Origin of the sequence: Anoxybacillus tengchongensis (assembly GCF_014201585.1) — a bacterium.
GTDB lineage: Bacteria > Bacillota > Bacilli > Bacillales > Anoxybacillaceae > Anoxybacillus > Anoxybacillus tengchongensis.
In genome coordinates this window covers 115,343-230,685 of the sequence record NZ_JACHES010000003.1, presented here as the reverse complement: position 1 = coordinate 230,685, position 115,343 = coordinate 115,343, and the positions used below count along the sequence as shown (strand labels likewise).

General features: G+C 42.3%; 122 protein-coding genes and 1 pseudogene (2 of these 123 running past the window's edge). 110 read left to right on the top strand and 13 right to left on the bottom strand.

All coding sequences use genetic code 11. From position 1 onward, the window contains the following. From HNQ82_RS05020 to HNQ82_RS04985, 8 genes are all read left to right on the top strand, one after another. On the top strand, window positions 1–433 hold the 3' portion of the coding sequence (locus HNQ82_RS05020; protein WP_183247684.1) for a glycosyltransferase family 2 protein. It extends 383 nt beyond the left edge of the window; 433 of the gene's 816 nt are visible here — the last part of the coding sequence; the start codon falls outside the window, past its left edge; the stop codon is at window positions 431–433. 11 nt (window positions 434–444) lie between these two features. After that, window positions 445–678 carry a hypothetical protein gene (locus tag HNQ82_RS05015; RefSeq protein ID WP_032101604.1) on the top strand — a complete coding sequence of 78 codons (234 nt, stop codon included), beginning with the start codon at window positions 445–447 and terminating at the stop codon, window positions 676–678. Between the two features lie 236 nt (window positions 679–914). Beyond that, on the top strand, window positions 915–1,478 hold the full coding sequence (gene ahpC / locus HNQ82_RS05010) for an alkyl hydroperoxide reductase subunit C (protein ID WP_032101603.1): 564 nt from the start codon (window positions 915–917) through the stop codon (window positions 1,476–1,478). A gap of 14 nt (window positions 1,479–1,492) precedes the next feature. Further along, a complete protein-coding gene (ahpF, locus tag HNQ82_RS05005; protein ID WP_183247682.1) occupies window positions 1,493–3,022 on the top strand; it encodes an alkyl hydroperoxide reductase subunit F in 1,530 nt (509 codons plus the stop codon). Window positions 3,023–3,366: 344 nt separating this feature from the next. Beyond that, window positions 3,367–4,749 (top strand): glycine--tRNA ligase, encoded by a 1,383-nt coding sequence (locus HNQ82_RS05000; RefSeq protein ID WP_183247680.1) that lies wholly within the window; start codon window positions 3,367–3,369, stop codon window positions 4,747–4,749. Between the two features lie 58 nt (window positions 4,750–4,807). Next, window positions 4,808–5,482 carry a uracil-DNA glycosylase gene (locus tag HNQ82_RS04995; protein WP_183247678.1) on the top strand — a complete coding sequence of 225 codons (675 nt, stop codon included), beginning with the start codon at window positions 4,808–4,810 and terminating at the stop codon, window positions 5,480–5,482. Continuing rightward, window positions 5,457–5,663, top strand: coding sequence for a uracil-DNA glycosylase (locus HNQ82_RS04990; protein WP_183247675.1), 207 nt, complete (start codon window positions 5,457–5,459; stop codon window positions 5,661–5,663). Before HNQ82_RS04995 ends, HNQ82_RS04990 begins: the two co-directional genes overlap by 26 nt. After that, complete coding sequence (locus HNQ82_RS04985; RefSeq protein ID WP_183247673.1) at window positions 5,660–6,655, top strand: potassium channel family protein; 996 nt, start codon at window positions 5,660–5,662, stop codon at window positions 6,653–6,655. The genes HNQ82_RS04990 and HNQ82_RS04985 overlap by 4 nt, the downstream gene beginning before the upstream one ends. 16 nt (window positions 6,656–6,671) lie before the next feature. Here HNQ82_RS04985 and HNQ82_RS04980 read toward each other — a convergent pair whose 3' ends face one another. After that, window positions 6,672–8,288: a glycoside hydrolase family 13 protein gene (locus tag HNQ82_RS04980; protein WP_183247671.1), complete on the bottom strand. Its 1,617-nt coding sequence runs from the start codon at window positions 8,286–8,288 to the stop codon at window positions 6,672–6,674. A 99-nt stretch (window positions 8,289–8,387) separates the two neighbouring features. Between HNQ82_RS04980 and HNQ82_RS04975 the strand changes: the two genes are divergently transcribed. Continuing rightward, window positions 8,388–8,624: a YwdI family protein gene (locus HNQ82_RS04975; RefSeq protein ID WP_032101365.1), complete on the top strand. Its 237-nt coding sequence runs from the start codon at window positions 8,388–8,390 to the stop codon at window positions 8,622–8,624. An 11-nt stretch (window positions 8,625–8,635) separates the two neighbouring features. Next, window positions 8,636–8,998 carry a DUF423 domain-containing protein gene (locus HNQ82_RS04970; RefSeq protein ID WP_183247669.1) on the top strand — a complete coding sequence of 121 codons (363 nt, stop codon included), beginning with the start codon at window positions 8,636–8,638 and terminating at the stop codon, window positions 8,996–8,998. A 26-nt stretch (window positions 8,999–9,024) separates the two neighbouring features. Here HNQ82_RS04970 and gerQ read toward each other — a convergent pair whose 3' ends face one another. The 4 genes from gerQ to HNQ82_RS04950 form a co-directional block, all read right to left on the bottom strand. After that, a complete protein-coding gene (gene gerQ, locus HNQ82_RS04965; protein WP_183247667.1) occupies window positions 9,025–9,468 on the bottom strand; it encodes a spore coat protein GerQ in 444 nt (147 codons plus the stop codon). Window positions 9,469–9,487: 19 nt separating this feature from the next. Next, the gene (locus HNQ82_RS04960; RefSeq protein ID WP_183247665.1) at window positions 9,488–9,910 is read right to left on the bottom strand and encodes a cell wall hydrolase; all 423 of its coding nucleotides are present in this window, start codon (window positions 9,908–9,910) and stop codon (window positions 9,488–9,490) included. Window positions 9,911–10,032: 122 nt separating this feature from the next. Next, window positions 10,033–10,779 (bottom strand): hydrogen peroxide-dependent heme synthase, encoded by a 747-nt coding sequence (gene hemQ, locus HNQ82_RS04955; RefSeq protein ID WP_183247663.1) that lies wholly within the window; start codon window positions 10,777–10,779, stop codon window positions 10,033–10,035. 67 nt (window positions 10,780–10,846) lie between these two features. Beyond that, a complete protein-coding gene (locus HNQ82_RS04950) occupies window positions 10,847–11,410 on the bottom strand; it encodes a YqaA family protein (protein ID WP_032101360.1) in 564 nt (187 codons plus the stop codon). Window positions 11,411–11,606: 196 nt separating this feature from the next. Between HNQ82_RS04950 and pta the strand changes: the two genes are divergently transcribed. Together pta and lipL are read left to right on the top strand one after the other, a co-directional pair. Continuing rightward, a complete protein-coding gene (pta, locus tag HNQ82_RS04945; protein ID WP_055440812.1) occupies window positions 11,607–12,590 on the top strand; it encodes a phosphate acetyltransferase in 984 nt (327 codons plus the stop codon). After that, a complete protein-coding gene (gene lipL, locus HNQ82_RS04940; protein ID WP_183247662.1) occupies window positions 12,590–13,414 on the top strand; it encodes an octanoyl-[GcvH]:protein N-octanoyltransferase in 825 nt (274 codons plus the stop codon). The genes pta and lipL overlap by 1 nt, the downstream gene beginning before the upstream one ends. A gap of 26 nt (window positions 13,415–13,440) precedes the next feature. On the opposite strand, the gene HNQ82_RS04935 is transcribed toward lipL, so the two are convergent. Continuing rightward, window positions 13,441–14,112, bottom strand: coding sequence for an RsfA family transcriptional regulator (locus tag HNQ82_RS04935; RefSeq protein ID WP_032101357.1), 672 nt, complete (start codon window positions 14,110–14,112; stop codon window positions 13,441–13,443). 145 nt (window positions 14,113–14,257) lie between these two features. On the opposite strand from HNQ82_RS04935, the gene HNQ82_RS04930 reads away from it, so the two are divergent. From HNQ82_RS04930 to HNQ82_RS04920, 3 genes are all read left to right on the top strand, one after another. After that, window positions 14,258–14,482, top strand: coding sequence for a YuzB family protein (locus HNQ82_RS04930; protein ID WP_003397078.1), 225 nt, complete (start codon window positions 14,258–14,260; stop codon window positions 14,480–14,482). A 124-nt stretch (window positions 14,483–14,606) separates the two neighbouring features. Continuing rightward, a complete protein-coding gene (locus HNQ82_RS04925) occupies window positions 14,607–15,929 on the top strand; it encodes an HD domain-containing protein (RefSeq protein WP_183247659.1) in 1,323 nt (440 codons plus the stop codon). A gap of 12 nt (window positions 15,930–15,941) precedes the next feature. After that, complete coding sequence (locus HNQ82_RS04920; protein WP_183247657.1) at window positions 15,942–16,454, top strand: YwgA family protein; 513 nt, start codon at window positions 15,942–15,944, stop codon at window positions 16,452–16,454. A 9-nt stretch (window positions 16,455–16,463) separates the two neighbouring features. Here the strand turns inward: HNQ82_RS04920 and HNQ82_RS04915 are convergent, their stop codons facing one another. Beyond that, complete coding sequence (locus HNQ82_RS04915; protein ID WP_003397075.1) at window positions 16,464–16,652, bottom strand: 2-hydroxymuconate tautomerase; 189 nt, start codon at window positions 16,650–16,652, stop codon at window positions 16,464–16,466. Window positions 16,653–16,783: 131 nt separating this feature from the next. Here HNQ82_RS04915 and HNQ82_RS04910 point away from each other — a divergent pair, with 131 nt between their 5' ends. Both HNQ82_RS04910 and HNQ82_RS04905 read left to right on the top strand, forming a co-directional pair. After that, window positions 16,784–17,452 (top strand): site-2 protease family protein, encoded by a 669-nt coding sequence (locus HNQ82_RS04910; protein WP_183247656.1) that lies wholly within the window; start codon window positions 16,784–16,786, stop codon window positions 17,450–17,452. A gap of 17 nt (window positions 17,453–17,469) precedes the next feature. Continuing rightward, complete coding sequence (locus tag HNQ82_RS04905; protein WP_183247654.1) at window positions 17,470–17,976, top strand: YwhD family protein; 507 nt, start codon at window positions 17,470–17,472, stop codon at window positions 17,974–17,976. 139 nt (window positions 17,977–18,115) lie between these two features. On the opposite strand, the gene HNQ82_RS04900 is transcribed toward HNQ82_RS04905, so the two are convergent. After that, entirely contained in the window at window positions 18,116–20,167 is a 2,052-nt protein-coding gene (locus HNQ82_RS04900; protein WP_183247652.1) for a transglycosylase domain-containing protein, read from the bottom strand. 175 nt (window positions 20,168–20,342) lie between these two features. Here HNQ82_RS04900 and speE point away from each other — a divergent pair, with 175 nt between their 5' ends. The 5 genes from speE to argS all read left to right on the top strand — a co-directional run bounded on the left by speE (window position 20,343) and on the right by argS (window position 24,730). After that, window positions 20,343–21,170 carry a polyamine aminopropyltransferase gene (gene speE, locus HNQ82_RS04895; protein WP_183247650.1) on the top strand — a complete coding sequence of 276 codons (828 nt, stop codon included), beginning with the start codon at window positions 20,343–20,345 and terminating at the stop codon, window positions 21,168–21,170. A 12-nt stretch (window positions 21,171–21,182) separates the two neighbouring features. Next, window positions 21,183–22,055: an agmatinase gene (gene speB / locus HNQ82_RS04890; RefSeq protein WP_035049330.1), complete on the top strand. Its 873-nt coding sequence runs from the start codon at window positions 21,183–21,185 to the stop codon at window positions 22,053–22,055. A gap of 111 nt (window positions 22,056–22,166) precedes the next feature. Then, window positions 22,167–22,535, top strand: coding sequence for a cytochrome-c oxidase (locus HNQ82_RS04885; protein ID WP_183247648.1), 369 nt, complete (start codon window positions 22,167–22,169; stop codon window positions 22,533–22,535). A 90-nt stretch (window positions 22,536–22,625) separates the two neighbouring features. Then, window positions 22,626–23,063: a DUF1934 family protein gene (locus tag HNQ82_RS04880; RefSeq protein WP_183247647.1), complete on the top strand. Its 438-nt coding sequence runs from the start codon at window positions 22,626–22,628 to the stop codon at window positions 23,061–23,063. Beyond that, window positions 23,060–24,730 (top strand): arginine--tRNA ligase, encoded by a 1,671-nt coding sequence (gene argS / locus HNQ82_RS04875; protein WP_183247645.1) that lies wholly within the window; start codon window positions 23,060–23,062, stop codon window positions 24,728–24,730. The genes HNQ82_RS04880 and argS overlap by 4 nt, the downstream gene beginning before the upstream one ends. A gap of 38 nt (window positions 24,731–24,768) precedes the next feature. Here argS and cls read toward each other — a convergent pair whose 3' ends face one another. After that, on the bottom strand, window positions 24,769–25,947 hold the full coding sequence (gene cls, locus HNQ82_RS04870; protein WP_246348886.1) for a cardiolipin synthase: 1,179 nt from the start codon (window positions 25,945–25,947) through the stop codon (window positions 24,769–24,771). A gap of 87 nt (window positions 25,948–26,034) precedes the next feature. Between cls and HNQ82_RS04865 the strand changes: the two genes are divergently transcribed. From HNQ82_RS04865 to pyrG, 9 genes are all read left to right on the top strand, one after another. Continuing rightward, window positions 26,035–28,173, top strand: coding sequence for a (Fe-S)-binding protein (locus tag HNQ82_RS04865; RefSeq protein ID WP_183247804.1), 2,139 nt, complete (start codon window positions 26,035–26,037; stop codon window positions 28,171–28,173). A gap of 166 nt (window positions 28,174–28,339) precedes the next feature. Next, window positions 28,340–29,521: an acetyl-CoA C-acetyltransferase gene (locus HNQ82_RS04860; RefSeq protein ID WP_183247640.1), complete on the top strand. Its 1,182-nt coding sequence runs from the start codon at window positions 28,340–28,342 to the stop codon at window positions 29,519–29,521. 14 nt (window positions 29,522–29,535) lie between these two features. After that, window positions 29,536–30,381 (top strand): 3-hydroxybutyryl-CoA dehydrogenase, encoded by an 846-nt coding sequence (locus HNQ82_RS04855; RefSeq protein ID WP_183247638.1) that lies wholly within the window; start codon window positions 29,536–29,538, stop codon window positions 30,379–30,381. Window positions 30,382–30,394: 13 nt separating this feature from the next. Further along, complete coding sequence (locus tag HNQ82_RS04850; protein WP_183247636.1) at window positions 30,395–31,546, top strand: acyl-CoA dehydrogenase; 1,152 nt, start codon at window positions 30,395–30,397, stop codon at window positions 31,544–31,546. After that, window positions 31,543–32,682, top strand: a complete 1,140-nt coding sequence (locus HNQ82_RS04845) for an acyl-CoA dehydrogenase (protein WP_183242520.1) — start codon at window positions 31,543–31,545, stop codon at window positions 32,680–32,682. Before HNQ82_RS04850 ends, HNQ82_RS04845 begins: the two co-directional genes overlap by 4 nt. A 10-nt stretch (window positions 32,683–32,692) precedes the next feature. Next, on the top strand, window positions 32,693–33,316 hold the full coding sequence (locus tag HNQ82_RS04840; protein WP_183247634.1) for a TetR/AcrR family transcriptional regulator: 624 nt from the start codon (window positions 32,693–32,695) through the stop codon (window positions 33,314–33,316). 20 nt (window positions 33,317–33,336) lie between these two features. Next, entirely contained in the window at window positions 33,337–36,591 is a 3,255-nt protein-coding gene (gene icmF, locus HNQ82_RS04835; protein ID WP_183247633.1) for a fused isobutyryl-CoA mutase/GTPase IcmF, read from the top strand. Between the two features lie 70 nt (window positions 36,592–36,661). Further along, complete coding sequence (rpoE, locus tag HNQ82_RS04830) at window positions 36,662–37,261, top strand: DNA-directed RNA polymerase subunit delta (protein ID WP_075039122.1); 600 nt, start codon at window positions 36,662–36,664, stop codon at window positions 37,259–37,261. Window positions 37,262–37,418: 157 nt separating this feature from the next. Then, complete coding sequence (gene pyrG / locus HNQ82_RS04825) at window positions 37,419–39,014, top strand: CTP synthase (protein WP_183247612.1); 1,596 nt, start codon at window positions 37,419–37,421, stop codon at window positions 39,012–39,014. Between the two features lie 27 nt (window positions 39,015–39,041). On the opposite strand, the gene HNQ82_RS04820 is transcribed toward pyrG, so the two are convergent. Next, a complete protein-coding gene (locus tag HNQ82_RS04820; protein ID WP_183247610.1) occupies window positions 39,042–39,560 on the bottom strand; it encodes a DUF2529 domain-containing protein in 519 nt (172 codons plus the stop codon). A gap of 172 nt (window positions 39,561–39,732) precedes the next feature. Between HNQ82_RS04820 and HNQ82_RS04815 the strand changes: the two genes are divergently transcribed. The 11 genes from HNQ82_RS04815 (at window position 39,733) to HNQ82_RS04765 (ending at window position 51,100) form a co-directional block, all read left to right on the top strand. Then, the gene (locus HNQ82_RS04815; RefSeq protein ID WP_032101337.1) at window positions 39,733–40,092 is read left to right on the top strand and encodes a response regulator; all 360 of its coding nucleotides are present in this window, start codon (window positions 39,733–39,735) and stop codon (window positions 40,090–40,092) included. Between the two features lie 204 nt (window positions 40,093–40,296). Beyond that, on the top strand, window positions 40,297–41,157 hold the full coding sequence (locus HNQ82_RS04810) for a class II fructose-bisphosphate aldolase (RefSeq protein WP_009360981.1): 861 nt from the start codon (window positions 40,297–40,299) through the stop codon (window positions 41,155–41,157). Between the two features lie 82 nt (window positions 41,158–41,239). After that, window positions 41,240–41,887, top strand: coding sequence for a fructose-6-phosphate aldolase (gene fsa, locus HNQ82_RS04805; RefSeq protein ID WP_003397044.1), 648 nt, complete (start codon window positions 41,240–41,242; stop codon window positions 41,885–41,887). Between the two features lie 57 nt (window positions 41,888–41,944). Continuing rightward, window positions 41,945–43,231 (top strand): UDP-N-acetylglucosamine 1-carboxyvinyltransferase, encoded by a 1,287-nt coding sequence (locus tag HNQ82_RS04800; RefSeq protein ID WP_183247607.1) that lies wholly within the window; start codon window positions 41,945–41,947, stop codon window positions 43,229–43,231. A 26-nt stretch (window positions 43,232–43,257) separates the two neighbouring features. Beyond that, entirely contained in the window at window positions 43,258–44,220 is a 963-nt protein-coding gene (gene glpX, locus HNQ82_RS04795; protein WP_183247605.1) for a class II fructose-bisphosphatase, read from the top strand. A 168-nt stretch (window positions 44,221–44,388) separates the two neighbouring features. Further along, window positions 44,389–45,675 carry a transcription termination factor Rho gene (gene rho / locus HNQ82_RS04790; RefSeq protein ID WP_055440789.1) on the top strand — a complete coding sequence of 429 codons (1,287 nt, stop codon included), beginning with the start codon at window positions 44,389–44,391 and terminating at the stop codon, window positions 45,673–45,675. Between the two features lie 110 nt (window positions 45,676–45,785). After that, window positions 45,786–45,986 (top strand): 50S ribosomal protein L31, encoded by a 201-nt coding sequence (rpmE, locus tag HNQ82_RS04785; protein ID WP_003397039.1) that lies wholly within the window; start codon window positions 45,786–45,788, stop codon window positions 45,984–45,986. 84 nt (window positions 45,987–46,070) lie between these two features. Then, window positions 46,071–46,691 carry a thymidine kinase gene (locus tag HNQ82_RS04780; protein WP_183247602.1) on the top strand — a complete coding sequence of 207 codons (621 nt, stop codon included), beginning with the start codon at window positions 46,071–46,073 and terminating at the stop codon, window positions 46,689–46,691. Window positions 46,692–46,849: 158 nt separating this feature from the next. Continuing rightward, the gene (locus HNQ82_RS04775) at window positions 46,850–47,998 is read left to right on the top strand and encodes an iron-containing alcohol dehydrogenase (protein ID WP_183247601.1); all 1,149 of its coding nucleotides are present in this window, start codon (window positions 46,850–46,852) and stop codon (window positions 47,996–47,998) included. A 5-nt stretch (window positions 47,999–48,003) separates the two neighbouring features. After that, window positions 48,004–49,638 carry a sensor histidine kinase gene (locus tag HNQ82_RS04770; protein ID WP_183247802.1) on the top strand — a complete coding sequence of 545 codons (1,635 nt, stop codon included), beginning with the start codon at window positions 48,004–48,006 and terminating at the stop codon, window positions 49,636–49,638. Window positions 49,639–49,651: 13 nt separating this feature from the next. After that, window positions 49,652–51,100, top strand: a complete 1,449-nt coding sequence (locus tag HNQ82_RS04765) for a sigma-54-dependent transcriptional regulator (RefSeq protein ID WP_183247599.1) — start codon at window positions 49,652–49,654, stop codon at window positions 51,098–51,100. A gap of 83 nt (window positions 51,101–51,183) precedes the next feature. On the opposite strand, the gene HNQ82_RS04760 is transcribed toward HNQ82_RS04765, so the two are convergent. From HNQ82_RS04760 to adhP, 3 genes are all read right to left on the bottom strand, one after another. Beyond that, entirely contained in the window at window positions 51,184–51,513 is a 330-nt protein-coding gene (locus HNQ82_RS04760; RefSeq protein WP_425486238.1) for a DUF779 domain-containing protein, read from the bottom strand. A 51-nt stretch (window positions 51,514–51,564) separates the two neighbouring features. Beyond that, window positions 51,565–53,085, bottom strand: a complete 1,521-nt coding sequence (gene adh / locus HNQ82_RS04755) for an aldehyde dehydrogenase (protein ID WP_183247594.1) — start codon at window positions 53,083–53,085, stop codon at window positions 51,565–51,567. Between the two features lie 69 nt (window positions 53,086–53,154). Further along, window positions 53,155–54,165, bottom strand: a complete 1,011-nt coding sequence (adhP, locus tag HNQ82_RS04750; protein ID WP_183247592.1) for an alcohol dehydrogenase AdhP — start codon at window positions 54,163–54,165, stop codon at window positions 53,155–53,157. 246 nt (window positions 54,166–54,411) lie between these two features. Between adhP and prfA the strand changes: the two genes are divergently transcribed. The 68 genes and pseudogenes from prfA to HNQ82_RS04410 form a co-directional block, all read left to right on the top strand. Further along, complete coding sequence (prfA, locus tag HNQ82_RS04745) at window positions 54,412–55,488, top strand: peptide chain release factor 1 (RefSeq protein ID WP_032101331.1); 1,077 nt, start codon at window positions 54,412–54,414, stop codon at window positions 55,486–55,488. Then, window positions 55,478–56,329 (top strand): peptide chain release factor N(5)-glutamine methyltransferase, encoded by an 852-nt coding sequence (prmC, locus tag HNQ82_RS04740; RefSeq protein WP_183247589.1) that lies wholly within the window; start codon window positions 55,478–55,480, stop codon window positions 56,327–56,329. The genes prfA and prmC overlap by 11 nt, the downstream gene beginning before the upstream one ends. Before the next feature lie 89 nt (window positions 56,330–56,418). Continuing rightward, window positions 56,419–57,051, top strand: a complete 633-nt coding sequence (gene spoIIR / locus HNQ82_RS04735) for a stage II sporulation protein R (RefSeq protein ID WP_183247587.1) — start codon at window positions 56,419–56,421, stop codon at window positions 57,049–57,051. Window positions 57,052–57,218: 167 nt separating this feature from the next. Further along, window positions 57,219–58,262: an L-threonylcarbamoyladenylate synthase gene (locus HNQ82_RS04730; protein ID WP_246348883.1), complete on the top strand. Its 1,044-nt coding sequence runs from the start codon at window positions 57,219–57,221 to the stop codon at window positions 58,260–58,262. Window positions 58,263–58,324: 62 nt separating this feature from the next. Next, entirely contained in the window at window positions 58,325–58,870 is a 546-nt protein-coding gene (locus tag HNQ82_RS04725) for a manganese efflux pump MntP (RefSeq protein WP_183247585.1), read from the top strand. Window positions 58,871–58,973: 103 nt separating this feature from the next. Next, window positions 58,974–59,447 (top strand): low molecular weight protein arginine phosphatase, encoded by a 474-nt coding sequence (locus HNQ82_RS04720; RefSeq protein WP_183247583.1) that lies wholly within the window; start codon window positions 58,974–58,976, stop codon window positions 59,445–59,447. 17 nt (window positions 59,448–59,464) lie between these two features. Continuing rightward, the gene (locus tag HNQ82_RS04715) at window positions 59,465–60,754 is read left to right on the top strand and encodes a methyl-accepting chemotaxis protein (protein ID WP_425486237.1); all 1,290 of its coding nucleotides are present in this window, start codon (window positions 59,465–59,467) and stop codon (window positions 60,752–60,754) included. Between the two features lie 88 nt (window positions 60,755–60,842). Next, window positions 60,843–61,286 (top strand): ribose 5-phosphate isomerase B, encoded by a 444-nt coding sequence (rpiB, locus tag HNQ82_RS04710; RefSeq protein WP_183247579.1) that lies wholly within the window; start codon window positions 60,843–60,845, stop codon window positions 61,284–61,286. Between the two features lie 22 nt (window positions 61,287–61,308). Then, window positions 61,309–61,878: a TIGR01440 family protein gene (locus tag HNQ82_RS04705; RefSeq protein ID WP_425486240.1), complete on the top strand. Its 570-nt coding sequence runs from the start codon at window positions 61,309–61,311 to the stop codon at window positions 61,876–61,878. Between the two features lie 72 nt (window positions 61,879–61,950). After that, a complete protein-coding gene (glyA, locus tag HNQ82_RS04700) occupies window positions 61,951–63,186 on the top strand; it encodes a serine hydroxymethyltransferase (protein WP_055440780.1) in 1,236 nt (411 codons plus the stop codon). A 101-nt stretch (window positions 63,187–63,287) separates the two neighbouring features. Then, complete coding sequence (upp, locus tag HNQ82_RS04695; protein ID WP_009360966.1) at window positions 63,288–63,917, top strand: uracil phosphoribosyltransferase; 630 nt, start codon at window positions 63,288–63,290, stop codon at window positions 63,915–63,917. 10 nt (window positions 63,918–63,927) lie between these two features. Continuing rightward, window positions 63,928–65,082: a non-hydrolyzing UDP-N-acetylglucosamine 2-epimerase gene (gene wecB, locus HNQ82_RS04690; RefSeq protein ID WP_183247575.1), complete on the top strand. Its 1,155-nt coding sequence runs from the start codon at window positions 63,928–63,930 to the stop codon at window positions 65,080–65,082. Between the two features lie 148 nt (window positions 65,083–65,230). Then, entirely contained in the window at window positions 65,231–65,458 is a 228-nt protein-coding gene (locus HNQ82_RS04685; protein WP_183247573.1) for an AtpZ/AtpI family protein, read from the top strand. Then, window positions 65,455–65,832 carry an ATP synthase subunit I gene (locus tag HNQ82_RS04680; protein WP_032101320.1) on the top strand — a complete coding sequence of 126 codons (378 nt, stop codon included), beginning with the start codon at window positions 65,455–65,457 and terminating at the stop codon, window positions 65,830–65,832. The genes HNQ82_RS04685 and HNQ82_RS04680 overlap by 4 nt, the downstream gene beginning before the upstream one ends. 6 nt (window positions 65,833–65,838) lie before the next feature. After that, entirely contained in the window at window positions 65,839–66,549 is a 711-nt protein-coding gene (atpB, locus tag HNQ82_RS04675; protein ID WP_055440777.1) for a F0F1 ATP synthase subunit A, read from the top strand. Between the two features lie 50 nt (window positions 66,550–66,599). Beyond that, window positions 66,600–66,812 carry a F0F1 ATP synthase subunit C gene (atpE, locus tag HNQ82_RS04670; protein WP_003253662.1) on the top strand — a complete coding sequence of 71 codons (213 nt, stop codon included), beginning with the start codon at window positions 66,600–66,602 and terminating at the stop codon, window positions 66,810–66,812. Between the two features lie 171 nt (window positions 66,813–66,983). After that, window positions 66,984–67,493: a F0F1 ATP synthase subunit B gene (gene atpF / locus HNQ82_RS04665; protein ID WP_055440889.1), complete on the top strand. Its 510-nt coding sequence runs from the start codon at window positions 66,984–66,986 to the stop codon at window positions 67,491–67,493. Then, a complete protein-coding gene (locus HNQ82_RS04660) occupies window positions 67,490–68,026 on the top strand; it encodes a F0F1 ATP synthase subunit delta (protein ID WP_183247571.1) in 537 nt (178 codons plus the stop codon). Before atpF ends, HNQ82_RS04660 begins: the two co-directional genes overlap by 4 nt. Window positions 68,027–68,049: 23 nt before the next feature. Further along, entirely contained in the window at window positions 68,050–69,564 is a 1,515-nt protein-coding gene (atpA, locus tag HNQ82_RS04655) for a F0F1 ATP synthase subunit alpha (protein WP_183247570.1), read from the top strand. A gap of 68 nt (window positions 69,565–69,632) precedes the next feature. Next, window positions 69,633–70,493 carry a F0F1 ATP synthase subunit gamma gene (locus tag HNQ82_RS04650; RefSeq protein WP_055440774.1) on the top strand — a complete coding sequence of 287 codons (861 nt, stop codon included), beginning with the start codon at window positions 69,633–69,635 and terminating at the stop codon, window positions 70,491–70,493. 28 nt (window positions 70,494–70,521) lie between these two features. Further along, a complete protein-coding gene (gene atpD / locus HNQ82_RS04645) occupies window positions 70,522–71,943 on the top strand; it encodes a F0F1 ATP synthase subunit beta (protein WP_032101315.1) in 1,422 nt (473 codons plus the stop codon). A gap of 24 nt (window positions 71,944–71,967) precedes the next feature. Further along, entirely contained in the window at window positions 71,968–72,372 is a 405-nt protein-coding gene (locus HNQ82_RS04640; RefSeq protein ID WP_032101314.1) for a F0F1 ATP synthase subunit epsilon, read from the top strand. 122 nt (window positions 72,373–72,494) lie between these two features. Next, window positions 72,495–72,893 (top strand): NADH-quinone oxidoreductase subunit A, encoded by a 399-nt coding sequence (locus tag HNQ82_RS04635; RefSeq protein ID WP_052009615.1) that lies wholly within the window; start codon window positions 72,495–72,497, stop codon window positions 72,891–72,893. Continuing rightward, complete coding sequence (locus HNQ82_RS04630; RefSeq protein ID WP_006319894.1) at window positions 72,884–73,396, top strand: NuoB/complex I 20 kDa subunit family protein; 513 nt, start codon at window positions 72,884–72,886, stop codon at window positions 73,394–73,396. Before HNQ82_RS04635 ends, HNQ82_RS04630 begins: the two co-directional genes overlap by 10 nt. After that, window positions 73,397–74,494 (top strand): NADH-quinone oxidoreductase subunit C, encoded by a 1,098-nt coding sequence (locus HNQ82_RS04625; RefSeq protein WP_183247568.1) that lies wholly within the window; start codon window positions 73,397–73,399, stop codon window positions 74,492–74,494. A gap of 4 nt (window positions 74,495–74,498) precedes the next feature. After that, complete coding sequence (locus HNQ82_RS04620; RefSeq protein ID WP_055440771.1) at window positions 74,499–75,599, top strand: NADH-quinone oxidoreductase subunit D; 1,101 nt, start codon at window positions 74,499–74,501, stop codon at window positions 75,597–75,599. Then, window positions 75,599–76,600, top strand: coding sequence for an NADH-quinone oxidoreductase subunit NuoH (gene nuoH, locus HNQ82_RS04615; protein WP_183247797.1), 1,002 nt, complete (start codon window positions 75,599–75,601; stop codon window positions 76,598–76,600). Before HNQ82_RS04620 ends, nuoH begins: the two co-directional genes overlap by 1 nt. 22 nt (window positions 76,601–76,622) lie before the next feature. Beyond that, window positions 76,623–77,042: an NADH-quinone oxidoreductase subunit NuoI gene (gene nuoI / locus HNQ82_RS04610; RefSeq protein WP_003396988.1), complete on the top strand. Its 420-nt coding sequence runs from the start codon at window positions 76,623–76,625 to the stop codon at window positions 77,040–77,042. Beyond that, window positions 77,039–77,548: an NADH-quinone oxidoreductase subunit J gene (locus HNQ82_RS04605; protein ID WP_055440770.1), complete on the top strand. Its 510-nt coding sequence runs from the start codon at window positions 77,039–77,041 to the stop codon at window positions 77,546–77,548. The genes nuoI and HNQ82_RS04605 overlap by 4 nt, the downstream gene beginning before the upstream one ends. Then, window positions 77,545–77,856: an NADH-quinone oxidoreductase subunit NuoK gene (gene nuoK / locus HNQ82_RS04600; protein WP_004892986.1), complete on the top strand. Its 312-nt coding sequence runs from the start codon at window positions 77,545–77,547 to the stop codon at window positions 77,854–77,856. The genes HNQ82_RS04605 and nuoK overlap by 4 nt, the downstream gene beginning before the upstream one ends. Before the next feature lie 58 nt (window positions 77,857–77,914). Beyond that, complete coding sequence (gene nuoL, locus HNQ82_RS04595; protein ID WP_183247566.1) at window positions 77,915–79,765, top strand: NADH-quinone oxidoreductase subunit L; 1,851 nt, start codon at window positions 77,915–77,917, stop codon at window positions 79,763–79,765. Between the two features lie 111 nt (window positions 79,766–79,876). Next, a complete protein-coding gene (locus HNQ82_RS04590; protein WP_183247563.1) occupies window positions 79,877–81,061 on the top strand; it encodes an RNA-guided endonuclease InsQ/TnpB family protein in 1,185 nt (394 codons plus the stop codon). 173 nt (window positions 81,062–81,234) lie between these two features. Beyond that, window positions 81,235–82,746, top strand: coding sequence for an NADH-quinone oxidoreductase subunit M (locus HNQ82_RS04585; RefSeq protein WP_183247560.1), 1,512 nt, complete (start codon window positions 81,235–81,237; stop codon window positions 82,744–82,746). A gap of 4 nt (window positions 82,747–82,750) precedes the next feature. After that, window positions 82,751–84,253 carry an NADH-quinone oxidoreductase subunit NuoN gene (gene nuoN / locus HNQ82_RS04580; RefSeq protein WP_183247558.1) on the top strand — a complete coding sequence of 501 codons (1,503 nt, stop codon included), beginning with the start codon at window positions 82,751–82,753 and terminating at the stop codon, window positions 84,251–84,253. Between the two features lie 56 nt (window positions 84,254–84,309). Beyond that, window positions 84,310–84,540, top strand: coding sequence for a DUF1146 family protein (locus HNQ82_RS04575; protein ID WP_032101306.1), 231 nt, complete (start codon window positions 84,310–84,312; stop codon window positions 84,538–84,540). Between the two features lie 82 nt (window positions 84,541–84,622). After that, window positions 84,623–85,318, top strand: coding sequence for a YwmB family TATA-box binding protein (locus tag HNQ82_RS04570; RefSeq protein ID WP_183247556.1), 696 nt, complete (start codon window positions 84,623–84,625; stop codon window positions 85,316–85,318). A 31-nt stretch (window positions 85,319–85,349) separates the two neighbouring features. Next, window positions 85,350–86,648, top strand: a complete 1,299-nt coding sequence (murA, locus tag HNQ82_RS04565) for a UDP-N-acetylglucosamine 1-carboxyvinyltransferase (protein WP_183247554.1) — start codon at window positions 85,350–85,352, stop codon at window positions 86,646–86,648. A gap of 99 nt (window positions 86,649–86,747) precedes the next feature. Continuing rightward, entirely contained in the window at window positions 86,748–87,734 is a 987-nt protein-coding gene (spoIID, locus tag HNQ82_RS04560) for a stage II sporulation protein D (protein ID WP_246348881.1), read from the top strand. 74 nt (window positions 87,735–87,808) lie between these two features. Then, the gene (gene spoIIQ / locus HNQ82_RS04555; protein WP_245191145.1) at window positions 87,809–88,585 is read left to right on the top strand and encodes a stage II sporulation protein SpoIIQ; all 777 of its coding nucleotides are present in this window, start codon (window positions 87,809–87,811) and stop codon (window positions 88,583–88,585) included. Between the two features lie 222 nt (window positions 88,586–88,807). Beyond that, a complete protein-coding gene (gene spoIIID / locus HNQ82_RS04550) occupies window positions 88,808–89,071 on the top strand; it encodes a sporulation transcriptional regulator SpoIIID (protein WP_032101302.1) in 264 nt (87 codons plus the stop codon). 80 nt (window positions 89,072–89,151) lie between these two features. Continuing rightward, window positions 89,152–90,156 (top strand): rod shape-determining protein, encoded by a 1,005-nt coding sequence (gene mreB, locus HNQ82_RS04545; protein WP_183247552.1) that lies wholly within the window; start codon window positions 89,152–89,154, stop codon window positions 90,154–90,156. Between the two features lie 87 nt (window positions 90,157–90,243). Continuing rightward, window positions 90,244–91,032 carry a flagellar basal-body rod protein FlgF gene (gene flgF / locus HNQ82_RS04540; RefSeq protein ID WP_183247550.1) on the top strand — a complete coding sequence of 263 codons (789 nt, stop codon included), beginning with the start codon at window positions 90,244–90,246 and terminating at the stop codon, window positions 91,030–91,032. A gap of 10 nt (window positions 91,033–91,042) precedes the next feature. Then, window positions 91,043–91,867 carry a flagellar hook-basal body protein gene (locus tag HNQ82_RS04535; RefSeq protein ID WP_183247548.1) on the top strand — a complete coding sequence of 275 codons (825 nt, stop codon included), beginning with the start codon at window positions 91,043–91,045 and terminating at the stop codon, window positions 91,865–91,867. Between the two features lie 12 nt (window positions 91,868–91,879). Continuing rightward, the gene (locus HNQ82_RS04530; RefSeq protein ID WP_032101298.1) at window positions 91,880–92,092 is read left to right on the top strand and encodes a DNA-directed RNA polymerase subunit beta; all 213 of its coding nucleotides are present in this window, start codon (window positions 91,880–91,882) and stop codon (window positions 92,090–92,092) included. An 84-nt stretch (window positions 92,093–92,176) separates the two neighbouring features. After that, window positions 92,177–92,605 (top strand): 3-hydroxyacyl-ACP dehydratase FabZ, encoded by a 429-nt coding sequence (gene fabZ, locus HNQ82_RS04525; RefSeq protein ID WP_183247546.1) that lies wholly within the window; start codon window positions 92,177–92,179, stop codon window positions 92,603–92,605. A 66-nt stretch (window positions 92,606–92,671) separates the two neighbouring features. After that, window positions 92,672–92,902 (top strand): hypothetical protein, encoded by a 231-nt coding sequence (locus tag HNQ82_RS04520; protein WP_183247544.1) that lies wholly within the window; start codon window positions 92,672–92,674, stop codon window positions 92,900–92,902. A 138-nt stretch (window positions 92,903–93,040) separates the two neighbouring features. Beyond that, complete coding sequence (locus HNQ82_RS04515) at window positions 93,041–93,439, top strand: hypothetical protein (RefSeq protein WP_183247534.1); 399 nt, start codon at window positions 93,041–93,043, stop codon at window positions 93,437–93,439. Between the two features lie 309 nt (window positions 93,440–93,748). Then, a complete protein-coding gene (locus tag HNQ82_RS04510) occupies window positions 93,749–94,489 on the top strand; it encodes a YveK family protein (protein ID WP_183247533.1) in 741 nt (246 codons plus the stop codon). 28 nt (window positions 94,490–94,517) lie between these two features. Continuing rightward, on the top strand, window positions 94,518–95,180 hold the full coding sequence (locus HNQ82_RS04505) for a CpsD/CapB family tyrosine-protein kinase (protein WP_183247794.1): 663 nt from the start codon (window positions 94,518–94,520) through the stop codon (window positions 95,178–95,180). Between the two features lie 134 nt (window positions 95,181–95,314). Next, window positions 95,315–96,079, top strand: coding sequence for a CpsB/CapC family capsule biosynthesis tyrosine phosphatase (locus tag HNQ82_RS04500; RefSeq protein WP_183247530.1), 765 nt, complete (start codon window positions 95,315–95,317; stop codon window positions 96,077–96,079). Window positions 96,080–96,391: 312 nt separating this feature from the next. Continuing rightward, on the top strand, window positions 96,392–97,303 hold the full coding sequence (locus HNQ82_RS04495; RefSeq protein ID WP_183247528.1) for a hypothetical protein: 912 nt from the start codon (window positions 96,392–96,394) through the stop codon (window positions 97,301–97,303). Between the two features lie 94 nt (window positions 97,304–97,397). After that, window positions 97,398–98,279 carry a UTP--glucose-1-phosphate uridylyltransferase GalU gene (gene galU / locus HNQ82_RS04490; RefSeq protein WP_183247792.1) on the top strand — a complete coding sequence of 294 codons (882 nt, stop codon included), beginning with the start codon at window positions 97,398–97,400 and terminating at the stop codon, window positions 98,277–98,279. Between the two features lie 115 nt (window positions 98,280–98,394). Then, window positions 98,395–98,997, top strand: coding sequence for a sugar transferase (locus tag HNQ82_RS04485; RefSeq protein WP_425486239.1), 603 nt, complete (start codon window positions 98,395–98,397; stop codon window positions 98,995–98,997). 17 nt (window positions 98,998–99,014) lie between these two features. Then, entirely contained in the window at window positions 99,015–100,274 is a 1,260-nt protein-coding gene (locus HNQ82_RS04480) for a flippase (RefSeq protein WP_183247525.1), read from the top strand. Beyond that, complete coding sequence (glf, locus tag HNQ82_RS04475; protein WP_183247523.1) at window positions 100,267–101,418, top strand: UDP-galactopyranose mutase; 1,152 nt, start codon at window positions 100,267–100,269, stop codon at window positions 101,416–101,418. Before HNQ82_RS04480 ends, glf begins: the two co-directional genes overlap by 8 nt. Continuing rightward, the gene (locus tag HNQ82_RS04470) at window positions 101,415–102,626 is read left to right on the top strand and encodes a glycosyltransferase family 4 protein (RefSeq protein WP_183247521.1); all 1,212 of its coding nucleotides are present in this window, start codon (window positions 101,415–101,417) and stop codon (window positions 102,624–102,626) included. The genes glf and HNQ82_RS04470 overlap by 4 nt, the downstream gene beginning before the upstream one ends. Before the next feature lie 32 nt (window positions 102,627–102,658). Next, window positions 102,659–103,546, top strand: coding sequence for a glucose-1-phosphate thymidylyltransferase RfbA (gene rfbA, locus HNQ82_RS04465; RefSeq protein WP_183247519.1), 888 nt, complete (start codon window positions 102,659–102,661; stop codon window positions 103,544–103,546). Window positions 103,547–103,559: 13 nt separating this feature from the next. After that, window positions 103,560–104,120, top strand: coding sequence for a dTDP-4-dehydrorhamnose 3,5-epimerase (rfbC, locus tag HNQ82_RS04460; RefSeq protein ID WP_183247517.1), 561 nt, complete (start codon window positions 103,560–103,562; stop codon window positions 104,118–104,120). Next, complete coding sequence (gene rfbB, locus HNQ82_RS04455; protein WP_183247515.1) at window positions 104,120–105,133, top strand: dTDP-glucose 4,6-dehydratase; 1,014 nt, start codon at window positions 104,120–104,122, stop codon at window positions 105,131–105,133. The genes rfbC and rfbB overlap by 1 nt, the downstream gene beginning before the upstream one ends. Next, window positions 105,130–105,975 carry a dTDP-4-dehydrorhamnose reductase gene (gene rfbD, locus HNQ82_RS04450; protein WP_183247513.1) on the top strand — a complete coding sequence of 282 codons (846 nt, stop codon included), beginning with the start codon at window positions 105,130–105,132 and terminating at the stop codon, window positions 105,973–105,975. The genes rfbB and rfbD overlap by 4 nt, the downstream gene beginning before the upstream one ends. Window positions 105,976–105,990: 15 nt before the next feature. Continuing rightward, window positions 105,991–106,947, top strand: a complete 957-nt coding sequence (locus HNQ82_RS04445; RefSeq protein WP_183247511.1) for a glycosyltransferase family 2 protein — start codon at window positions 105,991–105,993, stop codon at window positions 106,945–106,947. Beyond that, a complete protein-coding gene (locus HNQ82_RS14735; RefSeq protein WP_183247509.1) occupies window positions 106,940–108,238 on the top strand; it encodes an O-antigen ligase family protein in 1,299 nt (432 codons plus the stop codon). The genes HNQ82_RS04445 and HNQ82_RS14735 overlap by 8 nt, the downstream gene beginning before the upstream one ends. Next, a complete protein-coding gene (locus tag HNQ82_RS04435; RefSeq protein WP_183247506.1) occupies window positions 108,235–109,380 on the top strand; it encodes a glycosyltransferase family 4 protein in 1,146 nt (381 codons plus the stop codon). The genes HNQ82_RS14735 and HNQ82_RS04435 overlap by 4 nt, the downstream gene beginning before the upstream one ends. Window positions 109,381–109,493: 113 nt before the next feature. Continuing rightward, a pseudogene (locus HNQ82_RS14660) lies at window positions 109,494–110,625 on the top strand (IS4 family transposase). Between the two features lie 77 nt (window positions 110,626–110,702). After that, window positions 110,703–111,467, top strand: coding sequence for a glycosyltransferase family 2 protein (locus HNQ82_RS04425; protein ID WP_183247504.1), 765 nt, complete (start codon window positions 110,703–110,705; stop codon window positions 111,465–111,467). 155 nt (window positions 111,468–111,622) lie between these two features. Beyond that, on the top strand, window positions 111,623–113,014 hold the full coding sequence (locus HNQ82_RS04420; protein WP_183247502.1) for a sugar phosphate nucleotidyltransferase: 1,392 nt from the start codon (window positions 111,623–111,625) through the stop codon (window positions 113,012–113,014). Next, window positions 113,014–113,526: an acyltransferase gene (locus HNQ82_RS04415; protein WP_183247500.1), complete on the top strand. Its 513-nt coding sequence runs from the start codon at window positions 113,014–113,016 to the stop codon at window positions 113,524–113,526. The genes HNQ82_RS04420 and HNQ82_RS04415 overlap by 1 nt, the downstream gene beginning before the upstream one ends. Window positions 113,527–113,736: 210 nt before the next feature. Then, on the top strand, window positions 113,737–115,343 hold the 5' portion of the coding sequence (locus HNQ82_RS04410) for a phospho-sugar mutase (RefSeq protein WP_183247498.1). 136 nt of this gene lie beyond the right edge of the window; the window shows 1,607 of its 1,743 coding nt (coding positions 1–1,607); the start codon lies at window positions 113,737–113,739; its stop codon lies beyond the right edge, outside the window.

The following is a 115,343-nucleotide window of genomic DNA, read 5'->3' as shown; positions in this document are numbered from 1 at the left end:
AGATCGTTTTTTATTTGCATATGAATGTGATTTACAAGCGATGCGTTCATTTTCAACGTATGTCCCTTCAGGTAGCATGTATCGGCGCGTGATTCATGATATAATTGGTTATTTTGATCCGTACGTTCATAACTATTGGGATTGGGATTTCTTTTTACGTGTTGCAAAACAATTTCGCATCAAACGCGTACCGATAGCGAGCGTCCTTTATGCTTTTTCAAATGAAGGCGATCATTTATCGAAACAAATGAACGAAAAGAGACAAATGTATTTAAACCGATTAAGTGAAAAACATGAGCTTGGCGATTTACCGACGAAAAACTTTTGGCTTCTTCTATCGGAGCCGGAAGTGCAAAAACGGAAAGCAAAAAGTGAAATCATATGGAACGGTGAACCGTTTCGTTCACGGCTCGCTCATTTCGTTCGTTGTTAGGAGGAAACAAGATGTATAGGTGGAGCTTCCAGCAATTATTCATTTTGCTTTTGTTTTCCCCGCTCCTTGTTCGACATGTGTTCCATGGGCGAATCGTATTATTTTTATCGTTTGTTTGTTTCGCTTTCGGGACGGTCGCATTTGCAGAATATATGGTGAAGAAAAAAAGGAAACAAAAGTGGCTTTTTGCCGTTGCATTATTACTTAATGTACTTATTTTGCTTTGTTTTATCTTTATACAATGAGGGAGCAGAGTCTTTGCGAAGGCTCTGTTTTTTATTGACGAAAAAGGAATAAAAGAAGTGTGTGTCGAAAAACTAAGACGGTTCGATAGTTTCTACTTGACAAATAAACATTCCTATATGATAATTTATATCGAATTGTAATTGTTATAATTTAATTTCGCTTTCAGTCATATTTTTCGTATGACTGTAGCATACTACTAACATGCAAAAAAAATGAAGCAGGAGGATGATTCACAATGCCATTAGTAGGAAAACAAGTACAACCATTTAAGGCGATGGCGTTTCATAACGGAGATTTCATCGAGGTGACAGAAGAAAACTTAAAAGGAAAATGGAGCGTTGTTTGCTTCTATCCAGCGGACTTTACATTCGTTTGCCCAACTGAGTTAGAGGATTTACAAAACGAATATCCAAAGTTAAAGGAACTTGGTGTTGAAGTATACTCTGTTTCAACAGATACACATTTCACACATAAAGCATGGCACGACCATTCACCAGCAATCAGCAAAATCGAGTATGTAATGGTTGGTGACCCTTCACAAAAATTATCGCGCATGTTTGAAGTGCTTGATGAAGAAACAGGTCTTGCACAACGTGGTACGTTCATCATCGATCCAGATGGTGTCATTCAAGCAGTTGAAATTAACGCTGACGGCATTGGTCGCGATGCAAGCACAATCGTAAACAAAATTAAAGCAGCACAATACGTGCGCAACAATCCTGGTGAAGTATGCCCAGCAAAATGGCAAGAAGGCGGCGAAACGCTTAAGCCAAGCCTTGACCTTGTAGGTAAAATTTAAGGAGGCTTATGTAAATGATATTGGATGCGGAAATTAAAGCACAGCTCGCCCAATATCTACAGTTGATGGAAAATGACATTGTGTTAAAAGTAAGCGCGGGAGACGATGAAGTTTCCCGCGATATGCTTGCTTTAGTCGATGAACTCACCACAATGTCATCGAAAATCAAAGTAGAAAAAACAACGCTAGAGAGAACGCCAAGTTTTAGCGTTAATCGTGTTGATGAAGACACAGGCGTTGTATTTGCGGGCGTGCCTTTAGGACATGAATTTACTTCTCTTGTGCTTGCATTGCTTCAAGTGAGTGGAAGACCGCCAAAAGTAGATGAAGCGGTCATTGAACAAATCAAACATTTAAAAGGGACGTATCGCTTTGAAACATACGTCAGCTTAACGTGCCATAATTGTCCGGATGTCGTGCAAGCATTAAACGTTATGAGCGTATTAAATCCGAACGTCTCCCATACGATGATTGATGGGGCAGCATTTAAGGAAGAAGTTGAACAAAAAGACGTAATGGCGGTGCCAACTATCTTTTTAAATGGCGAACCGTTCGCAAGCGGTCGGATGTCGCTTGAGGAAATTCTTGCGAAGTTAGGAAGTACGCCGGATGCTTCGGTCTTTGCGGACAAAGACCCGTTTGATGTGCTTGTCATCGGTGGAGGTCCTGCTGGTGCGACAGCGGCGATTTATGCGGCGCGTAAAGGTATTCGTACAGGAATTGTTGCAGAACGCTTTGGCGGCCAAATTTTAGATACGTTAGGCATTGAAAACTTCATTAGTGTGAAATATACAGAAGGTCCGAAGCTTGCCGCAAGCCTTGAGGAACATGTGAAACATTATAACGTCGACATTATGAACTTACAACGTGCCAAACGGTTAGAAAAGAAAGATCTTATTGAAGTAGAACTTGAAAATGGGGCTGTTTTGAAAAGTAAGGCGGTCATTATCGCTACAGGTGCACGTTGGCGTAATCTCGGCGTTCCGGGTGAAGCGGAGTTTAAAAATAAAGGAGTCGCTTACTGCCCACATTGTGACGGTCCGTTATTTGAAGGAAAAGATGTCGCAGTCATCGGCGGAGGTAACTCTGGCGTTGAAGCCGCGATTGATCTTGCCGGCATTGCTAAGCATGTGACGGTTCTTGAATTTGCACCAGAATTAAAAGCGGACGCAGTGTTGCAAGATCGTTTGTACAGCTTACCGAACGTCACGGTCATTAAACATGCACAAACAAAAGAAATTACAGGTACAGACAAAGTGAATGGCCTCACATATATTGATCGCGCAACAGGCGAAGAGCGCCATATTGAACTTCAAGGTGTATTCGTTCAAATCGGGCTTGTGCCGAATACAGAATGGTTAGAAGGAACGGTAGAACGCAATCGCTTTGGCGAAATTATCGTCGATAAGCGCGGTGCGACAAACGTTCCTGGCGTCTTCGCTGCTGGCGATTGTACAGATAGCGCATATAAACAGATTATCATTTCCATGGGCTCAGGCGCAACAGCTTCTTTAGGGGCGTTTGACTACTTAATTCGAAATTAACATAACCCCTTAACTCGCTTTACTTTATGATAGTAAAGCGAGTTTTGTTTTTCCCTCCCCCTTGACTCTCCTATTTTAGTTTGATACAATATCAACCAAATGAAATACAGGTGCAACGATGAAAGATGGATAGTAGCTAAGTTTGTTCTTTTGTAGCGAGCTAGGGATGGTGGAAGCCTAGCAAAGACACTTAGTGAAACGGCAGTCTGGAGTTGCTTCACGCAAAAGTGGATGCGCTATGCATCAACTAGGGTGGAACCGCGGGAGTTACGCTCTCGTCCCTAGGCGAAAGGCCTAAGGATGAGAGCGTTTTTTGTTTACATTTGACAAAAGGAGGATGAAAGATGTCGGTAACGATGGATCAAATTGTAGCACATGCGAAGCATCGTGGTTTTGTTTTTCCTGGCTCAGAAATTTACGGCGGATTAGCGAATACGTGGGATTACGGTCCATTAGGGACAGAGTTGAAAAACAACATTAAACGTGCATGGTGGAAAAAGTTCGTTCAACAATCGCCGTATAACGTCGGTTTAGATGCGGCGATTTTAATGAACCCACGCACGTGGGAAGCGTCAGGTCATTTAGGAAACTTTAATGATCCGATGATTGACTGTAAGCAATGTAAAGCGCGTCATCGGGCGGATAAGTTAATTGAAAGCGCGCTTGAAGCAAAAGGCATTGAAATGGTTGTCGATGGGCTTCCGTTTGAAAAAATGGAGCAGCTCATTCAAGAGCACGACATTGCGTGTCCGGATTGCGGAAGTCGCGACTTTACGAACATTCGTCAATTTAACTTAATGTTTAAAACGTTCCAAGGTGTGACGGAGTCGAGCGCAAACGAAATTTATCTTCGTCCTGAAACGGCACAAGGCATTTTCGTCAACTTTAAGAACGTGCAACGGACGATGCGTAAAAAATTGCCGTTTGGTATTGCGCAAATTGGAAAAAGTTTTCGTAACGAAATTACGCCAGGAAACTTTACGTTCCGCACACGCGAATTTGAACAAATGGAGCTTGAATTTTTCTGCAGACCAGGAGAAGAGTTGCAGTGGTTTAGTTATTGGAAACAGTATTGCGAACAATGGCTTTTATCGCTTGGTATGAAGCGAGAAAACATTCGTTTGCGCGATCATTCCGAAGACGAACTGTCTCACTACAGCAACGCGACAACAGATATTGAATATAAATTCCCATTCGGTTGGGGCGAGCTATGGGGCATTGCATCACGTACCGATTACGATTTACGTCGCCATATGGAATATTCAGGAGAAGATTTTCACTACCTCGATCAAGAAACGAATGAACGTTTCATTCCGTACTGCATTGAACCTTCACTCGGTGCAGATCGCGTGACGCTCGCATTTATGATTGATGCGTACGAAGAAGAGCAACTGGCAGACGGCACGACGCGCACTGTGATGCATCTTCATCCAGCATTAGCGCCATATAAGGCAGCTGTATTACCGTTATCGAAAAAGTTATCAGAAGGTGCACGTGCGATCTTTGAACAACTTTCACAACACTTTATGGTTGATTACGATGAGTCTGGATCAATCGGTAAACGTTATCGCCGCCAAGATGAAATTGGAACACCGTTCTGTATTACGTATGACTTCGATTCAGAGCAGGATGGCATGGTAACCGTGCGCGACCGCGATACGATGGAGCAAACGCGCATTCCAATTGCGGAATTAAAAAACTTCTTAGAAGAAAAAATTCAGTTTTAAATGAAAACAGGCTATCCTATGTAGTAGGGTAGCCTTTGTATTAGAAAGGAGTGAGAAGATGAGCATATTGAAAAATGATTGGGCTCCTTTATTAGAAGAGGAGTTTCAAAAACCGTATTATTTGAAGTTGCGCCAGTTTTTAAAAGAAGAATATCGTACAAAAACAATTTATCCCGATATGCACGACATTTTTAATGCCCTTCATTATACTTCATATGCAGATGTCAAAGTCGTCATTTTAGGACAAGACCCATATCACGGACCAAATCAAGCGCACGGATTAAGTTTTTCCGTAAAACCAGGTGTTGCTTTGCCGCCATCGTTATTAAACATTTTTAAAGAGTTACAAGATGATCTTGGTTGCTATATTCCAAACAACGGTTATTTATTAAAATGGGCAGAGCAAGGGGTGTTATTGTTAAATACGGTATTAACAGTGCGACGTGGAGAAGCAAATTCGCATAAAGGAAAAGGATGGGAACATTTTACGGACCGCGTCATTCAACTTGTAAATGAAAAGGATGAACCTGTTGTCTTTATTTTATGGGGGCGTCATGCCCAAGCAAAAAAAACGCTCATTACGAATGAACATCATTACATGATTGAAGCGCCACATCCAAGTCCATTTTCCGCAGCACGAGGTTTTTTCGGCAGCCGTCCGTTTTCAAAAACAAACGCTTTTTTACAACAGACAGGGAGAGAGCCGATTGACTGGCAAATCGAAAACATTTAATACGCGTGTCAATTGTTATGAATGCAAACATTTTTATGTCACATGGGATGCGCAATTGCCGCGTGGCTGTCGTGCATTCGGTTTTAAAAGCGCAATGTTGCCGTCTATTGTCGTTAAACAATCATCAGGTACACCTTGCATGAAGTTTGTAAAAAAAGAACATAAGGGGAGAAACGGATGAGTTCGTCGCGCTCTATCGTCGTTTCCGTCGTCGCGATGATCGTCGCTATTATCGCAGGAACGGTAGGGTTTATGTTTTCTGAACAATTAACGTTTTTTGATGCGCTTTGGTTGACGGTTGTTACGATTTTGACGGTCGGCTATGGTGATACAGTTCCACAAACGTTTTATGGGAAGATGTTTGCACTGATCATTATTCCCGTCGGTATTAGTATCGTGACATATGCAACAGGGGCGGTTGTTTCGATGATGATGGAAGGGGAATTTTCGAAAACGGTGCGGAGGCGAAAAATGAAAAAGAAAATTGAAGCGATGACGAACCATATTATTGTATGCGGGTTTGGACGTGTTGGCGAACAAGTTGTGCGCGAGCTTATCAAAAATGGGACATCTGTCGTTGTCATCGAACGGAATGTAGATTGGCTTGAAGAAATGGGCGATCCCATTCCGTATGTTGAGGGGGATGCGACAGCAGATGACGTGTTAATTGCCGCAGGCATTGAGCGTGCGTCGGGATTAGTTGCTGCATTGCCTTCTGATGCAGATAACGTCTTCATCTCTTTAACTGCAAAAGGACTGAATCCTAGCATTCAAGTTGTTGCGCGTGCCGAGCGAACGGAATCGGAAGAAAAATTGCGTCGTGCTGGTGCGGATAAAGTCATAAACCCTGCTTTTTTGAGCGGTCGGCGCATGGCGATGACGATGTTAAAGCCGGTGAGTGTCGATTATGTCGATACGATTTTCCACGACCATGCTGAACAATATGCGATTGAAGAAATTACGATTGAATCGCACTCTTCATTTGTCGGGACATCTGTTCGTGATCAAGCGGTGCGCACGCGCTTTGGCGTTACAATTATTGCCATTCAACGTCAAAATGATATTATTGGAAACCCGATGCCGGAAGAGCGATTTTGCGTTGGAGATGTCATCATTGTATTCGGTGCGAAACGAGCATTAGATGCGTTTGAACAGGAGGTAAATAAAAAGTAAGCAGCCGGTATGGCTGCTATTGTAGTGCGTAAATTCTTGCCTCATGTGGACGCATATGAAGCGTTGAGCCTTCTTCTTTTACGTCTGTATAGTTACCAAGCAAAAGGTGACGGCGAGCCGAAGCGAGCTTTTCTGGCAATTTATATACGTTGTCGTTATCACAATGATTTAAGACGATGAGCCAACGAACTCCATCGAGTTCGCGCATATAGGCGTAAATGTATGGATCATGTTCCGAAATATCGTCGAACGTGCCATACACCATGACTGGATTTTGCTTACGTAATTGAATGAGCTTTTTATAGTAATAATACACCGAGTTTGGATCTGCTAACGCTTGTTTTACGTTAATTTCTTTATAATTCGGATTCACTTTTAGCCATGGTGTTCCCGTTGTAAATCCTGCATGTTCACTATCGTCCCATTGCATCGGTGTGCGTGAGTTATCGCGACTTAATAGCTGCAAACTTTCAAGCACTTCTTTCGGATCGCGACCTTTGGCGACTTCCTCGGCATATTTATTTTTCATCGCAATGTCGTTATAATCATCGATTGAGTCAAATTTGACACCCGTCATACCGATTTCTTCCCCTTGATAAATGTACGGCGTTCCAGGCAACGTATGCACGAGCGTAGCGAGCAGTTTTGCTGATTCAACTCGAAACTGCTTGTCGTTTCCGTAGCGCGTTACTTGTCGAGTATGGTCGTGATTGTTTAAAAACTGCGAGTTCCATCCTTTTCCCCACAGTCCTTCATACCAACGTTTTTGAATTTGTTTAAAGCGAATCGGATCCCACGTCGGCATTTCGTCGCACACTTCAAAATGGAAAAGGGTATGTAGTTCGTTTCGGTCTTCCCCGACATATTTTAAGCCTTCTTCTGGTGACACGAAAGCGACTTCCCCCACAGTGAAAATGTCATAATGCTTTAACACTTTTTCATGCATTTCTTGTAAATAATCATGCACGCCTGGGTTGTTCGTTAAATAACGAATGTCATATGGATTTTCGGCATCAGGAAATCCTTCAGGTTTGGCAAGCAAAGCAATCGCATCTAAGCGGAACCCGTCAATGCCTTTATCTAACCAAAAGCGCATCATTTTATAAATTTCTTCACGAACTTCTTCGTTTTCCCAATTTAAATCTGGTTGTTCTACCGCAAAAGAATGGAAGTAATATTGACCCGTTTGTTCATCATATTCCCACGCTGATGGCGTAAAGTATGAACGCCAGTTATTCGGCTTGTCGCGCCATATGTACCAATCGCGTTTCGGATTGTTTTTTGATGAACGAGACTCAATAAACCAAGGATGTTGATCAGATGTGTGGTTTACGACAAGATCCATAATTAATTTCATTCCACGTTTATGTACCTCATGAAGCAAGCGGTCAAACGTCTCCATATCACCCGCTTTATCCATGATGCGATAGTAATCAGAAATGTCGTATCCGTTATCTTTATCTGGCGACTCATAGCACGGATTCAGCCAAATGACATCGACCCCTAAGTCGCGAATGTAATCAAGCTTTTGAATCAGCCCTTCTAAGTCGCCATATCCATCGCCGTTTGAGTCAAAAAAGCTCCGCCAATATACTTGATATACAACCGCTTCTTTCCACCATGTCCGTTTCATTCGTTGTCACTCCTTTTTTAAAGCGTTTTCAATTTGAAAAGTTGCTATGTATAAGATAACATTGTTTTAGTGGAAAAAGAAGTGGGGAGTGAAAACGTTTTGGATATATCAGTAGCAAATGTATTAACAAAGATAGAAGAAGAAATTGCAAAAGCCAAACATGCGTCGTCACCGCAAGCGGTGCGTGAACATATATATGCCGTTCGCGCGTTGTGCGACGTCATTTTACATCAACCATCGCCAAGTGCACAAACGATCATTACACCGCAACCAACAACAACTGAACGATTAACTATCGATGCTGATGCGAACGGGCCATCATTACTTGATTTTTAGGGGGGAACAATATGAAAATATTTACAATGATCGCATCAATTAGTGCAGCGTTATGTGTTGCGCTCGGTGCGTTCGGGGCACATGTGTTAGAAGGAAAAATTCCAGAACGGTATATGGATACGTGGCAAAAAGCTGTTCAGTATCAAATGTTCCATACGATTGGTTTATTTATTGTTGCATTACTTGCGACAAAATGGCCGAACGTGACGCCGGCTGGATGGTTAATGGTTGTAGGAATCGTTTTCTTTTCAGGTAGTTTATACGTCCTGAGCTTGACGCAAATAAAAATACTCGGGGCGATTACACCGTTTGGGGGCGTATCGTTTATTATTGCTTGGCTACTTTTAGCGTATGTGGCAATGAAACAAATGTAAAACGAGGCGCGTGTAACGCCTCGTTTTTAACGTGGAGCATATGTGCTTAATCCGATCCCTGATGCAAATGGGTATTCATAATTAATTTCTTCATCAAACGTTACATAGTCGAGATAAATCATTGGCAATAAATAGCGCATTCCTGTTTGAGGATCGCTTAAAATGAGATGATCACGACCAGCCGCTTCAATGACACCGCGGAAAATTTTCGCATTCCATTCACGATTGTTTTCAAATGTCATATAAACCGTAGCGATTTTCCCTTTGTTTAGGCGCAAAATATTTTCAATGTACGATTCTTCAATTGGAAGCATGCCAGGTAATGGCTGGCTTGCAGTTGTTGGTGTTTGCATCGCTCCTGTTTGTGGTGCAAATGTTGGCGTAGGCAAACCAAACGGGTACGTTGGCATTTGGTATGGATAGTAGTATGGATATGAATAATACGGCATTTGTTGACGTTCATCACTCATTGTACTTCCTCCTTAAAAATTAATATACGCGTGGACAATCTGAGCGAGTCGGTGCGTAAAAGCAATGTGACTTAAAACGTCCGGCATTCCATTGATTAAACCATTGGGCTGGGCAAGCACCGTCTGGGCGGAAAAACCAAAGCGAATTCGTTGCAGGGTGGAATCGCTCACCACGAATGACGCGGCGGGCAAGGCGTATGTCTTCGTCGCGCGCTCGTTGATAAAAATATCCTTTTTGTACCGCTTCAAATCCACCTGGGCTTTGAAATACCATTTGACGAATTGTACGAAGACCGTCAAAGTCTAGGCAGTTTGCACGCACGCGATTCACTCCAACGTTCCCAACCATCAACATGCCGAGCTGACCATCGCCTTCTGCTTCTGCTCGCATGAGACGGGCGAGTAATTTGACATCTTCTTCTGTATAGGCAACAACAGCCATCCCTTCACCTCACTTTATAGAAATCGCTATTAGCCTATGATGAAAAATAAAAAAATGTGAGGAAAGTCGTCATTGTTATATGTATGAAACACATCATAAAAAAAGACCTCCAAATCGGAGGCCTATACATGTAAAAACTGTTCCATTTTTTCTTTCGGTAAAATGTTGCCGACAAAGAAAGAGCCGAATTCACCAAATCGTGCGCTCACTTCATCAAAACGCATTTCATATACGAGTTTCTTGAATTGAAGGACATCGTTTGAAAATAGCGTGACGCCCCACTCGTAATCGTCAAATCCGACCGAACCTGTAATGATTTGAATGACTTTTCCAGCATACTTTCTTCCTGTCATGCCGTGTGCGCGCATCAAGTTGCGGCGTTCTTCCATCGGAAGCATGTACCAGTTGTCGTTTCCTTGGCGTCGCTTGTCCATCGGATAAAAGCAAACGTGATTTGTTTTCGGTAAGATCGGATATAAACGGCGACGCACTTCTGGATTTTCATACGGATCGCCAGCCTCAGCCGGCAAGTAATTGCTTAGCTCAACAACGGAGACGTACGAATAGGCTGGCACGAGATATTCAGCGAGCTTTGTTTTATTGATCGCTGTTTCAATTTCATGAAGCTCTTCCATCGTTGGACGTAAAAGCATAAACATGATGTCTGCTTTTTGTCCCATAATTGTGTAAATCGCATGACTACCTTCTTTGGCAGCTTCTGTGCTTTCCCATTTTTCGACTAACGTGAAAAACTCTTGTATCGCTTCTTGGCGCTCTTCGTTTGTGAGCGTTTTCCAAGCCGCCCAATCTACCGTGCGGAAATCATGCAGACAATACCAACCGTCTAACGTTTGTGCCGCTTCACTCATATTCAACACTCCTTTTGTTATGTACTATTGAAATTTTATCATATGTGTTTTGTTTGTGCCAAACACACTATTTTAATCGTTTGTAAATAAGAAAAGCAATGACAATGATGATTCCGCCGACGATCGTGATCGTTGTAAAATGCTGTTCAATAAATGTTTTCGCCTGCGCACCTAGGATGAAAATAATGAGCCCTTCTATAAAAAAGCGTGCTCCACGACCGATAAACGACCAAAAAAGCAACGTACGAATTTTGATGTTAGAAATGCCAGAGAAAATCGTAAAGACTTTATATGGAATCGGTGTGAATCCTGCGATGACGATGGCCATCGCTCCATATTGTTGAAAATATTGCTCGACTTTATCCATTTTCTCATCCGAGATAAAATAACGTAAAATTGGTCTGCCGAACCTTTTTCCAATATACCACCCAAGTAATGCACCGAGCACAGAAGCGACCGTCGTTAAAAAGGAAAACCATAATGCTTTCTCTGGCTGGGCGATGCTTAACGGAATTAATAATACATCAGGTGGAATCGGGAAAAACGAGGATTCTGTAAATGAAACGATGACGAGACCAATAACACCAAATTCAAGCAACCACTGTTCAAGATGATGAATCCATTGTGACATATCATAACGCTCCTTTGTTTTGTACATGCTTCTTAACAAATATATCACTTTTTAGGCGATATATCACTCGGTATAAAAAACAGAATTGTTATAAAAAAAAGACTATTTTCGTTTACGGCGTAATTCATTGCTTTTCGTCTCAATAAGAGTATTCTAATAGATAGACGAATTTTTTTAAACTAAGGAGGAACATTTCGTGAGTGACTTATTTGCAGCCTTAAAACAAAAGGTGGCAGGAAAAAATGTAACAATCGTATTTCCAGAAGGACTCGATGAACGTATTTTAACAGCTGTCGGACGTCTAGCGGCAGAAAATGTATTGCATCCGATTGTGATTGGCGATCAAGAAGCTGTCGTCCAAAAAGCAAAAGAGCTCGGTTTGACGCTTGAGAAAGTAGAGATCATCAACCCACATACGTATGAAGAAATGGATGAGATGGTTGCTGCGTTTATTGAACGTCGTAAAGGAAAAGTGACGGAAGAAGATGCGCGCAACATTTTGCTTGATGAAAATTACTTCGGTACGATGCTTGTGTATATGGGAAAAGCGCACGGGCTTGTGAGCGGTGCCGCACATTCAACAGCGGATACGGTTCGCCCTGCGTTACAAATCATTAAAACAAAACCAGGCATTCGCAAAACGTCGGGCGTGTTCATTATGGTGCGTGGCGATGAAAAATATGTATTTGCCGATTGTGCCATTAACATCGCTCCAGATAGCCAAGATTTAGCAGAAATCGCAGTCGAAAGTGCCCAAACAGCGAAAATGTTTGATATTGATCCGCGCGTAGCGATGCTTAGCTTCTCAACGAAAGGGTCGGCGAAATCACCGGAAACGGAAAAAGTGATCGAAGCGGTGCGCATCGCAAAAGAAATGGCACCAGAGTTAACGCTTGATGGCGAGTTTCAATTTGATGCTGCATTTGTTCCGTCTGTGGCGAAAAAGAAAGCGCCAAACTCTGTCATCCAAGGCGATGCGAATGTTTTTATTTTCCCAAGCTTAGAAGCAGGAAATATCGGGTATAAAATCGCCCAACGTCTCGGCAATTTTGAAGCAGTCGGCCCAATTTTACAAGGATTAAATCAACCGGTAAACGACTTGTCGCGCGGATGTAACGCCGAAGATGTATACAAATTATCACTTATCACAGCAGCGCAGGCGCTTGCGGCGATGGAATAATGAGTGAATTGTTGCGACAACAAACGTGGCGAATTATCGATCATTCGAGTCTCGGTCCATCGTTTGATGCGAAACAGTCATTTGCGTTTGATGATGCGCTTTGCGAATCCGTAGGTAACGGTCAGTCACAACCGATTGTTCGATTATGGGTGCATCATCAGACCGTTGTGCTCGGCATTCAAGATACGAAACTGCCGTACATTGAAAAAGGACTCGCCTACTTACATGAACAAGGTTGGCATACGATCGTTCGCAATTCTGGCGGATTGGCGGTCGTATTAGATGAAGGGGTTTTAAACGTTTCACTTATTTTTCCGGATACAAAAAAAGGAATTGATATTGATCGAGGATATGAAGCGATGGCGACACTCATTGCACGTATGTTGCCAGAAGCACATGTACAAACAGGAGAAGTCGTCGGTTCGTATTGTCCAGGAAGTTTTGATTTAAGCATTGACGGAAAAAAGTTTGCAGGCATTTCACAGCGGCGTATTCGAGGCGGCGTCGCTGTGCAAGTGTATATATGTGCAAACGGAAGCGGCGCTGAAAGGGCGCAATCGATTCGCGAGTTTTATGAGCGATCTCTTGCGGGAGAACAGACGAAGTTTACGTATCCGACAATCGTTCCGCATACGATGGCATCGTTAAGTGAATTGCTCGGCAAACAAATGACCGTTTCAACGCTTATCATCCGACTATACGAAGCTCTCCAATCGTTTGGAAGTACGCTTGAGCCATCATCGCTTACTCAAGCAGAATGGGAGCGATACTATATGTACTTTCAGCGTATGATCGACCGAAATGAAACGATGTTGCCGAAATAAAAAAGCTGTCACACCAGACAGCTTTTTTACTCAGCAATTTTTTCGATTTTCTCTAAATTTCCGTTGCGATCCATTTTGAAAATAGGTGCCCTAAACTCATCTTCTGAAATTTCGATTTGTCTTGCCCGATTAATGATTCGCGCCATCGTTCCGTAATCTTCGCGCAATTCTTCATTTTCTTTTTGTAGTTTTGTAAATTGTTGTTCTAGTTGTTTATATTGTTGTTGTAATTGTTCGAGCTCCAGCTTTAGTTGCTTATTTTCCACTAGCGCTGTTTCTTGCCCGATGTACGATTGCTTTAAAGAATGTAAAAAAGCAATGACATGGTCAAGCGTTAAATGACTTGTCTCAACATGTTCATATTCATTTGTTTGCACTTCTAACGGTTCCATCCCTAATTCTTCAAGCGAAGGTACAGGAGGTGTATAAAGCGGCCGTTTTCGCAATGCATGTTTATTTCCGAGTGCGCGTTGCCGTTGTTTACGGAACTTTTTCGCCATTTGTAACGATTCTTCGTATTGTTGGCGAACGACCGCATTCCAGCGAAATCCGCATGCGGCAGATGTGCGATTCAATTTATCGCCCACTTCTTCAAATGCGTTTAATTGCGTGCTTCCTTCGCGCACGTGGCGCAGCACCGTTTCAGCTAACAATAAATCTTCTTCTTCAGTCCAAGCATCTTGTCGTTTTTTTGTCATGGAAAAAACCCCTTTCGCATTCTTTTATTTTCATAATCACCAAAAAACAAGAAAGATATACTATTTTTCAAAGGAAATAGATGTAGCTTGCATTGTTCGCGTATACACGTTAGAATACTCGTTAGCGAAAAGGAGTGAGCACGGTATGCAAAATGAATTTCGCGTCTGTGACGATTGCCAAGCAACGAATTTAAAAACGTTGTTGCCAAGGTTGAAAAAATTAGATCCGAACGCGACGATTGAAATTGGCTGTCAGTCGTATTGCGGTCCAGGTCGGAAAAAAGTGTTTGCGTTCGTCAACAATCGACCTGTATCAGCGATGACGGAAGACGAGTTAATCGAAAAAATTGCTGCGAAGTTGAAAAAATAAGGTGGCTGTCACCGATCAAGGGGCATTCTATGCGAGAGGAATGCCTTTTTTGTTTTATTTTGGTACATGTCATTGAAGGAAGTCTTTGTTTTTTTCATAGAACGCTCTATAATAAAGCTATGTTATGAACAGAAGAGAGGGAGAAGGATTGTACCTCAATGAAAAATTAAGTGAAGAGAAAGTGTTTAAAGATCCGGTGCATCGGTATGTGCATGTGCGAGATAAAGTCATTTGGGATTTAATTGGCACAAAAGAATTTCAACGGTTGCGTCGTATTAAACAGCTCGGTACGACGTATTTGACGTTTCACGGGGCAGAGCATAGTCGTTTTAATCATTCGCTTGGTGTATATGAAATTGTTCGTCGCATCGTCGATGATGTGTTCACCGGGCGACCGGATTGGGATGAAAATGAGCGCTTGCTTTGTTTATGCGCGGCGCTTTTGCATGATTTAGGACATGGTCCGTTTTCGCATTCCTTTGAAAAAGTGTTTCGTCTTGATCATGAGCAATTTACGCGCGCGATTATTTTAGGCGATACAGAAGTGAACGCGGTGCTTCGTCGTGTATCATTAAGCTTTCCGAAAAAGGTTGCGGAAGTCATTGAGAAGACGTACGAAAATAAGCTCGTCGTTAGCCTTATTTCAAGTCAAATTGACGCTGATCGCATGGACTATTTATTGCGCGATGCATACTATACAGGTGTCAGTTACGGACATTTTGATATGGAGCGCATTTTGCGCGTCATGCGTCCGCGCGAAGAACAAGTTGTTATTAAGCGAAGCGGTATGCATGCGGTAGAAGATTATATTATGAGCCGATATCAAATGTATTGGCAAGTATATTTCCATCCTGTCACGCGCAGCGCTGAAGTCATTTTGACAAAAATTTTGCACCGCGCGAAACATTTATATTTATCCGGTTATACATTTCAAACACCTCCTGTCCATTTCCAATCTCTTTTTCATGGAAACGTGCAACTAGAAGACTATTTAAAATTAGATGAAGCGGTGACATTATACTATTTTCAACAATGGCAAGATGAACGAGATTCGATTTTAAGCGATTTATGCCGTCGCTTTATGAATCGTAATTTATTTAAATACGTCGAATTTCAACCGACGAACGAGGAAATGAAAAAGCTAGTGGAATTGACGACGTTGTTTAAAAAAGCGGGCATCGATCCGGATTATTATTTAGTCGTTGACTCTTCATCCGATCTTCCGTACGACTTTTATCGTCCTGGGGAAGAAGAAGAGAGGCTTCCGATTTATTTGTTAATGCCGAATGGGGAGTTGCGTGAGTTATCGCGGGAATCGACGATTGTTGATGCGATTTCGGGGAAACGGCGCACCGATCATAAATTATATTTCCCACAAGATTTTCTCGATGACTTATCGACAAAACGAAACGTGAAGAAAAAAATTAAGCAACTTTTATATGAATAGGAGATGGGGACATTGCTTTTCGAGCATGCGAAAATAATGAGAGCGTTGGCGGCAGTCGGGGAGATTGTAGGACGAAAAAAGCTACAAAAAATGATTTACATTGCGAAAAAAATGAAGTTTCCTTTTTATGAAAAGTTTGATTTTCATTTTTATGGTCCGTATTCCGAAGAATTGACATTGCGCATTGAAGAGTTATGTAACGTCGGATTTTTGCAAGAAATGAAAGAAAAAAAAGGCGGATATTATCAATATCGTTATGCGTTGACGGAAGCGGGTGAGCAGTTTTTAACCCACTATCATTTGGACATGCCTGATTTAGACGTTTGTCTGCGCAGCTTAAATGAACAAAGTGCAAGATTTTTAGAACTAGTTTCGACGATTTTATATTTTGAAGACTTAAGTAAGGATGAAGTGAAAGAAAAAGTATTTACATTAAAAAGCAAACAACGATACACGGAGGAAGAAGTAGAAGAAGCGTATCGTTATATCGAACAGCTGCGTGAGCAAGCGTACATAAAAAGCTGACCATTAGGGTCAGCTTTCGTCGCTTAATCGCTTTCCACCAATGGCATAATGATTTTTCGACATTTCTTCAATAAAGACGACAATTTTTTCTTTCGGTGCACCTGTCGTTTCTGCCACCGCTTCTGTTACTTTTTCAACGAGCGCTCGTTTTTGTTCTTCTGTGCGACCTTCAAGCATTTTTACGGTTACATATGGCATCGTGATCGCCCCTTTCTCCTTTATTCGACAATCGTTATTATATCACTCATCGACCGTTATCAGTAGTGCTTCCGCTTGTTTTTCGTGTATAATAATCAAAAAATGAAAAAAGTTTGAAAAGGAGAAGGAACGTGGATCAATTTTTAGCATATCCGCTTCGAGAAATACCGTATGTTGTATTGGCGCTTGCGCTTGCGTTTTCTGTTCATGAATTTGCACACGCATACGTGGCGTATAAATTTGGCGATCCAACCGCAAAACAACAAGGGAGACTAACGTTGTCGCCGCTTGCTCACTTAGACATATTAGGGACGTTGCTTATTTTTATTGCTGGGTTCGGTTGGGCTCGTCCGGTGCCGGTGAATCGTGGATATTTTCGCCATCCGCGTCTTGCGGGCGTTCTCGTTTCTGTCGCAGGTCCGCTCAGCAATTTGTTGCTTGCGGCCATCGGTTTCGCTTTATGGTATGCGATGATTCGCATCGGTATGTTTGACTTCATCCCGACTTGGTTTCGAGACGGATTGTATCAGTTTTTTGAAATTTATATCGGATTGAATATTTTATTGTTCGTTTTTAACTTATTGCCGTTTCCTCCGCTTGATGGGTATCGTATTGTCGAAGATTTAGCACCGATGCACGTGCGTGCGAAAATGACGCAATTTGAAAATTACGGGGCGCTCATTTTTCTAATTCTTATTTTTACGCCATTAGATCAATATACGATTCAACCGATTTTTCATGTCGCTATTCCAGCGGTTGCTCAATGGCTACAAAGCATATTTTCAACACTTATTTTGTAAAGAAAGGATGAACGAACGTGGAAGAGAAAAAAAAGCCGATGTTTAACATTATTAAAAAAGAGCCAAAAGTGCACGGAACGTTTGGAACAGGGGTGCTCAGTTTATCAAACGTCTCCCCGGTCATTATCGACGTTGAAGCAGGTGAAGCGTTTATTGATATGGGGGCGATGCATGCGCGTAGCGTCGTAGAAAAAGGCATTAAATTTACACCAAATCGCGAGGAAGTGCCAAATGGCAAACTATATTGGCTCGTGTGGGTAACGATTGATCAGGCGGAAGAAGGACCGTATTATGCCGGGGTGACGGCATGTGAAATGACGGTTGATCGTGAAGCACGCCGCGGATATAAATCGCTTCCTGAGCACGTCAATCGAATGGATAAATCGTTAAAACGCCATATTATCGTTGACCATATGGATGAGCGCTCAAAAGAAGTACTAGCTTCATTTTTACAACAACATAACCGCGATATGTGGGAGCGTTCAAGCGAGGAATTGAAACGTCAGCTTCAAAATCATGGATAAAATGTGACGGTTTTGTGAACGAGGACATATCCATACTTGTCGTTGAGTGGGAAAAGGAGTAAACTAAAGGTACAAATGTAACACATGATAAAACTAGGACACATAAACGCCCAAGCGTGCTCGCTTGGGCGTTTATGTTTTAAAACCAATCAAACAACCGTTTCAACCATGAGTCTTTTTCTTTTTGTTTTTTCTTCTTTTTCTTTTCTGTTGGATGATCTTTGCAGTAGTCGGTCGGTTCTGTACCTACGACATAGTAGCTTAACCGTTTTGTCGGACAAGTTGTTGTAGCTAGCTTGCCATTGTGAGGATCGACATATATGCCGATGACTCCTTCTGGTGGCTCAAATGTCGCGACCTTTCTCTCGCGTAAACTATCTTCCATAAAACTGACCCAAATATGTTTTGCGTACTGCTTTTCATCTGTGCGATCAATTGTTTCATCTCGGTCATATCCCGTCCATACGGCAGTGACGAGTTGGGGTGTAAAACCGATCATCCAACTATCTGTTTTCGTCGTTCCTGATTTTCCGGCATACGGTCGAGTCATGCGCGGTATGATCGATTGCCCTGTTACCGAAGCATAGTCATTTAACGTTGGATCAAACATGCCGGTCATTAAATGCGTCGTCACAAAAGCAAGCGCCGGATCGAGTATTTGTTCATCACTTGGCCGTTGTTCATATAGCACTTTTCCTTCGTAATTTGTCACTTTTTTAATAAATACAGGCTCGACTTTTTTTCCGCCATTGGCGATGATACTGTAGGCGCGCGCCATATCAATGACTTTAACGGGCGACGTCCCGAGGGCAAGCGACGGCACTTGTTTCAGTTTACTTGTAATACCGAGTTGTTTCGCGATGGTTACAAGCTTGTCTTGTCCAAGCAGCAAATGTGTTTTTACGGCATAGACGTTATCCGAAAGAGCAATCGCTTGAGCAAGTGTAATTGTATCGTTTGCGTAATAGTTGTTAAAGTTGCGAGGTGTATATGTCGAGCCATCTTCAAGCGTAAACGTCGTCGGTTCACTACGTAATTGCGTCGATGGAGTAAATCCGTGCTGTAGCGCGCCATAATATAAAAACGGTTTAAATGTAGAACCGGGTTGACGTTCTGCTTGTATCGCGCGATTGAACGGGCTTTTTTCATAGTCGCGCCCCCCGACAAGCGCTTTAACTTCTCCTGTCTTTGGCTCCATCGCAACGAGTGCGACTTGAATGTTTGATTGCGAATGAATCGTTTCTTTTATTTTTTCCTCTGCGATTGCCTGCATGTTGACATCGAGCGTCGTGTACACACGTAATCCGCCCATTTCAATCGTTTCTTCATCAAGTCCGAGCACCGTTTTTAACATATGCTTGACAGCGTCTTGGAAATACGGGGCAATCGTTTTTGTTTTCATTTGTTGGCCGTTTGAAAAGTAAAGTGGTTCGTTTGCGGCTTGTTTTGCTTCTTCTTTCGACAAAAATTTTGCTTCAACCATCGAATGTAGAACGATGCGTTGCCGTTTCTTTGCTCGTTCTAAATCAACGAGTGGCGAATAGTAGCTTGGGCCTTTCGGAATACCTGCAAGCATCGCTGCTTCTGCTACTGTCAACTCACGAGCGGACTTTCCGAAATAAAAGTTGGCAGCTGCTTCAATGCCGTACACGCCATGCCCGTAGTAAATCGTGTTTAAATATCCTTCTAAAATATCACGTTTATCGTAGTTTGCTTCCAGTCGAATTGTATATAACGCTTCTTGTATTTTGCGCCACCACGTCTTCTCATAGCTTAAAAATAAATTGCGCGCATATTGTTGGGTAATTGTGCTTGCTCCTTGCACTTTTTTCATCGCTTTTATGTCTGCAACGATCGCCCCGGCAATACGTTTCAAATCGAAACCGTAATGGTCAAAAAACTTTCGATCTTCCACCGCAATCGTTGCATGAATGGCGTGTTCGGACATGTCCGATAGTTTAACCCAATATCTTTTCCCGCCGTAATGGTTTTCGCCAATTTTCGTCCCGTCTTCCGCATAAAAAATCGTTGATTGTGGAACGGCTAAAGGGGGAGGACCTTGCCACTTTGCAAATATAATCAACCCGGCGATCGTGAGCGTGCATAAAAGGCTAGCAACAAAAGCAAGCCAAAGAAATAGACGCATATATTTAAATGTTCGTTTCCATCGTTCGATGGCAATCATCTCCATAGCCATCACCTCATTTTTTACGTTTAAAATTAGTATGAAAACATTTTTATTTTTTTAAACGTTTTCTAGCAATTTTTACTTGAAATTTTGCTAGATTGCTCTATACTTTTTCATGTTTAGCATTTTATTTTTTGGGCATGATAAGCGGTGCATTATTGACGAAAGGGTGTTCAATATGGAACTTTGGTTTACTGAAAAACAGACGGACAACTTTGGCATTACAGCACGAATTAAACGCACTTTACATACAGAGCAAACGGAATTTCAAAAGCTCGATATGGTCGAAACAGAAGAGTTTGGGAACATGCTTATTTTAGACGGAATGGTGATGACAACGCAAAAAGATGAGTTCGTCTATCATGAAATGGTTGCGCACGTTCCGTTATTTACGCATCCGCATCCAGAAAACGTCCTTGTCGTTGGTGGCGGAGACGGCGGCGTCATTCGCGAAGTGTTAAAACATCCGAGCGTGAAAAAAGCGACGCTCGTTGAAATTGATGGAAAAGTGATCGAGTATTCAAAAAAATATTTACCGGAAATTGCAGGTCAATTGGACGACCCACGCGTTGAAGTAAAAGTAGACGACGGCTTCATGCACATTGCGCAAAGCGAAAACGAATATGATGTCATTATGGTTGACTCAACAGAGCCTGTTGGTCCAGCAGTTAATTTATTTACAAAAGGGTTTTATGCAGGTATTGCAAAAGCGTTAAAAGAAGACGGTATTTTTGTCGCACAAACAGACAATCCGTGGTTTAAAGCGGATTTAATTCGCACTGTTCAACGTGATGTACGTGAAATTTTCCCAATCACACGTTTATATATCGCAAACATTCCAACATATCCGAGCGGTATGTGGACGTTTACACTCGGTTCAAAAAAATATGATCCGCTTGAAGTGAGCGATGATCGCTTCCACGATATTGAAACGAAATATTATACAAAACAGCTTCATAAAGCATGCTTCGTATTGCCGAGATTTGTTGAAGACTTAGTGAAGTAAGGAGAGAAAACGATGCGATTTGATGAGGCGTATTCCGGTAACGTATTTATTAAAAGTCATCCAAATTTTGAAGAAAGCCAAGCGGTTATTTACGGAATGCCAATGGACTGGACGGTGAGCTACCGTCCGGGTTCTCGCTTTGGTCCAGCGCGCATTCGCGAAGTGTCGATTGGGCTTGAAGAATATAGCCCATATTTAGACCGTGAGCTGGATGAAGTGAAATATTTTGATGCAGGTGATATTCCTTTACCATTTGGTAACGCTCAGCGCAGTTTAGACATGATTGAACAGTTTGTTGATCGTATATTGGAAGCGGGAAAATTTCCGCTCGGTCTTGGCGGCGAACATTTAGTGTCGTGGCCGGTCATGAAAGCGGTGTATAAGAAATATCCAGACTTAGCGATTATTCATATGGATGCTCACACAGATTTGCGCGAGCATTACGAAGGCGAGCCGTTATCTCATTCCACGCCAATTCGTAAAATTGCTGAGCTTATCGGACCGAAAAATGTATATTCTTTCGGCATTCGTTCTGGAATGAAAGAGGAATTTGAGTGGGCAAAAGAAAACGGTATGTATATTGCGAAATTTGACGTGCTTGAGCCGTTAAAAGAAGTGCTTCCAACGCTTGCAGGTCGTCCGGTATATGTCACCATCGACATTGATGTATTAGATCCAGCGCACGCGCCAGGAACAGGAACCGTCGATGCAGGCGGTATTACGTCAAAAGAGCTACTGGCTGCTATTCACGCCATCGCTCGTTCCGATGTGCGCGTTGTCGGAGCAGATTTAGTTGAAGTTGCACCTGTATATGACCATTCTGAACAAACAGCCAACACAGCAAGCAAGCTCGTGCGCGAAATGCTTCTCGGTTGGGTGAAATAAAGATCAATCCCTGTCGGTGAGACAGGGATTTTTTTTCATAAAACTATTTCCAACGTCATACATTGAAAGTAACATTTACATAGTGCAAATGTTTGAAAGGAGGTGAGAACAATGGGCATTCGATTAATTAAAATTTCTGCTGTTTATTTCGCAATTGGCGTCTGTTTAGGGCTTTATATGTCGATGACGCACGTGTTTACATTTACACCTGTTCACGTTCATATTAACTTGCTTGGTTGGACAGCGTTAACGCTTGCTGGTATTTTATATCATTTATTCCCTCATATTGCGGAAACGAAAACAGCGAAAGCGCATTTTTGGCTTCATAACATCGGCTTGCCGGCGATGATGATTGGTCTAGCGTTTGTCGTCTCGGGATACGAAGCATTTATTCCGCTGACAGCGCTCGGAGGTACTCTTGTGACGCTCGCCGTACTCGTGTTTGCATGGAATGTATTAAAAAACTTAAAGCAGGTGTAATATGTTAGGCGGTCTCTAAAAAGAGGCCGCCTATTGCATGTATGCGCCTCTTTTTCTATACTTAACTACAGTCACAACAACAGCAAGGATGTGGGGAAGGTGAACGGAACACCAATACAACTCAAGCAAGTGACAGAAATTCGTGACGGTGCACGAAAAGAAATTGTTGTCATTGAGGCAAATGGTTTATACTACTTAAAAGGAGACGCAACGTATGTGACGTTTGAAGAGACGTACGAAGGAGAAACGATCAAAAATATTGTGAAGATTGCCAATGATGAAGTCGTCGTTCTTCGTTCCGGTGCAGTCTCGATGCGCCATACGTTCCGTAAACAGTCAGAAACCGTCGGCACGTACGAAAGTCCGGTGGCGCGCTGGGAAATGAAAACAAAAACAGAACAAGTTTTGTATCAGTATAATGAAAAAACAAAAAAAGGGCAGTTGTTTTTTTCCTACATACTCCATTTATCTGGGAAACATGTCGGTCGTCATGCAGTGACGATTTCATTTAAGGAGGCAAAACGATGAACATTGTTGAACAAATGAAACAAAAATTAAAAGAGGAAATCAAATCAGCAGTCATTCGCTCAGGAGTCGCGACAGAAGCAGACGTTCCAAACGTCATTTTAGAGACGCCGAAAGATAAAGCGCACGGCGACTATTCAACAAACGTGGCGATGCAACTTGCGCGCGTCGCAAAAAAAGCACCGCGTATGATCGCGGAAGATATTGTACGTCATTTTAACGGTGAAGCCGTATTTGTTCAAAAAGTGGACATCGCTGGACCGGGGTTTATTAATTTTTACATGGACAATCGTTATTTGACTGAGCTCGTTCCGATGATTTTACAAGCAGGCGATGCGTACGGTGAAACAAACGTCGGCAATGGACAAAAAGTGCAAGTTGAGTTTGTTTCCGCAAACCCGACAGGTAGCTTACATTTAGGTCATGCGCGTGGAGCAGCGGTTGGCGATTCATTATGTAACATCTTGAAAAAAGCAGGTTTTGACGTCACACGTGAATATTACATTAACGATGCTGGCAATCAAATCGCCAATTTAGCCAAGTCGGTCGAAGCGCGTTATTTTCAAGCGCTTGGTATCGATAAGGACATGCCAGAAGACGGCTACTTCGGTGAAGATATTGTACAATTAGGGAAAAAGTTGGCAGAAGAACATGGTGACAAGTTTGTCGCGCTCGACGAACAAGAGCGACTTCAACAATTCCGTGAATATGGGTTAGCGTTTGAAATGGATAAAATTAAAAAAGATTTAGCCGATTTCCGCGTCACATTTGATGTTTGGTATTCGGAAACATCGCTTTACCATAACGGAAAAATTGAGAAGGCGCTTGAAACGTTGCGCGAAAAAGGACATATTTACGAACAAGACGGCGCGACATGGTTCCGCTCGACAACATTCGGTGATGACAAAGACCGCGTGCTTATTAAACAAGATGGCACGTACACGTATTTATTGCCGGACATTGCATACCATCAAGATAAACTTGAGCGTGGATTTGAAAAAATTATTAACATTTGGGGCGCAGATCATCACGGTTACATTCCGCGCATGAAGGCGGCGATCGCTGCGCTCGGATACGACCCAAATGTGTTAGAAGTTGAAATTATTCAGCTCGTTAGTTTATATCAAAACGGTGAGAAAGTACGTATGAGCAAACGGACAGGAAAGGCGGTTACGTTGCGTGACTTAATGGAAGAAGTCGGACTGGACGCTACGCGCTATTTCTTTGCGATGCGCTCATCAGATACGCATTTAGATTTCGATATGGATTTAGCTGTATCGCAATCAAACGAAAACCCTGTATATTATGCACAATATGCCCATGCGCGCGTATGCAGCATGCTTCGTCAAGGCGAAGAACAAGGGTTATCTTATGATGGTGACCTATCTTTTACGTACGAATTAGCGGAAAAAGAAATCGACTTATTGAAAAAGCTAGGGGAGTTTCCTTCAGCTGTTGCGGAAGCAGCGGTGAAGCGCTCACCACATCGAATGACGAACTACATTTTCGATCTTGCCTCTGCATTGCATAGTTTTTACAATGCGGAAAAAGTACTTGATGCAACGAACGTGGAAAAAAGTCGCGCTCGCTTAGCACTTATGAAAGCTGTACAAATTACATTAAAAAATGCTTTAGCGCTTGTCGGTGTACATGCTCCTGAAAAAATGTAATACGAAAGAGGGTGTCCCCAATAGGGCACCCTTTTTTACTACAATAACGGAGACATCCATGTCGCAACCCCTTCTTTCAGCCGATGAAGCCAAGATTGCTTGCGAAAATATTCCGCTGTCAACAACGTTGATGTGTCGATGTCTTTGGCGATCGTTTGTTTGACATGTTGAATGAACGATTTGTCATATATATAACAATTCATTTCGTAGTTAATGAACAAACTGCGACGATCAAAATTTGCCGTGCCAATATCACATAAATGATCATCAATGACAATCACTTTTGTATGGTAAAATCCGTTATAAAACTGATAAATACGTGCCCCTGCGCGCAAAAGTTGACGAAAATACGGATATGCGGCTTCCTTAACAAACGGATGATCCGCTTGCATCGGTACAATAATCGTTAGTTGAACACCTCGTTCCATCGCTTCAAGAAGAGAATTCATAATTTTTTTACTTGGAATAAAATATGGGGTTCCGATGATGATTTCCTGTTTTGCTTGTTTAATCAGCTGAATAAATTCATCTTCTAAATACTTCCCGTCCGTTGGAAGAAGACGATGTTTCATCATTCCTTTTCGAAGGGGAGGAAAATACCGTTCATTATCTCCAAACGATTGCCCAGTCGCTTTTGTCCAGTCTTCTTGAAACTGTCGCTGCAAGTCATGCACACCTTCTCCGACAATCTTCAAATGATAGTCGCGCCAATGGCCAAACTTCGGATCTTGACCCATATATTCTTTTCCGACGTTAAACCCGCCTAAATAGCCAATTTTCCCGTCAATAACAGTAATTTTCCGATGATTCCGTTCGTTCAATTTGTAGAAAAAAAACGGCAATGTCGGACGGTTCGCAAAAGCAAATTGCCCACTTTTTTGTCGGAGGGAAGCCGGTAACCCGAAGCTGCCGACCCAATCGACGAGCAGACGTACTTCTACCCCTTCGTTTACTTTTTGCTCAAGTAAAGAAAAAAATCGCTGACCGATTTCATCATCGCGCACGATATAAAATAAAATGTGAATATGATGTTTCGCTTGTTCTAACTGTGCAAAATAGTCATCAAACAACGTTTCACCTGTCGTAAATAGCGTAATGTCGCTTTCACGTTCAATGCCGACCTTTTTTCGTGCTGATGCTTTTGACACTTTATCGCCCCATTTATAATCAAGCACAAGAAGAAACAATAAAATGATCGCAATGACGAGCCAACGCATGCCTTCACTCCTTTCTTTCGTGTAGTTTCCCCAAAAAGAAAATAAAAAATAAGAAAAAATATTGACTGAATGCTCATTCATTATATAATGAAAGTAAGTTTGTTCAGAAAATTTATTTTATTTTTACAACAAAGGGGGAAGGGTATTGTGCTTTGGTTGAACTGGATCGCTTTTTTGCTTGTGACAGCGTACGCTGTTCATCTATTTGTCTATCTCGTCAAAACGCGCATTGCGTATATTAAGCTAGGGAAAAAAGTTGAGTTTGATGGAAAAGTAAAAGAACGTCTGCAAAACATATGGATCAACGTTTTTGGGCAAAAAAAGCTATTAAAAGATAAAAAAAGCGGCATTATTCACGTCATGTTCTTTTACGGCTTTATTCTCGTTCAATTTGGTGCCATTGACTTCATCATTAAAGGGCTTGTCCCAGGGGCGCACTTGCCGCTCGGGCCACTTTATCCAGCGTTTACGTTTTTTCAAGAAATTGTGACATTACTTATTTTAGTGGCGGTACTATGGGCGTTTTATCGTCGTTACATTGAAAAGCTTGTCCGCTTAAAACGTGATTTCAAAGCAGGACTTGTTCTTATTTTTATCGGTGGACTTATGCTTTCCGTGCTGTTTGGAAATGGCATGGGGCGCATTTGGCATAACGAAGGAACGTCATGGAGCGAACCTGTCGCTTCTGCGATTGCACTTGCATTTAATTGGGTAGGAGAAACAGGAGCAGCAGTATTGTTTTTCGTTGCTTGGTGGGTGCACTTGCTGATTTTATTAACGTTTTTAGTGTACGTGCCACAATCGAAACATGCCCATTTAATCGCTGGACCAGTCAATGTCTTTTTTAGTCGGTTAACGAGACCGAAGCTTGAGAAAATCAACTTTGAAGATGAGACGCAAGAGTCGTTTGGTGTTGGGAAAATTGAAGATTTTAAGCAAACGCAACTGATCGATTTATATGCGTGTGTCGAGTGCGGGCGCTGCACGAACATGTGTCCAGCAACGGGGACAGGGAAAATGTTATCACCGATGGATCTTATTTTAAAATTGCGTGACCATTTAACTGAAAAAGGCGCAGCCATCACATCGAAAGCTCCTTGGGTACCAACGTTTGCGTTTGCGAATACAAAAGGAAACCAACTCGCCTTCATGGCGCAAGGAATGCAAGAACAAGCGGCAACGATCGAAATGCCAAATTTGATTGGCGATGTCATTACGGAAGAAGAAATTTGGGCATGTACGACGTGTCGCAACTGTGAAGACCAATGCCCAGTTATGAATGAACATGTCGATAAAATTATTGACTTACGTCGTTACCTCGTATTAACAGAAGGAAAGTTAAACCCTGATGCACAGCGTGCGATGACAAATATCGAACGTCAAGGAAATCCATGGGGACTGAATCGCAAAGAAAAGGAAAATTGGCGCGAGTTGCGTGAAGATGTCCGGATTCCGACAGTAAAAGAAATGCAAAAAGCTGGAGAAGAATTCGAATATTTATTCTGGGTCGGCTCGATGGGGTCATTCGATAACCGAAGCCAAAAAATTGCGTTAGCTTTTGCGCGTCTATTAAATGAAGCAGGCGTGAAATTTGCGATTTTAGGCAACAAGGAGAAAAACTCTGGCGATACGCCGCGCCGTTTAGGAAACGAATTTTTATTCCAAGAATTAGCAACATCTAACATTGCAGAGTTTGAAAAAGCAGGTGTGAAAAAAATTGTGACGATCGATCCGCATGCGTATAACACATTCAAAAATGAATATCCGGATTTCGGCTTTGAAGCGGAAGTATATCACCATACAGAGTTACTAGCAAAGCTTGTGGAAGAAGGTCGCCTCGTCCCGAAATATGAAGTCAACGAAGTCGTTACATTCCACGATTCATGTTATTTAGGCAGATATAACGATGTATACGATGCACCGCGTCAAATTTTGAAAGCGATTCCGGGTGTGAAGCTCGTGGAAATGGCACGCCATCGCGAAACAGGCATGTGTTGCGGTGCAGGTGGCGGATTAATGTGGATGGAAGAAACGACAGGCACGCGCATTAACGTAGCGCGCACAGAACAGGCGCTTGAAGTGAATCCAACAGTTATTAGCTCGGGCTGTCCGTACTGTTTAACGATGTTATCAGATGGAACAAAAGCAAAAGAAGTGGAAGAAAAAGTCGGCACGTATGATGTCGCTGAGCTGTTAGAAAAGGCTGTATTTGGACCTGTTCATTAAAAAATTCTAAAAAAAATAAATAGTTTTATTTTTAAGACATTTTAAGTATAATGAAAGCAACGGGAAGGTGTGCGGTTTCGTGCGCCTTCTTTGCCCGTCCATAATTGAACGAGCGTTCGCTCAACATTTTTGAAAGGGCTTTCTTATGAAGAAAAGGGGGAGAAACATGGGGAAAACGGTCATTGTTAGCGGGGTACGTACACCATTTGGAAAATTCGGTGGAAGTTTAAGTGCATTCAGCGCTGCGCAGCTTGGAGGTATGGCGATCAAAGAGGCGCTCGTGCGCGCAAATATGAATGCAGAAGATGTCGATGAAGTCGTTTTTGGTACAGTATTGCAAGGTGGACAAGGGCAACTTCCATCGCGACAAGCAGCTAAAGAAGCTGGAATTCCGTGGGAGACGAAAACAGAAACGATTAATAAAGTGTGCGCTTCAGGGATGCGTAGCGTCACGCTTGGTGATCAAATTATTCGTGCTGGGGACGCGGATGTCATCGTTGCAGGTGGAATGGAATCGATGAGCAATGCACCGTATATATTGCCGAAAGCACGTTGGGGACTGCGTATGGGCGATTCGACGGTGAAAGATTTAATGGTGTATGACGGATTAACATGCAGTTTTACAGGCGTGCATATGGGCATTTACGGAAGTGAAACGGCAAAAGAGTTAGGCATTACGCGCGAGGAGCAAGATCGTTGGGCGTATCGAAGTCATCAGTTAGCTATTGCAGCGATCGAAAGCGGCAAGTTTGCGGAAGAAATCGTTCCTGTTACTATTCCGCAACGAAAAGGCGAGCCGGTTACCGTAGCGGTCGATGAGTCGCCGCGCAAAGATACGTCGCTTGAAAAATTAGCGAAGCTTGCGCCTGTGTTTGATCCAACAGGCACCATTACCGCAGGAAATGCGCCAGGGGTAAATGATGGGGCAGCTGCGCTTGTATTAATGAGCGAAGAACGGGCACAAAAAGAAGGGCTCACCCCGCTTGCGACGATTGTCGCGCATACCGCAATTGCCATTGAAGCGAAAGATTTTCCGAAAACGCCAGGCATCGTCATCAATGAGTTGTTGCGAAAAACAGGAAAAACAGTAAACGACATTGATTTATTTGAAATTAACGAAGCGTTTGCGGCTGTCGCTTTAGCAAGCATGAAAATTGCTGACTTGCCAGAAGAAAAAGTAAACGTGAACGGCGGTGCTATTGCGCTTGGACATCCAATCGGGGCAAGTGGGGCGCGCATTATTATTACGTTAATTCATGAATTAAAACGCCGTGGTGGCGGCACTGGCATTGCAGCGATTTGTAGCGGTGGCGGTCAAGGCGATGCAATTATGATTGAAGTTCATTAACGGGGGATGGAACGATGAAAAAAGTGATGGTTGTTGGTGCTGGTCAAATGGGATCAGGGATTGCTCAAGTGTGTGCCACAGCAGGATATGACGTCATTTTAAACGATGTCAATGAAGAGCGCGTACAATGGGGGCTGAACAATATTGCAAAAAGCATCAATAAGTTTGTTGAAAAAGGAACATTCAGCGAACAACAGCGCGATGAAGCGATGAGCCGCATTCGTACATCGACAAATTTGCAAGATGGAAGCGATGTCGATGTCGTCATCGAAGCGGTTGTTGAAAATATGGATGTGAAAACAACGTTGTTTGCACAGCTAGACGAAATCACCCCTCCGCATGCCATTTTAGCAACAAATACGTCTTCACTACCAATTACAGAAATCGCCGCAGCAACGAAACGACCAGAAAAAGTGATTGGCATGCATTTTATGAATCCGGTACCGATTATGAAACTTGTTGAAATTATTCGCGGCCTCGCAACAGCTGATGAAGTGTATGAAGCGATCGAACAAATGACAAAAACGTTAGGAAAAGTACCGGTTGAAGTGAACGACTTCCCAGGATTTGTTTCCAATCGTGTATTAATGCCGATGATTAACGAAGCGATTTATTGTTTATACGAAGGTGTTGCGACGAAAGAAGCGATTGACGAAGTGATGAAACTTGGCATGAATCATCCAATGGGACCGCTCACCTTAGCGGATTTTATCGGCTTAGATACGTGTTTATACATTATGGAAGTGCTTCATGATGGGCTTGGTGATGACAAATACCGTCCGTGCCCGCTGTTACGCAAATATGTGAAAGCGGGTTGGCTCGGACGAAAAACAGGGCGAGGATTTTACACGTACGAATAAAGGGGTTGACAGCATGAATTTACATTTTACGGAAGAACAGCAAATGATGCGTCAAATGGTGCGCGAGTTTGCTGAAAATGAAATTGCACCGTTCGTTGAACGGATGGAGCGCGGAGAGTTTCCGCGCCCGATTCTTGAAAAAATGGCGGAGCTCGGCTTAATGGGTATTACTGTACCTGAGCAATATGGCGGTGCGGGGATGGATTTTACGTCATATATCATTGCGATACACGAAATTTCAAAAGTGAGCGCTGTCGTAGGGGTCATTTTATCTGTCCATACGTCTGTCGGCACAAATCCGATTTTATATTTCGGAACGGAGGAGCAAAAACGAAAATATGTGCCGAAGCTCGCGCGCGGTGAATATTTAGGAGCGTTTTGCTTAACAGAACCAGGATCAGGATCGGATGCAGCAAGCTTAAAAACGACAGCCATTCGCGATGGTGACCATTACGTATTAAATGGCTCGAAAGTATTTATTACAAACGGTGGAGAAGCGGATACGTACATCGTATTTGCTCGCACAAACCTTGAAGAAAAAGGAAGTAAAGGAGTAAGCGCATTTATCGTTGAGAAACATACCCCAGGTCTTATCATCGGAAAAGACGAGAAAAAAATGGGGCTTCACGGGTCGCGAACCGTTCAATTATCGTTTGAAGATATGCGCGTGCCTGCGGAAAACTTGCTCGGTCAAGAAGGGGACGGATTTAAAATTGCGATGGCTAATTTAGATAGCGGTCGCATCGGGATTGCGGCCCAATCGCTCGGTATTGCCGAAGCCGCGCTTGAACACGCAACGAATTATGCGAAAGAACGCATTCAATTCGGCAAGCCGATCGCCGAACAACAAGGCATTGCGTTTAAACTAGCTGATATGGCAACGAACGTTGAAGCGGCCAAACTGCTCGTTTATCATGCGGCGTTTTTGCGCTCAAACGGCATGCTGTGCGGAAAAGAAGCATCAATGGCGAAGCTGTTTGCGTCAAAAACAGCGATGGAAAACGCCATTGAAGCGGTACAAATTTTTGGAGGCAACGGCTACACAGAGGACTATCCGGTTGAACGGCTATTCCGCGATGCGAAAGTGTGCGAAATTTATGAAGGAACGACTGAAATTCAACGACTTGTCATTAGTAAACATTTGTTGAGGGGGATGGGAAAATGAATTTTCAACTTAGCGAAGAACATGAAATGATACGGAAAATGGTGCGCGATTTTGCCAAAAACGAGGTGGCACCGACAGCGGCGGAACGCGATGAAGAAGAGCGTTTTGATCGCGACATTTTTAATAAAATGGCGGAGCTCGGTTTGACGGGCATCCCGTGGCCAGAGGAATACGGTGGTATCGGTAGCGATTATTTAGCATACGTCATCGCTGTGGAGGAGCTTTCAAAGGTGTGCGCATCGACAGGGGTGACGCTTTCCGCTCACATTTCGTTAGCAAGTTGGCCGATTTATAAATTTGGAACAGAACAACAAAAACAAACGTATTTACGAGCATTAGCAACAGGCGAAAAGCTTGGGGCGTACGGTTTGTCTGAACCAGGAGCAGGTTCTGACGTTTCAGCAATGAAAACGCGTGCGGTAAAGGATGGCGATCATTACGTATTAAACGGCTCAAAAGTATGGATTACAAACGGTGGAGAAGCAGACATTTATGTTGTTTTTGCGGTGACAGATCCAGAGAAAAAACATCGTGGCATTAGCGCATTTATTGTTGAAAAAGGAACGCCTGGATTTTCGATCGGGAAAAAAGAGAAAAAGCTTGGCATTCGTTCGTCACCAACGACGGAGCTTATTTTTGAAGATTGTCGCATTCCGAAAGAAAATTTGCTCGGTGAAGAAGGAGAAGGATTTAAAATTGCGATGATGACGCTTGATGGTGGTCGAAATGGCATCGCTGCGCAAGCGGTCGGCATCGCTCAAGGGGCGTTAGATGCAGCGGTAGAATATGCGAAAGGACGTATTCAATTCGGTAAGCCAATTGCAGAACAACAAGGCATTGCCTTTAAGCTAGCCGATATGGCAACAGCAATCGAAGCTGCTCGTTTACTAACATATCAAGCGGCATGGCTTGAATCAAACGGTTTACCGTATGGAAAAGAATCAGCGATGGCGAAATTGTTTGCAGGGGACACGGCGATGAAAGTGACCGTTGAAGCGGTACAAATTTTTGGCGGCTATGGTTATACGAAAGACTATCCAGTCGAGCGGTTTATGCGCGATGCAAAAATTACGCAAATTTATGAAGGGACGCAAGAAATTCAACGCATCGTCATTTCAAGAATGTTAACGAAATAGGAGGGGTGTGATGAAAAAGCGTGAAGTGCCAGCGTCTGTAAAAGATGAGCGGCTTGTGAAAAAAAGGCGCAACCAAATGATTAAAGGGGCGATTTCGCTATTTAAGCAAAAAGGGTTTCATCAAACGACGACGCGCGAGATTGCCCGCGCTTCTGGCTTTAGCATCGGAACGTTGTACGAATACATTCGCAAAAAAGAAGACGTCCTTTATTTAGTGTGCGATCGCATTTACGATGAAGTGCGCGATCGCATGGAACAAGCTATTGATACGACACAAGGGGATTTAGACGGCTTAAAATTAGCGATTGCTTACTATTTCCGCGTCGTTGATGAACTGCAAGATGAGGTACTCGTTATGTATCAAGAGGCAAAGTCACTTGGCAAAGAATCGCTTCCGTATGTGCTTAATAAAGAATTACAAATGGTTGCGATGTTTGAACATATTTTACGACGCTGCGTGGACAATAGGGTATTTTCATTAACAGAACAAGAAATTCAATTATTTGCACATAACATTTTCGTGCTCGGTCAAATGTGGGGGTTCCGTCGTTGGGCGTTGAAAAAAATGTATACGCTCGATGAATATATTGAGTTGCAAACAAAGCTATTGCTTGAAGGGATTATAAAGCGGTAGCGAAAGGGGATGGGAGAAACATGGCGCACATTTATCGTCCAAAACATCACGTTCGCTTTGTAACGGCGTCTAGTTTGTTTGATGGACATGACGCAGCCATTAACATTATGCGTCGCATTTTGCAGGCAAGCGGAGCTGAGGTTATCCATCTTGGACATAACCGCTCGGTTGAAGAAATTGTGAACGCCGCCATTCAAGAAGATGTGCAAGGCATTGCGGTATCATCGTATCAAGGCGGACATATGGAATTTTTTAAATATATGTATGACTTATTGCAACAACGTGGCGCATCACATATTCGTATTTACGGCGGTGGCGGTGGCGTTATTATTCCAAGGGAAATAAAAGAATTGCACGAATACGGCATCGCACGTATTTTCTCGCCGGAAGATGGTCGGCGTTACGGATTGCAAGGGATGATTAACATCATGATGGAAGAATGCGATTTTCCGACTGTCAAAGAAATTACCGATGAAGTAGAACGATTAGCAACCGGCGACGTTCAAGCCGTAGCTCGCTTAATTACAGTGTGTGAGAACGGCGTAAACGTCCATAGCGAAATCGCTGCCACAGCCGAAGCCGTTTTACGACAAGTGAAAGCGATGGCGAAACGCGTACCGGTTCTCGGCATTACCGGAACAGGTGGTGCGGGAAAAAGCTCGCTCACCGATGAACTTGTCCGCCGCTTTTTAAACGAAATTCCAGACAAAAAAGTGGCGATTTTATCGGTTGATCCGACAAAACAAAAAACGGGCGGTGCGTTGCTTGGGGATCGCATTCGTATGAACGCCATTTCTTCTCCGCGGGTGTATATGCGGAGCTTAGCGACACGTAGCTCGCGTTCGGAATTGTCACTTGCGATTCAAGATGCGATTGAAGTCGTGAAAGCGGCGGGCTTTGACTTAGTCATTGTAGAAACGAGCGGCATCGGACAAGGAGATGCAGCCATTAAAGATATTTGCGATATTGCAATGTATGTTATGACGAGTGAGTTTGGTGCCCCGTCGCAGCTCGAAAAAATTGATATGATCGACTATGCCGATCTCATCGTTATTAATAAATTTGAGCGACAAGGTTCAGAAGATGCAAAGCGCCAAGTGCAAAAGCAATACCAGCGAAGCCATCAATTATTTGATCGCGATGTAAGCGAAATGCCTGTATTCGGCACGATCGCCAGCCAATTTAACGATCCGGGAACGAATACGCTGTTTGTTGCCTTAATCGATTTAATTAACGAACGAATGGGCACGAATTGGACAACGACATTGCAAAAAGTTGATCATGTTGAAAAACAAAACGTCATTATCCCGAACGAACGTCGCCATTATTTGCGCGAAATTGCTGATACGATCCGTCAATATCATAAGCGCGTTAACGAGCAGTGTGAAATTGCCCGCCGCGTATTTCAGCTTGAAGGTGCCATCGAAACGATGAATGAGTATCATCGGGAACAAGCATTGGAAGCTTTACAAGATGCAAAGCGATCATATGAGGAAAAATTAACGCCAGAGTCGAGAAAGCTATTAGCTTCATGGGAAGATGTAAAAAAGAAATATGCCGCCAAAGAGTTTGTGACAAAAGTGCGCGATAAAGAAATCGTCACGCCACTAACGACAAAAAGTTTAGCAGGGTTAAATATTCCAAAAGTGGCGTTGCCAAAGTTTAAAGATTACGGAGAAATTTTACGATGGCTTTATAAAGAAAACGTTCCAGGTGTATTTCCATTTACCGCAGGTGTATTCCCGTTTAAACGGCAAGAAGAAGATCCGAAGCGGCAATTTGCAGGAGAAGGTACGCCAGATCGGACGAATCGGCGTTTCCATTACTTATGTAAAGATGACCCGGCAAAACGGCTCAGCACAGCATTTGATTCCGTTACGTTATATGGAGAAGACCCGAATGAACGCCCGGACATTTTCGGAAAAATCGGTGAAAGCGGCGTAAGCGTTTGTACGTTAGATGATATGAAAAAGTTATACAAAGGTTTTGATTTATGCCATCCCCTTACATCTGTATCGATGACAATTAACGGTCCTGCGCCAATCATTTTAGCGATGTTTCTAAATACAGCGATTGACCAACAAGTAGAAAAGAAAGAAGCAGAGCTTGGACGAAAGTTAACGAAAGAAGAATACGAACAAGTGAAAGCATGGACGTTGCAAACGGTTCGCGGAACAGTCCAAGCGGACATTTTAAAAGAAGACCAAGGGCAAAATACGTGTATTTTTTCGACTGAGTTTGCTTTGCGCATGATGGGGGACATTCAACAATACTTTATCGACAATCGCGTTCGTAACTATTATTCTGTTTCCATCTCAGGCTATCATATTGCTGAAGCAGGAGCGAATCCGATTACGCAATTGGCGTTTACGCTAGCAAACGGTTTCACGTACGTAGAATATTATTTAAGCCGAGGCATGCACATTGATGATTTTGCGCCAAACTTATCGTTTTTCTTCAGTAACGGTCTCGATCCAGAATATACTGTCATCGGTCGGGTAGCCCGACGCATTTGGGCGGTTGCGATGCGTGAAAAATACGGGGCAAATGAACGAAGCCAAAAGTTGAAATATCACGTGCAAACGTCAGGGCGCTCGCTTCACGCACAAGAAATTGACTTTAACGACATTCGTACAACGTTACAAGCGCTTATGGCGCTCCATGATAATTGTAACTCGCTTCATACGAACGCCTATGATGAAGCGATTACAACACCGACTGAAGAGTCTGTCCGTCGGGCGATGGCTATTCAGCTCATCATTACAAAAGAACATGGGTTAACGAAAAATGAAAACCCACTACAAGGTTCATTCATTATTGAAGAGTTAACAGATTTAGTTGAAGAAGCGGTGTTAAAAGAGTTCGAACGTCTTGATGAACGTGGCGGCGTACTTGGCGCGATGGAAATGCAATATCAACGCGGCAAAATTCAAGATGAATCGATGTATTATGAAATGAAAAAACATAGCGGAGAGTTGCCGATCATTGGCGTGAACACATATTTAAATCCGAATGCAGCTGTCGAGGAAGAAATTGAAAGCTTGCAGCTTGCGCGCGCCTCGTACGAAGAAAAGCAACTACAACTCGAAAACTTGCGCAAATTCCAGGAACAACATAAAGGTGAAGTCGATGAAGCGCTTGCGCGGTTAAAACATGTCGCTGTAAGCGGTGGAAACATTTTCGCTGAACTAATGGAAACGGTCAAAGTAGCAAGCTTAGGACAAATTACAAAAGCGTTGTACGAAGTCGGTGGACAATATCGCCGCAATATGTAATGTCGGGGGATGTCCCGACATTTTTTTGGGCAACCGTCTAGCATAAAGTAAATGAATTTGTTTATAATGAATGGTATGGATTTTTGTTGTTTTCATACGTTGGAGAAAGGGAGTGCGGAAAGTGAGTTTGGAGCAATACTCTCAAGAACAATTGCGAGAGATGTCTTTCGTCGAACTTGCGTATTTACTATTATGTGAGAAAAAGCAGACGGTGTCATTTCAAGAGATGGTTGAACAGCTAGTCGCGATGAAAGGATTATCTGAAAGCGAAGTGAGCGCGCGATTAGCGCAGTTTTATACAGATTTAAACGTCGACGGCCGATTTATTTGTGTTGGGGAAACGGCTTGGGGCTTGCGTTCGTGGTATCCGTATGATCAAACAGAGGATGAAGCAGTGCCTGTAGAACGCGTGAAGAAGAAGAAAAAAGTGGCGGATGACTTTGACGATTTCGATGAACTCATCGATGAAGACGAACTCGTATATGACGATTTAGATGAAGAATTATTAGATGATGAAGAGCTGTTAGACGATGATTTTGTATTAGATGAAGACGAAGAAGTCATTGATGATTTATTAGATGAAGAACTCGATTTAGACGACGCTCCAATTGATGAAGAGCTAGACGTCGTCGATGAAGAATTAGAGTTAGAAGAAGATGAGGAATTATAACCTTGACTTTTTACATCGATATATGTAGAATTCTGTTTGGGCTCTTTTCATAGAGATACGTTCGCTCCCTTACATATTTGTAAGCGGAGCGTTTTTATTTTTCCCCGAATTCGCACACACTGTAACTATTCTAAATGAGTTGAGGGGGAAGGTTTTCATGACAAAATATATTTTTGTAACAGGTGGCGTTGTATCATCGCTTGGGAAAGGAATTACGGCTGCATCACTTGGCCGATTATTAAAAAATCGTGGCTTAAAAGTGACGATTCAAAAGTTTGATCCGTACATTAACGTTGACCCAGGAACGATGAGTCCGTATCAACACGGAGAAGTGTTCGTTACAGATGACGGAGCGGAAACGGACTTAGACTTAGGACATTATGAGCGCTTTATTGACATTAATTTAAACAAATACAGCAACGTAACAACGGGAAAAATTTATTCAACCGTATTGAAAAAAGAACGTCGCGGCGATTATTTAGGTGGTACGGTACAAGTTATTCCTCACATTACAAACGAAATTAAAGAGCGCGTGTTTCGAGCAGGGCGTGAAACGAATGCGGACGTAGTTATTACTGAAATTGGTGGAACGGTTGGTGATATTGAATCTCTTCCGTTTTTAGAAGCGATTCGTCAAATTAAAAGCGATGTCGGCCGTGACAACGTCATGTACATTCATTGTACGCTTGTACCGTATATTAAAGCGGCAGGTGAAATGAAAACGAAACCGACGCAACATAGTGTCAAAGAGTTGCGCAGCTTAGGCATTCAGCCAAACGTCATCGTCGTGCGTACAGAAATGCCGATGTCTCAAGATATGAAAGATAAAATCGCTTTGTTCTGTGACATCGATCCGAAAGCGGTCATTGAAGCGCGCGATGCCGATACGTTATACGCTGTGCCACTTATGCTTCAGGAACAAAAGCTCGATCAAATCGTTTGTGAACATTTAAAATTAAATTGTAACGAAGCGGATATGACCGAATGGGTTGCGCTCGTTGAAAAAGTGCGCAACTTATCAAACAAAACAACGATTGCGCTCGTTGGAAAGTACGTTGAATTGCAAGATGCGTACATTTCTGTCGTCGAAGCGTTGCGTCACGCCGGATACGCATTTGATGCAGATATCGATATTCGTTGGATTAACTCCGAACATGTTGATCGAAACAACGTTGCACAGTTGCTTCAAGGGGTAAATGGCATTCTCGTTCCAGGTGGATTTGGCGATCGTGGTATTGAAGGAAAAATTGAGGCGATTCGCTATGCGCGCGAGCAACGTATCCCATTCCTCGGCATTTGTTTAGGTATGCAGTTAGCATCTGTCGAATTTGCTCGTCATGTCGTCGGGTTAAAAGGCGCTCATTCGGCGGAAATCGATCCGAACACGCCACATCCAATTATTGATTTATTGCCAGAACAAAAAGATATTGAAGATTTAGGAGGAACGCTTCGTCTCGGATTGTATCCGTGCAAGCTCGTTGAAGGAACGAAAGCGTACGAAGCATATCAAGATGAAGTCATTTATGAACGCCATCGCCATCGTTATGAATTTAACAATGAGTATCGTACGATGATGGAGGAAAATGGTTTTGTCTTTTCCGGTACAAGCCCAGACGGTCGCCTTGTAGAAATTATTGAGTTGAAAGATCATCCATGGTTCGTGGCGGCGCAGTTTCATCCAGAATTTACATCTCGCCCGACGCGTCCGCAGCCACTTTTCCGCGAATTTATTCGCGCATCGTTAGAAAAATAAAGGAGGATGTCCGATATGGGCATCCTCTTACTCGTATTCCGCAACGATTTCTTGCGTCATGAGCGCTAAGCTATGATAGGCAAATAAAGCGGCAATCGCAGAAGGAAAGCCAACACGCGTACCGTCTTCTGTTGGAACGAGCGGATGTTTTAAACATAAATCAATATGTACATCGACATAGTCAACAAGTGATGCCGTCGTTTCCGCTTTAACAGATGACATGCCGATCGTCCATATGTTTTGTTTTTGAAGCTGTTTGGCGATGTCAATAGCTTTTTCATCTGTGCAAAAACGTGCAATGATAAGCACGCGGTCAGCAGTTGTTACTTCGGTCATGTTGAACCGTTTTACGTTTGGGAACCTTTCAGCTCCATGTAGCGCTTCCGCAACAACCGCTTCCATTTCATCGATACCGTAAATAAAAATCGTACCGTTACCAATGACTGCTTGCGCAAGTAAACGGGCGGCATCCTCAAACTGTTGTTCTTCTTGGACACTTATGCGCTGAAACACACCAACAAGTTGTGTTGATAATATTTTTAACATGATAAATCTCCTTTTCATGCGACGTTGTCTTTGTTGCTCATTATATTAAAAAATAAAAAAATGATCAAAATTAGAACATGAAGCAGGATAAATGGTAAAAATTTCGAAATAATGATACGATAATAAAAATAGGAACTTTACATATGAAAAAAAGAAAAATAGAGGTGTTTATATGGCGGGGAAGATTTTGATTGTGGACGATCAGTTTGGCATTCGTATTTTATTAAATGAAGTATTTCAAAAAGAAGGGTACGAAACGTATCAGGCGGCAAACGGTGTTCAAGCTCTTGATTTGTTTGCGAAACACTCCCCGGATTTAGTGTTGTTAGACATGAAAATTCCGGGCATGGACGGAGTAGAAATTTTAAAGAAAATGAAAGAGATGAATGAAAATGTAAAAGTCATTGTAATGACGGCTTACGGAGAGCTTGATATGATTCATGAAACGAAAAAACTCGGTGCGCTGACTCACTTTGCGAAACCGTTTGACATAGACGATATGCGTGATGCAGTGAAACAATATATTGGTTAACCATTGACAGTTTTTTGAACTTTTTTCACAAAGTTTTGTTCGTTTCGGTGAATAATGTTGATGTGTGGAAACAAAGTTTGTTATTCTTATAATGTACATACTATTCGAGATCGTCTTGTATAAATTTGTCGAATTTTGGCCATTGTACATGTGAGAGGCGCTTTCGGATAGTGAATCATGGCTACATTTAAGGAGGATTTAACGATGCCTTTAGTTTCAATGACGGAAATGCTTAAACAAGCATTGGCAGGCAAGTATGCGGTCGGTCAATTCAATATTAACAACCTAGAATGGACGCAAGCGATTTTAGCAGCAGCGGAAGAAGAAAAGTCCCCTGTGATCCTCGGTGTGTCTGAAGGAGCAGCTCGCTATATGGGCGGCTTTAAAACAGTTGTAAACATGGTCAAAGGGTTAATGGAAGACATGAACATTACGGTTCCTGTTGCGATTCACCTTGACCACGGTTCAAGCTTTGAAAAATGTAAAGCAGCGATTGACGCTGGATTTACATCTGTTATGATCGACGCATCACATCATCCGTTTGAAGAAAACGTTGAAATTACATCAAAAGTTGTAGAGTACGCTCATGCACGCGGCGTATCTGTTGAAGCGGAGCTCGGAACAGTCGGTGGACAAGAAGATGACGTTGTTGCGGAAGGAATTATTTATGCAAATCCAGATGAGTGCGAAGAGCTTGTGAAGCGTACAGGCATCGACTGTTTAGCGCCAGCGCTCGGTTCTGTGCACGGTCCATACAAAGGCGAACCAAAACTAGGCTTCAAAGAGATGGAAGAAATTCGTGATCGTACAGGTGTACCACTCGTATTACACGGCGGAACAGGTATCCCAACAGAACAAATTCAACGTGCCATTTCGCTCGGTACATCAAAAATTAACGTCAATACAGAAAACCAAATGGCATTTACAAAAGTAGTGCGCGAAGTGTTAGCAAAAGATGAAAAAGTGTACGATCCGCGCAAATTCCTCGGCCCTGGCCGCGATGCCATTAAAGAGACAGTGATTGGCAAAATGCGCGAATTCGGTTCTTCCGGCAAAGCGTTGTAATAAAAGCCGCACCGTTTCAGCCTTGCTGAAGCGGGCGGTTTTGTTTCATTCCACTTTGAAAGCGTTTAGGAGGTTGAAAATTATGAAATTTTTTATTGACACAGCAAATATTGATGAAATCCGCCATGCGCATGAGCTTGGTATTTTAGCGGGAGTAACAACAAATCCAAGCCTTGTCGCAAAAGAGAACGTATCGTTTCACGATCGTCTTCGTGAAATTACTTCTCTCGTTTCGGGCTCAGTTAGTGCGGAAGTTATCGCTACAGATGCAGAAGGAATGATTGCGGAAGGGGAAGAATTAGCGAAAATTGCCCCAAACATTACCATTAAAGTGCCGATGACACCAGAAGGACTAAAGGCAGTAAAAGTATTTAGCGAAAAAGGCATTAAAACAAACGTAACACTTATTTTCAGCGCAAATCAAGCATTGTTGGCGGCACGCGCTGGGGCAACATACGTATCGCCATTTTTAGGACGTCTTGATGATATTGGGCATAACGGCTTAGACTTAATCGAAACGATCGCAAACATTTTTGCCATTCATGACATTGAGACAGAAATTATCGCGGCATCCATTCGTCATCCACAGCATGTGACAGAAGCTGCATTAAAAGGAGCGCATATTGCGACTGTTCCTTACAACGTGCTTATGCAACTATTTAAACATCCACTTACTGATCAAGGCATCGAAAAATTTTTAGCAGACTGGAATAAAGCAAACCAAAAATAACGATTAAGCAGTTTTCCGTCGCGTTCTAGTACTTGCATTGCGAGAAGGGAGACACATATGGAAAAGTTAAAAATCGTTGGCGGTGACCTCCTTCAAGGCTCCGTGCGCATTAGTGGAGCGAAAAATAGCGCCGTCGCGCTCATTCCAGCCGCTATTTTAGCGAACGCACCTGTAGTCATTGAAGGGTTGCCGAACATTTCAGACGTTCATGTGCTCGGACAATTAATTGAAGAAATTGGTGGTGCCTTTCATTTCAATGAACACGAAGTCGTCATCGACCCGACACATATCGTTTCCATGCCTTTGCCGAACGGAAAAGTGAAAAAGTTGCGCGCTTCTTATTATTTGATGGGTGCGATGCTCGGGCGATTTAAAAAAGCAGTGATTGGATTGCCGGGCGGTTGTCATTTAGGGCCGCGCCCAATTGATCAGCACATTAAAGGATTTGAGGCGCTTGGAGCAAAAGTGACAAACGAACAAGGTGCCATTTATTTACGAGCTGAAGAGCTTCATGGTGCGCGCATTTACTTGGACGTTGTCAGCGTAGGCGCGACGATCAACATTATGTTAGCTGCCGTCTTAGCGAAAGGACGAACGATTATTGAAAACGCAGCAAAAGAACCAGAAATTATTGATGTGGCGACGCTATTGACAAACATGGGTGCGCGCATTAAAGGGGCAGGAACAGACGTCATTCGCATTGACGGTGTGGAACAGTTGCACGGTTGCCGCCATTCCATTATTCCGGATCGCATTGAAGCAGGAACGTATATGATTATCGGTGCAGCCATGGGAAAAGAAGTGATTATCGACAACGTCATTCCGCAACATTTAGAAGCTGTTATTGCGAAAATGCGAGAAATGGGCGTCATTGTAGAAACGAGCGATGACCAAATTTTTGTTGCGACGAAAGATCATCTTCGTGCTGTCGATATTAAAACGCTCGTTTACCCTGGTTTTCCGACCGATTTACAACAGCCATTCACTTCACTATTAACGAAAGCGTCTGGGACGGGCATTGTGACAGATACAATTTATAGCGCACGATTTAAACATATTGATGAATTGCGGCGCATGAACGCTAACGTAAAAGTCGAAGGGCGTTCAGCGATCATTACAGGTCCATCTCGACTACAAGGGGCAAAAGTGCGTGCGACCGATTTGCGCGCAGGAGCTGCCCTTGTCGTTGCTGGACTAATGGCCGAAGGGGTTACAGAAATTACAGGATTAGAACATATTGATCGGGGCTACAGCAACTTAGTTGATAAACTCGCCAACCTTGGCGCAACGATTTGGCGTGAACAAATGACAGAGCAAGAAATTGAGCAACTGAAGAACACATAATGCAACAAAGGGGAGAGGGAGAAACGATGGAAAGAAGTTTATCGATGGAGCTTGTCCGTGTAACAGAAGCTGCGGCATTAGCTGCAGCACGCTGGATGGGGCGCGGTAAAAAAGATGAAGCAGATGAGGCGGCTACGTCTGCGATGCGCGATGTATTTGATACAGTACCGATGAAAGGAACGGTTGTCATCGGTGAAGGGGAAATGGACGAAGCACCGATGTTGTACATTGGAGAAAAGCTTGGCAACGGTTACGGTCCGCGCGTTGATGTCGCAGTTGATCCGCTCGAAGGAACAAATATTGTCGCTTCTGGTGGTTGGAACGCTTTAGCCGTTGTCGCGGTAGCGGATCATGGCAACTTGCTTCACGCGCCAGATATGTACATGGATAAAATTGCTGTTGGACCTGAAGCGGTTGGCATGATCGACATTAACGCACCGATTATTGATAATTTAAAAGCGGTAGCGAAAGCGAAAAACAAAGATATTGAAGACGTTGTGGCGATTATTTTAAATCGTCCACGCCACGAGCGCATCATTGCGGAGTTGCGTGAAGCAGGTGCGCGTATTAAGCTCATTAATGATGGTGACGTCGCTGCCGCGATTAATACAGCGTTTGATCATACAGGTGTAGATATTTTATTTGGTTCAGGAGGCGCACCAGAAGGGGTATTAGCGGCTGTTGCGCTGAAATGCCTCGGTGGAGAAATACAAGGAAAACTATTGCCACAAAACGATGCTGAATTAGATCGTTGTAAAAGAATGGGTATTGACGTAAACCGTGTGTTGCGTATGGAAGATCTCGTCAAAGGGGACGATGCCATTTTTGCAGCAACGGGTGTAACGGACGGAGAGTTGTTGCGGGGGGTACAATTTAAAGGTACATATGGCGAAACACACTCCGTTGTTATGCGTGCGAAATCTGGCACGGTTCGTTTTATTGAAGGACGCCACAGCTTAAAGAAAAAGCCGAACCTTGTCATCAAATAATTGCGGGATGCGCGAACTTTTCGCGCTCTCGCTCTTTTTCTATTGATTGAAAATATAAAAAAAGGGTAAAATAGTCGTGTTACGTCTCTTCTCGTGATCATCTTTTCATCTTCGCTGTTTCCAACCCAAAGAGTAATTCATGAAAATAAATAAAAGAGTGGTGTAAGTATGGAGTTAGGAGATTTAACGATTGCAACGCTAGAAGATATGACGATTAAAGAGCTATACGAATTAGCTCGTCAATACAAAATATCGTATTACAGTAAACTGACAAAAAAAGAATTAATTTTTGCCATTTTAAAAGCGCGCGCAGAACAAGACGGTCTTTTCTTCATGGAAGGCGTGCTTGAAATTATTCAATCAGAAGGGTTTGGTTTTTTACGTCCAATTAACTATTCCCCTAGTTCAGAAGATATTTATATTTCCGCATCGCAAATTCGCCGCTTCGATCTGCGCAACGGTGATAAAGTATCAGGAAAAGTGCGCCCGCCAAAAGAAAACGAACGGTATTTTGGGTTGTTGCACGTCGAAGCTGTAAACGGTGAAGACCCAGAAATTGCAAAAGAGCGCGTACACTTTCCAGCGCTTACGCCGCTTTATCCAAACCGACAAATGAAGCTAGAAACGACACCGGACAAACTATCTACTCGTCTCATCGATTTAATTGCTCCGATCGGATTCGGTCAGCGCGGTTTAATTGTTGCGCCTCCAAAAGCGGGAAAAACGATGTTGTTAAAAGAAATCGCCAACAGCATTACAACGAACCATCCTGACGTTGAACTGATCGTTTTACTCATTGACGAGCGTCCAGAGGAAGTGACGGATATTGAACGTTCCGTATCTGCCGATGTCGTCAGCTCGACGTTTGATGAAGTGCCAGAAAATCATATTAAAGTGGCGGAGCTCGTACTTGAACGAGCAATGCGTCTTGTGGAGCATAAACGTGACGTTGTTATTTTAATGGATAGTATTACTCGTTTAGCGCGCGCATACAACCTCGTCATTCCTCCAAGCGGCCGAACGCTTTCAGGAGGAATTGATCCGGCTGCGTTCCATCGTCCAAAACGGTTTTTCGGGGCAGCAAGAAACATTGAAGAAGGTGGCAGTTTAACGATTTTAGCGACCGCTCTTGTCGATACAGGTTCGCGCATGGACGATGTCATTTATGAAGAATTTAAAGGAACAGGAAATATGGAGCTTCATCTTGATCGCTCATTAGCGGAAAAACGTATTTTCCCTGCGATTGACATTCGTCGCTCAGGTACACGAAAAGAGGAATTGTTAATCCCAAGAGAACATTTAGAAAAATTATGGGCGATTCGTAAGACAATGTCAGATACGCCAGACTTTATTGAGCGATTTATTCACCGACTAAAGCAAACAAAGACAAACGAAGAGTTTTTTGCGATGTTGGATGAAGAGTGGAAAACAGCCGGAAATTTAAAACGGTTATAAATGGATAGTTGCAAAACAGCGGGACGGTTGTTATAATTTTATCATGTGTGTTTTTGATTGCATATAAACTCTGTTTCGAAAAGATTCAGGGCGGAAGGAGATGAAATGAGATGAAAGCAGGAATCCATCCAAACTATAAAAAAGTGATGGTTAAATGCGCGTGTGGAAACGAGTTTGAGAGCGGTTCTGTTAAAGACGAAGTGCGCGTAGAAATTTGCTCAGCGTGCCATCCATTCTACACAGGACGTCAAAAATTCGCTTCTGCTGCAGGACGTGTTGATAAATTTAACAAAAAATACGGCCTTAAGTAATCCGTATGTCATGAAAACAGGCAAGCGAACATTTTTCACTTGCCTGTTTTTTTCGTGAAAGCTTGAAAGGAAGGAGACGCCCTGATGGATGTTATGAAGCAATCCGGCTGGCTCGAAGTCATTTGCGGCAGCATGTTTTCAGGAAAATCAGAAGAACTCATTCGCCGCGTACGCCGCGCCCAATTTGCGAAACAAGAAGTGAAAGTGTTTAAGCCAGCGATTGATAATCGATATAGTGAAGAAGCTGTCGTTTCTCATAATGGAACTTCTGTTATTGCTATTCCTGTTTCTTGTGCGTTAGACATTCGAAAACATATCTCCGCAAATACGGACGTTGTGGCGATTGATGAAGTGCAGTTTTTTGACGAACATGTCGTTCATGTTGTGCAACAGCTTGCTGATGAAGGATATCGTGTCATTGTGGCTGGTTTAGACCAAGATTTTCGCGGTGAACCGTTCGGACCTGTTCCAACGTTAATGTCTATCGCTGAATCGGTGACAAAGCTACAAGCTGTTTGTACCGTCTGTGGCTCTCCTGCATCGCGCACGCAGCGGCTCATTAACGGTCGTCCTGCATCGTACAACGACCCTGTCATTTTAATCGGTGCAAGTGAATCGTACGAACCACGTTGCCGCCATCATCATGAAGTGCCTGATCATCCAGCGAAAATACAACAATTGCAAATGAATGAAAATATGAAATAATACTTTTTTGATGTTGCTATATTTTTTGAAAACTAAAAGATATTTTATGATAAAAAGTACTCTCGCTTTGCACGAGGGTACTTTTTTAAGCGGGATAATAGACTAAAAATTCTAAAAATTGTACAATTAATATGAAATTATTTTTTGGGAGTTAGTGTATGAATATTCATAAATTTGTTATGCCTGAAGTAATTTTTGGGAAAGGTTCTATTCAGCAAGTAGGAGAAAGTTGTTTGCGACTTGGGGCAACGAGTGTACTTATCGTTAGCGATCCAGGGGTTATGGAAGCTGGTTGGCTTGATATGGTCGTGCGAAGTTGTCAACAAGTTGGGCTAAATTACACGACATTTTATGACGTTACTATCAATCCGAAAGATAAAGAGGTAGAGAAAGGATGCCGTGTATATCTTGAGAACGGGTGTGATGCAATTGTCGGGATTGGGGGGGGGAGTTCCATCGATGTAGCTAAAGCGATCGCAATTCTTGCTACAAATGGCGGACGGATTCGTGACTATGAAGGGATCGACAAAATTCGTTATCCGCTCCCGCCACAAGTGATGGTACCGACGACTGCTGGGTCAGGATCGGAAGTTTCTCAGTTTTCCGTAATTGTAGATACAAAATCAGAGAAAAAGATGACAATTATTTCCCGTTCTCTCATTCCAGACATCGCTATTATTGATCCAGAAACATTATCGACTAAAAATACACATTTAACTGCTTCAACAGGATTAGATGTATTGACACACGGCATCGAGGCTTACGTAAGTCTAGCAGCAACACCGTTGACGGATGTGCAGTCGAAAAACGCCATTTCGCTTGTAGCTGAGTATTTAAGACCTTCGGTGGCTTCGAAAATTAACATAGAGGCTAAAACCAATATGGCGATGGCAAGTTTGCAAGCAGGCTTAGCATTCTCTAATGCGATTTTAGGGGCAGTGCATGCAATGTCACACGCTGTAGGAGGAAAATATAGTCTTCTTCACGGAGATGTCAATTCGATTTTGTTGCCACATGTCATGGAATTTAATTTGTTAGCGAATCCGAAAAAATTCGCAGACATTGCCCTTCTTCTTGGAGTCGATACTCGGGGGATGTCGTACATGGAAGCTGGAAAAAAAGCGATTGACTACGTAAAGCAGCTGGCAATAGATATCGGGGCGCCACAACGGTTGTCCGATATTGGTGTAGAGGAAGTTGAATTGAGGAGAATGAGTGTAGTTGCTTTTCACGATGCGTGCATGATTACGAATCCGCGAGATGTAACAGTTGAAGACATTGAGGAGTTATTTAGAAAGGCATGGTAGAAGAAATGAGAGAGAAGCAACAAATGATTAACTTGTTAACGGGGGTACAATCTTCGAAGAAGAGCTACTATACTGAACTAAAAAAAATGGTAAACGAGTTAAAAAAGAAAAATATGCAATTAGAAATCATTAATGATATTACGAAAAGTTTCAATATCGATATGTCGATTGATGATATGTTGAGAAATACGTTTGACAAGTTGAAAGAGATTTTCTATATAGACAGAATTAGCTTATTGCTGTATGAACAAGAACAACTTGTATTAACAAACGTATACCCCGAGCACGATTTATATTTTCCTGTTGGTTTTGTTTTACCGAGAGGAAATTCTCTTTACTGGAAAGCAATTCAATCGCTTGAAAAAACGTTTCATCAAGTGCAAGACGAACAAACATTTATCGAGAATAAAGTGTATCAATCGCTAGGGATTTGTAGTTTACTACTTATCCCACTTATGAGGAAAGCTCGGGTTATCGGTTTGTTAAGTATCGGTAGTAAAGAAATGGTTGTATATGATGAATCAGATCTTTCATTTTTTCAGCAATTTGGTGACCAATTAGCTGTTTGTATTGAAAATGCCCGCCTGTACAATGAAGTGTTGAAAAGTGAAAAGGAATGGGAAGAAACGTTTCGGGCGGTTTCTGAAATGATATTTGTTGTTGATTTAGAAGGTAACATTTTAAAGTATAACGATGCGGCTAAAGAGTTTTTTTCGTTAGATTTACTAAAAACAAATATTTGCCAATTACTAGCGATAGATCCTAAAGAAAGCCCGATCATTGAAAATGTAGAAATGAAAAAGCCTGTTCACCGACAGTTTCACATTCAGCAACGTGTCTGTGAACTCCATGCTTATCCTGTGTGGAATGAACAGCAAAAGATATATGCTTCCATTATTTACATCAATGATATTACTGAAAAGCTTCAAATTGAAGCGCAGCTTGTTCAATCAGGCAAGCTTGCTGCCATTGGTGAGATGGCGGCAGGTATTGCGCATGAACTGAACAACCCACTTACGGCGATTCTTGGCAACGCTCAATTATTGCTACGATCGATAGAAAAAGACAACCGTTCCTACAAACTGTTACAAGATATTTATTTATGTGGAAAGCGTTGTAAAACGATTATCCAAAATTTATTAACATTCTCTAGACAAGATGAATATGTTTTTGAAGAGTGCTCTGTTAATGAGGCTGTTGAGCAAGTACTTGGATTGATTGGTGACCAAATTCACAAGCAGAACATTTTCATTCAAAAAAAGCTAGATCATTCTGTGGAGTTGATCGAAGGAAATATACAACAAATTGGACAAATTATTTTGAATCTTTTAATTAATGCGAAAGACGCGCTAGAAGAAGTGGAAAACGAGCGAAAAATAATTGTCGTTGAAACGAAGCAAGTAATCGAGAACGAAAAACAGTGGGTTACATTATGTGTTAAAGATAACGGGAAAGGTATCGCGGAACAACATTTACAAGAAATTTTCAACCCATTTTTCACGACAAAGAGACCGGGAAAAGGGACAGGTCTTGGATTATCCGTCAGCTTAGGTATTGCGGAGGCGCATGGTGGGACGATTGAAGTCGTTAGTGAGCCCGGTAAAGGAAGCGAGTTTCGATTAAAGCTTCCAGTACAGTAGAGGAGGGAAGTGAATGAGCACTATTTTGGTCATTGATGACGAACGTGAAGTAGGTACGTTTTTCCGTCATTTTCTAGAAGAGAAAGGATATAGTGTTAAAATTGGGTTAAGTGGAAAAGATTTTTCACAGCTTATTAAACAACACCGCTTTGATTTAGCGTTAATTGACGTGAAATTGCCGGATACGAACGGGTTAGAGTTGTTAAGGCAGCTTAAGCTTTCTATTCCTTCCTGCAAGGCGGTCGTGATGACGGGCTATAGTACTGTGAAAACGGCGGTGGAAGCAATTAAATATGGGGCGAGTGACTATGTGGAAAAGCCGTTCGACGATATTGACCAGCTGGAGCAATTAATAGACGGGCTGTTACGTAGTGGTGCTACTTCCGCGCAAAGCGACATGTATAAACTCGCTGACACGCTTGGATTTATTGTTGGAATGAACAAAGAAATGAATGACTTATTGAAACTTGCCTATAAAATTGCGAAAAAAAATGTAAACGTACTGATTGAAGGGGAAACAGGAACAGGGAAAGAGGTACTTGCCCATTTCATCCATAGTGCCAGTATGCGATATGATCAACCGTTCATTGGTATGAATTGCGGTGCGGTTTCGGAAACATTGTTGGAAAGTGAATTGTTTGGCTATGAGAAAGGAGCATTTACCGGGGCTGTAAAAGAAAAGAAAGGTATTTTTGAAATCGCTCACCGTGGCACTTTGTTTTTAGATGAAATTGGTGAAGCATCGCTTGCTACGCAAGTAAAGTTGTTGAGAGTATTAGAAACAGGAGAATATATGCGCGTCGGAGGTGAGACGGTTCGCAAAACGAATACGCGCATTATTGCTGCATCGCATGTTAACCTAGCTAAAGCGGTAGAAGAAAAAACTTTTCGGGAGGATTTGTTATATCGTCTTGATGTTGTGAAGTTAACGATTCCACCGCTTCGTGAACGTTTAGAAGACTTGCCGCTTCTCATTGACTACTTTTTAAAAAAATTAAACAGCTCTTTATCTTTTTCTGAAGAGAGCATCGCTTATATGAAACAATACCATTGGCCTGGAAATGTAAGAGAGCTGTTTAATGTTGTCAAACGTGCAGTGACATTAGCAGAGGGAGAAACATCCGTCATCCCCCCTTCATATTTGCCAGAAAAGTTAAAATCTTTACGATATCAAAGGGGAACGGTAGAGAGCCAAGTCGTAAAAAATGAAATGGACTTTGAAACATATGTGCAATGGTGGACAAATCATATTTTAAACATGTGGAAGAGCGACGAAAATGTTGATCTCGAGTATGTACTTGCTTCGGTGAAAGAAATGGAGATGGAAGTCAGTCGATCATTTATTATGAAAACATTAAAGGAGACAATTGGAAATAGAAAAGAGGCAGCAAAGCGATTAAATATTACAGTTCGAAAACTAAGGTATTTATTGAAAGAAAAAGGTGTGGATTCAAAAGTATAAATCACTTTTGAATCCGTCCCTTATATATTAAACATCTAGTAACTTTTTAAAGAATAAAGCATTTTCAAGGAGGTGAGGAAAACTCAATCAAACATTTTTGATCTTGTTAAAAAACGCACCCCTTCGGATCCTTCAAGTGAAAACATACCACCGCGACCAGGGACGACATCAATAATGAGTTGTGTATGTTTCCAATATTCGTATTGAGCAGCGTGCATATAAAATGGGCATCCTCCGATTTCCCCAAGCAATACGTCTGAGTTACCGATCATAAACTCTCCTTGCGGGTAACACATCGGTGAACTTCCATCGCAACATCCACCAGATTGATGAAACATCAGTGGACCATATTTCGTTTTTAGTTTTTCAATAAGTTGTAGGGCTGCGTCGGTCGCTATTACTTTCGGTTGCATGTGCATCATCCTTTCAAAAAAGGCAGCGCTTTGGAGACGCTGCCTGAACGATTAGAAAAATCCGAGTTTTTTCGGTGAATAGCTAACAAGCAAGTTTTTCGTTTGTTGGTAATGTTCGAGCATCATTTTGTGCGTTTCGCGACCGATTCCTGACATTTTATATCCGCCAAACGCTGCATGGGCCGGATAAGCGTGATAGCAATTTGTCCACACGCGTCCAGCTTGAATGCCGCGACCAAAGCGATAGGCTGTATTCATATCGCGCGTCCATACACCAGCACCTAGTCCGTATAATGTATCGTTTGCGATGGACAACGCTTCTTCTTGATCTTTAAATGTTGTGACAGATACAACCGGACCGAAAATTTCTTCTTGGAAGATGCGCATCCGATTATGTCCCTTAAAGACGGTCGGTTTCACATAATAGCCGCCTTGTAAATCTCCTTCTAACATATTGCGTTCGCCACCGATGAGAAGTTCAGCCCCTTCTTGTTTGCCGATATCAATGTATGACAAAATTTTCTCTAGCTGTTCGGATGAAGCTTGGGCGCCAATCATTGTACTCGTATCGAGCGGATTGCCTTGTTTAATTTGTTTGACTCGTTCTAATGCTCGTTCCATAAATACATCATAAATGGATTCTTCGATTAATGCACGTGAAGGGCATGTACACACTTCTCCTTGATTTAAAGCGAACATCGTAAACCCTTCAAGCGCTTTATCAAAAAATTCGTCATCTTTCGCAGCGACGTCTGCGAAGAAAATGTTTGGTGATTTTCCGCCGAGTTCAAGTGTGACCGGAATTAAATTTTGAGATGCATATTGCATAATGAGACGTCCTGTCGTCGTTTCGCCGGTAAAGGCAACTTTCGCAATTCGCGGGTTAGAAGCGAGCGGTTTGCCAGCTTCAAGACCGAATCCGTTGACGACGTTGACAACGCCTTTTGGTAATAAGTCTTGAATTAACTCGATTAGCACAAGAATCGATGTTGGAGTTTGTTCTGCTGGCTTTAATACGACGCAGTTACCAGCAGCTAAAGCAGGTGCAAGTTTCCAAGCGGCCATTAAAATCGGGAAATTCCACGGAATAATTTGTCCGACAACTCCGAGCGGCTCCTTAAAATGATAAGCAACGGTATCGTTGTCAAGCTCCGCTAATGTACCTTCCTCAGCGCGAATGCAACCAGCAAAATATCGGAAATGATCAATGGCTAAAGGAATGTCAGCGGCACGCGTTTCACGAATGGGCTTTCCATTTTCCCACGTTTCCGCTACAGCAAGCATGTCTAAGTTTTCTTCCATTCGGTCTGCGATTTTGTTTAACAGGCGTGCCCGCTCAGCAACAGATGTACGCCCCCATGCTTCCTTCGCTGCATGAGCTGCATCGAGTGCTAATTCAATATCGACAGCTTTTGAGCGAGGAACTTCGCAATATACTTGTCCAGTAACGGGCGAAATATTTTCAAAATATTCACCGTCAATTGGAGGTACCCATTCTCCTCCGATGAAATTTTCGTATCTTTTTTTGAATGTAATGAGTGAGCCAGGTTGTCCAGGCTGAGCGTAAATCATTTGAATTCCTCCTTGTTTTAAAAATTTAGCACAGGGAACGGTTTAAAAACCGCTCCCGTTTTCTAGTTTTTATAAAGTTAAAACAACGCGTCCGTTAATTTGTCCTTTTTCCATCCGTTCAAACACTTCATTGACTTTATCTAATGGAACCGCTTCCACGATTGGTCTAACTTTCCCTCGTGCTGCAAAATCCAATGCTTCCTGCATGTCCTTTCTCGTACCTACGATTGAGCCTCTCACCGTAACCCCATTTAAGACTGTATCAAAAATCGGAATTGGTAATTCATCGTGAGGTAAGCCAACAACAACAAGGCATCCACCACGTTTCACGGATTGGTAAGCTTGTTCGAATGCCTTTTTTGTGACGGCAACACTAATAGCTGCTTGAACCCCGCCCACTTTCTCTCGGATCGTCGTGACCGGATCTTCTTTTAGCCCATTAATCGCGAGATCGGCACCTAGTTTTGTTGCGAGTTCTGTTTTTTCATCGCTGATGTCTACAGCAACAACGTTAAATCCCATAGCTTTAGCGTATTGTAGCGCAATGTGACCTAAGCCACCGATGCCGTAGATTGCGACCCAATCACCCGGCTTCGCATCTGATACTTTTAATGCCTTATATGTCGTTACTCCAGCACAAAGAATTGGTGCGACTTCCACTGGATCTAAATTTTCTGGAATTCTTGCTACATAATCTGCCGGTGCTTTGCAATACTCCGCATATCCGCCGTCTACAGAATATCCTCCATTTAATTGATGGGGACAAAGCGTTTCTTGTCCACTCAAACAATACTCGCATTCTCCGCATGCTGAATATAACCAAGGGATACCTACCCGATCGCCTACTTTTATCGATTTTACCCCCTGACCTACTTCGACAACGACCCCAACTCCTTCGTGACCAGGAATGAGTGGGAGTTTAGGTTTAACTGGCCAGTCTCCGTGTGCCGCGTGTAAGTCTGTGTGACATACACCGCAAGCCTCAATTTTGACGAGCACTTCACCATACTCCAACTTTGGTTTTTCAACTTCCTCGATGCTTAGCTTTTGTTTGAACTCGTGAACGACTGCAGCTTTCATTTCTCCAGCTCCCCTTTCAAAAAATTTTTCGTTCGCTTATTTTCTAAGCAAAAAGCATGCCAAATTGAATAACAAGTAAAACAATCAAAACTTATATAGTAATGCCAAAATTTCGTCTTTTTATACCGGATAATTGATGTTTTGTTCACAAAATTGTCACAAGTTCAATAGGACTTTCTCATTCATTGAAACTGTAGTATAATCATGAATTAGACTGTGTATGGAACAAGAATAGGGGTGAATGGTGTGTTTGACCGTCTTCAAGCAGTAGAAGCCCGTTATGAAAAATTAAATGAACTATTAATGGATCCAGAAGTATTAAATGACCCGAAAAAGTTGCGTGATTATTCGAAAGAGCAATCCGATTTAGCGGAAACGGTACAAACGTATCGCGAATATAAATCGGTGCGTGAGCAGTTAGTAGATGCGAAAGCGATGTTGGAAGAAAAGCTCGATCCAGATATGCGGGAAATGGTGAAAGAAGAAATTAACGAGCTAGAAGAGCGTGAAGAACAGCTTGTTGAAAAGTTAAAAGTATTGTTGCTTCCGAAAGATCCGAACGATGATAAAAACGTCATTATGGAAATTCGCGGAGCGGCAGGTGGAGAGGAAGCCGCGCTTTTTGCAGGCGATTTATATCGCATGTATACGCGCTATGCGGAGTCGCAAGGATGGAAAACAGAAGTGATTGAAGCACATCCGACCGGACTTGGTGGCTACAAAGAAATCATCTTTATGATTCAAGGAAAAGGGGCATATTCAAAATTAAAATTTGAAAACGGTGCCCATCGCGTTCAGCGCGTACCAGAGACGGAATCGGGTGGACGCATTCATACGTCGACAGCGACAGTTGCGTGTTTGCCAGAGATGGAAGAAATTGAAATTGAAATTAATGAAAAAGATATTCGTGTTGATACGTTCGCATCGAGCGGTCCGGGAGGGCAAAGCGTTAATACGACGATGTCGGCTGTTCGTTTAACGCACATTCCAACAGGAATTGTTGTATCGTGCCAAGACGAAAAATCGCAAATTAAAAATAAAGAAAAGGCGATGAAAGTATTGCGCGCGCGCATTTACGATAAATACCAACAAGAAGCGCGTGCCGAATACGACCAAACGCGCAAACAAGCGGTCGGAACAGGTGATCGTTCTGAACGCATTCGCACATACAACTTCCCGCAAAATCGTGTGACAGACCATCGCATCGGCTTGACGATTCAAAAACTTGACCAAGTGTTAGAAGGAAAGTTAGATGAAATTATTGATGCGCTCATTTTAGACGATCAATCGAAAAAATTGGAGCAAGCGAACAATGAGCAGTAAAATATATGAAGTCCTTCAATGGGCTTCTTCTTTTTTCCGAGAGCACGGAAAGGAAGAAGTTGCTGCAGAATGGCTGTTGCGCCACCATTTACAAATGACGCGCGCGCAATTATTTGCTTCGTTACGTGAGCCAATGGATGAGGCGAGCAAACAAGCATTGATGGCGGATGTGAAAAAACATGCGCTGGAGCATATTCCGATTCAATATTTGATCGGATATGAGCACTTTTATGGCCGAACGTTTATCGTTAATGAGCATGTATTAATTCCACGTCCAGAAACCGAAGAGCTCGTTTCACATGTGCTGGCGCGCGCACGAAAACAGCCGCTTTCTGTCGTTGATGTCGGAACAGGAAGCGGAGCGATTGCGATTACGTTGTCGTTGGAACGACCAACGTGGTGTGTGTATGGCATTGATATTGCCGCCTCATCGCTTGAAGTCGCGAAAAAAAATGCCGCTCAGCTTGGCGCTTGCGTGCATTGGTTCGAAGGGGATTTATTACAGCCAATGATCGAACGAGGCATACAAGTTGATGTCGTTGTTTCTAATCCGCCATACATTCCAGCCTGTGACATCCCGACATTATCGCCTGTTGTGCAAAAAGAGCCGCTTCGTGCGCTTGTCGGTGGCGAAGATGGCTTGTTGTTTTATCGTCGTCTGACCGAGCAATTGCCTCAAGTTGTTTCAGAAAAAGCGCTAATTGCATTTGAAATCGGTCACGGACAAGGGCAAGCGGTCAAGACGATGTTGCAACAAACATTTCCTTCCGTACATGTCGATGTCCTTTTTGATATCAACGGTAAAGAGCGCATCGTCATCGCTCATCTCGCTTCCGAGTAACATCGGAAGCTTTTTATATTTTTTCATTTTCATAGTTTATCAACCTCCTTTTCTGGTTACACTGCATAACAAGAAAGGGGAGGTAAACAATGAATAAATACGTGATTATTTTATATATGACGATGGTTATGATCGGTGCGATTATTACAATATACGGTCAACAAACAGAAGCGCAAGGAGATGTCGTCATTCCAAATGAAGCGGTACGGTTGCGCATTTTAGCGAATAGCGATTCACCAGCAGACCAAGCGTTAAAGCGCGCCGTTCGCGATGCGGTAAATGAGCAAATTACGACATGGGTAAGCGACTTAACATCATTTGAAGAAGCAAAGCAAGTCATTGCCCAACATGTGCCCGAAATTGAACAAACGGTTGCTCGTGTTCTTCAAGAAAAAAAGAGTAATCAGTCGTACAAAGTGGCGTTCGGACGTGTATCATTTCCAACGAAAATATACGGTTCATATGTATATCCAGCAGGTGAGTACGATGCCGTATTAATTACGCTCGGCAAAGGTGAAGGAGCGAATTGGTGGTGCGTTTTATTCCCGCCGCTCTGTTTTCTCGATTTTTCCACAGGTGAAGCCGTTCGTCCTGTGGAAAAACAAGTTGAACAAGAGAAAGAAGTCGATCAAATAAGTGAACAACCGCTCGTTGTCGAGGATGAACAGCAAATAGAAGTGAAATTTTTCGTTGCGGAAGTATGGAAAAAGCTCATGCAATAAATATATCCACAAAATTATCAACAAAAAAGAGCAACATATCCACAATTTGTGGACAATTGTTGAGTATTTTGTATGAATCTTTTATACTCATGGAAGAAATGGCTGAAAAATGCTTGTGGGATATTGATAAACAAACAAGCAACTTGAATATGTATGAGGTGAAAACATTGAAAACACATGTGTTTTTTGTGGATAAAAATGTGGATGACTTAAATAGTTGTCCACAAATTACACAAGCGGCATCATATTTACAACGTGGCGACCTTGTCGCATTTCCGACAGAAACAGTGTACGGACTTGGTGCGAACGCCATGTCCACAGCGGCTGTGGAAAACATTTTTATAGCGAAAGGAAGGCCAAGCGATAATCCACTCATTGTCCACATTGCAACAACAGAACAATTGTACGATATTGTCTGCGACATCCCTCCTGTTGCATATACATTGATGGAACATTTTTGGCCTGGTCCATTGACGCTCGTCCTTCCAAAAAAAGAAGCAGTTTCTCCTCGTGTGACTGCAGGGTTAAACACGGTAGCAGTGCGCATGCCGAATCATCCGATCGCCCTCGCGCTCATTAAAGCAAGCGGGTTACCGATTGCTGCACCGAGTGCTAATCGTTCAGGACGACCGAGTCCGACGACGGCGAAGCATGTACTTGATGACTTAGATGGTCGTATTGCAGCAGTTGTTGATGGAGGGCAGACGGGCGTTGGAGTTGAATCGACAGTCATTGACTGTACGACAGCCATTCCGACCATTTTAAGACCAGGTGGCGTGACGAAAGAAGATATTGAACGAGTCATCGGAGTTGTAAATATTGACCGTGCGCTTGTGGAAAAAGAAGCAGTGCCGAAATCACCAGGCATGAAATATACACATTATGCACCGAAAGCTCCGTTAGTCGTTGTCCACGGTTCTTCTGTATTTTTGCAACAACTCGTCAATGAAAAACGTGCCGATGGTTTCAAAGTGGGAGTGTTAACGACGGAAGAGGGACGTCATACGTATGAAGCAGACGTTGTCATTTCTTGTGGACAACGACACGATTTACGAACGGTTGCGAAAAAGCTATACGATGCATTACGAACATTTGATACAACAAATGTGGATATCATTTATAGCGAATCGTTCCCATATGAAGGGATTGGTGTAGCCATTATGAATCGTCTATTAAAAGCAGCAGGACATGAACAAATGATGGAAAAATGATGTCTAAACTCCTTAGGGTGTGCATATGTTAACGTGAAGGCACGTCCTAAGGAGGCATTCATATGATTGGAGAAATAATCACATTAGCGATGATGGCATTTGCGCTGGGGATGGATGCGTTTTCAGTCAGCCTTGGCATGGGATTACTTCGGCTTCGATTGAAGCAAATCGCTTATATTGGATTAACGGTAGGTTTTTTCCATATTGTCATGCCTTTAGCTGGGATGGCGATCGGTCGGTTGTTATCTGTTCAGCTTGGTCATATGGCGACATACATCGGGGGAGCATTATTGTTTATTCTTGGTGTGCAAATGGTTATCGCTTCGTTTCATCATGAACAAGAACGTTGGCTGAGGCCCGTTGGCATCGGTTTGTTTTTATTTGCATTTAGCGTTAGCCTCGACAGTTTTTCTGTTGGATTAAGTTTAGGCATTTACGGAGTAGAAATCGTATTTGCGGTTATCGCATTCGGATTGACAAGCATGGTGTTAACATGGATGGGGTTACTTCTTGGGCGCCGTTTTCAACGTTGGTTAGGGACATATAGTGAGGCGTTAGGCGGCGCCATTTTACTTTTGTTTGCGTGCAAATTATTATTTCCTTTATGAGCTGGGTGTTTCCAGTTCTTTTTTCTTTTTGTTTAGTCTATATTTTATCTTACGATTTGCTTTATAATAATAGTAAACAAGTGGCAAATGATGAGAGGTGTGAATGGTGAATCAAACGAACGTTTTGTTTGTATGTACAGGAAATACGTGTCGAAGTCCGATGGCGGAGGCGCTACTAAGACATAAACAGCTACCGCACGTACAAGTGCGATCTGCAGGCATTTTTGCGTTGGATGGGAGCGACGCATCACAACATGCAAAAGCAGTGCTTGCTGAAAAAGGAATCGACATCGATCATCGTGCTTCGTTGTTAACGAAAGAACATATTGACTGGGCGACATACGTATTAACGATGACCGAAAGTCACAAGCAACATGTGTTAGCGCGTTTTCCGGAAGCAGAAGGAAAAACGTTTACGTTAAACGAATTTCTTGGTGGCGGTGAAGATGTGATCGATCCGTTTGGTGGCTCGATTGATGTGTATCGCCAAACGCGCGATGAGCTTGAACAAGCCATTGAAAAGCTTCATGAAAAACTTCATGAAAAACTTCATGAAAAACTTCATGAAAAACTATAAAGCAAGGGGGATATATGATGGGGGGAAAATACACATTTAGCTTACAAAAAAAGCTAGCTATTTTTACAACCGTATTAGCAATCATTACGTATTCGACGAGCGCCTTTTACATTTATGTGCTGTACGATTATGTAAAACAATGGCTTCCGTTTGGGAAAAATACGTTTACGATTGTCACGTTATTGCTCGGTATTTTTTGGTCTGGTGTATTGGCATATTTTGCAGCGCGTTTTATTACGAAACCGCTTTCTCAACTTGAGCAGGCCGCGTTAAAAGCTGCGGAAGGTGAAATCGGACAAGATGTGCCTGTGCCAAAATCCGATGATGAAATTCGTTCACTTGCGCTTGCGTTTAATACGATGTTAAGTAATTTACGCGACATGGTGCGCAATATCCAACAAAATTTTGCACACACGAACGAAAAAGTCGTCGAGATGACAAACGTGTCCCGCATCGCTGCGGAACAAGCTGAAAACATTGCGCGTACGATTGATGAAATTTCAAAAGGAGCGGATAATTCCGCTGTTGCGATGCAAACGACAGCCGAAGCGGTAGAAGATGTATTAGCGATTGCAGGAAATGTACAACAAAAAGCGATGCAGTCAGAAAAACTATCGACGGAGATGGTAGCAACGCTTGAAGATAGTCAGCGCGTGATCGGTTCGCTCATTGCCGGCATTCAACAGTTAGCGAAAAGCAATGAGTCGTCATTGCATGTTGTCAAACGTTTAGAAGAGCATGCGAAAGAAGTCGGACAAATTATTTCACTTGTGGGAGATATTGCAGGACAGACGAATTTATTAGCGTTAAATGCTTCCATTGAGGCCGCGCGTGCAGGAGAACATGGCAAGGGGTTTGCTGTCGTTGCAGAAGAAGTAAGAAAGCTAGCAGATGAAAGTGCTAAAGCGGTACAAGGTATTTCAGAGCTCGTTCAAAACATTCAACATGAAGTAGCAAACGTCGTTAACCAAATTACGGAACAAGTGAACAAAGCAAATGACGAAGCGAAAAAAGGAAACGAAACAAATGAAGCCATTTCCCATATGAGCGTATCTATTCATGAAGTGGCGAATGCGGTAAAGCAAATCGCGCAACTTGTTGATGAACAAACGAAATACATCGAACAAACATCTGTTCAATCACAAGAAGTGGCTGCGATTGCTGAGCAAACATCAGCTGGGGCGGAAGAAGTGACAGCGGCGACACAAGAGCAAACTGCCGTCATTGAAAGCATGCGTGAGCTAGCGATGGAGCTTGGAGAACAAGCAGAAAAATTAAAACAAACGATTGCCCGTTTTCGTTTATAAGCATAATAAATGATGAAATGACCGTCTCAACCCGTTAAAATGAAAGGAGACGGTTTTTTCTTTACAACGATTGAGGAGGGGTTCAAACGTGAAAGTAGCTATTGCATCAGACCATGGTGGCATTCGTATTCGCGAGGAGATTAAAAAACTAATGGATGAAATGGGTATCGAATATACAGACTTTGGTTGTGAGTGCGAAACATCGGTTGACTATCCAGATTACGCGTTGCCGGTCGCAGAGAAAGTAGCGAGCGGTGAGTTTGACCGCGGCATTTTAATTTGTGGGACAGGCATTGGAATGAGCATTGCCGCAAATAAAGTGAAAGGTATTCGTTGTGCGCTCGTTCATGACGTATTTAGTGCGAAAGCAACGCGCGAGCATAACGACAGCAATATATTAGCAATGGGCGAGCGCGTCATTGGACCAGGACTGGCGCGCGAAATTGCAAAAGTATGGCTAACAACTCCATTTGAAGGAGGCCGTCACGAAAAACGCATTCAAAAAATTTCGGCTTATGAAAACGAGCAATAAAGGTGGGATTGTCGTGACGGACATGGAACAATGGCGTAGTCAATGGCAAAAGGCGCTTGCTGAGTTTCGTGCCCAAGTATTACTGACGGAAAAAGATGTTATCGTCATTGGATGTAGTACAAGTGAAGTCATTGGGGAAAAAATTGGGACGGCAGGCACGATGGACGTGGCCGCGATGTTGTTTCAAGAGCTAAAACGGTGGCGCGATGAGACGGGCGTGCAACTTGCATTTCAATGTTGTGAACATTTAAACCGAGCATTAGTTGTCGAGCGAAAAACAGCGACGACAAAGCAGCTTGAAATCGTAACGGTTATTCCGGTTCGCAACGCAGGAGGAGCGATGGCAGCATATGCATATACACAGCTAGATGACCCTGTCGTTGTTGAACATATTCGTGCAGATGCGGGCATTGATATTGGCGCGACACTAATTGGTATGCATTTGAAACACGTTGCGGTTCCTGTTCGTACGTCGATAAAGCAAATTGGGCATGCGACCATTACATTTGCGAAAACGAGACCGAAACTTATCGGGGGCGAGCGTGCCGTCTATTCACAAGAAAAGGCGAACAAATCATGTTCGATGGGTTAATTTTGTTCACTTTTTCATTTGAAAATGTGTTAAGATAAAAAAGAATATTCACAATTTAGGGGAGGATTGTCAATGAGTCGCTTGTCACAGCAAGATCCACAAGTATTTCAAGCTATTCAAGATGAATTGAAACGACAACAAACGAAAATTGAGTTAATTGCATCGGAAAACTTCGTTAGTGAAGCCGTGATGGAAGCACAAGGATCCGTATTAACAAACAAGTATGCGGAAGGATACCCGGGACGTCGATATTACGGTGGTTGTGAACATGTTGACGTCGTTGAAGAGCTTGCGCGCGAACGTGCAAAACAATTGTTCGGAGCGGAGCATGCAAATGTTCAGCCGCATTCTGGGGCACAAGCAAACATGGCGGTATATTTTACGATTTTGGAGCATGGGGATACTGTACTTGGCATGAATTTATCACACGGGGGACATTTAACACATGGAAGCCCGGTGAACTTCAGCGGTATTCAATACAATTTCATCGAGTACGGCGTTGATCCAGAGACGCACCGCATCAATTACGACGATGTTCGCGAAAAAGCATTAAAACATAAACCGAAATTGATCGTTGCTGGGGCAAGCGCATATCCTCGCACGATTGACTTTGCGAAGTTTCGTGAAATCGCTGATGAAGTAGGCGCTTACTTCATGGTTGATATGGCGCATATCGCAGGGCTTGTGGCAGCAGGTTTGCATCCAAATCCTGTTCCGTATGCACATTTTGTAACGACAACAACGCATAAAACGTTGCGCGGTCCGCGCGGGGGCATGATTTTATGCCAAGAGCAGTTCGCCAAACAAATTGATAAAGCGATTTTCCCAGGTATTCAAGGCGGTCCATTGATGCATGTCATCGCCGCAAAAGCTGTCGCCCTCGGTGAGGCGTTACAAGACGATTTCAAAACGTATGCGCAAAACATTGTGAACAATGCGAAACGTTTAGCGGAAGCGCTAGTGGCGGAAGGCTTTACACTTATTTCTGGTGGAACGGACAATCATTTATTATTAATTGACCTACGTTCGATCGGATTAACAGGAAAAGTGGCTGAAAAAGTGCTTGACGAAATCGGTATTACAGTCAATAAAAATACGATTCCATATGACCCGGAAAGCCCGTTTGTTACAAGCGGCATTCGCATTGGTACAGCAGCAGTAACGAGCCGTGGCTTTGGACTCGAGGAAATGGATGAAATTGCGCGCATCATTTCGCTTGCGCTCAAACATAAGGATGATGAACAAAAATTAGACGAAGCGCGCCGTCGTGTGGCTGCGTTAACTGAAAAATTCCCATTGTATGCATAATGATAGGTGTCCCAGGCTGGGGCACCTTTTCTTCAGTTGAATCATCCGTTGTTTTTATGTAAAATTTACAAGAATGCATATTACAAAAAGGGGCGACTGACATGAGTAAAGTGTACGTATTTGATCATCCGTTAATTCAGCATAAGCTTACATACATTCGCGATAAACATACAGGAACAAAAGAGTTTCGCGAGCTTGTTGAAGAAGTGGCGACGCTCATGGCATTTGAAATTACACGCGATTTGCCACTTCAAGAAGTTGAAATTGAAACACCTGTCAGCAAAGCGAAAGCGAAAGTGATCGCAGGCAAAAAACTAGGGATTATCCCGATTTTACGGGCAGGGATCGGAATGGTGGACGGCATTTTAAAGCTCATTCCAGCGGCAAAAGTCGGACATATCGGTTTATATCGCGACCCAGAGACGTTAAAACCTGTTGAATATTATGTAAAGCTCCCGACAGATGTCGAAGAGCGCGACTTCATTGTCGTTGATCCGATGCTTGCGACAGGGGGTTCAGCTGTTGAGGCGATTCATGCGCTGAAAAAACGCGGCGCGAAAAACATTAAGTTTATGTGTTTAATTGCCGCACCAGAAGGAGTAGAGGCAGTGCAACAAGCGCACCCAGACGTCGACATTTATATCGCCGCATTAGACGAAAAATTGAACGATCACGGCTATATTGTACCGGGTCTTGGTGATGCTGGAGATCGTCTATTCGGAACGAAGTAAGGTGGGCACGATGAATAAGCGAAAAGTCATGACCATTTTCGGTACGAGACCGGAAGCGATTAAAATGGCACCGCTCGTGTTAGAATTGCAAAAATATGACGATATTGAATCAATTGTGACTGTCACAGCACAACATCGTCAAATGCTTGATCAAGTACTTCATATTTTCGGCATTCAACCACATTATGATTTAAACATTATGAAAGAGCGTCAAACGCTTGTCGATATTACGACAAGGGCGCTTGCTGGCTTAGATGATGTCATGAAAAAAGTAAAACCAGACATCGTCCTTGTCCACGGCGACACGACAACGACATTTGTCGCTAGTCTGGCAGCGTTTTATAACCAAATAGCCGTCGGGCACGTCGAAGCAGGACTTCGAACGTGGAATAAATACTCGCCGTTTCCAGAAGAAATGAATCGACAGTTGACGGGCGTATTAGCTGATTTGCATTTTGCTCCGACAGCGAAAGCGGCCGAAAATTTGCGAGCGGAAAATAAACGGGAAGATGCGATTTTCATTACAGGTAATACGGCAATTGATGCGTTAAAAACAACAGTGCGTGAAACGTATACGCATCCGATTTTGGAAAAGGTTGCAGGAAGCCGGATGATTTTATTGACAGCGCACCGCCGTGAAAACCTTGGCGAGCCGATGCGAAATATGTTCCGTGCAGTCAAAAGGCTCGTGGAAGATTATGATGATGTGCAAGTCGTTTATCCTGTTCATTTAAATCCAGTCGTGCGCGAGTTAGCGAACGACATATTAGGAAATGATGAGCGCATTCATTTAATTGAGCCGTTAGATGTGATTGACTTCCATAACTTTGCCGCAAGAGCGCATATCATTTTGACGGATTCAGGTGGTGTACAAGAAGAAGCCCCTTCGCTTGGCGTGCCTGTTCTCGTGTTGCGTGATACGACGGAGCGCCCTGAAGGCATTGAAGCAGGAACACTCAAGTTAGCTGGAACCGATGAACAAACGATTTACACGCTAGCAAGTGAACTATTAACAGATAAAAAAGCATATGACCAAATGGCAAAAGCGTCAAATCCGTACGGTGATGGATGGGCATCGAAGCGGATTGTCGAAGCGATTCGCTACTATTTCAAACAAAGCGATGTTCCGCCAACGCCATTTCGGCACGAGAAAGGGATGTCATGACGCATCCCTTTTCTTTACCAAAAATTTTCCCTCTTTTTGTGACCGAACGCATTGACATCACGTTTTCACTATTGTATGCTTACAAAGGGATAAGGATAACCTTTTTAAAAATACAGTAAATTCTGAAAATGAAAAGTGAGGCTTTCGTATGCGACAACATGAGCGCCATCCGTTTCGAGCGATCGGTTTGATGACGGCAATATCTTCCCAACTTGTCGGCTCTGTTTTAGTTGGGATTTTTGGAGGGCGTTTTGTCGATGAACGATTTAGCACCGAACCGCTTTTTTTAGTCATTGGTTTGCTTCTTGGCTTGTCGGCCGGTGTTTATGCAACGATTCGCCTCATTCGCTCATTTTTTTCAGGAGAGGAAAAATGAACGAGCTACAGCAACATTGGCGGCGTCACAAATCATACATACTATATTTGCTGGCGGTTTACGTGCTTGGTTGGTCATTTACACCTTATTCGCAAGCGTTTTCAAGTTTGTTTCTCGGAACGGTCATCAGCCTATATAATGGTTGGACAATGGTGCGGAAAGTTGAACGATTTGGACAAGCGGTTGCGTCTGGCCAAAAAGCGCGCTCGCTTGGCATGATGTCACGTATGGCTGCGGCTGCGTTGGCTGTTTTCATTGCTTTTCGCTGGCCAGAGCAGTTTTCTGTTGGATGGATCGTATTGGGATTAATGACATCTTATATTGTCATTATAATAGATTTCTTTTTCCAAAAACCAAAAGGGGAAGAGAGGTGAGTACAGATGCATCACGAAGCTCCTTTATACACGTTGTTTGGCTTAACATTTAACTTGGCCAACGTATTAATGATTACGGTTACATCCGTCATTGTGTTTGTCATTGCCGTATTAGCAACACGCAACTTAGCGATGAAGCCAACGGGAATGCAAAACTTCCTTGAATGGGTCATGGATTTTGTCAAAGGCATTATTAAAAGCAACATGGATTGGAAAACAGGTGGACGCTTTCATATCCTCGGTATGACGCTCATCATGTACATTTTTGTAGCGAATATGCTCGGTCTACCATTTTCAGTCGTCATTGACAACAAGTTATGGTGGAAATCCCCAACAGCTGACCCGGTTGTGACGTTAACGTTGGCAACGATGGTTGTGGCGTTATCGCACTACTACGGCATTAAGCTTAATGGATTTAAAGAGTATGCGAAAGGGTTCGTCAGCCCGATGCCAATTTTATTCCCGCTAAAAATTATTGAAGAGTTTGCAAACACATTAACGCTCGGTCTTCGTTTATACGGAAACATTTTTGCGGGTGAAATTTTGTTAGCGCTCTTGGCGGGAAGTTTAGCGACAGGAGTCGGCGGAACGATTGCGGCGATCATTCCAACGATCGCATGGCAAGGATTTAGTATTTTCGTCGGCGCGATCCAAGCGTTCATCTTCACGATGTTAACAATGGTTTATATGGCGCACAAAGTGAGTCATGACCATTAATTTTCATACACATTCATTTCAACATAAAAAATTGAAGGAGGACTTTTCAAATGGGTGTATTAGCAGCTGCAATTGCAATTGGTTTAGCGGCACTTGGTGCTGGTATTGGTAACGGTTTAATCGTATCTCGTACAGTAGAAGGAATTGCACGTCAACCAGAGGCGCGCGGTATGTTACAAACAACAATGTTCATCGGGGTAGCGTTAGTCGAAGCGATCCCAATCATCGCGGTCGTTATCGCGTTCATGGTTCAAGGTCGCTAGAACTGAGCGCTCGTTCGAAACGAGCTATAACTGCATACGGAAACGAAACTCGTTCAACAATGGCGAAGATCATTCCATGAGAACCTTCGCCATTCCTTTATGTTCGTACGCACACGTTCCGATCGATAATTCGGGCGATTTTTGAAGGGAGTGAAACGCGCGGTGGTAAACATGTTTGTATTAGGTGCTGGTGGACATGGGTTCAACGGCGGCGACATCTTATTCCAATTAATCATGTTTCTCTTGCTCATGTTCTTGCTTCGTAAATATGCGTTCGGTCCGTTAATGGGCGTCATGAAACAACGCGAAGAGCATATTGCAAACGAAATCGAGCAAGCAGAAAAACATCATCAAGAAGCGAAAAAGCTTGCGGAAGAGCAACGCGAATTAATGAAAAAATCACGCCAAGAAGCGCAAGCGCTTATTGAAGAAGCACGCAAACTTGGGGAAGAGCAAAAAGAACAAATCATTCAAGCGGCTCGCCAAGAAGCAGAGCGCCTAAAAGAAGCGGCGAAAAAAGAAATCGCACAAGAAAAAGAACAGGCGATGGCAGCGTTGCGCCAACAAGTTGCTTCGTTATCCGTACTTATTGCATCAAAAGTCATTGAGAAAGAATTGAGCGAACAAGATCAAGCGAAGCTGATTAACGAGTACATTCAAGAGGTAGGAGAAAGCCGATGAACAAACAAGTCGTAGCGAAACGATATGCGTCGGCACTTTTTGAAATTGCGAAAGAACAGCAGCTTCTTGATCAGCTCGAACAAGAACTTCGTGTCGTTAAACAAGTGTTTGCACAAAATGAAGCGCTTCTTTCTGTGTTAAACCATCCAAAAATCGCACTGGCAAAAAAGAAAGCGCTCGTTCAAGAAGCATTTGCAAACATTTCGACGGTATTGCAACATACGCTCATGTTGCTTTTAGATCGCCATCGCATCGATATCGTCAGCGATTTAGCCGATGCGTTTATTGCGCTAGCAAATGAGGCGCGCGGTGTAGCTGAGGCGATCGTTTATTCCGCTCGTCCGTTAACGGAAGATGAAACGAATGCGCTTGCAGATGTGTTTGCGAAAAAAGTCGGCGTCGATGCGCTTCGCATCACAAACATCATCGATAAAGATGTGATCGGTGGTGTAAAAGTGCGCATCGGAAACCGCATTTTCGACGGAAGCGTCAGCGGAAAATTAGCAAGATTACAGCGACAGTTAACTCGCTAACTTTATAGATAGGGGTGAAATGCATGAGCATCAAAGCGGAAGAAATTAGCGCGCTGATAAAAAAGCAAATTGAAAACTATCAGTCTGAAATCGAAGTGAGCGATGTCGGTACAGTCATTCAAGTCGGTGACGGAATCGCTCGTGCTCATGGCCTCGACAACGTCATGTCAGGAGAGCTTGTTGAGTTTGCCAATGGCGTCATGGGATTGGCGCTAAACTTAGAAGAAAACAACGTCGGTATCGTTATTTTAGGACCGTATACAGGCATTAAAGAAGGCGACGAAGTGCGTCGCACAGGTCGCATTATGGAAGTGCCCGTCGGTGAAGCGTTAATCGGTCGTGTCGTCAATCCACTAGGACAACCGGTAGACGGACTTGGTCCAATTGAAACGACAGAAACTCGTCCGATTGAAAGTCCAGCCCCTGGTGTTATGGACCGTAAATCTGTCCACGAGCCGTTACAAACGGGAATTAAAGCGATTGACGCGCTTGTACCAATCGGTCGCGGTCAACGTGAGCTAATTATCGGAGACCGTCAAACAGGTAAAACGTCCGTTGCGGTAGATACAATCATTAACCAAAAAGGTAAAAACATGATTTGTATTTATGTGGCAATCGGACAAAAAGAATCAACCGTTCGTAACGTCGTTGAAACGTTGCGTAAATACGGTGCATTAGATTATACAATCGTCGTTACAGCATCTGCGTCGCAACCAGCTCCGCTTTTATTCTTAGCTCCATATGCGGGCGTAACGATGGGCGAATACTTCATGTACAAAGGACAACACGTCCTTGTTGTATACGATGATTTATCCAAACAAGCGGCAGCGTATCGTGAGCTTTCGTTATTATTACGCCGTCCGCCAGGTCGTGAAGCGTACCCAGGTGACGTATTCTACTTGCACTCCCGCTTGCTTGAGCGCGCAGCTAAATTAAGCGATGCGAAAGGTGCAGGTTCATTAACAGCGTTGCCGTTCGTTGAAACACAAGCGGGCGACATTTCGGCATACATTCCAACAAACGTCATTTCTATTACGGACGGACAAATTTTCTTGCAGTCTGATTTATTCTTCTCAGGCGTTCGTCCAGCGATTAACGCCGGTCTTTCTGTATCGCGCGTCGGTGGAGCAGCGCAAATTAAAGCGATGAAAAAAGTATCAGGTACGCTTCGCCTTGACTTAGCGGCATATCGTGAGTTAGAGGCGTTTGCACAATTTGGTTCAGACCTTGACAAAGCGACACAAGCAAAACTTGCTCGCGGTGCGCGCACAGTTGAAGTGTTAAAACAAGGTTTACATGAGCCTCTACCAGTTGAGAAGCAAGTGGCGATCATTTACGCGTTAACTCGTGGATTTTTAGATGATATTCCAGTAGAAGACATTCGCCGCTTTGAAAAAGAGTTCCATGCGTGGTTAGATAAAGACGAAAACGGCCACAAACTAATGGAACACATTCGCACAACAGGCGATCTTCCAAACGAAGAAGACTTCAACAAGGCGATTGAAGCGTTCAAAAAGACGTTTGTTGTATCGGAGTAAGAAAAGAGCGGAACAGCATAGCTGTTCCGTCCCCTTTCAACAATTGAGCGAAAAAGGTGGTGAAACCTTTGGGAGCATCGTTACGCGACATAAAAGCACGAATTAACACGACAAAAAAGACGAGCCAAATTACAAAAGCGATGGAAATGGTCTCGGCATCGAAATTAAACCGTGCTGAGCATAACGCAAGATCGTTTACACCGTATATGGAAAAAATTCAAGAAGTTGTAGCGAGCGTTGCGCTTGGTAGCAACGACGCTTCTCATCCAATGCTTGTAAAGCGCCCAGTAAAAAAGACAGGATATTTAGTAATTACATCGGACCGTGGCTTAGCTGGCGCCTACAATAGCAACGTGCTTCGTACCGTTTTTCAAACGATTCAAGAGCGTCACCGTTCGGCAGAAGAATATGCGATTATTGCAATCGGTCGCGTCGGTTTAAATTTCTTTAAACGCCGCAACATTCCGGTAGCTTTACATATTACCGGCTTGCCAGACCAACCGACATTTGCGGACATTAAAGAAATTGCGAACAAAACAGTAAACATGTTTGCAGATGGTACGTTCGACGAGCTGTACATGTTTTACAACCATTTCGTAAGCGCCATTCAACAAGATGTGACGGAGAAAAAGTTATTGCCGTTAACAGATTTAGCTTCTGATAAAAAGTTGACGACTTACGAATTTGAACCGTCACAAGAAGAAATTTTAGAAGTATTGTTGCCACAATACGCTGAAAGCTTAATTTATGGAGCGTTGCTTGATGCGAAAGCAAGCGAGCATGCGGCGCGGATGACAGCGATGAAAAACGCAACAGACAACGCAAAAGAATTGATTCGGACACTTACGCTTTCTTACAACCGTGCCCGTCAAGCAGCAATTACGCAAGAAATTACAGAGATTGTGGCCGGAGCGAACGCATTGCAATAACGTTGATTAGCAGTTAGGAGGGAAAACGATGGCAAAAGGACGCGTTATTCAAGTTATGGGTCCCGTTGTAGACGTTAAGTTCGAAGACGGACACTTACCTGCGATTTACAACGCCCTAAAAATTAAACATAAAGCGCGTAACGAAAAAGAAGTCGACATCGACTTAACGTTAGAAGTAGCCCTTCACCTTGGGGACGACACAGTGCGCACAATTGCGATGTCAACGACAGACGGATTAGTGCGTGGTATGGAGGTCATCGATACAGGAGCACCGATTTCAGTTCCTGTTGGTGAAGTGACACTCGGACGCGTATTTAACGTATTAGGAGAACCGATTGACTTAGGCGAAGACATCCCAGCAGACGCTCGTCGCGATTCGATTCACCGTCCAGCACCAAAATTTGAACAACTTTCAACTCAAGTTGAAATTTTAGAGACAGGAATTAAAGTCGTAGACTTGCTTGCACCGTACATTAAAGGTGGAAAAATCGGATTGTTCGGTGGAGCAGGTGTAGGGAAAACGGTTTTAATCCAAGAATTAATTAACAACATCGCGCAAGAGCACGGTGGTATTTCTGTATTCGCTGGCGTTGGTGAGCGCACGCGTGAAGGAAACGACTTGTACCATGAAATGAAAGACTCTGGCGTTATTAACAAAACAGCGATGGTATTCGGTCAGATGAACGAGCCACCTGGAGCACGTATGCGCGTAGCATTAACAGGATTAACAATGGCGGAATATTTCCGTGATGAGCAAGGACAAGACGTATTGTTCTTCATCGATAACATTTTCCGTTTCACGCAAGCCGGTTCAGAGGTGTCTGCGTTATTAGGACGCATGCCTTCCGCGGTAGGTTATCAACCAACACTTGCGACAGAAATGGGTCAGTTACAAGAACGGATTACATCAACAGCTGTCGGTTCAGTTACATCGATCCAAGCGATCTACGTCCCTGCGGACGACTACACAGACCCAGCACCAGCGACAACGTTCGCACACTTAGATGCAACAACAAACCTAGAGCGTAAATTATCAGAGATGGGTATTTACCCAGCGGTAGACCCGCTTGCATCGACGTCTCGTGCGCTTTCACCTGAAATCGTTGGGGAAGAGCATTACCAAGTGGCACGTAAAGTACAACAAACGTTGCAACGCTATAAAGAATTGCAAGACATTATCGCCATCCTTGGTATGGATGAGCTTTCTGAAGAAGATAAACTTGTCGTTCATCGCGCTCGTCGCATTCAGTTCTTCTTATCGCAAAACTTCCACGTCGCTGAACAGTTTACAGGACAACCTGGTTCATATGTTCCTGTAAAAGAAACAGTTCGTGGCTTTAAAGAAATTTTGGAAGGAAAATATGACCATCTTCCAGAAGATGCGTTCCGCTTAGTCGGCCGTATTGAAGAAGTTGTTGAAAAAGCGAGAAAAATGGGCGTAGAAGTTTAATAAGGGACCGAGGAGGATTTTTTCATGAAGACGATTAAAGTCAGTGTCGTAACTCCGGACGGCCCAGTATATGAAGCGGATGTGGAAATGGTGAGCGCTAAAGCGCAAAGCGGCGAACTCGGCGTGTTGCCAGGGCACATTCCGATGGTCGCACCGCTCGAGATTGGCGCAGTTCGCTTAAAGAAGGGAAATGCGACTGAACTTGTAGCGGTGAGCGGTGGCTTTTTAGAAGTTCGCCCTGATCGTGTAACGATTTTGGCGCAAGCTGCAGAACGAGCAGAAGATATTGATGTTGCGCGTGCAAAAGCGGCGAAAGAACGGGCTGAACGCCGCTTGCAAGCGAAACAAGATGAAATCGATCATAAACGGGCAGAATTAGCATTGCGTCGTGCAATTAACCGTTTAAATGTAGCAAATCGTCATTTTTAACCCTAAGAGCATCGCCTCTTAGGGTTTTTTGTTTATTTTTGGAACAAGTTTTATCGACACATATGTGAAGAAGTGATATAATGTTATCGGTTACAGTCTTAATAGTATGACGTTTTCGAAAAATGTGTATAAAGTCACAAAGGGGTGGGACATCGTTGAACGTTTATGTAAACAGTTATGTAGTCGTCTTTGTGTTTCTTTGTTTAGGTATTTTGCTTCCAATCGTTGCGCTTACAGCCGGCCGTTTCCTTCGTCCGCATGCGCCAAATGCAGCGAAACAAACGACGTACGAAAGCGGATTAGATCCGTTCCACGATTCGCGCGTGCAATTTAACGTACGATACTACATTTTTGCGTTATTGTTCGTCATTTTTGACGTAGAAACGGTATTTTTATATCCATGGGCTGTTGCGTTTGATAAGCTTGGTGCATTTGCGCTTATTGAAATGCTTATTTTTGTCGTCATGTTGTTGATTGGACTTGTGTATGCTTGGAAGAAGAAGGTGTTAAAATGGATGTAAAATTATTGAACGTATCAGATCAAGAAATGGAAGAAATGCGCCGCAACGTCTTTTTAACGACATTAGAGCAGTTAAAAGCATGGGCGCGCAGCAATTCTTTATGGCCACTCACGTTCGGTCTTGCTTGTTGTGCCATTGAAATGATGGGAGTTGGTTCTTCGCATTACGATTTAGACCGCTTCGGCTCTTTCTTTCGCACATCGCCTCGTCAGTCAGATGTCATGATCGTTTCAGGAACTGTGACGAAAAAAATGGCTCCCATTGTTCGTCGTCTATACGATCAAATGCCTGAGCCGAAATGGGTCATTGCGATGGGATCGTGTGCGACAGCAGGAGGTCCATATGTGAAGTCGTATTGCGTTGTGAAGGGCGTCGATCAAATTGTACCTGTTGACGTATACATTCCGGGCTGTCCGCCAAATCCAGCTGCATTAATTTATGGCATTAACAAACTAAAAGAAAAAATTCGCTACGAAGCGAAAACAGGAAAGAAGGTGCTGTAAATGAGCGAGGAAAAAGATTTACAGCAACGAAAAAAAGAAGCAGCGGAACGCGCAAAACAATTAGCAAAAGAGAGACTTGCAGCGAAGCAAGCAACGGAACAAACTGAGCCAACGCTCGAAAGCGAAGATGACCTTGCGCTTGCGAAGAAAAAAGCAGCAGCAGCGGCGAAAGCAAAAGCCGCGGCGTTAGCAAAACAAAAAGCCGCAGAGTCTGGAGAATTAAGCGAAGAAGAACTAGCGAAGAAAAAAGCAGCAGCAGCGGCAAAAGCGAAAGCCGCAGCGTTAGCGAAACAAAAAGCCGCAGAGTCTGGAGAATTAAGCGAAGAAGAACTAGCGAAGAAAAAAGCAGCAGCAGCGGCAAAAGCAAAAGCCGCGGCGTTAGCAAAACAAAAAGCCGCAGAGTCTGGAGAATTAAGCGAAGAAGAACTAGCGAAGAAAAAAGCAGCAGCGGCAAAAGCGAAAGCCGCGGCGTTAGCAAAACAAAAAGCCGCAGAGTCTGGAGAATTAAGCGAAGAAGAACTAGCGAAGAAAAAAGCAGCGGCAGCGGCGAAAGCAAAAGCCGCAGCATTAGCAAAAGCAAAAGGTGCAGATGGTGGCGAAGAAAAAGAAGAAAAGCCGTCACCAAATCAGCCATATCTCGACAAATACGTCAAAGTCATTGAAGAGCATCTCGGAAAAGATGTGTTAGAAAACGCTTACATTAATCGTTTGTCGAAAGACGTGCCAACGCTTGTTGCTAAAAAAGATACATATTATAAAGTAGCTGAGTTTTTAAAATATAATGAGCAACTAAGTTTTGATTATTTATCCGAATTGCACGGAACAGATTTTCAAACGCATATGGAAGTGTACGTCCACTTGTATTCTTATAAAAATCGTCAGTCCGTTGCGCTGAAAGTAAAAATTGACCGTGACCATCCGGTTATTGACTCGCTTGTTCCGCTTTGGCCAGGGGCGAATTGGCCGGAGTGCGAAGCGTACGATTTACTTGGCATTCGTTTTGAAGGTCATCCGCAACTTATTCGCATTTTCTTAGGGGAAAACTGGGTCGGCTATCCGCTCCGGAAAGATTACGAGCCATACGATATGGAGGGGTAAGGGCGTGCTGAGAACAGAGGAGATGCTTTTAAACGTCGGACCACAACATCCGAGCACGCATGGGGTATTTCGCCTCGTGCTAAAAATTGATGGAGAGATGATTAAAGAAGCGACTCCCGTCATCGGTTATCTTCATCGCGGGACAGAAAAAATCGCAGAAAATTTGCAGTATACGCAAATCATCCCGTATACAGACCGGATGGACTATTTATCCGCGATGACGAACAACTACGTCATTTGTCATGCAGTAGAAACGATGATGGGCATTGAAGTGCCAGAGCGAGCGGAATATTTACGTGTGCTTGCGATGGAACTTGGTCGCATTGCGAGCCACCTCGTTTGGTGGGGAACGTATTTGCTTGATATTGGTGCAGTCAGTCCGTTTTTATATGCGTTTCGTGAACGAGAAATGATTATTAATCTATTAAACGAACTATCAGGTGCGCGGCTCACATTTAACTACATGCGTGTTGGTGGGGTAAAATGGGATGCGCCAGATGGATGGATTGACAAAGTCAAGCAGTTCGTTCCGTATATGCGCAAGCAGCTCGAAGGTTATCATGAGCTCGTTACAGGAAATGAAATTTTCCGCAATCGCGTCATCGGCGTCGGCAAATATACGAAAGAAGAAGCGTTAGCCTATTCGTTAAGTGGCGTTAATTTACGTTGTACAGGGGTGAAATGGGATTTAAGAAAAGACGAACCGTATTCGATTTATGATCGGTTTGACTTTGATGTACCAGTACGCACAGAAGGTGACTGTTTTGCCCGTTATGAGTGCCGTCTCGCTGAAATCGAGCAATCGCTTCGCATTATTGAGCAAGCATGCGAACAGTTTCCAGATGGCGGTGAAATTATGGCGAAAGTGCCAAAAATCATTAAAGCGCCACCGGGAGAAGCGTATGTACGCATCGAGTCACCGCGGGGAGAAATTGGTTGTTATATTGCGAGCGACGGGAAAAAAGAGCCGTATCGCTTAAAATTCCGTCGACCGTCATTTTATAATTTGCAAATCCTTCCAAAATTACTAAAAGGGGAAAATATCGCAAATTTAATTGCGATACTTGGCGCGATTGATATCGTGCTTGGGGAGGTCGATGGATGATGATGGAACAACTTTTACAGTCGACGCCGAGCTGGACGAATGTCGCCATTTTCTTTGCGATTGGCGTAGGGCTGTTGCTCGTTGTGTTAGGGTTTGTCACGTACGGCATTTTAGCCGAACGAAAAGTCATGGGATTTATGCAAGGACGCATCGGTCCGAACCAAGTTGGAGGTCGCTGGGGATTACTCCAAACAGTTGCTGACGTGTTAAAGCTGTTGTTGAAAGAAGATACGATTCCAAAAGCTGCAGATCGTCCATTGTTCATTTTAGCACCGGTTATTGCGTTTGCTCCTGCTTTTATGGTGCTTGCAGCGTTGCCGTTTACGGATGCATTGCAATTTGCTGATATTGGCGTAGGGCTGTTGTATTACATTGCTGTTTCTGGATTAACGACCATTGGGGTTGTCACAGGCGCATGGGCGTCAAACAATAAATATGCATTGCTTGGAGGCATGCGTGCAGCTGCACAAATGATTTCATACGAAGTGCCGCTTGTCATGTCTGTTATTGGTGTCATTTTGTTAGCGGGAAGTTTAAACTTAAATGACATTGTTGAAGCGCAAAAAGATGTTTGGTTTATTGTTGTGCAGCCGATTGGGTTTCTCGTTTTTCTTGTCGCAGCTGTGGCAGAGTTAAATCGGACGCCGTTTGATTTACCGGAAGCTGAATCAGAACTTGTCGCGGGCTTCCATGTTGAATATTCTGGCTTTCGTTGGGCGTTTTTCATGCTTGCAGAGTACGTGTACTTTTTTGCGATGGCGGCATTAACGACCGTGCTCTTTTTAGGGGGATGGCATCCGCTTCCGTTTCTCGGTTTTATTCCAGGAGCTGTTTGGTTTGCATTAAAATTTAGCGTTGTCGTCTTTTTATTCATTTGGTTTCGCATTACGTTTCCGCGTGTGCGTGCCGATCAATTAATGGAATTTGGTTGGAAAGTGTTATTGCCAGTTGCGCTCGTGAATATTTTTGTGACAGCTCTTGTAAAACAACTATTTTTTTAAATAAAAAGGTGGGTGGGCAGAAATGCTCGGTTTAATGAAAGGATTAGCGTATACGCTGAAAAACTTAACAAAAGAAAAAGTGACGTACGATTATCCGAATGAACCGCTTCCGCTGCCGGATCGCTTTCGCGGCATTCAAAAGTTTTATCCAGAAAAATGTATCGTTTGCAATCAGTGTGCAAACATTTGCCCGACCGACTGTATTCAGTTGACGGGTAAAAAACATCCGGACCCGACGAAAAAAGGAAAAATTATTGATACGTACGACATTAACTTTGAAATTTGTATTTTATGCGATTTATGTACCGAAGTATGTCCGACAGAGGCGATTGTCATGACGAACAACTTTGAATTAGCAGAATATAGCCGCGATGAGTTATTTAAAGATTTAACGTGGCTTGATGAAAACGATACGAACGTGCGGAAGGTGAATAAGCCATGAGTGGACAATATATTGCTTTTTTCGTTCTTGCGCTCATTGCGCTTGGCGGCGGCATTTTTATGTTAAATTTAAACAAAGTCGTCCATATGGTCGTGGCGCTCGTCTTTACGTTCGTCAGCATCGCCGGCATTTACGTGCTTTTATCTGCTGAATTTGTCGCGGCAGTTCAAGTGCTTATTTATTCTGGGGCAATTACGATCATTATGTTGTTTGGCATTATGCTTACGCGCCATCAAGATGACGGGCAATCGACAGGTAGCCCGCTTCGAAAAGCGTTTGCTTTGCTCGGTACGGTTGCTTTTGGCGCCGTGATGTATATTGGCATTCGCACGCTCGACTTTGGCAGTGAAGCAGTTGGGCTTCATGATAAAAATACGGAACAAATCGGAATTGCGATATATTCGAAGTACGTCATTCCATTTGAGCTTGCGTCTGTTTTGTTGCTTGTCGCATTAATTGGCGCAGTCATTTTAGCGAAAAAAGATGATAAGGAGGCGGGAGAATGAGCGTACCGTTATCCGCCTATCTCGTATTTGCGCTTCTGTTATTTTGCATCGGATTGTACGGGGCGTTAACAAAACGGAATACAGTAATCGTACTCATTTGTATTGAACTGATGTTAAATGCTGTAAACGTTAATTTAGTCGCATTTAGCAAGTACGGCGTAAACCCAGGCATTACAGGGCAAGTGTTTTCGCTCTTTACGATTACTGTTGCAGCGGCAGAAGCAGCGGTTGGATTAGCCATTTTAATTGCGCTATACCGCAATCGCAAAACCATTCATATTGATGAAGTCGATTCGATGAAACGATAAAGGATGGGAAACAAAGGGGTTATATATAAATGCACCTGAAAAAGGGGATGATTGAACGATGATGGAAAACGCATGGCTCATACCGCTTTTTCCGTTCGTATCGTTTGTTGTGCTGCTTGTTATGGGCAAGCAGTTAAAAGAACGAAGCGCGTATGTCGGAATGTTGTTGACGTTTCTTTCGCTCGTATTTGCCCTCGGATCGTTGTATGAGCGATGGACGTCACCAACATACAAACAAGCATATACATGGTTAACAATCGGGGATGTGCATTTGACGGTCGGCTTTGAAGTAAATGCATTAAATGCATTAATGCTCGTTGTCGTATCGCTTGTTAGTTTTCTCGTACATACGTATGCGAAAGGATATATGCACGGTGATGAGCGCTTTCCGGTATTTTACGCATATCTAGGCTTGTTTACATTCGCGATGCTCGGGCTTGTCGTATCACCAAACTTGCTGCAAACGTATATCTTTTGGGAACTTGTCGGTCTCGGCTCGTTCTTATTAATCGGGTTTTATTTTTACAAAGAAGAAGCAAAAGCTGCAGCGAAAAAAGCGTTCATTATGACGCGCATCGGGGATGTCGGCTTGCTGATCGGTATGATTTTATTGTTCTTAGAAGTGAAAAGTTTCGAATATGAAGCCATTTTTGCAGCGTTACAACAAGGGGATGTTTCAACGACAATCATGACGTTAAGCGCCATTCTCATTTTTATCGGTGCGATCGGGAAATCAGGTCAATTTCCGCTTCATACGTGGCTTCCAGATGCGATGGAAGGACCGACACCTGTATCAGCATTAATTCATGCCGCAACGATGGTCGCTGCTGGAGTATATTTAGTGGCAACATTGTTCCCGCTTTACGAAGCGAGTGAAACAGCGATGATGACTGTCGCTTATGTTGGCGCATTTACTGCTATTTTTGCCGCATCAATCGGTCTTGTGCAAACGGACATTAAACGTGTGCTTGCATATTCTACCGTCAGCCAGCTTGGCTACATGATGTTAGCGCTCGGTTCCGCAGGTTATGTCGCAGGTGTCTTTCATTTAATGACACACGCCTTTTTTAAAGCGTTGCTCTTTTTAGCTGCAGGTAGTGTCATTCATGCGGTGCATACGCAAAATATTGAACAAATGGGTGGATTATGGAAAAAAATGAAATGGACCGCTCCACTCTTTTTAATCGGAACGTTAGCAATTAGCGGATTTCCGTTTTTCTCAGGCTTTTTCAGCAAAGATGAGATTTTAATTGCCGCGTGGACGCACGGGCATGTCGGTTTATTTGTTGTCGCTATTATTGCTGCCTTTTTCACAGCGTTTTATATGTTCCGCTTATTTTTCCTTGTGTTTACAGGTGAAGCGCGGACAAATGCTCAAGATGTGCATGAGTCACCAACGGTTATGGTGTTGCCGATGATCGTGCTCGGTGTGCTCGCAGTCGTTTCTGGTTACGTGCAAACACCGTGGGGAGCGTTTTTAGGTGAGTGGTTGACAGAAGGAACGAACTGGCACGCGCATACAGAAGGTCCAAGCTGGATTATGATTGTGGCGACAATTGTTTCATTATGCGGAATCGCATTAGCATGGCTCATATATGGCAAACGTGCGATTGCGCGCGACTGGTTATCGTCACGTTTCCCACTCACGTACAACGTGCTTATGAACAAATATTACATCGACGAGTTTTACGGACTTACCGTCATTCGTGCTGCTTCGTTTATTAGCTTGTTATTTGAGTATATCGATCGGTTCCTTGTGGAGGGATTGGCACAATTATTTGCAGCAACAGCGCGCGGCATCGGCCGAATCGGCTCACGTTTACAAAACGGGCAAGTGCAAATGTACGGTACGGTGACGATTGTCGCTTTAGCGATTCTCGTCGTCATTTTTGCGGTGACAGGGGGTTAGTAACTGTTAAAATATTTTTGTTAAAATCCATAAAACCCTATATGCAATTTATAAAATTACAAAGCAAAAGAGCAAATAAAGCCAAGAAGATGATTAAGGAGCTCACTGAAAATGATTAAAACATATAAGGTTATGCTACTTCCTAATCATAAACAACAAACAAAATTATTTAAGTGTGCGGGTGTAGCAAGGTGGGCGTATAATTTTGCCTTAGCACAACAACAAGAAAATCATAAACAAGGCGGTAAATTTTTAAATGATGGTGAATTAAGAAAAAGATTAACGCAGCTCAAACAAACGAAAGAGTACAGTTGGCTCAACAATTATTCCAACAACATCACAAAACAAGCAATAAAAGATGCGTGTCAAGCCTACAAAAACTTTTTTGCAGGACGGGCGAAGTTTCCGAAATTTAAAACGAAGAAACGAACACGCCCAAGTTTTTATCAAGATACATCGAAAATTAAAATCACCGACACGCATGTGAAACTAGAAAAACTGACGCCTTCCAAAAAGAAAAATAAGCAAAAGTTCAATTGGATACGCCTTGCAGAAAGAGGTCGTATTCCATATGGCGAACATGTGACATATGTCAATCCACGCATCGTGTTTGACGGACTACATTGGTTTTTAACGGTCGGTGTAGAGGAAGCGGAAGTAAAACACGGCACGTACAGCGAAGGCATCGGCATTGATTTAGGGGTAAAATCGTTAGCTACCGTCAGCAATGGCATGACGTTTCCAAACATCAACCAAACACCGAAAGTAAAAAAGCTGGAAAAGTCAATTAGGCGCATGCAAAGACGAATATCACGAAAGTACGAAATGAATAAAACGAAAACAGAAGGAGGTGAATTCCGTTACAGAAAAACGGAAAACATTAAGAAAATTGAATTCCTTGTTTTGAAAAAACGCCGAAGGCTGAAAAATATGCAGCTTAACCATACTCACCACATCACAGCGACGTTGGTGAAAGCCAAGCCAGCGTATGTCGTGATGGAAGACTTGAACATAAGTGGCATGTTAAAAAATTGCAAGCTATCAAAAGCGATTCAACAACAAACATTCCACGAGTTTAAGCGGCAAATGACGTACAAATGTGCGTGGTACGGCATTCAGTTGATCGTGGCAGATCGGTTTTATCCGTCAAGCAAAAAGTGCAGCCGTTGCGGTCATGTGAAAGACCACCTTTCTTTATCGGAACGGACGTACCGTTGTGAGGCGTGTGGGATAGAAATCGATCGCGATTTGAATGCAAGCATCAACTTGAAACAATATGCCGAATCCATGATGTGACATGACCATGTACCCATACGTTAGTGGGGAAGTAAAGCCTTCGGAGCGCCAAGAAAACGAGAGTAGCTTTTTTGCGAAATCGGGCGCGATGAACAAGGAAGGAAACAAAAACTTTGTAAAGAATTGTAGATGCTTTATAAAGTTTTATAAGTTTTCTGTAACGGGTATTTATAATGCAGCCATACTTTTTATCGCTCTTAATTTTCTCCCCGCTTTTAGGTATACTCGTTCTTTCGCTTCTTTCGAAAGAGCAAGAAAAAGCGATTAAATGGCTTGGTGTGTTGGCAACGTTGCCATCGTTATGCTTATCGTTGTTTGCGTTTTGGCAATATCAAAACGGCTATGATATAAGCAAGTTAACGGAAAAACGGTCATGGATTCGATTTGGTGAGTTCCCGTTTTTAAAGGAGACGGATTTTACTGTCGCCTATGAACTTCATGTTGACGGTTTTGCGCTTGTCATGATCGTTTTAACGACCATTTTAGCAACACTTGCGGCGATCGCTTCTACATCCATTCAAAAAGAGTGGAAAGGGTATTTTCAACTGTTTTTATTGCTTGAAATCGGTATGCTTGGTGTATTTGCTGCTAGCAACCTTGTACTCTTTTTCATCTTTTTTGAGTTGACACTCATCCCGATGTTTTTCTTAATTGGAAAATGGGGATATTTCGAAAAAGAAAAAGCAGCCTACAGCTATTTAATTTATAACGGTCTCGGTTCCGCTGTCTTATTGATCGTTATTGCGGTATTGTTTGCGCGTACCGGCACATCAAACATTGCGGAGTTACGCTACATATTAACTAACCCAGCGGTACAAACCATTTCGCCAATTTCCGACGATCTTCGTTACGGTCTACTTGTTGCATTACTCGTTGCATTTGGAGTAAAATTGCCGATCGTGCCGCTTCATCGTTGGATGTTGCGTGTGCACGTTCAAGCGCCACCATCAGTCGTCATGCTGCATGCAGGAGTTTTGTTAAAAATTGGTGCTTTCGGTCTTGTCCGATTCGCATTCGGATTATTTCCCGGGCAATTTCAACAATTTTCGACATGGCTTATTGTTTTCGGTATTGTCAATTTGTTGTACGGTGCGTTTTTAGCGCTTAGACAAACCGACTTTAAAATGGTGCTTGCTTATTCGAGTGTATCGCATATGGGTATTGTATTAATTGGGCTTGGCTCGCTCAACGAGGCAGGAATACAAGGAGCGATCTTTCAAGCAGTGTCACACGGATTTATCGCGGCGTTTTTATTCTTCTTCGTTGGCGTTATGTACGAAAGAACGCGTACAACGACGCTTGCTCGTTTAGGTGGTTTGGCGAAGACGATGCCGTACGTTTCAGGTTTTGTTCTCGCCGGTGCGATGGCTTCACTCGGTTTGCCAGGAACGTCCGGATTTATTAGCGAGTTTATGGCGTTCGTTGGTGCATTTCAAGCAGAACCGTGGTTAGCTGCCATCGGTACGCTCGGTATTATTATGACCGCTGTGTATTTATTACGCGCTGTACTTGGCATGACGTTCGGACAAACAACGGTATCAAACGTGTACGATTTACGAGGCATCGAATGGGTGCCGGCAATTAGTTTACTGCTTCTTATTGTCATCATCGGTGTATATCCGAACGTATTGGCGATGCCAATACAAACGACGATTGAAACGATGATGAACGGGTTAGGGGGTTGATGAGATGGATTTCGAAACATTACTTAGCTATGAATGGGGCGTCATGATGCCGGAATTTATTATTCTCGGTGTGGCCATTGCGCTCTCACTCATCGACCTATTTATGCCGGAAAATCGTAGTCGGCGTCTCCTTGGCTTATTCGCTTTCGTTGGCGTCGCTGTTTCGTTCGTATCTTTGCTCGGTTTATGGACGAGTGATGTCACGTCCATTTTAGGTGATACGTTCCGTCTCGATTCGTTCGCCAAATCATTTAAAGCGTTATTGCTCATTGGTAGTGCGCTCGTTTTATTGCTTGCTCTTCATTATGAACCGAAAGAGCGCATCGCATATCGCGGTGAGTTTTACTACTTGTTTTTAACCGCGCTTCTTGGCGCGATGATGATGACATCAAGCGGCGATCTCATTACATTATTTGTCGGACTTGAGCTATTGTCGATTTCTTCTTATATTCTCGTCGCGATTCGGAAAAAACATACATTAGCCAATGAAGCAGCGTTAAAATACGTCATTACCGGAAGTATTGCAACGGCTATCACGTTGTTCGGGATGAGCTACATCTTTGGCTTCACCGGATCGACGAATATAAAAGAAATTACTGGGCAACTGGCAAGCACGTATGATGAGAATCATCAATACATTTTATCGCTCGCCTTTTTGCTTACGTTTGTTGGGCTATCGTTTAAATTAGCGGCCGCTCCGTTTCATATGTGGGCGCCGGATGTATATCAAGGCGCAACGACGCCAGTTGTTTCTTTCTTAAGCGTTGTTTCTAAAACAGCTGGATTTGTTATCGTGTTGCGCGTCATCGTTTCCGTATTTGCTCAAACGCCATCAGGAAGTTCTGCTTCAATGCTTATGACGCTTGCGCCATACATCGCCTTTTTGGCAGGAGCAACGATGATTATTGGCAATACAATTGCGCTTCGTCAACGGAACGTGAAGCGTATGCTCGCATATTCAAGCGTGGCGCATGCAGGGTATGTATTAGTCGCTTTTGCGAGCTTATCGATGTTTATGTTTGAAGCGATTTGGTTTTACTTGTTGGCGTATTTGTTTATGACCATTGGGGCGTTTGCAATTTTACAAGTCGTCTCTCAGCATCAAGATGATGAAGACGTGAGCATATTTGCGGGCTTGTACCGTCGCTCGCCGCTCATGGCGGTAGCGATGACAATCTTTTTACTATCGCTTGCAGGCATTCCTGGGACGGCTGGATTTATCGGGAAAATGAACATTTTCCTCGGTGCATTCGTCGTTGAGCCAGCTCATTACGTGCTTGCAACTATCATGGTGATCACAACAGTTGTATCGTACGTCTATTACTTCGGTATTTTCGTTCAAATGTTTTTCCGGCCGGTCGAACATACACATCGATTAGAGTGGCCATCGGGAGTTATTGCAGTTGTCGTTATTTGTGTCATCGGCACTGTTTTATTAGGGGTGTTTCCGAACATTGCCTACGATTTCCTTGCACCGTTTGAACATTTTAGCGATTTTCTTCAATAAGACGTATAATGGAAGGGGTGTACCCTTCCATTTTTTATATTGAAGGAGGAGTAAACATGGAGACGTTTGGACAAGAAGCGTTAATTAGTTTATTGTCGCACGTATTTTTCATTACAGTGACGTGGTGGACGTTACAAGCGGTGCGGCTTGAAGTTATTTTTAAACCGAATCGCATCATTCAAGCGCGTGTATTTTACATTCTTTTGACGATTGTCATCGGCTCATTAGTGAGCAATTTCTTTTTAGATTATTTACGCTGGTCGCGCCAGTTGCCGTTTTTACTTTAGACGCGAGCATTGTCGATTTTTTTTACGTATCTTCCCTTCCGATCTGGCAACAATAAAAGCTAAGGAGAGGAAGGGAAAAGAGATGAAAAAAAGATGGTTGGCACTCGTTATTTTTTGTTTGTTATTAAGTGGTTATCGGATGTATGATGGTAAACGTGTCGATGAAGAAATAACGAAAATGAACGACATGCTTGGCGTATTTGAATCCCATCATATTCACCTCAAACGATGGAACGTCTACGCCAAAGAGCAAGTGCTTACGAATGACCCTCACAACTGGATCCAACAATACGTGAGAACATGGTCCTCTTTTCGTTGGACGGCTGAACCGCACAAGATGATTGGCAAACGTGAAACCTCCGCTTACGTTGAAACAATTCAACTCATCACGGTCGCTCATCATCAAACGATTGTTGTTTTATATGAAGCAACCGGTTCAACGTGGAATAAACAACTCGAACGTACACTCGTCCGACAAACGACAAAATTATTCGTAAAACCTACATTTTTCACTTGTATTACAGGGGAATTCGATGGTAAGATGAAAGGTGTTTTGTTTGACGAGGCGGTTCGCTTGCTTGCTTCGTTTCAAGCGCAACCGATTGAATCATTGCGTGAAGAGGCATTTGTCTCTGTCTCAGCATATACTGAGCAGTGGAAGACATCACTTTCTGTCGGACAACAACAAATGAATCTTCAACTGGCGTTACGACAAGACGGATTGGGCGCGCGAACGACCGTTGTCATTGGCACCCCAATCATAACAGCTGAATATTAATATAGAGACTTTGGACGCGGAGGGGAATGCCTTGGAAAAAATCATCGTCCGCGGCGGGAAGCGGTTAAGTGGCACAGTGAAAGTGGAAGGTGCGAAAAACGCTGTGTTACCTGTCATCGCCGCAACATTATTAGCAAGTGAAGGAAAAAGCGTCATTTACGATGTACCCGAACTCTCCGATGTATATACGATTGGTGAAGTGTTACGTCACTTACAAGCGGACGTAACGGTTGGCAACAACAAAATTGTCGTTGATGCATCTGGAGAGCTGAGTGTTGAAGCTCCATTTGAATATGTACGAAAAATGCGAGCATCTGTATTAGTGATGGGTCCATTGCTTGCGCGCAAAGGTCGCGCACGCGTCGCATTACCAGGTGGTTGTGCGATCGGGTCAAGACCAATTGATCAACATTTAAAAGGATTTGAAGCGATGGGTGCGACGGTGAAAATCGGTAACGGTTTCATCGACGCCGAAGTAAATGGAAAATTGCGCGGTGCAAAAATTTATTTAGACTTCCCGAGTGTCGGTGCGACTGAAAACATTATGATGGCTGCTGTATTAGCAGAAGGGACGACCGTCATTGAAAACTGCGCAAAAGAGCCGGAAATCGTCGACTTAGCTAATTTTTTAAACGCGATGGGTGCGAAAGTGCGCGGTGCAGGAACAGGCACGATTCGCATTGACGGGGTTACTACATTATATGGTGCCGAACATACAGTTATTCCTGATCGTATTGAAGCTGGAACATTTATGATTGCAGCTGCCATTACAGGCGGAAACGTTCTTGTGCAAGGTGCGGTGCCAGAACATTTAACATCGTTAATCGCAAAACTTGAAGAAATGGGTGTCACCATTATAGAAGAAGACAGCGGTTTGCGCGTCATTGCTCCCGACAAATTGAAAGCCGTTGACGTAAAAACGATGCCACATCCGGGCTTTCCAACGGATATGCAGTCACAAATGATGGCGCTTCTTATGAAAGCAGAAGGCACAAGCATGGTGACAGAAACGGTATTTGAAAATCGCTTTATGCACGTCGAAGAATTTCGGCGTATGAATGCTGATATGAAAATTGAAGGGCGTTCCGTCATTATTAACGGCCCGTGCCAACTGCAAGGGGCAGAAGTGGCTGCGACGGATTTACGTGCGGCTGCAGCACTTATTTTAGCCGGGCTCGCTGCAGAAGGATATACGCGCGTGACCGAACTGAAACATTTAGATCGCGGTTACGTTCGCTTCCATGAAAAATTAGCTATGTTAGGTGCTGATATTGAACGTGTACGTGAAGATATCGATACAGTACAAAGACAAATGACAGATGTTGGATGAACGTAAGAAACGACCGTTTGCAGAAGGCGAATGGTCGTTTTTTTGCATATATGCTTGTCCCTCGGCATAAAGTGTAATAATGACAAAGGGGGGATTCAATTGCGACAATGGATGATGGCAACGATTGCGTTATTTACACTCATTTTACTCATTCCTGCATTAGTTGTTTTAGCATTTGGGGAAAAGCAAGAGGCGTCCCTTCCTGCCCAACCGATGCAAATTCAAGCGCGCGATGAGCCGACGGTGGAAGTAGCTGTATATCGAAGCAAGGAAAAAAAGGTGGAGCGACTGCCGCTAGAACAATATGTCATTGGTGTGGTAGCAGCGGAAATGCCAGCAGAGTTTGAAATGGAAGCATTAAAAGCGCAAGCATTGACCGCAAGAACGTACATCGTCAAACAGCTCATATATAACCAACCGATTCAACTACCAGAAGGGGCAAACGTCACCGATACGGTCATGCATCAAGTGTATTATAATGACGAGCAACTAAAAGACATGTGGGGCATCAGTTACGAATGGAAAATAAAAAAAATTAAAGAAGCGGTCGAGGCGACGAAGGGACAAATTTTAACGTACAATAATGAGCCAATTGAAGCGGCATTTTTCTCCACGAGCAACGGCTATACGGAAAACTCAGAAGCGTACTGGCAAAACGCTTTCCCTTATTTAACGAGCGTTGAAAGCCCGTGGGATACACAGTCGCCGAAGTTTTATGAACAAGTGACGATATCTGTTCGTGAATTTGAACAACGGCTCGGTGTGAAATTACCGAAAGGCGGTTCGGTCGGCAAAGTGCTTGCGCGCACGCCAGGCAAGCGTGTTGCCCTTGTCGATATTAATGGTAAACAGCTTACCGGTCGGGAAGTGCGTGAAAAGTTGCAATTAAAATCAACGGATTTTACATGGACAAGGCAAGGAAATCACATCGTTATTACGACGAAAGGATACGGCCACGGCGTCGGCATGAGTCAATACGGGGCAAACTTTTTAGCCAAGCAAGGGAAAACGTATAAAGAGATTGTCAAATATTATTACCAAGGGGTACAAATTCACGATCTCTCACTTGTCGCTTCGAAATTTTGAAGCGACAAATTTTTTTGTTTTCATGTGTATAAATGTTCTTCTTTCTGTTCACAATGGTTGCTGAGGTGATGAACATGAAAGAAGAAAACAAAAAAGTTTCAAAGTTGTTCCGTAAACGTTGGGTTGTTCCTTCCATTTATTTGTTCAGTGCAGCGCTCATTTTAACAGGTGTGCTTTGGTTCCAAAGCAAAACAAACGACATCGTACAACCGCCTGTTGATGAAGCGAAACAAGGTACAGCGGTGAACGAACCAGAGTCTGTACCGGTTCAACAAGTAGTGGAACAAATTGCGATGCCTGTCCTTGATCCGAATGCTGTTGAAATCGCTAAACCATTTTACGACTTCAGTGCACCAGCCGAAGAACAAGAAGCTGCTCTCGTCTCTTATAATGATGAATATTATCCAAACAAAGGTGTCGACATCGCGATGAAAAACGGCGAAAGCTTTGATGTAACTGCATCATTAAGTGGAACAGTCATTAAAGCAGAAAAAGACCCGCTTTTTGGATACGTCGTTCATATTCAACACGATCGCGGCGTTGTGACGGTATATCAATCATTACAAGACGTTCAAGTGAAAACAGGTGATACAGTCAAACAAGGACAAGTCATTGCAAAAGCGGGCACAAACGAGTTTAATCAAGAAGCAGGCGTTCACGTCCACTTTGAAATTCGTAAAGATGGGCAAGCGGTCAATCCAGTCGCTTACTTCGATCAACCGCTGAGCGCATTAGAAAACAAAGAGCAACAAACGGAACAACAAGAAACAAATCAAAACAAAACAAATGAACAACAAAGCGACCCGTCAAGCACTGTTCCAGATGCTTCGATCGGAATGGCAAGAACATGAACAGGTGGGCAAAATGCTCATCTGTTCGCTTTTTTATGGAATATATTTTCTTCTTGCCTAATACACTATTACAAACTTGAACAACGAGGGTGTTTGAGGTGAGATGAACGATTAATAGATGGGATTGACGATTTTGTTATGAACGAGTAAACGCCACTGCGATAAACGCCTTATACGTCTCATTTCACACTTCTCACATCCAACTTAGGGAGGGCGAGCAGTGTGCACGATTACATCAAAGAGCGTACAATCAAGATTGGCAAGTATATCGTGGAGACGAAAAAAACCGTTCGCGTCATCGCGAAAGAGTTCGGTGTGTCCAAAAGCACCGTGCATAAAGACTTAACGGAACGGCTCCCAGAAATTAACCCCGAATTAGCGAATGAAGTGAAAGAAATTTTAGATTACCATAAATCCATTCGCCATTTGCGAGGAGGAGAAGCAACGAAGAAAAAATATAAAAAAGAAACGGAGCAAGCAACGTAAATTTCTTGTTCCCCTTGCTCTTTTTTCGACATCGTTGTGGTAAAATATTTTATTAGGAGAAATGGCAAGGAGGAACATACATGTTTTTAGCAAGGGATATTGGCATCGATCTCGGCACGGCGAGCGTGTTGATTTATGTGAAAGGAAAAGGCATTGTATTAAACGAGCCTTCTGTCGTTGCGATTGATCAACATACAAAGCGGGTGTTGGCAGTCGGAGAGGAAGCGCGGCGCATGGTCGGGCGCACGCCTGGGCATATTGTCGCCATCCGTCCGTTAAAAGATGGGGTGATTGCGGACTTTGAAATTACTGAAGCGATGCTGAAACATTTTTTAAGCAAGCTCAATGTAAAAGGCTGGTTTGCGAAACCGCGCATTTTAATTTGTTGTCCAACGAACATTACGTCAGTCGAACGTAAAGCGATTAAAGAAGCAGCCGAAAAAAGCGGCGGCAAAAAAGTATACTTAGAAGAAGAACCGAAAGTAGCAGCCATTGGCGCTGGAATGGACATTTTCCAACCATCTGGAAACATGGTGATTGACATCGGTGGAGGTACAACAGACGTTGCGGTATTATCGATGGGTGACATCGTCACATCCGCATCGATTAAAGTAGCCGGTGATAAATTTGATCAAGAAATTTTAAACTATATTAAACGAGAATATAAGTTATTAATTGGTGAGCGAACAGCGGAAGAAATTAAAATAAACATCGCTACTGTGTTTCCGAACGCTCGCGATGAAGCGATGGATATTCGCGGTCGCGATTTAGTAACTGGCTTGCCAAGAACGATTACTATTCGTTCCGGTGAAATTGAAAAAGCGCTACGCGAAACGGTATATACGATCGTCCAAACAGCAAAAAGCGTTCTTGAGCGCACACCGCCAGAGCTGTCAGCCGACATTATTGACCGCGGTATTTTCTTAACGGGGGGCGGGGCGTTGCTTCATGGCATTGACCAACTGCTTGCGCAAGAATTAAAAGTGCCTGTTTTTATTGCGGAAAATCCGATGGATTGTGTCGCGATCGGCACAGGGTTAATGCTTGATAATATCGACAAAGCTCCATATCGTCAACTTGTGTAGGTACCATTGGGAAATGGTACCTATTCGCTTTTTTCCCCTTTTTCTTTTATAATGAAAGTAGTGTGAAAACGATGGAGGGGACATTTTATGTTTCGCGGATTATATACAGCTGCTTCAGGCATGCTTTCCCAACAACGCCGCATCGAAATGATGACGAACAATATCGCAAACGCCAATACGCCAGGCTACAAAGCCGATCAAGCATCGTTACGGGCTTTTCCAGAGATGTTGATGCATCGCATTCAACAAACGACAATTCCGACAGAAAAAAAACTGACATGGCGTGATCGGACATATATTGGCCCGCTATCGACGGGTGTGTACGTGCAAGAACTTGTGCCAAACTTTGCTCAAGGCGATATACGCGAAACAGGCAACAATACCGACCTAGCTATTGTTGATGGCACAGGCACGTCATTTTTTACGGTACAAAACGAAACAGGGGACGTTCGTTATACGCGCAACGGTCATTTTACGATCGATGCAGACGGCTTTTTAACGACGACAGACGGTCTTTACGTGCTCGATGAAAACGGAAACCGTATTTTCGTCGGGGACGAGCAGTTTACTGTATTAACGGACGGAACGATTACAAAAAGTGGGGAGCAACTTGCACGCCTTCGCATCGCTTACGCTGAAAATGTCCAAGCGCTTGCGAAAGAAGGAAACGGTTTATTTCGGGCCGAACAACAACTCCCGACTGCTGAGACGTATACGATTCGTCAACAATATATTGAACGTTCAAACGTCGATTTGTCTCGTGCGATGACCGACATGCTCTCGGCTTACCGAGCGTTTGAAGCGAACCAAAAAATTTTACAAGCATACGATAAAAGTATGGACAAAGCGGCAAATGAAATCGGCCGCTTAAAGTAGGGGGATGACGATGCTTCGTTCAATGATTACTGCCGCCAATACGATGAACCAACTCCAGCAACAACTGGACGTCATTAGCCATAATATCGCAAACGTCAATACAACCGGGTTTAAAAAGCGCGATGCGGTGTTCGGTGAATTGCTCGCCCAACAGTTTACTAACTTGCCAAAAACAGATGAAGCACCGCGCCTCACCCCGGCTGGCGTCCGCCTTGGTGTTGGGGCGAAAGTAGCGTCAACACATATGCAAATGAAGCAAGGCTCGATTGTAAAAACGGACCGCCCGCTTGATCTTGCATTGACGAAAGAAGGGCAATTTTTCCGCATTCTTGTCGATGGTGCGATTCAATATACGCGTGACGGTGCGTTTTACCTTAGTCCGTCGGCAAACAATCCGAATGAACTCATGCTTGTAACAGCGGATGGTTATGCGTTGCTTGATGAAAACGATGAACCAATTACCGTGCGCGAAGGGTTTAAAGACATTCAAGTCACTCAAGACGGTACGATGCAATTTATTGCGCCAAACGGAAACATTATGAAGACCGCAAACATCGGAGTATCATATGTGACGCGTCCCCAACTGATGCAGGCGCTCGGCGACAATCGTTTTGCTTTTCCAGCTGATGTGAATAATGAAGACGTAACGGTTAATTTAGCTGGCAACAATCGCAACAACATTTCACTACAACAATATGCCCTAGAACAATCGAACGTGGAACTAGCGACCGAAATGAGCGAACTTATGATTACGCAACGGTCATACCAACTTAATGCTCGTGCGATTACATTATCGGATCAAATGATGGGGCTCATTAACGGCATTCGTTCATAGAGGGGAATGTATATGGAGGAAAAACAACAGAAACGCTCGCTTCGCCGTCCGCGCCGCCGTCTTATTCCGATTTGGCTTCGTTTGCTTATCGTCCTTTGTTTGATTACGATTAGCACATTAGCAGGAGCGATGGTTGGCTACGGTATGCTTGGCGGAGGAAACCCGTTCGATGCATTAAAGCCAGCAACGTGGCAACATATTATTGATTTAGTAGCGAAACAGTAGTGGACAGACCACTTCAAAACATGATACATTGAGAATAAAAGCGGAAGGGAGATCCTTCCGTTTTTTTATAAAGGAGGAATTTATATGCTTGATATTCAACAAATTCAACAAATTATCCCACATCGCTATCCGTTTTTACTCGTTGACCGCATTGTTGAAGTGGAAGAAGGAAAGCGTGCCGTTGGCATCAAAAACGTCAGTGCCAACGAACAATTTTTTGTCGGCCATTTTCCTGAATATCCTGTTATGCCGGGTGTATTAATTGTTGAAGCACTGGCGCAAGTCGGAGCTGTCGCGATGTTAATGAAAGAAGAAAACCGTGGTCGCCTCGCCTTTTTTACCGGCATTGACAACTGCCGATTTAAAAAGCAAGTGAAACCTGGCGATCAATTACGATTAGAAGTCGAAATGATTCGTTTTAAAGGTGCAATTGGCAAAGGAAAAGGCGTCGCCACCGTCGATGGCGAGCTCGTATGCGAAACAGAAATCATGTTTGCGCTCGGTGAAAAATAATGCATAACCGTCTCCTTTCTGGGCATGTTATAGATGATTACATATGTAAAAGAAAGGGGACAAACGATGAAAAAACGATGGTTGCTTAAATTTATAAGCGCGTTGATCGCGATTATGGTTGTCACAGGTTGCAATAACGACGATACGGATAACGATATGAACAACCAAGAAGAAATGCAGCCAGGCGAAGACACAAATGAAGGTGTTGGCGACGATGAAAACGACGCCGTCCCAGATGAAGAAGATGCTGTCGAAGATGCCGAAGATATGAACGATGCTGACAATACGGACGAATAAACGTAAGAGGTTTCCTCTTGCGTTTTTTTATTCCCTTAATTCCTATAACCGTTAGTATAGTTATAAAAAAACTTTGTCAATACACGCTTCTTTATGATACAGTAACGGTTGACGATAATCATATGGAGGGTTTTATATATGTTAAAACAGCTTCCTCATCGCATGAAGATGAACATCACCTTATCGATTAAAAAAGTGTTTGAACGATATATGGCCAGCATCGGCTGGGACGAGACAAACTACAATGCCGCAACATTCATGGAACAATGGCGCCATTATTTATACAATGAAGCGACATGGTTTGCGGAATTAGACGATGCGATTAAAACAAACCCACAATTTCATGAACAACTTGCAGCACGCATTAACGAAATTATCGACCAGCTCTTGAACGAACCTCCAACGGATGAACAAATCGCAGAAATTAACCGTCTCACCGAACGTCTTAGCATTGATGATTTCCCATACGGCTGTAAGTTAGAAGCAAAATATCATATTGAACGTCTACAACACGAGCTAAAAAAAAAGAAAAGCTAACGAAACGAGCGAGCGAAAAACAACGTAAGCTGGCAGAAATTTTATATTATCAAGCGTATGACTGTCCGCTACCAGAGCGCGACTATACGGTCGCTGAAATGAATAATATCATTGCACAAGCAAAACAAATCATTGCGCAAGAAGAAAAAGAAGAAGAGATGATTCACTAACTGGTAGTATTTGGAAACTACCGGTTTTCTTTTTTGTGGAAATAAATTAACAAAAAGGGTAGAAAAACGGAAGTGTTTGTCGTTATAATGAATCTAGTGAATGTTTTTGTCGAAAATATATGTTTTATAGGAGGACGTCATGGAAGAGACGATTAGCTTACGAGAACTGTTTCAAACGTTGCGCAAACGCGCTTGGCTTATTGTGGCGATTACCGTCATCGCGACGATGACAAGCGGCATCGTTAGCTATTTTGTGTTGACGCCGATTTACCAAGCATCGACACAACTACTAGTGAACCAAGCGAAAAGTGAACAACCGATTTACAATATTAGCGAAATTCAAACGAACTTGCAGCTTATTAATACGTATAACGTCATTATGAAAAGCCCAGCGATTTTAGATATTGTGAAACAAGAGTTAGACTTGGATGTACCTGTAGAAGAGTTAAACAAGAAAATTAACGTCACAAGCGAAAAAGACTCGCAAGTAGTTAATGTGACAGTGGAAGACCCTGATCCATATATGGCTGCCGATATTGCCAATACGGTTGCGAGCGTATTTCAACGTGAAATCGTTAAAATTATGAACGTCGATAACGTCAACATTTTAGCGAAGGCAGAAGTAAAAGAACAGCCGGTTCCGGTCAAACCAAAACCGTTATTAAATATGGCGATTGCTTTCGTTGTTGGCATCATGACAGGCATCGGCTTAGCATTTTTACTTGAATATTTAGATAATACGATTAAAAACGAACAAGATGTCGAAAAACTGCTTGAGTTACCTGTGTTAGGAGCGGTCACAGTTATTGAGGATGATGGAACTGGTAAGCAGGAAATACATGTGAAGAAACAAATACGAGGTGAGACGGTTGGTTCTTAAAAAGAAAAAACAGGCGTTTGCGCGAACAATGCGTTCGCTCATTACAAAAACAAATCCAAAATCGCCGATTTCTGAACAATATCGGACGATTCGCACGAACATTCAATTTTCGGTCGCTGACCGTCCATTGCGCTCGATTATGGTCACTTCCTCTGCCCCGGAGGAAGGAAAATCGACAACGGTCGCCAATTTAGCGGTCGTCTTTGCGCAACAAGGAAAAAAAGTGCTTCTTATTGATGCAGACTTACGTAAACCGACAGTACATTATACGTTTCGAAGAGACAACTACGTCGGTTTAACGAACGTATTAACGAAACAAGCTACACTTCAAACAGCAGTGAAAGAAACAGATGTGGAAAACTTATTCGTTTTAACGAGCGGTCCGATTCCGCCAAATCCAGCTGAATTGCTTGGTTCAGCTACAATGGAAGACCTGCTAGCAGAAGCATATGATCAGTTTGACGTTGTCCTTTTTGATACGCCGCCTGTTTTAGCGGTTACAGATGCACAAATTTTAGCGAATCAATGCGACGGAACAATTCTCGTCGTTCAGAGCGGAAGGACTGAAATTGAAGCTGCACAAAAGGCAAAAGAACTACTTCTTGCGGCGAAAGGAAAGTTACTAGGTGTCGTTTTAAACCAAAAGAAGCAAAAAGAAAGTAGCTATTACTATTACTATGGTAATAAGTAGACAACATTCGACAAAAAATGTATATTGACTCCTTCTTTTTTCCTATGTTACTATAAATTGCGTGGATAAGATTGTCGAAAAACAAAGAAACTAGTTTATTTTCAGTAGATATAAAGAAGGAAAGAGGGGTTCGTGTGATTGATATCCATAGTCATATTTTACCGTCGATCGATGACGGGGCACAAACACTCGCTGATGCAATTGACATGGCGAAGGCAGCAGTTGCTGGGGGGATCACAACGATCATCGCGACCCCTCATCACCGCAATGGGACGTTCGAAAATGATAAACGATCGATTATTGAGCACGTTCATGCATTAAATGAAACACTACAACATCACCGTATTCCTCTTTCCGTTTTACCGGGACAAGAAGTGCGCATTCATGGGGAATTGCTTGATTATTATCGTGATGGCGATATTTTGCCACTTGCGGAGACGAAATATGTGCTAATTGAACTTCCGAACAATCATGTCCCGCGTTACACCGAGCAACTTATTTTTGACATGCAACTACAAGGACTCATTCCAATTATTGCTCATCCTGAACGAAATAGTGAGCTCGTTGAACATCCGAACAAATTATACGACCTAGTGAAAAAAGGAGTATTAACGCAACTCACTGCCGCCAGTGTCGCTGGAAAGTTCGGAAAAAATATTAAAAAGTTTTCGCTACAAATGATTGAAGCGAACTTAGTTCACTTAATCGCATCCGATGCACATAATACGACGACACGTGCATTTCATATGCGCGAAGCGTACGACGTCATCCAAAAACAGTTCGGCTCTCAAGTGGTGTATGTGTTTCAAGAAAACGCTGAACTGCTTGTTGCTGGCGAAACTTTGTATAAAGATGCACCAGGGCGAATGAAAAAGAAAAAGTTTTTCGGTATTTTCTAAGTTTTGTATTTTCCTATACATACCATGGAGTAAATATGTCATGCTGGTTTCGAACGTGTCGATATCAGCTTTCTTTTTTTGGTGATGTTTCGTTTCATTCACTTCCACTTTTCGGAGATGCCTCCTTTCCGTTATCAATGGAGGCACTCGGCCGTACTGTGGGTGGGGACGATGACGGTCCTGCCACCTTAGACGCCTGTCGTCGATGGTGCGGTGTGAGGGTGGGTTAGATGCCCAATGCTAACCTTGTTTTTTATTTATGTCTCTTTTTTGCCATGTTATAATGAGAGAAATGGTAAAGGAGGGGGACAAATGAGCCAAGAATTAAAAGCTTTGCTTCGCTCTGTACTGAAGGAAGAACTACAGCCTGTTCATGAGCGATTAGAACGTGTTGAACAAACGCAACAAGAGTTACAACGCGGTCAAAAAGCACTAGAAAAGAGTGTTGCTCAAATCCAGCAAGATGTAACAGAGCTACAAGTAGGTCAGCGAGCACTAGAAAACACAGTTGCTCAAATTCAACAAGACGTCGCACAATTACAAGCAGGTCAACAAGCATTACAACAAGACGTCGCACAGTTACAAGCAGGTCAACAAGCATTACAACAAGACGTCGCACAGTTGCAAGCAGGCCAACAAGCGTTACAACAAGACGTCGCACAATTACAAGCAGGCCAACAAGCATTACAACAAGACGTCGCACAGTTACAAGCAGGCCAACAAGCATTACAACAAGACGTCGCACAGTTACAAGCAGGCCAACAAGCATTACAACAAGACGTCGCACAATTACAAGCAGGTCAACAAGCGTTACAACAAGACGTCGCACAATTACAAGCAGGCCAACAAGCATTACAACAAGACGTCGCACAGTTACAAGCAGGTCAACAAGCGTTACAACAAGACGTCGCACAGTTACAAGCAGGTCAACAAGCATTACAACAAGATGTTGCACAATTACAAGCAGGTCAACACAAGCTAGAAAATGATATGGTCGATATGAAACAATCACTCGGAAATATGGAACGGACGCAAGAAAAGATTCTTGAAGAGCTACGCATATCAAAAAACAACCAGGCACTAGTCATAAATGATTTGACAAGCATAAAAAAATCAATGGATGTGACGGTTGCTTATTTGCAGCGTAGATCCGATGTCATATTTGATAAAATGATTGAACATGAAAAAGAAATTTTAAATTTAAAAACACGTCTACCAAACTAACTCCCAATGGGAGCTATTTTTTTGTACATCGACGTATATGTTATGCATATATAGCGTATACGTGGGTGTACAGTTTAGGAAGTGAGGGATGTATGTGAAAACGGTAAGAAAAGCGATTATCCCAGCTGCTGGGCTTGGCACGCGCTTTTTACCTGCGACAAAAGCGATGCCGAAAGAAATGCTTCCGATCGTCGACAAGCCGACGATTCAATATATCGTCGAAGAAGCAATCGAATCAGGCATTGAAGATATTATTATCGTCACAGGAAAAGGAAAACGTGCCATCGAAGACCATTTCGACCATGCATTTGAACTGGAACAAACGTTGTTAAAAAACAATAAACACGACCTGCTAGAAAAAGTAAAAGAGCCGTCCAAAGTCGACATTCATTACATTCGTCAAAAAGAACCAAAAGGACTAGGCCACGCCGTCTGGTGCGCCCGTAAATTTATCGGTGACGAACCATTTGCTGTCCTGTTAGGCGACGACATCGTTCAAGCTGATACCCCATGTTTAAAACAGTTGATGAACGAATTCGAAAAAACGAGAAGCTCTGTCATCGGAGTCAAACAAGTCGCTGACGACGAAACGCACCGTTACGGCATCATCGACCCAATCGACAAAAAAGGACGACGCTATCAAGTGCGCCAATTCGTCGAGAAACCAGCACCAGGCACCGCCCCATCGAACTTAGCGATTATGGGTCGATACATTTTAACGCCAGAAATTTTCATGTTTCTTGAAAAACAAGAAACCGGCGCCGGCGGCGAAATTCAACTGACCGACGCGATTCAAAAGCTAAACGAAATCCAACGCGTCTTTGCGTATGAGTTTGAAGGAAAGCGGTATGATGTTGGGGAGAAGCTTGGGTTTATCCAGACGACGATTGAGTTTGCAATGCAAGATGAGGAGTTGAAAAAACAACTTCTTCCGTTTATCGAAAACGTATTAAAAGAAACGAAAGTAACGGAATGAGAGGGGATGAGGGGAGTTGGCTAAACTAAATACCGCACAAGAAGCGGTCATTTCCAGTCAACGATTAGATTACGTACAATTTAGGAGCTTAGAAGATACATCGAGAGCGTACGCTATAACAAAGAGAGTGATTGATATTTTAGGAGCAATCATCGGGCTCATTTTATCCAGCCCGCTTTTTTTATGCATTGGCATCTTTTATTTATTCGGGGATTCTAAAGGTCCAATTTTGTTCAAACAAACCCGTGTCGGCAAACATGGAGAAAGATTTTACATATACAAGTTTCGATCCATGACTGTAAATGCGGAAGAGAAGCTAAAAGCGGATAAAGAGCTTTACCAAAAGTATTTAAGGAACAACTATAAACTAGAACCGCATGAAGACCCACGTATCACAAACCTTGGGCGCTTTTTACGAAAGACAAGCTTAGACGAAATTCCTCAGCTCATTAACGTATTAAAAGGGGAAATGAGTTTAGTCGGACCGAGGCCGGTGGTGGAAGAGGAATTAAAGGAATACGGAAGAGAAGTTTCAAAGTTTTTATCAGTCAAACCAGGAATGACTGGCTATTGGCAGGTAAGCGGAAGAAGTGAAGTAGGATATCCAGAAAGAGTGAATGTAGAGTTGTTTTATGTGGAGCATCAGTCGCTCATTTTGGATATTGTCATTCTTGTGAAAACGGTATTTATGGTGGTTTTGAGAAGGGGAGCTTATTGATTATAGGGGAAACATATATGTCTGATAAGAAAAGGCTATTTGAAAATTTTCTATCGTTAGCGACTTTGCAAGGACTAAATTATATACTTCCTTTGCTTACGTTGCCTTATTTAGTAAGGGTTTTAGGCCCAGAAAATTACGGATTAGTAGCGTTTGCTCAGTCTTTTGTGCAGTTTTTTGTTATTTTTGTTGATTATGGATTTAATCTGTCTGCTACAAATCAAATTGCTGTGTATAGGGAAAATAGGGAGAAGGTTCAAAGAATTTTTAGCACAGTAATAACGATTAAAGTCTTCTTTACTGTAATTAGTTTTGTCGTGCTTTGTTTGTTAGTTTTTCTATTGCCAAAATTCGCAGAGCATAAATCAATATATGTCATCACGTTTGGCATGGTTGTTGGCAATGTTCTTTTTCCTGTCTGGTTTTTTCAAGGAATGGAGAGGATGAGGTACATAACTTTTCTAAATATCATCGCAAAGGCATTATTTACAGCAGGTATCTTTCTATTGGTGAAGCAGAGGGATGATTTTCTATTAGTCCCATTGCTTAATTCTCTTGGAATAATATCAATCGGAATCATATCCTTAGGCATGATTAAAAAAACTTTCAGTATAAATATTGTTCTTCCTGCCTGGAACGACATTAAGTATCAGTTAAAAGAAGGATGGTATGTATTTATTTCAACGGTTGCTATTAGCTTATATACCGTTAGCAATACATTTATTCTCGGATTATTTACGAATAATACGATTGTGGGATATTATGCTGGTGCGGAGAAAATTATTAGCGCTGCAAACGGAATGATTAGCCCCGTCTCACAAGCGCTCTATCCGTACATTAGCCGATTAATATTAGGGAATCGAGAAAAAGGGCTAATGCTTATAAGAAAAATCGTACTGATAATAGGTGGGGGCACACTTATAGTATCTTTCATTATTTTTTTTCTTGCGGAAAACATAGTAGACATTGCGCTAGGAGACCATTACAAACATTCGATCGTAGTGCTAAAAATTTTATCCTTTTTGCCTTTTATTATAGGACTAAGCAATATTTTAGGAATTCAAACAATGTTAACTTTAGGTTATAAGAAAGCCTTCTCCAACATTTTAATATTAGCAAGCATCTTAAATATCTTTCTAGCTGTTCTTTTAGTGCCTAATTTTCATCATGTAGGAACAGCAGTTGGTGTTTTCATTTCAGAGCTTTTTGTTACTTCGGCGATGTTTGTTTATTTATATTCAAAAGGGATTAAACTTCTGGAGGGTAAACATGTTTAGCTATGTAATTATTGGAACAGGATTCGCTGGTAGCGTACTAGCGGAACGAATTGCAACGCAATTAAATAAAAAAGTATTAATGATTGAAAAACGCAATCATGTTGGTGGGAATGCATATGACTCATATGATAGTCAGGGCATTTTAATTCATAATTATGGTCCACATATTTTTCATACAAAAATAAAAAAAGTTTGGGATTACTTATCAAACTTTACGGATTGGTATTTGTATCATCATAAAGTACTTGGAGTTATCGATGGAAAAAAGGTGCCGATTCCATTTAATTTAAACTCCATTCATCAAGTTTTTCCTAAAAATCTAGCAGAACGAATGGAGAAAAAATTAATTGAAAACTTTGGTTACAATAAAAAAGTACCCATTCTAAAGCTACGTGAAGCGGAAGACAAAGATTTGAAATTTTTAGCTGATTATATATATGAAAATGTGTTTCTTGGCTATACAACAAAGCAGTGGGGTGTCACGCCAGAAGAATTAGATCCTTCTGTCACAGGGCGCGTGCCCGTATATGTTAGTCGAGATGACCGTTATTTTCAAGATCATTATCAAGGGATGCCAAAAGAAGGATACACAAAGCTATTTGAAAGAATGCTAAATCATGAAAATATAAAGATTTTATTAAATACAGACTATAAAGAGGTATTGCAGTTTGATCTTGAAACAGGAGAGGCAAAACTATTTGGGCAAAAATTTAGCGGAAAAATCATTTATACCGGTCCAATTGACTACTTCTTTAATTACAAATTTGGACAGTTACCTTATCGTTCGTTAAATTTTGTATTTGAACAGTTCAATCAAGAACAAGTACAAGAAGTAGGGACTGTCAATTACCCAAATGATTATAATTTTACAAGAATAACTGAATTTAAACATTTAACGAATCAATCTTCTGACAAAACAACAACTGTAAAAGAGTTTTCCCAAGAGTATATTCCAGGGGAAAATATTCCTTATTATCCGATTAAGAATGATAGAAACCTAGAACTATATAGATTGTATAGAGAAGAAGTAAGAAAATATGATAATTTAATTTTTATTGGACGTTTGGCTGAGTATCAGTATTATGATATGGATATGGTAGTTGCGAAGGCTTTGAAAATATTTGAAGAAAGGATCGCAAAATGAGAGTTTCATACTTACTTTATGATTTTGGTAAAACTGGTGGATCAATAGTATTATACAATTTCATGGATAATTTAGTGAAAAGGGGATATGAAGTTTATGCTGTCACTCCTTACGGTCGGTATAAATGGGAAATAGGAATGTGGAAAGAACTCATCATTCAATTTTCTAATGACAAGTTAGCGAAAAAAATTGTAAAAAATATTATACATCCATATATGCAAAATAACAAAAAAGCAAAAAGACTGAAAACCGTATACCAGTGGAATAAATCTGTGAAAGGGTTAATAAACAACTGGAAACAGACTGATGTTACTATTTCTACATACTGTATTACTGCTTATGCTGGTTTTTATCTAAGCGATCAAACTATACCTTTGTATCACATGCAACATTTTGAAGAGTTATTTTTTCAAGATAGAATTCAACGACTCGTTGCAAGGAACACATATAAACTCCCATTGATTAAAATATCAAATTCGTCTTGGTTAAGACATATTGTTAAAAAGTATTTCAATGAGGAAAGTTATTTATTAAATCCAGGAATTGATTTAGGAGTGTTTAAAGAAGGGAAAGGATATTTAGAAAAATATCGAACCAAGAAAAAATGGACGATTGTAAGTTTTTTCGATGAACAGCGTGAATGGAAAGGTTTTAATGACGCAGTAAAAGCTGTGAAGAAGGCTAGAGACATTCTAAGTTCTCAAGGAATTGAGATTATATGGAAAGTATTTGGGTTAAATCCGCCGACTAAAAGTTACGAAACGGAATTTGAATATGTAGGGAAGCTTTTTAATGAGCAACTTTCAAAGTTGTATCAAGAGGCTGATATTGTTCTTTTAACATCTTGGTATGAGAGTTTCCCGCTTCCCCCTATTGAGGCTATGGCTTCGGGTTCTCTAATTATTTCTACTCAATATGGCGTAGAGGATTATATTATTGATGGAAAAAACGGTCTAGTTACTTTACCTAGGAAAATTGAAGAGATTGCTAACAAGATAGTATGGGCTATTCAAAATCCCCAAGAGGTTCAGAGTTTGGTGATTAATGGTGTAGCAACTGCGCATGATTATAGTTGGGATAAAAGAACAGATGTTTTAGAAAATATTTTAGTTGAAGTAACTAAAAATTATAAAGACACCAAGTATAAATTGTTCGACGATTTGGTATATGGTAGATTTGGTGAATACATGTACGAAGAGTTCAAATAAAGATTTTAGGAATAAAGAGGAGTAATTTTCTTATGAAAGGCATCATCCTAGCTGGTGGTAGCGGTACCCGCCTTTATCCTTTAACGAAAGCAGTATCAAAACAACTATTGCCTGTGTACGACAAGCCAATGATTTATTATCCGCTATCTGTTTTAATGCTTGCGGGTATTCGGGATATATTAATTATTTCTACTCCTAGCGATACGCCGCGTTTCAAGGAGTTGCTAGGGGATGGTTCACAGTTAGGGATTTCGCTTTCTTACGCCGTGCAGCCTTCGCCAGATGGGCTTGCACAGGCGTTTTTAATTGGAGAAGATTTTATTGGCGATGACAATGTTGCATTAATTTTAGGGGACAATCTTTTTTATGGACATGGGTTGACACAGTTGTTACAGAAGGCAGTAGAGCGTAGAACAGGTGCGACTGTTTTTGGGTATTATGTCAATGACCCTGAACGCTTTGGTGTTGTGGAATTTGATGAGAACGGGAAGGTTATTTCTATTGAGGAAAAGCCAGAAAATCCGAAGTCCAATTATGCGGTGACGGGGTTGTATTTTTATGATAATCGTGTGGTAGAGATTGCGAAAAATATTCGTCCGTCTGCACGTGGGGAATTAGAAATTACGGATGTAAACAAAGCGTATTTGGAGCTTGGGGAACTGCATGTAGAAATTTTAGGTCGGGGATTTTCTTGGTTGGATTCAGGTACACATGAGTCTTTATTAGAAGCGTCGCAATTTATCGAAACGATTGAGAAGCGTCAAAGTTTAAAAGTTGCTTGCCTTGAGGAGATTGCCTACTTAAAAGGATATATTGATCGGGAGCAATTATTAAAACTGGCGGAGCCATTAAAGAAAAATCAGTATGGTCAATATTTGATTGATATTGCCAATCAAAAGAAACGACCGATTTATTTATAATGAGGTGTTCGGTGTGAAAGTGACAGAAACATCATTGCCCGGTGTGTTGTTGATTGAACCGAAAGTATTCGGCGACCACCGCGGTTTTTTTATGGAAAGCTACAATAAAAAACTTTTTGCGGAATATGGGCTTGATTTTGACTTTATTCAAGATAATCACTCGTTATCCCGACAAGCAGGAACGATCCGCGGGCTTCATTATCAGTTACACCCAAAGGCGCAAACGAAATTAGTTCGCGTGACGCGCGGGGCGGTTTATGATGTCGTTGTTGATATTCGTAAAGGCTCACCGACATTCGGGAAATGGCAAGGGTTTATTTTAAGCGCGGAGAATAAGCGACAATTGCTTGTGCCAAAAGGGTTTGCCCATGGGTTTTGCACGTTAGTGGAAAATACGGAAGTGCAGTATAAGGTAGATGAATATTATTCTCCAGAACATGACCGTGGCATTGTTTGGAATGATCCGGCGTTAGGAATTGATTGGCCAACAGCAAATCCGATTCTTTCGGAAAAAGACGCAAAGCATCCACTATTGGCAGACGCGGAAATTAACTTTGAATGGGAGAGAATGTGATGAACCTTTTAGTCACAGGCGGAGCTGGTTTTATCGGCAGCAACTTTGTCCGTTATATGCTAGAGAAATATCCACATTACAAAGTAGTTAACTATGATTTATTAACGTATGCAGGCAACCTTGAAAACTTAAAGGATGTTGAAAATCATCCTAACTATAGGTTTGTGAAAGGTGATATTAATAACCGTCAACTCGTAGATTATGTAGTTAAAACATATGAAATTGATGTCATCGTTAACTTTGCGGCAGAATCGCATGTCGATCGTAGTATTACCGACCCTAGTATTTTTGTAAAAACAAACGTACTAGGTACGCAAGTGTTATTGGATGTAGCGAAAGAAAATAAAATAAAGAAATATGTGCAAATTTCTACCGATGAAGTGTATGGGACGCTTGGGGAAACAGGGTATTTTACCGAAGAAACCCCATTAGCACCAAACAGCCCATATTCGGCAAGCAAAGCAGGTGGGGATTTGCTTGTTAGGGCGTATCATGAAACGTACGGACTTCATGTGAACATTACAAGATGTTCGAACAACTATGGTCCATATCACTTCCCGGAAAAGCTTATTCCGTTAATGATTACAAACGCATTAGAAGGAAAGGAACTACCAATTTATGGTGATGGCAAAAATATTCGTGATTGGTTGCACGTTAAAGATCATTGTGCGGCGATTGATTTAGTGATTCATAAAGGGAAATCGGGGGAAGTGTACAATATCGGCGGACATAATGAACGCACGAATAATGAAATTGTACATCTCATCGTTGAAAAACTAGGAGTGTCAAAAGAGTTAATTACGTATGTGGCAGACCGCCCAGGGCACGACCGCCGTTATGCGATTGATCCGACAAAAATTATGAACGAGCTTGGATGGAAACCGCAGTATACATTTGAAACAGGCATTGTGGAAACGATTCAATGGTATATTGAAAATCAAGAATGGTGGAAAAACATTAAATCTGGCGAATATATGACTTATTATGAGAAACAATACGGTGACAGAAGATGAAAGTAATTGTAACAGGTGCAAAAGGGCAGCTTGGTACAGATGTAGTCCACTTGTTCGCTAATCAAGGATATGAAGTTTACGGTTATGGGCGGGAAGAGTTAGATATCACAAACTTTGACCAAGTAAAACAGGTTATTAGCGAAGTTAAACCTGATGTTGTTGTTCATGCAGCGGCGTATACGAAAGTCGATTTAGCGGAATCCCAGCCTGATCAAGCATTTTTAATTAATGCGTACGGAACGAGAAACGTTGCGGTTGCATCGGAAGCAGTAGGGGCAAAACTTGTTTACATTAGCACAGACTACGTCTTTGACGGAATGGCAACTACCCCATACAACGAATTGGCGCCGACGAATCCACTTAGCGTGTATGGGAAGAGTAAACTAGCTGGCGAGCAGTTTGTCCGCGACTTGCATTCGAAGTTTTTTATCGTGAGAACGTCTTGGGTGTATGGAAAACATGGGGACAATTTTGTCAAGACGATGTTAAAGTTAGCCAAAGAGCGAGATGAGCTAATGGTCGTCAACGACCAAATCGGCTGCCCGACATATACGGTCGACTTAGCAAATTGCATTTTGGAACTGATTCAAACGGAAAAGTACGGCGTTTATCACGTTTCCAATTCGGGACATTGTTCTTGGTATGAATTTGCGAAAGCAATTTTTGAGGAAGTAGGGATAGAAGTTAAAGTCAATCCTTGCACGACAAAAGAGTTTCCAAGGCCAGCACCAAGACCGATGTATTCGGTGTTTGAGCATATGGCGCTTAGGTTGAATGGATTTCATCAAATGAGAAATTGGCGAGAAGCATTGAAAGAATTTATTATAAGAATTAAACTATAAGGTAGTGATGTACGCTTGAAACAAGTAACGAATAAAGATGTTGCGATTATTATTTTAAACTGGAATGCTTATGACGATACGTTTGAATGTTTAAAATCGCTAGAGCATTTAACGTACCCTTATTTTCACGTGTTTTTAGTAGATAACGCTTCACAAGACGGCTCGTTTGATAAACTTCAACAAGATTATAACGATGGAAAATTTCATTTGCCTATTACATTTATTCAAACCGGAGCGAATTTAGGGTTTGCAGGTGGGAATAATGTCGCCATTAGAGAGGCGCATAAACAAGGGTACCAATATTTTTGGCTTTTGAATAACGATACAGTAGTAGATCCGAATGCGTTAACGCCATTAGTAGAAACGTTGGAAAAAGACAAACAAGTAGGAATTGTTGGTTCCAAAATTTATTATTACGGAACGAACAAAATTTGGTTTGCGGGGGGCAAGGTTAATACTTGGACAGGAACGACAAAGCATATAGGAATTAAAGAAGAAGATGTCGGGCAATATGACGAAGTAAAAGAAGTGGATTATATAACAGGATGTAGTTTGTGCTTTCGGAGAGAGGTACTAGAAACGGTAGGGTACATGTGTGAGGATTATTTTTTGTATTATGAAGAAACGGATTGGAATGTTAGGAGTAGTAATAGAGGGTGGAAAATAATCTATCAACCTAGTTCTGTGATCTATCATAAGGTCTCTAGTTCATCTGGCGGCGAGAGAAAGAGTATGCCTCCTTACATTGCATACTATGATGTAAGAAATTCGTTTGCTATGACGAGGAAAGTACAAAAAAAATGTTCCCATATTAGAGTTTCTATTGCTCTTTTGAGTATGATATGGAATGTTATAAAGAAAAATATAAAAATTATTTTATTAAATGAGGATAAAAAAATCTTGAGAGGTAAATTAATATTAAAAGGTTTTATAGATGGTATAAATATGAGGATGGGGAAGTTAGGTGAATGATATTGTTGTAAGGGATAGATTTAGTAAAGATTCTGTACCGTTACTGTTTTTTGTAATTGGCTTTTTTTTGTTCTCTATAGACGGCATTCCTTATATAAAATATACAGATTATAAGCCGATTAGCGTCATCTTTTTTGGGATATCTATCTTTTTGTTGATGACGAGAAAAGGTTTTCGGCTGTCTTGCAGTGATACGGAAAAAATTTTATTATCATTCGTTTTTTATAGTGTTTTGCATTCGCTTTTGGTGGCTCTCCAAACAGGAGATGTTAAAAGTAGTATTGAGCACATCTTGTCATTATTTGTTGGGCTAATAATTTATTTTTCAATAATCTCAATGCTGTCTAACTTTAGGAAATTAAAACAGTTTGAGAGGGCATTTAATTTATTGCTTGTACTTACCTTTGCATTGCCCATTATATTTGGCATACTTCAAATATTAGGTCTATTATCGGGTACAAGTTTAGTAAATATGTTAACTTCATTTTTTGTTTCTAGGACATATGGACGCGTCCAAATGCTATCCAATGAACCGTCGTGGGCAGCTATTCATATCTTGGTTGGCATTATATTATTTAATTACTACAGAAAAAATTATATATCGTCTAAAGTGTTTTTTTATTTATTGGTTATTTTGTTTATTTTTACTTTTTCTATGAACGGTTATGTCGTATTATTGATAACGGTTATTTTTTATTTGCTAATCAAAAGGAGAATAAAGCCGTTATTTTTACTGTTTTTTAGTATTTTTTTATTTGTTGTTATGGGCTATGTAATTAATTTACTCGATTTAGGAGGTTATTATACTTACCGATTTAATTTTAGAGAATACTATGATTTTGATAGATTATTACATAGCGATGGTTCTGTGTTTGTAAGAGTTGTTTTCCCAATAATAGGTTTAATCCAATTTTTAAAAAACCCTATTTGGGGCGTGGGTGGAGGATTTTACTATTTAGATTTTGCTAGAATTATTCAAGAGCAGTTTAGTTATGGATTAAGTTTTTATGAGGTATACTTTAATGCGTTTGTCAATCCTAGTAATGCTAACCCCCGAAATTTAATAGCCAAGATTTTAGCTGAGGAAGGGCTAATAGGTTTTGTACTTTTTTCATCTTTTTTATTTAAAATTTTTACTTATTGCAAATCTGACTATTCGAAGTTCATTTTTTGTTTTAGTTTGGCTATGGTAATGAATTTTGATTCATATGCTTTTGTGGATTTTTGGATGATGTTGGCTTTTCTTAGGTCAAGATGGTTTGAACAAGAGAATAGGGATGGTGTAATATGATTGTCGGAATAGATGCTAGGAAACTGAATAATTCTAAGACAGGGATAGGGTATTATACAGAAAATATTCTTTCGGAGCTTTTAAATTTAGACAGGAAAAACAAATACATTTTATATATGGACGATGATCATAAAGGTTCAGACAAATGGGGATGTTATGAAAATGTTTCTATAAAAGTCATAGGGAGAAATATCCCGAAAAATAAGATATTTAGTCCGATCTGGTTAAACACTTTGTTGCCGTACCATTTAAACAAGGATAAAGTTGATGTATTATTTTGCCCTAATTTTTTCCCTCCTTTATTCACAAAAGCCAAGAGAATAACAACGATTCATGATTTAGCAGTTTTCAAGCAACCGGAATGCTATCCTTTCTTATACAGGATTTATCATAGAATGTTACTCTTGCTCACTATAAGGAAAAATGATTATATCTTAACTGTTTCGCAATCATCTAAAAATGATTTGTTAGAGACCTTTAAACATTTACAAGAAAGAGATAACATTTATGTAACATATTGTGCTGTAAACAAGGGGAAATTTAGAGTAAAAGAGGAGTTGGATTCGAATTTTAACAAAGAAGTCATAGAGAAGTATGGATTAGACAGTAAATACATTTTGTTTTTAGGGGAACTTAATAAAAGAAAAAACATACTTCATATTTTAAAAACATTTAAGTTGATGATTGACGAAGGGTTCTCTGAATACAAGTTAGTTTTATGTGGGAAAGAAGGTTATGGATTTGATGAAATTATTAGTTATATAAATGAAAATAGCTTAGAGAATAAAGTAATTATCACAGGATATGTGCCTGAAGAGGAAATCCCTTATCTGTATGCAAATGCTAGTTTGTTTTTTTATCCGTCCTTATACGAGGGGTTTGGGATACCACCACTTGAATCAATGGCATCTGGTGTTCCTGCTGTGGTTTCTAATATTTCTTCTCTACCCGAAGTTGTGGGGGATGCGGGTATAAAAGTACCGCCTTACGATGAAAGGCAGTCCTTCAATTCTATAAAGAAGGTACTTGAGGATCAGAATGTATATAGGAGTTTGAGGATTCAATCCTTAGATCAAGCTAGAAAGTTTGAATGGTCCATCTCTGCTAATTTGTTGCTTAAATTAATTAATAAGTCAGTTTAGTGTATAATTACACACATGTTTATTAACCAGTAATATCCATAAAAACCATAGAAAAAAGAGCACCTTCCTTGTAGAATGTAAGTAGCTACAAACAAACCTAGGAGGTGCCCTCTATGAACAAGCATACCACACTCCCAAATTTGATGCAAAAAATGGTTTCTGATGAAGATCTCCAATCGATGATCGAAGCCGTTGGCTATCATGACACTTCGCGGACGTTTACGGTGCGCACGTTGGTTGATTTTTTTCTGTTGGTGGCACTTCACGAATGGAAAAGTTTCCGTCATGGTGCCGATGTGGCGAAAATGTATGATTGCCGACGTTTCATTACTCGACGGTTTCTAAGAAAGCGAAAGAAGTTCCTTACGAGGTGATGAAGCGCTTATTTGCTTTGGTGGTTTCGACATGCAATCGACAAACCCGCCGTTCGCTTCGCTTTCCAAAAGCATTGCGTGTAGTAGATTCCACGACCGTCACCGTGGGGAAAAACCGCCTGACATGGGCACCCTATCATGGGGAACGATCCGAAGTGAAAATGCACGTCGCGTATTCCCCTGAGCAACAAATGCCGAGCGACATCGTAGAAACCGTAGGGCTACGCCACGATGGACCGGTGGGAGAGCAGCTCACAGACGTGCCATCGGTTCTTGTCGAGGATCGAGCGTACTTTAAAATCGAACGTATCGATCGGTTTGTCGAACAGAAGCAACCATTTGTGATACGGATGAAAGACAATGTCGAGATTCATCAAAAAAGAGCCTAAAGCGCCTATCTTCCTCCTCTTCTTCCATTGTGGCGGATTTTACTTGTTAGTTAGGAACAAAACAATGTCGTTCCAAGAAGCGCCATCGCGTCGTGATCTTTCAGGACGCAAACGGGCATGAAATCCCTGTTGTCACGAACGTCTTGGAGGCATCGGCAGAAAAGATTGCCGAGATGTATCAAGAACGTTGGACGGTTGAAGTGTTTTTTCGGTGGGTGAAGCAATATTTTAACGTCCCGACGTTGTTTGGTACCAGCGAGCACGCGGCATGCAACCAGCTTTTTGCGGCATTTATTGCTTATGTGTTATTGAGATGATTATACAATCGAACTGAAAAGCGTACAACCTCGTCTCTTTCCTTCCTTTCGTTTGTTCGTCGTTTTTTCTCTGGGCAACTTCGCCTCAAATGGGCATCTGAGATGGCAGCTGTCTTATTTGAGTATGCTCGAATATATGGGAGAAGTATGCCTAATTTTGTATAATCAATAGCCGTGATATAATTATTAAGCTCGCTTATGAATACCTTTGGTGAAATTTTGTTTCAAGGGGAATCAAACTAATGGAAGTTAGTATTGTGACTTTAACGTGGAATAGCGAAGATTATGTAGAACAGATGTTAGGAAGTTTAATAAATAAGCTCAGAGGAGAAGGTATCGAATATGAAATATTTGTGATTGATAATGGTTCAACGGATAAAACGCTTGAAATTCTTAAACGTATACAAAAGAGTGAAAAGAGGTTGTTTTATATCCCGTTATGTAAAAATTTGGGCACTACTTTCTCTAGAAATATTGGATTAAAGCTCTGTACTAAAGAGTATGTTTTGATCGTAGATAGTGATACGGATTTTTCAGAAACATCTTTTGTGGAACTCATCAACAGTTTTAATGAAATTAATAGCGAGAGGATAGGAGTTGTTCATCCACAGCTAGTGCATCCAACAGGAGAGGTTCAGAACTCAGCACTCAAATTCCCTAATTTTAAAAATAAATTAAAAAGATTTCTCGGAAAAGAAGATGTTTACTATGATTTGAATAAAATCCAAAAAATTGATTACGGAATTTCAGCAGCTTGGTTATTGAGAAAGAAAATCTTTGACGAGATAGGATATTTAGATGAAAAGATATTTTACGCGCCTGAAGATGCTGAGTATTGTAAAAGATTGTGGGAGAACAACTACGAAGTATGGTATTATCCAAAGGTTAAAATAATTCATTACTATCAAAGGTTAACAAAGAAAAAAAAATTTACAAAGCTATGGTTTCTACATTTAAAGGGGCTTATTTATTTTTGGATTAAATATTGGAAAGGTTTCGGTATATAGGCTATTTACTAAGAGGCTGTACTTGATTTCTTCATAACATGCTCTGCTAATGTTTCTGAAAGAAAAAGCAAATGATTTTTTACACATTCTTGTTCAGAAAAAGAGGAACGGTCGCTAAGTATATGTAACCTTTGATCTGAGAGGTTGGTGATAAAATGGAATTGGTGTTATTATCCGGCGGCTCAGGCAAACGCCTTTGGCCTTTGTCTAACGATGCTCGCTCCAAACAATTTTTGAAAGTATTAGAAAGTGAAAATGGCGAATTGCAGTCGATGGTTCAGCGCGTATGGGAACAGTTAGGAAATGTCGGCCTAGCTGATTCTGCTGTGATTGCTACAAGCAAATCCCAAGTCGATATGATTCAAAGCCAATTAGGACAAGAGGTACCGATTATTATTGAACCGATGCGGCGTGATACATTTCCAGCGATTGCTTTAGCATCGGTTTATTTGTACAGTGTCGAAGGAATGGGCTTAAACGAAGTGGTTGCGGTGTTGCCTGTCGATCCATATGTAGAGGATCGCTTTTTCCAGCGAGTTAAAGAACTAGAAAAAACGGTTCTTGAAAGTGGCGCAGATTTGGTGTTAATTGGTGTCGAACCAACGTATCCATCGGCGAAGTACGGTTATATTGTTCCGACTGCTAAATCCAGTGACAGTGATTATTTCAAAGTCAGCCATTTTACAGAGAAGCCAAACGAAGAAAAAGCAATTGAACTAATCAAGCAAGGTGCGCTTTGGAATTGTGGTGTGTTTGCTTTTCGATTGGACTATATGATTTCGCTATTAGAAGCAAAAGGGCTTCCGATTCAATATGATGAATTGTTAAAGCAATATGGCCAGTTGCCGAAAATTAGCTTTGACTATGAGGTCGTGGAAAAGACAGAACATATTGTTGTGTTGCCATATGATGGCTATTGGAAAGACCTTGGTACGTGGAATACATTAACGGAAGAGATGGCAACAAACCAAATTGGAAAAGGGATTATCACCGATTCAGAGAATACGCATTTAATTAATGAATTAGACATTCCAGTCACAGTGTTAGGAGTATCTAATGCGATTGTGGCGGTAAGTCCGGATGGAATTTTAGTGTCAGACAAAGAAAAAAGTCCAAAAATTAAAGAGTTAGTGAATGAGTTTGATCAACGCCCAATGTATGAAGAACGACGATGGGGTTGGTATCGGGTGTTGGACTATACTAAATTTGAAGACGGTCGAGAAGTATTAACAAAACGAATTGGCGTTACGGCAGGGAAAAATTTAAGCTATCAAATGCATCATTATCGTAGCGAAGTATGGACGATTATTAAAGGAGAAGGCGAATTTGCGCTTGACGGTGAAATCCGTTTTGTCAAACCAGGGGATGTACTTGAAATCCCTATTGGTGCAAAACATGGCATTAGAGCGATTACCGATTTAGAATTTATCGAAGTGCAAACTGGAACACAGTTAATTGAGGAAGACATTGTTCGTATTTATATGACTTGGGAAGAAGTGGAGAAGAACTTGCTTAGCTGTCGAGACGTAAGGAGTATAATTAAATAATGAAAGAATATGTTTGGAAAATAATAAATTCTGTTATTCAATCCCCTTTGTTTCATCCATATATAAGGACTTACCTACTAATGATATTAGGGGTGAAGCTAGATAAAAGTGCTAGAATAGCCGAAAATGTATATTTGGGCTCCAATAAAATTATTATGGGGAAACATACATTTGTAAATGTGGGAAGTTTCCTTGACGGAAATGCCAGAATTATTATAGAAGATTATGTAAGAATAGGTCCTTATGTAAAAATATTAACCGGAACCCACCATTATAGGCATTCTGTTATAAGAAGACGTGAGGAAGATGGCACAATATCTAAGGAAGTAATAATCAAAAAGGGAAGTTGGGTTGGAATGGGAGCTATTATTCTGCCCAGTGTTACAATTGCAGAAGGATGTATTATTGCGGCAGGTGCAGTAGTGACAAAGGACACAGAGCCTAACGGTTTATATGCAGGGAATCCAGCTAGGAGAATTAAGGATTTACCGACAACTGGAGATGAAATGTAGTTCAAAATGCTTAAGTAGTATATGTTACAAGAAAGATTCAGTTGATGATTTAAACAAAGAAGACATCATGCATATTTATATGACGTGGGAAGAAGTCGAGAAACATTGCTTATTTGTAAGTCACTAATTTTTTGGCTGCTAGAAGAGATAACTTCTAGCAGCCTCTTTTTTGTTTTATCTATCACCTACATCCATGGGAGGAGTCAGTATATGACGTGGCAAACAACCGTACAAAAATGGCTTTACTATCCACATTTAGACAAAGAGCTAAAGCAACAGTTACTTGAGATGCAAGCAAATGAAAAATTGTTAGAAGATAGCTTCTACAAAAACTTAGAATTTGGCACAGGTGGGATGCGTGGAGAGATTGGACCTGGGACGAATCGAATGAATATATACACGATTCGAAAAGCATCGGAAGGATTGGCACGTTATATTGTCGAGAAAGGCGAAGAGGCAAAAGAGCATGGGGTAGTCATTGCTTATGATTCTCGGCATAAATCGCCTGAGTTTGCGTTAGAAGTAGCCAAGACGGTAGGAAAACATGGTATTCGAGCGTATTTGTTTAAAGAGCTTCGTCCGACGCCAGAGTTGTCGTTTGCGGTTCGTTATTTAGGCGCGTTTGCGGGAGTCGTTATTACGGCGAGTCATAATCCACCCGAATATAATGGGTTTAAAGTGTATGGTGAAGACGGAGGACAAATTCCTCCAGCGATTGCAGATGTACTCATTGAATATGTGAATGCGGTTGAGGATGAATTAGCAGTCGATGTGGCGAGTGAGCAAGAGCTAATTGAGACAGGGTTACTAGTGTATATCGGGGAAGAAATTGATGCAGCGTATATTGCGCAGTTAAAAACAATTCAATTAAATCCAGAGCTTGTGGCGAGTGTCGCGAAAGATGTAAACATTGTTTTTTCCCCGCTTCATGGAACAGCGAACATGCTTGTCCGAAAAGGGTTAGAAGCATTTGGATTTCAAAACGTTACCGTTGTTAAAGAGCAAGAACAACCAGATCCGAATTTTTCGACGGTCGCCTCACCGAATCCAGAAGAACATGCGGCGTTTGCTTTGGCGATGGAATACGGTGAAAAAATAAATGCCGATCTTTTAATGGCGACGGATCCGGATGCCGATCGACTTGGAGTAGCGGTGAAAAATCAAGATGGCGAGTATGTCGTTTTAACTGGTAATCAGATGGGCGCGTTAATGTTAGAGTATTTATTATCACAAAAACAAGCAAAAGGCATCTTGCCAGCGAATGGTGTCGTTTTGAAGACGATCGTGACATCGGAAATCGGTCGGGAGATTGCGGCGCATTATGGATTGGAAACGATCGATACGTTAACAGGATTTAAATTTATCGGTGAAAAGATCGGTGAGTTTGAGCGCACGAAAGAATACACGTTCCAATTTGGATACGAAGAAAGTTACGGTTATTTAATCGGTGATTTTGTTCGTGATAAAGATGCCGTGCAGTCGGCGATTTTTGCGGCAGAAGTAGCCGCGTATTATAAAGCGCAAGGAAAAACGTTATATGAAGGACTAATAGACATTTTTGAAAAGTATGGCTACTATAAAGAGTCATTGCGTTCGTTAACGTTAAAAGGAAAAGAAGGGGCAGAGCGAATCGCTCACATCATGTCTTCGTTCCGCAATCAACCGTTACGTGAAATCGCAGGTGTGGGGGTTGTTGCGGTGGAAGATTACGCTGTGGGCAAACGATGGGAGAACGGAACAGAGCAATCGCTTTGTTTGCCACGGTCGAACGTGTTGAAATATGAGTTAGCCAACGGTTCATGGTTTTGTGTTCGCCC

Bases quoted from the DNA above. Each gene is read 5' to 3' on its own strand.
- nuoN (WP_183247558.1), top strand. From the start codon at position 82,751: ATGGATTTCGAAACATTACTTAGCTATGAATGGGGCGTCATGATGCCG.
- cls (WP_246348886.1), bottom strand. From the start codon at position 25,947: ATGCGTTGGCTCGTCATTGCGATCATTTTATTGTTTCTTCTTGTGCTT.
- rpoE (WP_075039122.1), top strand. From the start codon at position 36,662: ATGGTATGGATTTTTGTTGTTTTCATACGTTGGAGAAAGGGAGTGCGG.
- glyA (WP_055440780.1), top strand. From the start codon at position 61,951: ATGAGTCGCTTGTCACAGCAAGATCCACAAGTATTTCAAGCTATTCAA.
- HNQ82_RS04470 (WP_183247521.1), top strand. From the start codon at position 101,415: ATGAGAGTTTCATACTTACTTTATGATTTTGGTAAAACTGGTGGATCA.
- HNQ82_RS04480 (WP_183247525.1), top strand. From the start codon at position 99,015: ATGTCTGATAAGAAAAGGCTATTTGAAAATTTTCTATCGTTAGCGACT.
- HNQ82_RS04935 (WP_032101357.1), bottom strand. From the start codon at position 14,112: ATGACAAAAAAACGACAAGATGCTTGGACTGAAGAAGAAGATTTATTG.
- HNQ82_RS04625 (WP_183247568.1), top strand. From the start codon at position 73,397: ATGAGCGAGGAAAAAGATTTACAGCAACGAAAAAAAGAAGCAGCGGAA.
- lipL (WP_183247662.1), top strand. From the start codon at position 12,590: ATGAGTGAATTGTTGCGACAACAAACGTGGCGAATTATCGATCATTCG.
- ahpC (WP_032101603.1), top strand. From the start codon at position 915: ATGCCATTAGTAGGAAAACAAGTACAACCATTTAAGGCGATGGCGTTT.
- mreB (WP_183247552.1), top strand. From the start codon at position 89,152: ATGTTTTTAGCAAGGGATATTGGCATCGATCTCGGCACGGCGAGCGTG.
- HNQ82_RS04505 (WP_183247794.1), top strand. From the start codon at position 94,518: ATGCGTTCGCTCATTACAAAAACAAATCCAAAATCGCCGATTTCTGAA.
- adhP (WP_183247592.1), bottom strand. From the start codon at position 54,165: ATGAAAGCTGCAGTCGTTCACGAGTTCAAACAAAAGCTAAGCATCGAG.
- HNQ82_RS04705 (WP_425486240.1), top strand. From the start codon at position 61,309: ATGGAACAATGGCGTAGTCAATGGCAAAAGGCGCTTGCTGAGTTTCGT.
- HNQ82_RS04760 (WP_425486238.1), bottom strand. From the start codon at position 51,513: ATGCAACCGAAAGTAATAGCGACCGACGCAGCCCTACAACTTATTGAA.
- speE (WP_183247650.1), top strand. From the start codon at position 20,343: ATGGAACTTTGGTTTACTGAAAAACAGACGGACAACTTTGGCATTACA.
- upp (WP_009360966.1), top strand. From the start codon at position 63,288: ATGAGTAAAGTGTACGTATTTGATCATCCGTTAATTCAGCATAAGCTT.
- HNQ82_RS04635 (WP_052009615.1), top strand. From the start codon at position 72,495: ATGTGTATAAAGTCACAAAGGGGTGGGACATCGTTGAACGTTTATGTA.
- gerQ (WP_183247667.1), bottom strand. From the start codon at position 9,468: ATGAGTGATGAACGTCAACAAATGCCGTATTATTCATATCCATACTAC.
- HNQ82_RS04900 (WP_183247652.1), bottom strand. From the start codon at position 20,167: ATGGAGATGATTGCCATCGAACGATGGAAACGAACATTTAAATATATG.
- HNQ82_RS04775 (WP_183247601.1), top strand. From the start codon at position 46,850: ATGAATATTCATAAATTTGTTATGCCTGAAGTAATTTTTGGGAAAGGT.
- HNQ82_RS04605 (WP_055440770.1), top strand. From the start codon at position 77,039: ATGAGTGGACAATATATTGCTTTTTTCGTTCTTGCGCTCATTGCGCTT.
- HNQ82_RS04800 (WP_183247607.1), top strand. From the start codon at position 41,945: ATGGAAAAGTTAAAAATCGTTGGCGGTGACCTCCTTCAAGGCTCCGTG.
- nuoI (WP_003396988.1), top strand. From the start codon at position 76,623: ATGCTCGGTTTAATGAAAGGATTAGCGTATACGCTGAAAAACTTAACA.
- rfbA (WP_183247519.1), top strand. From the start codon at position 102,659: ATGAAAGGCATCATCCTAGCTGGTGGTAGCGGTACCCGCCTTTATCCT.
- ahpF (WP_183247682.1), top strand. From the start codon at position 1,493: ATGATATTGGATGCGGAAATTAAAGCACAGCTCGCCCAATATCTACAG.
- nuoL (WP_183247566.1), top strand. From the start codon at position 77,915: ATGATGGAAAACGCATGGCTCATACCGCTTTTTCCGTTCGTATCGTTT.
- HNQ82_RS04720 (WP_183247583.1), top strand. From the start codon at position 58,974: ATGGTGAATCAAACGAACGTTTTGTTTGTATGTACAGGAAATACGTGT.
- HNQ82_RS04950 (WP_032101360.1), bottom strand. From the start codon at position 11,410: ATGTCACAATGGATTCATCATCTTGAACAGTGGTTGCTTGAATTTGGT.
- HNQ82_RS04980 (WP_183247671.1), bottom strand. From the start codon at position 8,288: ATGAAACGGACATGGTGGAAAGAAGCGGTTGTATATCAAGTATATTGG.
- HNQ82_RS04820 (WP_183247610.1), bottom strand. From the start codon at position 39,560: ATGTTAAAAATATTATCAACACAACTTGTTGGTGTGTTTCAGCGCATA.
- rho (WP_055440789.1), top strand. From the start codon at position 44,389: ATGGAGTTAGGAGATTTAACGATTGCAACGCTAGAAGATATGACGATT.
- HNQ82_RS04640 (WP_032101314.1), top strand. From the start codon at position 71,968: ATGAAGACGATTAAAGTCAGTGTCGTAACTCCGGACGGCCCAGTATAT.
- HNQ82_RS04715 (WP_425486237.1), top strand. From the start codon at position 59,465: ATGGGGGGAAAATACACATTTAGCTTACAAAAAAAGCTAGCTATTTTT.
- HNQ82_RS04585 (WP_183247560.1), top strand. From the start codon at position 81,235: ATGCAGCCATACTTTTTATCGCTCTTAATTTTCTCCCCGCTTTTAGGT.
- HNQ82_RS04680 (WP_032101320.1), top strand. From the start codon at position 65,455: ATGAACGAGCTACAGCAACATTGGCGGCGTCACAAATCATACATACTA.
- HNQ82_RS04590 (WP_183247563.1), top strand. From the start codon at position 79,877: ATGATTAAAACATATAAGGTTATGCTACTTCCTAATCATAAACAACAA.
- HNQ82_RS04815 (WP_032101337.1), top strand. From the start codon at position 39,733: ATGGCGGGGAAGATTTTGATTGTGGACGATCAGTTTGGCATTCGTATT.
- nuoK (WP_004892986.1), top strand. From the start codon at position 77,545: ATGAGCGTACCGTTATCCGCCTATCTCGTATTTGCGCTTCTGTTATTT.
- HNQ82_RS04575 (WP_032101306.1), top strand. From the start codon at position 84,310: ATGGAGACGTTTGGACAAGAAGCGTTAATTAGTTTATTGTCGCACGTA.
- argS (WP_183247645.1), top strand. From the start codon at position 23,060: ATGAACATTGTTGAACAAATGAAACAAAAATTAAAAGAGGAAATCAAA.
- HNQ82_RS04810 (WP_009360981.1), top strand. From the start codon at position 40,297: ATGCCTTTAGTTTCAATGACGGAAATGCTTAAACAAGCATTGGCAGGC.
- HNQ82_RS04860 (WP_183247640.1), top strand. From the start codon at position 28,340: ATGGGGAAAACGGTCATTGTTAGCGGGGTACGTACACCATTTGGAAAA.
- HNQ82_RS04765 (WP_183247599.1), top strand. From the start codon at position 49,652: ATGAGCACTATTTTGGTCATTGATGACGAACGTGAAGTAGGTACGTTT.
- HNQ82_RS04425 (WP_183247504.1), top strand. From the start codon at position 110,703: ATGGAAGTTAGTATTGTGACTTTAACGTGGAATAGCGAAGATTATGTA.
- HNQ82_RS04845 (WP_183242520.1), top strand. From the start codon at position 31,543: ATGAATTTTCAACTTAGCGAAGAACATGAAATGATACGGAAAATGGTG.
- rfbB (WP_183247515.1), top strand. From the start codon at position 104,120: ATGAACCTTTTAGTCACAGGCGGAGCTGGTTTTATCGGCAGCAACTTT.
- rfbD (WP_183247513.1), top strand. From the start codon at position 105,130: ATGAAAGTAATTGTAACAGGTGCAAAAGGGCAGCTTGGTACAGATGTA.
- glpX (WP_183247605.1), top strand. From the start codon at position 43,258: ATGGAAAGAAGTTTATCGATGGAGCTTGTCCGTGTAACAGAAGCTGCG.
- HNQ82_RS04865 (WP_183247804.1), top strand. From the start codon at position 26,035: ATGAAAGTAAGTTTGTTCAGAAAATTTATTTTATTTTTACAACAAAGG.
- flgF (WP_183247550.1), top strand. From the start codon at position 90,244: ATGTTTCGCGGATTATATACAGCTGCTTCAGGCATGCTTTCCCAACAA.
- atpE (WP_003253662.1), top strand. From the start codon at position 66,600: ATGGGTGTATTAGCAGCTGCAATTGCAATTGGTTTAGCGGCACTTGGT.
- HNQ82_RS04535 (WP_183247548.1), top strand. From the start codon at position 91,043: ATGCTTCGTTCAATGATTACTGCCGCCAATACGATGAACCAACTCCAG.
- hemQ (WP_183247663.1), bottom strand. From the start codon at position 10,779: ATGAGTGAAGCGGCACAAACGTTAGACGGTTGGTATTGTCTGCATGAT.
- HNQ82_RS04725 (WP_183247585.1), top strand. From the start codon at position 58,325: ATGATTGGAGAAATAATCACATTAGCGATGATGGCATTTGCGCTGGGG.
- atpB (WP_055440777.1), top strand. From the start codon at position 65,839: ATGCATCACGAAGCTCCTTTATACACGTTGTTTGGCTTAACATTTAAC.
- HNQ82_RS04985 (WP_183247673.1), top strand. From the start codon at position 5,660: ATGAGTTCGTCGCGCTCTATCGTCGTTTCCGTCGTCGCGATGATCGTC.
- HNQ82_RS04515 (WP_183247534.1), top strand. From the start codon at position 93,041: ATGTTAAAACAGCTTCCTCATCGCATGAAGATGAACATCACCTTATCG.
- spoIIQ (WP_245191145.1), top strand. From the start codon at position 87,809: ATGAAAGAAGAAAACAAAAAAGTTTCAAAGTTGTTCCGTAAACGTTGG.
- HNQ82_RS04840 (WP_183247634.1), top strand. From the start codon at position 32,693: ATGAAAAAGCGTGAAGTGCCAGCGTCTGTAAAAGATGAGCGGCTTGTG.
- spoIIR (WP_183247587.1), top strand. From the start codon at position 56,419: ATGAATAAATACGTGATTATTTTATATATGACGATGGTTATGATCGGT.
- HNQ82_RS04520 (WP_183247544.1), top strand. From the start codon at position 92,672: ATGAAAAAACGATGGTTGCTTAAATTTATAAGCGCGTTGATCGCGATT.
- HNQ82_RS04530 (WP_032101298.1), top strand. From the start codon at position 91,880: ATGGAGGAAAAACAACAGAAACGCTCGCTTCGCCGTCCGCGCCGCCGT.
- HNQ82_RS04570 (WP_183247556.1), top strand. From the start codon at position 84,623: ATGAAAAAAAGATGGTTGGCACTCGTTATTTTTTGTTTGTTATTAAGT.
- HNQ82_RS04885 (WP_183247648.1), top strand. From the start codon at position 22,167: ATGGGCATTCGATTAATTAAAATTTCTGCTGTTTATTTCGCAATTGGC.
- glf (WP_183247523.1), top strand. From the start codon at position 100,267: ATGTTTAGCTATGTAATTATTGGAACAGGATTCGCTGGTAGCGTACTA.
- HNQ82_RS04855 (WP_183247638.1), top strand. From the start codon at position 29,536: ATGAAAAAAGTGATGGTTGTTGGTGCTGGTCAAATGGGATCAGGGATT.
- HNQ82_RS04770 (WP_183247802.1), top strand. From the start codon at position 48,004: ATGAGAGAGAAGCAACAAATGATTAACTTGTTAACGGGGGTACAATCT.
- HNQ82_RS04420 (WP_183247502.1), top strand. From the start codon at position 111,623: ATGGAATTGGTGTTATTATCCGGCGGCTCAGGCAAACGCCTTTGGCCT.
- wecB (WP_183247575.1), top strand. From the start codon at position 63,928: ATGAATAAGCGAAAAGTCATGACCATTTTCGGTACGAGACCGGAAGCG.
- HNQ82_RS04510 (WP_183247533.1), top strand. From the start codon at position 93,749: ATGGAAGAGACGATTAGCTTACGAGAACTGTTTCAAACGTTGCGCAAA.
- HNQ82_RS04780 (WP_183247602.1), top strand. From the start codon at position 46,071: ATGGATGTTATGAAGCAATCCGGCTGGCTCGAAGTCATTTGCGGCAGC.
- HNQ82_RS04960 (WP_183247665.1), bottom strand. From the start codon at position 9,910: ATGGCTGTTGTTGCCTATACAGAAGAAGATGTCAAATTACTCGCCCGT.
- icmF (WP_183247633.1), top strand. From the start codon at position 33,337: ATGGCGCACATTTATCGTCCAAAACATCACGTTCGCTTTGTAACGGCG.
- pyrG (WP_183247612.1), top strand. From the start codon at position 37,419: ATGACAAAATATATTTTTGTAACAGGTGGCGTTGTATCATCGCTTGGG.
- HNQ82_RS04495 (WP_183247528.1), top strand. From the start codon at position 96,392: ATGAGCCAAGAATTAAAAGCTTTGCTTCGCTCTGTACTGAAGGAAGAA.
- atpA (WP_183247570.1), top strand. From the start codon at position 68,050: ATGAGCATCAAAGCGGAAGAAATTAGCGCGCTGATAAAAAAGCAAATT.
- HNQ82_RS04850 (WP_183247636.1), top strand. From the start codon at position 30,395: ATGAATTTACATTTTACGGAAGAACAGCAAATGATGCGTCAAATGGTG.
- HNQ82_RS04930 (WP_003397078.1), top strand. From the start codon at position 14,258: ATGCAAAATGAATTTCGCGTCTGTGACGATTGCCAAGCAACGAATTTA.
- HNQ82_RS05000 (WP_183247680.1), top strand. From the start codon at position 3,367: ATGTCGGTAACGATGGATCAAATTGTAGCACATGCGAAGCATCGTGGT.
- HNQ82_RS04925 (WP_183247659.1), top strand. From the start codon at position 14,607: ATGAACAGAAGAGAGGGAGAAGGATTGTACCTCAATGAAAAATTAAGT.
- fsa (WP_003397044.1), top strand. From the start codon at position 41,240: ATGAAATTTTTTATTGACACAGCAAATATTGATGAAATCCGCCATGCG.
- atpD (WP_032101315.1), top strand. From the start codon at position 70,522: ATGGCAAAAGGACGCGTTATTCAAGTTATGGGTCCCGTTGTAGACGTT.
- rpmE (WP_003397039.1), top strand. From the start codon at position 45,786: ATGAAAGCAGGAATCCATCCAAACTATAAAAAAGTGATGGTTAAATGC.
- prmC (WP_183247589.1), top strand. From the start codon at position 55,478: ATGAGCAGTAAAATATATGAAGTCCTTCAATGGGCTTCTTCTTTTTTC.
- adh (WP_183247594.1), bottom strand. From the start codon at position 53,085: ATGATTTACGCTCAGCCTGGACAACCTGGCTCACTCATTACATTCAAA.
- HNQ82_RS04630 (WP_006319894.1), top strand. From the start codon at position 72,884: ATGGATGTAAAATTATTGAACGTATCAGATCAAGAAATGGAAGAAATG.
- fabZ (WP_183247546.1), top strand. From the start codon at position 92,177: ATGCTTGATATTCAACAAATTCAACAAATTATCCCACATCGCTATCCG.
- HNQ82_RS04915 (WP_003397075.1), bottom strand. From the start codon at position 16,652: ATGCCATATGTAACCGTAAAAATGCTTGAAGGTCGCACAGAAGAACAA.
- HNQ82_RS05015 (WP_032101604.1), top strand. From the start codon at position 445: ATGTATAGGTGGAGCTTCCAGCAATTATTCATTTTGCTTTTGTTTTCC.
- HNQ82_RS04685 (WP_183247573.1), top strand. From the start codon at position 65,231: ATGCGACAACATGAGCGCCATCCGTTTCGAGCGATCGGTTTGATGACG.
- HNQ82_RS04660 (WP_183247571.1), top strand. From the start codon at position 67,490: ATGAACAAACAAGTCGTAGCGAAACGATATGCGTCGGCACTTTTTGAA.
- HNQ82_RS04995 (WP_183247678.1), top strand. From the start codon at position 4,808: ATGAGCATATTGAAAAATGATTGGGCTCCTTTATTAGAAGAGGAGTTT.
- nuoH (WP_183247797.1), top strand. From the start codon at position 75,599: ATGATGGAACAACTTTTACAGTCGACGCCGAGCTGGACGAATGTCGCC.
- speB (WP_035049330.1), top strand. From the start codon at position 21,183: ATGCGATTTGATGAGGCGTATTCCGGTAACGTATTTATTAAAAGTCAT.
- HNQ82_RS04435 (WP_183247506.1), top strand. From the start codon at position 108,235: ATGATTGTCGGAATAGATGCTAGGAAACTGAATAATTCTAAGACAGGG.
- HNQ82_RS04415 (WP_183247500.1), top strand. From the start codon at position 113,014: ATGAAAGAATATGTTTGGAAAATAATAAATTCTGTTATTCAATCCCCT.
- atpF (WP_055440889.1), top strand. From the start codon at position 66,984: ATGTTTGTATTAGGTGCTGGTGGACATGGGTTCAACGGCGGCGACATC.
- HNQ82_RS04970 (WP_183247669.1), top strand. From the start codon at position 8,636: ATGAAAATATTTACAATGATCGCATCAATTAGTGCAGCGTTATGTGTT.